This is a genomic window from Bordetella ansorpii (genome assembly GCF_900078705.1).
Classification (GTDB): Bacteria; Pseudomonadota; Gammaproteobacteria; order Burkholderiales; family Burkholderiaceae_B; genus Bordetella; species Bordetella ansorpii_A.
In genome coordinates this window covers 689,554-804,896 of the sequence record NZ_FKIF01000001.1, presented here as the reverse complement: position 1 = coordinate 804,896, position 115,343 = coordinate 689,554, and the positions used below count along the sequence as shown (strand labels likewise).

The window sequence follows — 115,343 nt, the reverse complement described above, 5'->3', positions numbered from 1 at the left end:
GTCAAGGTGCTGCTGTCCCGCTTCGAGGGCCTGCCGAACGTGCTGATCGAGGCCCAGCAACTGGGCGTGCCGGTGGTCTCGACGCCGGCGGGCGGCGCGGGCGAATGCTTCGTGCAGAACGTGACGGGCCATTTGCTGGACAGCCTTGAGCACCCGGACCTGAACGAAGCATGCGACAAGGTCGAGTCCATCGTCGACATGGCGCGCGGCAACGACGTGCTGCGCCAGCACAGCCGGCAGCGGGCCAGGGACCTGTTCTCGCTCAACGCCATGCTGGAGAAATTCCTGAGCCTGTGCGTGACCGTGCTGGGCGTCTCCGGCCAGCAGGAAGAAGAGTTCATCGGCCTGCGGCCCATGCGTGCCTGATAGGGGCCTGAGGGCCAGGCAATCCGTGATCCTGGAAAAAATGGATTCTATGCAAAAGAACGTTACGGCCTTCGGCCAGCAACGCAAGGCGGCACTGCTCCTGGCGGTGCTCGCCACGCTTACCGTGACGGGGTGCACGCTGCCCCGCTCCGGTCCCATGATGGGCGACCTGACGGGCGCGCACGACGACAAGGATGTCGTGCTGATGCCGGTGTCGCCCGAGCTCGTTCGGGCGAGCCGCATGCCCGCGGTCGAGAATTTTCCCGCGCATTACCGCGACCTGACGCAGGCGGGTTTCGACCGCCTGGTGCCCGGCGACGGCATCAACGTCAAGGTCTGGGAGCGCGATGGCCTGGGCGTCTTCGCCGCCGACGCCACGGGCGTCAGCGACCTGGGCGTCCACGAGATCGATCCCAAGGGCATGCTCTACCTGCCCATCCTGGGCCGCTTCAAGGCGGCGGACCTGACGCTGGCGCAACTGCACGACGTGCTGGTGGCGCGCCTGAGCAAGCTGGTGGTCGCGTCGGACGTGACCGTGTCGCGCGCCGGCGAACGCGGGCAGATGGTGACCGTGCAGGGCAACCTGACCAAGCCCGGCATGTATCCCATCACGCAGACCTCGCAGCGTCTGAGCAGCGCGCTGGCGATGGCCGCGCCGGTGCAGACCAACCCGGAGCAGCTCGTGATCTCGCTGCGCCGCGACAACAAGGTGGCGTCGGTGCGCCTGGCCGACATCTACAACAACCCGGACAACGACGTCCTGCTGCGCGCGGGCGATGTCATCACCGCGCACGAGGCCAAGGAGTACCTGACCGTGCTCGGCGCCGCCGGCAACCAGGGGCGGGTGTCGATCAGCAAGCGCAACTACACCGTGCTGGATGCGTTGGCCGATGCCAAGGGCCTGGACGATGCCACCGCGGATCCCCGCTCGGTGTTCCTGTTCACGCCCGCCAAGGCCGGCGTCGACGGCAAGCCGGACACCGTGCCCGTCGTCTATCAGTTCGACCTGACGCGTCCGGAGCAGGTGGCCATGGCCCGCCAGTTCTCGGTCCGTGAAGGCGAGGCGATCTACATCTCGGATGCGACCTTCACCCAGGTGCAGAAAGTGCTGTCGGCATTCCGCTTCAGCATGAGCGCGGGCTTCAGCGCCACTCGGGCCATCGACAGTGGCTCCGGCGGCGGCAGCCAGGTCATAAACCAACAATAGCGTGCCGGATGAGCAATGAGGACCGCATCAAGGGATGGCGCAACCGTCGTCAGGAGCGTAACTACACCGTAGGGGCAGGCGTCGATGCATGGCGCCTGGACCCCGCGGCGCTGTTCGATCCGAATTCGACGCCCGACGTCCTGTTCAAGCCGTTGGTCGCGCGGCTGCAGGGCGAGCCTCATGACTCCGTGGCGGCCCGCCGGGCCGTGTACGACGTCATCCACGCCGAGCTGGAGGCGGCGGTCGTCAGCCACGACGCGGACGAGGGGCTGGCCGATTTCTCGCGCCGCCGGCTGCGTCTCATCATGCGCCTGCTGGAGAACGACATCCGGGCGGGCATCGACGTCTACCGGCCCGGCTACATGCCGGCCAAGCTGGTGGAGGAAGACCAGCGCCTGAACGCCGCGCACCTGCGCCGCGTGGAGCGGCGCCGGGCCGAGGCGGCGCAGGAGGCGCGCCGCCACGCGTCGCGCAACGACATCGCGCTGGAAGTCGAGCTCGCGCCAGCCGAAGCGCACGATCTCGCGATCCTGCGCGACCGCATGCGTTTCCTGCATGCGGGGCATCCCGAGCATCGCCCGGACGAGGGCAGCGGCGGGTTGCGCACCCTGTTCGCGCTGTTCATCCATCAGTTGCACGTGATGCACGGGGAGAGCCGGCTCGCGCTGGTGTGGGCGCTGGTCGGCCCCGTGGTGCTGCTGACGCTGATCTCGTCGCTGTACTTCATCATGGGCACGCACTTCATCCTGGGGATGGACGTGCCGACCTTCTCGCTGCTGGGAGCGACGACCTGGATCATGTTCCGCCAGATCATCTTCCGCAGCAGCACGGCGTATGTGTCCGCGCGCGGCCTGCTGAACCTGCCGGGCGTCACGCCGCTGATGTGCGCGGGGGTGCAGGCGTTCCTCTATGGCACGGTGTACCTGGTGGTGTTCGGGGTGCTCATCACGGCCGGCCACGCGCTGAACCTGATCACCTTGCCGACCAACGTGGCGGGGTTCGTCCTGTTCGTCGCGCTGATGGCGGGCTGCGGCACGGCGATGGGCATCCTGGTCGGCGCGATCTCGACGGGCTGGCGATTCTTCCTGCGGGTCACGCCGGTGATCGAGCGTTTCCTGCAGATCTTCTCCAGCGTGTTCCTGGTGTCGGAGCAGTTGCCGGAGCAATTGCGCCCCTGGGTGCTGTGGTCGCCGTTCGCGCATGGCATGCAGTTGCTGCGTTCGGCCTATTTCGAGAGCTATACCTCGCAGGACGCGAGCCTGAGCTATTTCCTGACGTCGCTGGTGTTCCTGGCGGTCGTTGCCCTGGCGGCGCAGCGTCTGTCCCGCAGCAGTGTCCAGCCGATGTGAGCGCCAGCCATGATCCATCTCAATCGCGTGACCGATGAACCCTTCACTTTCGGCAGCCGCCAGCAGTTGCTGACGGACGTGACGCTCGACATCCCCGTGGGCCGTTATGCATTGCTGTCGCCCACGCCCGAGCTGCACCGGCAGGTCGTGGACGTGCTGTGCGGCCTGCGTCCGCCGCGCCAGGGGTTCGTGCGGCACGGCGGCAGCATCTCATGGGCGATCGGCCGCCAGGGCTTCGTGCGCGGCAAGGCCAACGGCCTGAGCATGATCCAGCTGGTCTGCGAACGGTACGAGATCGATGCGGACGCCGCGGCCGAACTCGTGGCGGACCTCATCAGCGAGCCGCAAAGCCTGACCCAGCCCATGGAGCACTGGCCGCTTTACGTACGGCAGGAGTTCTCGTTCGCCCTGGCGCTGGCGCCTGCGTTCGACATCTATGTGATCGAAGGGTCGATGCCCTTCGAGCCGTGCCGGTTCACCCGTCTCTGGCTGGCGCTGTTCGAGGAGCGCCTGGTGGGACGGACGCTTGTTTTTTCCAGTTACCGCCAGAACCAGCTGGCGGACTATTGCTACAGAGGCCTAATTTATGAGCGAAGCGCTCTCAGAATCGAAGAAGACCTCGACCGGTGCATCAGCCAGTTCCCGCCCCGACGGTCCCGGGCTGAATCCGGCGGCGCAGGCGAAGAGGCATTCGGAGGGGGCCTCGACGATGTCGGCTTCTGACGGCGACTCCGAAATCCATCGCCGCCGCCGCGAGCGCGACATCGCGCTGCGCAGCCGCCGGCGCCGCCGCTGGATGAGTGTGCTCATCGTCGTGGCCCCGGTGGTATGCGCGCTGATCTATGTGATGAACATCGCCACGCCCCGGTATGAGGCGGAATCCCGTTTCTTCGTGCAGTCGGGCTCCAACCAGCCGTCCGGCGGCGCCGGCGCGGCCAGCCTGCTGACCACCGGCAATGGCGGCGGCATGCTCGGCGGCTTCGTGGACGGCTGGGCGGTCAAGGACTTCCTGATGTCGCGCGACAGCATGCGCCAGCTGGATCAGAAGGTCGGCCTGCGCCAGTACCTGGTCAATCCGGGCCTGGACCCCGTCAACCATCTGTCGACGGATGCCAGCGAGGATGCGCTGTACCGCGCCTATCAGTCCTCGGTGCGGGTGTCGTTCAACGCGCTGGAGCAGATCGACGTGCTGCGCGTCAGCGCGTTCTCGCCGGAAGACGCCGAGCTGCTGTCCAAGGCCCTGATCAACCTGGCGGAGGACTTCGTCAGCCGCCTGAACGAGAAGGGGGTGGCCGACAAGCTGAGGGTCAGCCAGGATTCGTTGCAGCGCGCGGAGCGCAAGGCCATGGAGGCCCGCGACGCCCTGACGGAATGGCGCACGACGCACGGCAACATCGATCCCACGGCCACGGTGTCGATGCTGCTGAACCTGTCCAGCACCCTGGAGAGCGAGCTCAACAGCGCGCAGATCAACTACGACAAGATCCGTGCGCTGGGCAACCCGAACCATCCTATGCTGCAACCCGCGCGCTTGCAGATCACCGCGCTGAAGAAACGCCTGGCCGAGGTGCGGCAGCGCCTGAGCGGCCAGGGCAACACGGAGGCGAAGCTGCTGAAGTCGTACGAGGCGCTGCGCAACGCGCAGGCCTTCGCGGACTCCAACCTGACGCTGGCCCAGCAGTCGTACCAGCAGGCCCTGGCCGACACCCTGCGCCTGCAGCGCTACCTGTCCATCATCGCGCAGCCGGTGCCCACGGACAGCCCCAGCAGCCCGCGCCTGATGATTCTGCTGCTGGAGGCGCTGGCCGTGGGCTTCGCGCTGCTCTTCGTGGTTCGGGTGGCCATGTCCATGCTGAAGGGGCTGCGCCATGGTTGATGCCGCCATCGCCACCGCCGATGCCGCGACCCGCCTGCGCGGGGTCATCGATGAAATTCGCGGCGCGGAAGATCCCGCGCGTGCGATGGCGGTCCTGGACGCCGATCTGGTGAAGGCGGCGGATGGCTGGCGCGACGTGCGGCGGCGGTTGGTCTCTCCCTTCGTGAAGGAGGGCATCCTGCCGCCCGCCATCGCCGCGCTGGAAGTGCTGGTGGCGGCCTATCCGTCGCAGTCCGAAGACCACCGCATGCTGGCCAGCCTGTTCGGCCGCTTGCAGCAATGGGACCGCGCCATCCTGCACGCGGATTGTGCCGCGGCGAACGAGCCCGATGCGGTGGCCTTGCACGCCGCGCGCATCCAGTTGCGCCTGCAGGCCGGCAACGTGGCCGATGCGGCGGCGATCGCGAGGCAGACCGCCGGCCTGGCCGCCAGCGAGCCGGGCGAGGCGGGCGTGTGGCTGATGGCCTTCATCCGCAACGGGCAGGGCGGCGAGGCGGCGCGCATGGCGGCCATCCTGGATCCGCGCGCGCTGCCCAACGAGCGCGTGGCGGCCATGGCCGTGCGCGCCCTGTATGAAGACCACCAGGCGGAGGCCGCGATCCGCTTCGGCGCCGCGGCGTTGGACGCGGGCCAGGACAGCCCCGCGCTGCGGACGTCGCTGGGGCAGTCGTATCTGCGGCGCGGCACGGAGGACGACCGCAAGGTGCAGGCGCTGGCGCATTTCGAGCAGGCGCTGAAGGGCTCGGCCTCGGACGTCAGGGTGCTGTCGCTGTATGGCGAAACGCTGTTGCGCGCCGGGCGCTACCGGGACGCCGTGGCGCCGCTGGCGCGCACGGTCGAGCTGGCGCCGGAGCTGGAGCATCCGCGCGGGCTGTACGCACGCGCGCTGCGCTACTCGGCGCAGTTCGAGGACGCCGCGGAACAGTCGCTGAAGCTGCTGGAGCGCGCGCCCGAGAACGTGATGTGGCAGCGCTCCGCCATCGGCGCGCTGTCGCAGGCGGGCCGCAGGACCGAGGCCGCGGCGCTGTACCGCCAGTACGTGGCCAACCGGGGCAAGGCCTTGCCCGATACCTTCCAGGAGGCCGTGGCCCGGCTGCAGGCGCGGCTGGACTCGGCCCCGATCCCCAAGGCGCGCTTCGACTGGGCCTGGTCCCTGCGCGGCGACCGGAGCATCGATCGCGCGCAATGGGAACGTTCCGCCCGCTGGGGCCATCTGATGGATCATCTGCTGTTCGATTGGCTCGAATGCCGCGACGAACAGGCCGAAGAGGCGATGCAGGTGCTGGGCGACCTGGAGATCGGCGAACGGTTCTTCGCGCCGCTGCTGGCCGGGGGCCGAGGGGTCGTGGTGGCCACCGCGCACGTCGGCCCCATGTATGCCTCGCTGATGGCGCTGGAACTGCTGGGCATTCCGTCGCGCTGGCTGGCGACGGCGCCCAGCGTTGCCGAAAGCAGTTATTCCTCGGCGCTGATCTCCACCGCGGACCAGACCGAGGCGCAGGTCGCCAAGGCCTGCATGCGGGCCCTGAATTCCGGCTTCGTGCTGGGCCTGGCCATCGATGGCGCCGCCAACCCGGCCGCGCCGCGCACGGCCTTCGAAGGGCAGGAAGTGACGTATTCGAGTTTCGCGTCGCGCATGGCGCATCGCCTGGGCGTGCCTTCGGTCTTCTACGCGCCGCGTTGGGAGAACGGCCTGGTCACGTTCACGCTGGAGATGCTGCCGGCGGCAAAGCCCGGCGAGGACGTCGAGGCGTATGCGCTGCGATGGCAGCAGGCCTATTTCGAACGGCTGCGGGCACATCTGGCCGGACCCGCGGAAAACCTGCGCTTGAGCGGCGGCATATGGCGCCATGTGACGCCGCCCGACCGTTCGGCGCAGCAGTAAGGAGAAATGAGCATGAAAGCAACCGCGGTCAGGCATGATCGGCGAAGCGCCGCATCACCCGGCAGGCTTCTTGTTTACGGGCTCGCCGCGGTTGCGGTGCTGTATGGCGGCATGGCGTCCGCGCGCCAGGCGTGCGCTTCGCCCGATGCGCAATGCCCGATCGTGTCGTCGCTGCTGCAGCAGCGCGAAGGCTACGGCCAGAAGGCCACGGGCGGTCTGGGCGGCAGGTTCATCGAGGTCACTTCCGACCAGGACTCGGGGCCCGGCACCCTGCGCCAGGCCGTCCTGGATGCCAGGAAGGGGCCCGCCTGGATCCGCTTCGCCTCGGACATGCGCATCGTGCTGGATTCGCAGATCCGCGTGCCCTCGAACGTCACGATCGACGGGCGCGGCAAGCGCGTGACCCTGATCGACGACGGGCTGGGCGTGTACCGCGCCACCAACGTCATCCTGACGAACCTGTCCATCGATGGCCGGCTGACCCGCTTCACGCAGGCGGTGAACGTGGCCAACGACAGCCGGGACGTGTGGGTCAACCACATGGACCTGTCGCGCTTCTCGGACCGGTTGCTCAACGTGAAGAACGGCTCGACCGACGTGACGGTATCGTGGAACAAGTTCCATGATTCCAACAAAGTCATGCTGCTGAACAACATCACGTCGAAGGACATGTTCAAGAACCTCGATCGGGACCGGATTGCGCGCGTCACGCTGCACCACAATTACTTCCTGAACACGGTGCAGCGCAACCCGCGCGCGCAGTTCGGCACTTTCCACCTGTTCAACAATCTGCTGGAGAACTGGGACTTCTATGGCATGAGCTTCAGCCTGGAGGCGCGCGCGCTGGTCGAAGGCAACATCTACAGCAACGTCGCCAGGCGCGAATGCGTGGAGCCCGAGAAGTCGCCTACTGTGGAGGGGATCTACGTGAACTACTGCCACTACATCCCCGGGGCTCCGGCGCGCAGCGCCCTGGGCAACGGCGAGTCGGACCGCCGCAACTACGAGAAGACCAAGGCCAGGTACGGCTACGAGAACGAGCACAAGGCCTTCCTGCGGGTAAAAGACAACCTGTTCCTGGGCGATGCGAAGCCGGTGCTGCGGGATTATCGTCCCGAAGAGGCGCCGACCCCGCCGTACTGCTACAGCTACGAGAAGCCGACCCCCGCGGTGGCCGAGAGGATCCGCAAGTTCGCGGGCAACACCTCGGACGGCATTCCGGTGATCAAGCGCAGCAGCGGCGTGGGTTGCGGCTAGCGCGCAGGGCGGATGGCAGGGCAGGAATTACAAGGGCGCCCGCCCAGCGTTCCCGCTTTACATTCTTGACGGGATCATTCCTGCGTGTGCCGCGCCGCTGCCGGGGACAGGTCGCCTGGTCCAGCCGGGAGGGCAGGACCGAGCCTGGGCACGCGCGCGCGTTTCGCGCCCCATCCGCCTGGTGCGTGGCGGAGGGGCTTACCAAGGGGCCATCGACATGACGATGGCGACGATGAGAACGATGGCCAGCAGAGTCAGGATTTGTTGTTTGCGCATGGTCAGCCTTTTCTGAGAGTGGATACGGGTATGTCCGGCATGGCGGTATGGGCACGGTGCTTGCGTACTGGCCCGACTTGGCCGACGCGTCCCGCGAGGCGCCGCAGCGGCCAGAACCATGAGATGACTTTCCGGTAAAGCAAGCGGCGTGCCTGGCGCGCCGCGCTCCCGGCCGCGCTCTCCAACGGAGTGCGTGCTGACCAACCGGAATGCCGTCCGCCACGCACCCACCCATCAAGGAGCCTCTCTATGGCAACCCGCAAGCGCCAACCGGCGAAAGGATCGCAGCAAGCCGCCGTCGATACCGCCTATCTCAATTCGGACAGCGGACCGGCGTTGCCGCCTTCGCCGCAGGCCACGCATCCCGCGCTGAAGAAAACGCGCGCGGTGGGCGAGATGGTCGACGCGCTGCCCGCCAACGCCAACAAGGCCGCCGAGTACGGCGCCGGGTCGGGCTGTCCGTACTCGGGCGCGACCGTGGCGCCCAAGGATTCGTCGGCCGTGGGCAGTACGTTGTCGGAGAAGAACGTATCGGAGAAGACGGGCGGCGCGGCCGAGCCCGGCGTGAATGCCGCCGGGGGCGCGCTGCCGCGCGTGCGCGCGGACAGCGAAGGCCAGGCCATGACGACCAACCAGGGTGTGCCGATGGGCGACAACCAGGCGTCGCTGAAGGCCGGCCTGCGCGGCCCCGCGCTGCTCAAGGACTTCATCCTGCGCGAGAAGATCACGCACTTCGACCACGAGCGCATCCCCGAGCGCATCGTGCATGCGCGCGGTTCGGCCGCGCATGGCTATTTCGAGTGCTACAAGCCGCTCTCGGACCTGACCTGCGCCGCGCCCTTCGCCGAGGCCGGCAAGCGCACGCCGGTGTTCGTGCGCTTCTCGACGGTGGCCGGCGAGCGCGGCTCGAAGGACACGGCCCGCGATGCGCGCGGCTTCGCGGTGAAGTTCTATTCGGACCAGGGCAACTGGGACCTGGTGGGCAACAACATTCCCGTGTTCTTCATCCAGGACGCGATGAAGTTTCCGGACCTGGTGCACGCGGTCAAGCCCGAGCCGCACCATGGCATGCCGCAGGCCGCGTCGGCGCACGACACGTTCTGGGACTTCATCTCGCTGATGCCGGAATCGGTGCACATGATCATGTGGGTGATGTCCGACCGGGGCATTCCGCGCAGCTACCGCATGATGCAGGGCTTTGGCGTGCATACGTTCCGCTTCGTCACGGCCGACGGCAAGTCGAGCTTCGTGAAGTTCCATTGGAACCCCAAGTTGGGCACGCATTCGCACGTGTGGGAGGAGGCCGTGAAGATCTCGGGCGCCGATCCCGACTACCATCGCCGCGACCTCTGGGAAGCCATCGAGGCGGGCGAGTATCCGGAATGGGAGTTGTGCGTGCAGGTGTTCGACGAAGCCCAGGCCGAGACGTTCAGCTTCGATGTCCTGGATCCGACGAAGATCATTCCCGAGGAGTTGGTGCCGCTGATGCCCGTGGGCCGGATGGTGCTGGACCGCAACCCGGACAATTTCTTCGCCGAGACCGAGCAGGTGGCGTTCTGCGCCGCGCACGTGATTCCGGGTATCGATTTCACCAACGATCCCTTGCTGGCGGGCCGCATCCATTCCTATGTGGACACGCAGATTTCGCGGCTGGGCGGGCCGAACTTCCACGAACTGCCGATCAACGCGCCAGTGGCCCCCGTGCACAACAACCAGCGCGATGGCATGCACCGGCAGGCCATCCATCGCGGACGGGTGGCTTACGAGCCCAATTCGCTGGCGGGCGGCTGCCCCTTCCAGGCGGGTACGGCGGGTTTCGTGCCGTTCCCCGAACCCGTCGAGGGCAACGAACTGCGCGGCAAGCCCGAGAAATTCGCCGAACACTACAACCAGGCCACGATGTTCTACGAGAGCCAGGCCCCGCATGAACAGCAGCACATCATCGACGCCATCGCGTTCGAACTGAGCAAGGTGACGGTACCGGGCATCCGCCGCCGCATGGTGTCGATGTTGCGCAATGTATCGGAGGAACTGGCGCACGGGGTGGCCGGCAACCTGGGCATGCCCGAACTGCCCGATCCCATGCCGCGCGCCACTGAGCAGGTCTTCAAGCCCGAGGTGACGCGCTCCGAGTTTCTGTCGCTGCTGGCGCGCCCGGGCGAAGGCGGCATCCGCACGCGCAAGATCGCCATCATGGTGGCCGAAGGCGTGGATGCCCAGTCGGTGCGGCAGACCGCGCAGGCGCTGATCGACGAGGGGGCGGTGGTGCGGCTGGTGGGCCAGCGCATCGGCGTGCTGCCGTGCGGCGGGCAGGACGCGCTGGACGTGGATGCCTCGTTCAAGAACAGCCCCTCGGCGCTGTTCGATGCGGCGGTGATTCCCGATGGCGAGAGCGTGGTCGACACGCTGTGCGGCGATGGCCTGGCGCTGGAGTTCGTGCGCGACCAATACCGTCATGGCAAGCCCATGCTGGCGCTGGGCGAAGGCTTGCGCCTGCTGGAGCAGGCCGGCATTCCCCCGGATGAGCCCGATGACGGATTGGTGCTGGCCGAAGAGGCCGGGCAGGATGGCATCGAGGCCTTCGTGAAGGCGATCGAACAGCATCGCCATCCGATCCGCGAGAGCGATCCGCCGGCGGTGTAACGCGCACCGGCGGCGTGTGGGGAAGGAGGGCCGGCCCCGTGAACTGCCCCCCGAAGGTTGGATCAGTGTCCAGCTTTCGGGGGGCAGTTCACCGATGGGGCCGGCCTTTGCCGCCGTGCCTGCGTGCGATGCGGAATCAGGCTTGCGTCGAGCGTGATCCGGCGCATCCGGCCTTCAGAGCGGCACCTTGCACTCGATATCCGAGTACGTCTGCTCGCTGGCCTTTACCCAGCCCTTGCCGGGCGACTCGGGCTCGCAGACGGTCTCGCCGCTGCTGCTGTTCTTCCACAGGTAGTACATGCTGGGTTGCGCCACCGTGGCGGCGGACCATGCCAGCGCGGCGGCAATCAGTACGGTCTTCATCTTCATGATCGTTCCTTTGCAGTGGGGGTCAGGGGGTCAGGAGGCTTTCGCCGACCCCGATCGCCAGCTTCTTCGATTGTTCCACAATGGCCGTGCGGTAGGCTTCGAAGCGCGCATCCGTATAGGCGTTGTCGTCGCGCGGGAAACCGCCCGCACTGGCCGTGCCGTTGTAGAAGTTGTTCATCACCGGGATGTGGATGTGGCCGGCCGGGATGGACAGGCCCATCGTGTCGCGCAGCAGCGTGTTGCGGTAGGCGCTTTCGTTGGACAGATAGTCGCCGCCGCCGCCCGTGCGCGAGCACCACGAGGCATCCGGCGCACGCACTTGCGACGGATCGGGCATGGCGTTGACCACCCCGTGCCACGGCTCGGTCACCGTGTTGGTGCTGTCGCAGTTCGGGAAGTAGCTGTAGTTGGTGTGCCAGGTCACGTCGAAGCCCTCCGAACCCGCGCTGGTGGCGCCTGGCGGGCGGATGATGCCGCTTTGCGTGTTGGCCAGCAGCAGCGATTCCACGGGCAGCGAGGCCGTGGTGAACTGGGGCGGCGAGGTCTTCGTCCATGCGCTGATCGAATCCACGCCGTTCAGCCAGCGTGATTGCACCACCGTGTTGCAACCCGAGCCGGGCAGGCTGATCGGATCGACGCCCGTGCCGGTGACCATGCCCAGCGGCAGGACCACGGCGGGCAGGCGCGTGCCCGTGGGGCAGTAGACGATGCCGTCATTGCCCGCCGACGAGCCGTGGAAGCGGCCGTTCCATTGCTCCAGCCAGAAGATGTTGCTGCCGCCCTGGCTGAAGGTGATCGACGCGTCGACCTGCTTGGCGCCCGCCTGGAACCAGGGGCCCAGTGTGTCCTCCTGCATGCCTCGGTTGAACGGATCGTAGCTGACGGGGAGCACATAGGCTTCCACGTGCAATACCGAGCCGTCCGACAGCGTGTATTCGCGGCCGTCCAGTTCCAGCGCCGTGGCGCCCGAGGGGTTGCCGTTGCGCAGGCCGGTGTTCGGCGTGCCGGGCGTGCCCAGCGTGAAGACGTCGAAGCCGCTGATGATCATGCGGCGATAGGGCTTGCCGGAAGCATTGTTGCCTTCGGGCAGCGCGATGTCGTACTGGCCGCGCGAGGCGCGTTCGAACTCCCATTGCAGTTCGGACATCTGGCTGGCCGACACGCCCCATTCGGGCGCCCATTGGCGCAGCACCTTGGTCATCTGCACGCGCGTCCAGTACAGCATGCGGTCATCGCTCTGCGGCAGTGTCTCGTCGGCGGCGCGCGCGCGGCGGCCCTGCACGCGGTCGACGGCGGCGCGCCACAGTTCCTGGCCTTTCTCCTTCACCACCGCCATGGCCTGGTCCTGCGACAGCACGCGCGTCGTGCCGTCGCCGGCGCACAGGGCCGTGGCGAAGGCCGGCGCATAATCCTGGAAGCCCGCCGCCCTGACGATGCGCGTGGCCAGCGGCGTCTGGTCGGTGCCGATGACGGTGGCGCCCGTGAACGGCAGCGGGGTGTCCAGCCGGCGCTCTTCGAACGCCAGTTGCACGTCGGTATTCCACTTGCAGGAAGCGATCTCCGCGGGCGGAGGCGGCTCGGTGGTGGGCGGTGTGTCGTCGTCATCGTCGTCGCTGCCGCCGCAGGCGCTCAATGCCAGCACCGACGCCGCAACCAGGGTCCATCTGTATGCGCTGAAAGTCCTCACTTCAATCTCCGGTCGAAAGATGATTGGGTTCATCACCGTGAACCCGATGTGAGCCGGCCGTATGTGCCGGGCAGGACTGGCCTGTCCCGGTACGATGCCGGCACTCCCAGGCGGGCTTTGCCGCCGTCCCGTCGCGGCGGGCGGCGGGCAAAGTCCGTCAGTGTTCGCGTGTGATGCGTCGAGCGGCGCTGGCGCGAGAGCGGCCGGCGTTCATTGCGGGGGGCTGCGTGGGACGCGGGCGTGTGTCGGGGCGCGCGCGTGAGGCGCGCGGCACGCCGGGCAATCTTGCGAAGCTACGATTGAGGACTGGCCACGGAACGGAGTGGCCGCGCATGAAGGGTACTGAATTCGAGCGTCGGCCCGATTTTGAATCGCCGTGCATTACTTCCCCTTTTGTTGAACAATCTTTTTTTGTTGGTCATACAAATAGGCGGAATCGCTCCGTCACAGTCATTATCGTGTAAGGCAATAGCGATTAAGCACTGGTGAAAACCCTGCGATCAGGGAGAACACCTAGTGGATTGAAGAACAAAATGGATTATTTGTTCAACAAAACTTACACTCAGCCGCCGGCTGAAATGTGATTTCCGGAGACCGCATGTCCCCAATGTCCGAGTCCGCCGCCCATTCGCTGACGCTGATCGAGAAGGTCACCGAGCAGATTCGCGCCCAACTGGCCAGCGGCGAGCTGCGGCCCAATCAGAGGCTGCTGGAATCCGCGTTGAGCGAGAAGCTGGGCATCTCGCGCAACACCCTGCGCGAGTCCTTCCGCCTGTTGACGAAGGAAGGCCTGCTGCGGCACGAGTCCAATCGCGGCGTGTTCGTGGCCACGCCCAGCATCGCTTCCATCATCGACATCTATCGTGTTCGCCGCGTGGTCGAGTGCCGTGCGCTCAGTCAGGCCTATCCGCGCCATCCCGCCGGCCGCCAGATGCGCCAGGCCATCGAGAAAGCCTACGCCGCGCAGCAGCAATCGGACTGGCGCACGGTGGCCACCGCGAACATGGAGTTCCACGCGGCGGTGGTGGCCCTGGCCGACAGCGAGCGGTTGAGCACGTTCTACGATCAGATCGCCGCGGAACTGCGCCTGGCCTTCGGCCTGGTGGACGATCCGGAATACCTGCACGCCCCGTTCCTGGACCAGAACAACAAGCTGATCGAACTGTTCGAGGCCGGGCAGGCCGAGGCCGCCGCGCAGGAACTGGAGCACTACCTGACGCGGTCGGAGCGGATGGTGCTGGCGCTGTACGCGAAATTCACGGCGGCGTAGCGGGATGGCGGGCGCTTCGCAGGCGAGTAAAAAATTCCTGGCCAGTGGAACGATCGCCGATCCCGCTATCGTGCGGGACGCGAGCGACATCGGCCGCATCATCCAGGCGGCTCGCAAGTCGCGGCAAATGACGCAGCGTGATGTCGCAGGACTCGCTGGCCTGGGTAGGCTTGGACGAGCACGGCAAGCCCATGCTGCACAGGCGCATCAGGCTCCTGCCGCCGCGCGTGGTCCTCGCGGCCCGGAGAACCGCTGCGACGCGAATATCTGCACGATGCCCGCCGTCATGCCCAGCGCCGCGGCCACCTGCCAGGCCAGCGTGTAGTCGTGCATGACCTGGTAGACCAGTCCGCCGCCCATCGCGCCCAGGAAGCTGCCCAACTGGTGGCTGCAGAACGCCACGCCGGCCAGCATGGCCTGCCAGCGCAGGCCGAAGGTCTCGGCGATCCAGCCCGACACCAGCGGCACCACGCCCAACCACAGAAAGCCCATGATGCCGGCGAACACCAGCGTGGACGAGGGCGTGGGCAGGGTGTGGAAATACCAGACGATGGTGATCGAGCGCATCACGTAGATGCCGCCCAGCAGCGTCTGCTTGTTCCAGCGGCCGCCGGCCCAGCCGAAGAACAGGCTGCCCAGCGCGTTGAAGGCGCCGATCACGGCCAGGGCCTGCGCCGACAGCATGGGGTCCATGCCGCACAGATCGAGGTAGGTGGCCAGGTGCGTCTGCAGGAAGATCAACTGCATGCCGCAGACGAAGTACGCCGTGGCCATGATGACGAAGGGCATGTTGCGCGCCGCCTGGCGCAGCACGTCGCGCGCGGTGGCTTCCTTGCCGTCGGGCATGGCGGGGGCGGGGGGACGCGGCAGCGCGTCGACGCGGCCCGCCAGCCATGCGGCCGGCAGCATCGCCATGGCCAGGATGATGAAGGTGAGGCCACCCATGCGCCAGCCGGCGTCCTGTGAGATGTACTGGCCCAGGGGCGCCGCCAGCATCGCGCCCAGCGAACCGCACGACGACACCAGGCCCAGCACGAGGCTGCGCAGCGCGGGCGGCACGGGGCGCACCGAAGCGGCCATGGCCACCGCGCTGCCCGTGCAGGCCATCGCGATGCCTACCGCGAAGCCCGCTCCGAGTATCACGCCCAGCAGTCCCTGGGCCGTGGTGAACAGCGTCATGCCGACCAGGTACAGCACCGATCCCGCCATCATCATCGGCCGGAAGCCGATGCGCGTGACCAGCGCGCCCGCGAAGGGCTGCATGATGCCCCAGGTGAGATTCTGGATGGAGATGGCGATGGTGAAGTCGCTGACGGAGATGCCCAGGTCGCGGGTCAGCGGGGGGATGAAGATGCCCAGACTCTGGCGCAATCCCATCGACAGGCTGAGCATGAGGGCTGCGCCGATCAGGATGGGCAGGGCGGGCCGCAGCGCGGCCCACTTCGATGAGGCGGATGACATCGGTACGACGACGAAAGTGGCGAAGGCCGGCGCGGCCAGGGGCGTCGGGCGGGCGTGTAGTTTGGGCATCGAGCGGTGATGCTGTCAATCCCGGGATATGGGTTTCTCATCCAAAATGATGGCGATGCCCGTCCCCGCCCGGGAGGATTGGGGGAATACCCGTTGTGCGCGGCGTCTGGGCAGGCCCGGATGCCATCGGTACAATGCCCTGGTTTCCCATTATTTAGGATGCCTGCATGGACAAGACGCTGCTGAAGGGCCTGACCGTCCTCGAGGCCGTGACGGATGTCGAGCATCCCACGCGCACCATCGACGAACTGGCCGCGCGCGTCGGGCTGACCCGCAGCAATACGCACCGCACGCTGCAGACCCTGATGCACGCGGGCTACATCGTGCGCGACGACGAGGGCCTGTACCGAGGCGGCGTGCGTCTGTTCGAACTCGCGGCCCGCCAACTGGGCCACCTGGATCTGCGGCGCGTGGCCGCGCCCAGCATGCGCAAGCTGGCCGAGCAGACCGGCGAGACGGTGCACCTGTCAGTGCTGGACGGCATCGAGGTGGTCTACATCGACAAGATCGACAGCCCGCAGCCGATCCGCGCGTACTCGATGATCGGCGGACGCGCGCCTGCCTACGCGGTGGCCACCGGCAAGGTGCTGCTGGCCTATCAACCCGATGGCTACATCGACAAGTACGCGGCCGAGCTGCCGCGCTACACCTCGGCCACGCTGACGTCCATGCCCGTGCTGAAGGACGAGCTGCGCAAGATCGTGCGGGTGGGCTATGCCATGAACCGTGGCGAGTGGCGCGATGGCGTGGGCGGTATTGCCGTCGCCATCTTCAATGCGCTGGACGACGTGGTGGGCGCGGTGGGGATTTCGGGCCCGCTGGATCGCCTGTCGCTGGCGCGCGCGAAAGAGGCCGGGCAGCAGGTCAAGGCCTGTGCGCGCGAGATTGCGTCGGCGCTGGGGCACCAGGAGCCCGCCTGAGGTTGCGGCGGACAAGGGGCATCGGCAAGGATGCCCCCGGCTGTTTCTCAGGCCGCGGCCGCCGCCGGCGCGGCCGTCTCGGCCACCCACCGCGCCACTGCCTTGCGGTCGACCTTGCCCACGGCGTTCTCGGGCAGTCCGGCGCTGAGATACACCGCCTGCGGCACGTAGATGCGGCCCAGCCGCGCGTGCACCGTGTCTTGCAGGGCCTGGGCATCGGGCGCCTGGCCGTCCTGGCGCGGCACGATCACCGCCACCGGCACTTCGCCCAGGTCCGTGTCCGCCTGGCCCACCACGCAGCAGGCCGCCACGCCGGGTTCCTGGCACAGTACGTCCTCGATCAGCTTGGGCGACAGGTTCTCGCCGCCGCGGATGATCACTTCCTTGATGCGTCCGGTGATGCTGAGATAGCCGTCGGCGTCGAAGCGGCCCAGGTCGCCGGTGCGCAGCCAGCCATCGCGCACGGGGTCGTCGCCGTCATGGCCCAGGTAGCCCAGCATCAGCGCGTCGCCGCCGATGCAGATCTCGCCTTCGGCGCCGGCCGGCACGGGCCGGCCCTGCGCATCCAGCAATGCGATGCGCTGGCCTTCCAGCACCGTGCCCACCGTGCCGATGCGGCGCGCGGCGGGCGGGTTCATGGTCGAGGTGCAGGTCGCTTCCGACAGGCCGTACGACACCACCAACTGGCATCCCAGGAAGGCCTCGATGTCGCGGTGCAGTGCCGTCGTGATGGGCGCCGAGCCGCAGCGCGCCATGCGCAGGCCCGCGAGGATTCCTGGCGGGAAGGTCTGTTGCAGCATGCGCGCATACATGGTGGGCACGCCGGTGACCAGCGTGGGCGTGAAGCGCGCCATCAGCGCCGGCATCTCGTCGGCGCGGAAGCGGCCGGCCAGCGCCACCGTGGCGCCGCAGGCCAGGGGCGCGAACACCTGGTTGTTGATGGCGTTGGTGTGGTGCAGCGGCATGATGTGCAGCAGCCGGTCGTGCGGGCCCAGGCCGGTATGGGCAATGATGCCCCGGCTGTTGAGCCACACGCCCCGGTGCGATTGCAGCACGCCCTTGGGCTTGCCGGTGCTGCCCGACGTGAACAGCAGCAGGGCCGGGCTGCCGGGGGCGGGGTCGGGCGTCCAATACGGGTCGGCGCCTTCCAGCGAGCCATAGGCCAGCCGTTGCGCGGCGGGCAGGCCGCTGCCTTCCGCCACTGCCTGGTTGTCCGCGTCGTGCACCAGCCAGCGCAGGCCCACGGCCTGCACGCGGCGGCGCGTTTCGTCTTCGGCCAGGCGCGGTTCCAGGGGGCACGGGCAGGCGCCCGCCACGAGGGTGGCCAGCAACGCCAGCACCTGCCCGGGGCCGCGCTCGATGGCCAGCGCCACGTAGTCGCCGGCTTGCACGCCGGCGCGGCGCAGGCCGCCCGCCAGGGCGCGCACGTCGCGGTCCAGCTGCGGGTACGTCCAGGTGGCGTCCTGCGTGATCAATGCGGGCTGCTCGCGCAGCGCCGGGTCTTGCCAGGCGGCGCGCCAGGCCTGCGGCAAGGAGGGCATGTCGCTCATCGGAGGATCTCCTAGCGCAGCACGACGGCGGCGTCGCGTTCGAAGGCGCCGTCCGGATCCAGCCTGGCCAGCGCCGCGCGCTCGGCCGCGGTGGGCAGGGGCGTGGGTTGCGCGCCCTCGGCGTCGAAGGCGAAGCCGGTGCGTTCGCGCACCTCTTCCAGGCTGGCGTCGGGATGCCAGGACTGCAGCGCCAGCCGGCCTTCACGCTTGATGAAGATGGCGATGGGGGTGACCACGCCATGGAAACCGCCCCACGAGGTGCGGAAATCCAGTTTCTCGACGAAGGTGCGGCGCGAATGCTCGGTGCGCCAGGTGCAGGCGCGCCGCGCGGTGGGCAGCATCACGGCGCCGCCGCCGCCGCCCGGCAGGCGCACCTTGGGCTTGTTCCAGTCGCCGATGCACGAGTTGTTGGCCGAGCCTTCGCCGTCGATCTGCGCGGCGCCCAGGAAGGTGAGGTCCATGCGGCCGCGCGTGCACAGGTCGTAGAAGTCTTCATTGGAGAAGATCGAGGCCGTGTGCCGGGCCAGTTGCGGATCGGAACTGGAGATGGGAATGTGCGCCGGGCGCGGATCGACGCCGCCCGCCACGTTGATGTAGATGAAGTCGTAGTCGTAGGCCTGCTTGGCCAGCAGGCAGGCCAGCATCGGCGGCGTGGAGTTCACGCCGCTGAAGGTGATCTCGTCGGGGCGGATGAAGCGTGCCAGGCCCATGACGACGTGGGCGAACGGCGAGAAGGTTTCAGACATGCGCGGCTTCCTTCGTTTCCGGGGCCTCGGCCATGTGGGCGTCGAGCGGGCGGGTGGTATCCATGTAGCGTTCCACCGCCGGATAGTCGATGTCGTAGAACGGCGTGCACGAGCCGGGCCAGGCGCTGCCGGGCAGCACCGTGAAGGCCTGGACCATGAAGTAGGGCAGCAGGGTGGCTTCGGGCTGGGCCTCGAACACTTCGGTCTCGACCAGGCGTTCGGCCACCACCAGCACGCTGCCGGCCGCGCGCGACATGATGCGGTCCCAGTGCGAGGTGCCGAAGACGCGGGCATTGCCCAGGCGGTCGACCTCGGACACCTGCAGCACGGCGAAGTCGGGGCGGATGGCCGGCACCAGGTAGGTGCTGTCGCCGCTGCCATAGGGGTCTTCCATCAGCGTCCAGTTGTTCAATCCTGGCAGGTCGCTGCCGTGCAGGCCGCCGCAGGGCAGGAAGGGCACGCCAAAGGCGGCGGCGCGCAGGCCCGCCGTGAGCGTGGCGCAGGCATGTTCCTCCAGCGCCATCTCCTGCCTTTCCACGGCCTTGCGGTACCACGGGGCCAGGCCGAAGTTGCCTTCCATGGCGACGATGCCGGCGCGCGCGCGGCGCACGGCGCCCGCGCGGCACAGGATGTCGATGTCGTAGCCCGGCGATTGCTTGATGATCTCCAGGTCGCGGCGGCCCTGGCGGATCAGTTCGCGCACGAAGGCGAAGGGCCCGCGGTGCAGGAAACTGCCGCCCAGCGCCACCGAGGCGCCGTCGGTGATGTGCCGGGCCAGTTCGGCCAGTGCGACCTGTTTGTCCGGTCGATTGAAGCCTGATGTCATGTCTGTCTCCACACAGGCGGCGCAGCCGCCCTTGTCTATTTAGGCATTCAGATAGGCCTGGATGCGTTGCTTGAGGCCCGGCGCGGCGGCCGAGCGGACCAGGCTGGCCAGGTCGGCATCCGCGGTCTGCGGACCCAGCACCTGGTACAGCTGGCGGCGCGTGGCGGGGCTGAGTTCGCGCGCGCTGGCCTGGGCCTGCTCCTGGCGGGCGGGCCAGTCTTGCGGCGCGGCCAGTTCGGTGACGAAGCCCATGTCCCGCGCGGCCTCGGCGCCGAAGGTGCGCGTGTGGGTGAGCACGTCGCGCGCCGCCTGCGTGCCGACCATGGCGGCGAAGCGCCGCGTGCCCAGCACCAGCCCGAACTTCAGGCCGGGCATGCGGAAGGTGGCATCGGGCGCGGCCACGCGCAGCATGCAGGCGCCGAACAGGTCCACGCCCGCGCCGAAGTTCTTGCCGTGCGCCAGCGCCAGGGTCAGGGCGGGGGACTCGGCCACTTTCTGCAGCAGGGTTTCCAGGCGCACGAAGCGCAGCAGCAGGTCGCCCTCGCTTTGTTCGGCATAGCCGCCGAAGTCGAAGCCCGCGCTGAAGTTGCGGCCCTCTCCCTTGAAGACGATGAGATCGCTGCCGCGCGCATGCGCCGCGTCGACCGCTTCGATCAGACCCTCGACCAGTTCGGCCGACAGGGCGTTCATCTTGTCGGGACGGCTGAGCGTGATGACGGTGGCGTGCTCGTCGACGGCAATGTCCACCAAGGCGCTCATGCCGACTCCTTGGCGCGCGGTGCGCCGGCCAGCACCCCCAGGATTTCGTCGTTGTGCTCGCCCAGCGCGGGCGGACGCAGGCGGATGGGCGTGGTGGCGCCATCGATGCGCACGGGCGCGCCGAAGCTGCGGGTGCGCACGCCGTTGGGCAGGTCGATGTCCTGCACCCATTCCATGTGTTCGACCTGCGGGTCTTTCAGCACATCGGAATAGTTGTTGATGGGCGCGCACGGCACGCCGCGGGCACGGAAGCGTTCGAGCCAGGTGGCCGCGTCTTCCTGCACGAAGTGGGTCTCGAGCAGCTCGCGCAGCGCGTCCTGGTTGCGTGCGCGCAGGCCGGTGTTGGCGTAGTTCGCGTCCTCATGCAGTTCGGGGCGCCCCACCACGTCGCACACGGATTTCCACAGCGCATTGTTGCCGGCCGCCATGCCGAAATAGCCGTCGCGGCAGCGGAACGCCTGGTACGGCGCATTGCGCGGGTGGGCCGAGCCCAGCTTGACGGGGTCCTTGCCGCTGCCGAAGTACTCGGAGGTCTGCAGGGCAGCGATGCCCAGCGTGACGCCCAGCATGGGCACGTCCAGGTGCGTGCCCTGGCCGCTGGCGGCCGCGACGCGCAGCGCGGCGCTGATCGAGTAGGCCGCGTAGAGGCCCGCGGTGAAGTCGGCGACGGGCACGCCGCACTTGACCGGCGCGCCGCCCTGTTCGCCGGTGACGCTCATGATGCCGCTCATGGCCTGGATGGTGAGATCGAAGCCGCCTTCCTGGGCACGCGGTCCGCTCTGGCCGTAGGCGGAAATGGAGCAGTACACCAGGCGCGGATTGCGCGCGGCCAACTGTTCGTAGCCCAGGCCCAGGCGCGTCATGACGCCGGGACGGTTGTTCTCCAGCAGCACGTCGGCGCTGTCGATGAGCTGCCGCGCGCGCTCGGCGTCGGCGGGGTCTTTCAGGTTCAGGGTGACCGAACGCTTGTTGCGGTTGAGCGAGGCGAAGTTCTCGCTGTAGCCCTCGGACAGGGGCGGCCACGCGCGCAGGGTGTCGCCGCCCTCGGGGTGTTCGACCTTGATGACGTCGGCGCCCATGTCCGCCAGCAGCATGCCGCAGAACGGGCCCGCCGCCACGTTGCATATCTCGATGACCCGCAGGCCGGCCAGTGCCTCGCTGTGTTTCATATCGTCTCGAATGGAATGATTGGGCTTCCTGATTCTTGTGGATTAGGTCTCAAGAAGCCTGAATAGGGACAAACATCGCTTGACCAGAATATCACCGTATGGAATTCTTGTTAAGCCAAATATAGGATGGTGGTCCTAATTATTAGGACTTATAAGTAAATAGCCGCGCACCCGCAGCGGCACCACGGAGACAACCCCAAATGCGCAAGTCCTTCCTGTCGATCACTGCGGCCGTCCTGGCCGCGGCGTCGTTGAACGTCCAGGCCGCCAGTTGGCCCGACAAGCCCATCCGCATGGTCGTGCCGTACCCGCCGGGGGGCGCCACCGACGTGGCCGCGCGCCTGTATGCCCAGCAGATGGGCGACTATCTGAAGCAGCCCGTCGTGGTCGAGAACAAGGCCGGCGCTGGCGGCGAGGTGGGGGCCGAGGCCGTGGCGCGCGCCGAAGCGGACGGCTACACCGTCCTGATGGGGGCGCTGGGCAGCCTTGCGATCAACGCGTCGCTGCTGGAGAAGCAGAACTACAGTTTCGCCAAGGACTTCAAGGGCGTCTCCGTGGCCATCACCATGCCGCTGGCCCTGGCTGTCAGCACCAAGATTCCGGCCAGGACCGTGCCCGAACTGATCGCGCTGGCCAGGCAGCGTCCGGGCAAGCTCACCATCGGGTCGGCCGGCACGGGCAGCTCGCAGCACATGGCGGGCGAACTGTTCAAGCAGATGACGGGCACCGACATCCTGCACGTGCCGTACCGCGGCAGCGGCCCGGCGGTGACGGACCTGCTGGGCGGCCAGATCGACATGGTGATCGAGACCCTGCCCGCGCTGCTGCCTCATGTCGCCGGCGGCAAGATCCGCATCCTGGCCGTGAGTTCGGCGCAGCGTGTCCCGACACTGCCCGACGTGGCGACCTTCGCCGAGCAGGGCCTGCCCGACTACAAGGTCGCCACCACCTATGCGCTGCTGGCGCCGGCGGGCTCGCCCGCCGCGGCCATCGACAAGATGTCGGCGGCCATGCAGAAGGCCGGTGCGTCCGAACAGGTCAGGGACGGCGCCGCCAAGCTGGGCGCCACCGCCACGCCGACCACGCCCGCGCAGACCGACAAGGTCGTCGCCACCGAGATCGAAACCTGGGGCGACGTGGTGCGCCGTTCGGCCAGGCGCTGAGACCACCGTTTCGCCCAGCCCATCGAGGAGCGCCAGCATGCAGAATGATCCCGGCCGCCTGGCGATCGTCGGCGGTGGTTCGGTCGCAGTGTCCTTTCTCTATCAGTTCCTGGAGGCATGGCGCGGGGGCCGCCCGCTGGAGGTGGCGATCTTCGAGCCGCGGCAGGAAGTCGGCCCGGGCAGCGCCTACCAGGCGGACCTGTCCAGCAATCTGTTGAACATTCCGGTCAATCGCATGTCGGCGGTGGCGACCGAACCCGACAGTTTCATGGATTGGCTGCGGGCCCGCGATCCCGCCTGGCTGCGGGCGCATGGGGTGCAGGCCATCGAGCCTGCGGCGTTCCTGCCCAGGCCCGTGTTCGGCAGCTATCTGCGCGACCTGTATGACCAGGCGCTGGCCTGCGCGCGGCGCAAGGGCGTGGCCGTGCGCCGCGTGGCCCAGGCCGCGGTGGGCGTGTGGCCGCTGGCCTCGGGGCAGGCGGTGGTGCTGGGCGAGGGCGGCGCGCGCGTGGTGGCCTCGCGGGTGGTGCTGTGCAACGGCAATCTGCCGTCCGTGTCGTTTCCTGATCTGGCTCCCCTGCCGGGCTACTTCAACAGTCCGTATCCGGTGTCGGACCTGTGCGGCCGCATAGGACGCGACGATACGGTGTGCATCGTGGGCACCAGCCTGAGCGCCATCGATGCCATCGCGGCGCTGCGGGCCCAGGGCCATCGCGGTCAGGTGCACTGCGTGTCGCGCAACGGCCGCCTGCCGGCGGTGCGCAGCCCGCACAACACCCGGGTGTCGCTGCCGGCCTTGCCCGAGCCGGAGGCGGACGGCCGTGTCACGCTGGACGGCCTGCTGGACAGCCTGCGCCGTGCCTTGCGGGCCGCTGGCGGCTCGGAGGATCAGGAGGACATCCTGGGCCTGGCCGGCCCGGCGAAGGCGGCGCTGGACGCGGAGATCGCGCGTTCGCAGTCGGGACCGCGGCCCTGGCAATCGGTGGCCGCCGCCACCAACGACCGCATCGAGCATATCTGGCATGCGCTGGACGATGCCGAACGCCGCCGCTTCCATCGCGACTGGCGCACGCTGTGGATGGCCCGCCGCGCGACTTTCCCGATGCGCAATGCCCTGACCTTGCAGCAATCGCTGCATGAAGGGCGGCTGCAGGTGCACGGCGGCTTTCGTTCGGCGCGGTATGACGCGGCCCGCGGGGCCTTCGTGGTGGAGGCCAGCGAGGGACGTGCCCTGTCCGCGCCATGGCTGGTCAATGCCACCAGTTTCTCGATGGACGTCGACGCGTCCGCCGACCCGCTGGTGCGCCAGCTGTGCAGCCAGGGGCAGGCGCGCGCGCATGCGCTGGGCGGTTTCGACCTGGATTTCGCGACCGGCTGCCTGCTGGACCGGGACGGCCGCCGCGTGCCGCAGGTGTCGGTGCTGGGCAGCCTGGCCGCGGGCACTTATTTCTGGACGACCTCGATGGAGGTGAACGCGCGCCTGGCGCAGGGGCAGGCGGTGCGGCTGGCCAGCGAATGCGCCCTGGCTGGCGCATCGGCTACGAGCCGCACGCCCTGACGGGGACCCGCGATCGCAGTCCCCGCGGGGTTGTTGCGCCGCCGGGGTAAACGAGCCGTCTGGGTCAGCCCTGGCCGAGGACTGTGGCAGCGTGCCCGCAGCGTGGTGGCGCCGCATGACGACCAGGGCCATTTCCGCGCGGCCGTGCTCAAGCCCCCGGGCGAGCCCCTGCGCCGCACGCCGCGTCCGCGCCAGTGATTGGGCGGACGCGCGCGGCTGTCGTCATGCGGACGCTGCCGGTGCGCCGGAGGGCTTGCCCAGCAGGGCCGAGGGCCTGGATTGGAGCAGCACCAGATTGCCGATGGTGGAAAGGGTGGCCTGCAACTGCGAGCCGTCGGGCCGCTGCCGGGTGCCGTCGTAGCGCTGCGCGGCGTCGACCATCGCCAGCAGGTTCCATTCGCGCGCTTCATGGCGCGGCGTGGTCGTGTCCTGTTCCAGCTGGCCGCGCACGTACTTCATCACGCGGCGCGATTCGTCGGCCGTCTGGTTCAGCGTGGCCTTCACCATCTTGCCGTCGTAGAAGGACAGGTCGGTGTCGCTGGCGGCCTTGTCGTCGATCTGGGTGTACAGGTAGTTCTGGCTGAGCGGGTCGGTGGTCAGCATCAGCGAGTGTTCGGGCGACAGCGCGTCGTGGAAGCTGGCGGTCAGGTGCGATTGCTGCGACTGCTTGATGCCGAACGAGCGCCCGGTGCCGCTGGTGGTGGTTTGCTGCGAGGCCTGGTACGAAAAACCGTCGGTCTCTGCGGCGCGCAGCGGATTGACCGCGCGCGCCTGGTCGGCGACCGAGGCGGTGAAGTCGGCCAGGCCGGTCAGCATCGAGCGGCTGCTGTCATCCAGGATGCTGCCCAGTCGCGAGGTGGGGGCGGATCTGCCGGTGGCGGAGCCGTAGTCGCTGTGCAGGTCGGCGAAGGCGCTCTTGAACATGGCGGTGAGCGCGGCGCCGCCGCGGCCGCGGTTGGAGGCGTCGTCGAACTGCTCCAGGTAATTCCGCACGGCGCGTTCGCGCTGCGCCGAGTTGCCCAGCATGGCGGACTTGGACAGGTCGACGCTGACCTGCACCGTGCCTTCCGGGCCCTTGGCCTGCACGCTGCGCGATACGCCGTCCGCATGGAAGATCAGGGATTGGTTCTGGTTGCCGGCCGTCTTGACGTTGGCATGCAGGTCTATCGAGGCGATGGCCTCGCGGTCGTATTGCGTCAGGGCTGCGAGGTCGAGCTTGGGTGGCTGCGCGGTCAGGCCGTCCAGCGCGGCCTGGAAGCCCTTGGCCAGTTTGGCCAGCGCGGCTTTCTCGGCGTCGCTGAGCGTGCCGCCGGTGACTTCCACCTGCACCGACATGGCATCGTCCTGGCTGCCGATGGCCAGGCGCACCGTGGCGCCGCCGGTGGTCTTGATGTCCATGGCGACGTAGTTGCCGGTCTGGGGCAGGGCCAGGCTCGTACCGACCGCATCCAGCGACAGTCTGGACGAGCCCGCCGTCCACACCGACTGCGTGAACTGGCCTGCGTCCATCGCGCGCTCGAGCAGCGCGGAGCCCAACCCGCCCAGGCGTCCGGCGGCGGTGTTGCTGCCGAAGTTGGCGGCCATGCGCTGGGTAATGGCGTCGTTGGCGCTGTTTTCCCAGATACGGGTGAATCCGGGCAAGGTGCCGTCGGGCAGGTAGACCGAGGCGCCGCTGCCGCTCTGGCCCAGCGCGACGTTGGAGGACGAGGCGGGCGCGACCGCCGCGGCGGTGATGGCCTGCTGCGCGGGCGCGGCGACGGCGGCTTGCACGGGCTGGACGGGCGCCAGATCGGGACGGCTGACGGCGGTGACGGTGGTCATGGCGGCGAGGGGTGGACGAGCGGGCGTATGCCGGGATTTCCCTGGTCTACGGCACGCGGCTGGCCGGTCTTTAACCCGTCCTGCACGATTTCACCGGCGGACAGGGCCCAGGCCGTTGCCAGCGTGGCTGCGCTATGCTTGGCCGCATGTGCCGGCGCGGTCCGCCGCCGGCTTTTCTTGCCGCCCCTCCGACGGGCCGGGCGGCGTTCTTCCAGGAGATTCCCCATGCCCGACATCGCGGCGCTGGCCTGCGCACTGCCCAAGGCCGAACTGCACCTGCACATCGAGGGCACGCTGGAACCCGAGCTGGCTTTCGAATTGGCCGGCCGCCATGGCGTGACGCTGCCATGGCCCGACGTACAGGCGCTGCGCGCCGCCTACGACTTCTCCGACCTGCAATCCTTCCTGGACCTGTACTACGCGGGCGCCGACGTGCTGCGCACGCGGCAGGACTTCCACGACCTGACCTGGGCCTACCTGCTGCGCGCGCGGGCCGACCATCTGCGCCACGTCGAGATATTCTTCGATCCGCAGACCCATACCGCGCGGGGCGTGCCGATGGCCGAGGTCATCGATGGCATCCACGGCGCGCTGGTGCGTGGCCGCGATGAACTCGACATCAGCTTTCGCCTGATCCTGTCGTTCCTGCGCCACCTGCCGGAAAGCGAGGCGCTGGACACGCTGGCGCAGGCGCGGCCTTTCCTGGACCGCATCGACGGCGTGGGCCTCGATTCCAGCGAGCACGGCCATCCGCCGTCGAAGTTCCGCCAGGTGTTCGCCCGTTGCCGCGCGCTGGGTTTGCCCGTGGTGGCCCACGCGGGCGAAGAGGGGCCGCCGGCGTACATCGAAGAAGCGCTGGACCTGCTGCACGCGCAGCGCATCGACCACGGCGTGCGCGCCATCGAAAGCGAGGAACTGCTGGACCGCCTGGCGCGCCAGCAGGTGCCGCTGACGGTCTGTCCGCTGTCCAACGTGAAGCTGAAGGTCTATCCCGACCTGCGCAAGCATCCCTTGCGCGACATGCTGGCGCGCGGCTTGAAGGTCACGATCAATTCGGACGATCCGGCCTATTTCGGCGGCTACGTCAATGCCAACTTCACGGCCTGCGTGCAGGCGCTGGGGCTGACCCAGGACGACGTGGTGGCGCTGGCGCGCAACAGCATCGAGGCCAGTTGGCTGGATACGGTGCGCCGCGAGGCCTTGCTGGCCGAGATCGACGACACCGTGCGCGGCTGGCGCGGCGCGAACTGAGGCCGGTCGGCGTTTTTACTGTCCCAGAATGCGAGTGGGCCTCCCTTGCGGGAGGCCCTACCCTTCTTGGCGCGCGGCATGCCGGTCAGGCTGGACGGGGGGGATCGCTGCTTGTCACTCGCGGCCTACGGAGATAAACCGCGTGTGTCCGGGTCGCCCGTCCGGCGTGCCTCGGGGGTCTGCTCACCCCCTGCGCCTTAGAACCGGTGACGCATGCCGACGGCGACTGCGGTGTCCTTCAGGTTGTCCTGGAAGGCGTAGTTGTCGGCATAGGCGGCGTAGGCGTACAGGTTGGTGCGCTTGCTCAGGTCGTACGTGTAGCCCACGCTGAAGATGTTGGTGGTCTTGTCGTCGCCCGTCAGCAGATCGTTCTTGGCGTCGGCGCGTTGCCACGACGTGAAGACCTTGCTGGCGCCCAGCGGCAGAGTGGCGCCCAGCATCATCGAGTCGGCGCGGAAGCCGTCAGCCACGCGGTAGGTGCCCAGTTGCTGGTTGCCCGTGGGCGTGGTGCCCAGGTTCAGGCCGGTGAACCAGCCATCGAACGTCTGGCTCCAGGCGGCCACGACCTTGACCACTTCGAAGTCGTACGAACCGCCCAGGATGTACTGCTGGACTTCGTTGTCGCGGTCGGCGCCGGCCGACGACGGGTTCAGGCGGTCATAGGTGGCGACCAGGTCGATCGGGCCGTTGGTGTAGCGGGCGCCCAGGGTGATGACGCGGTTGTTGCTGTTCGTGGCGAAGTTGCCCGCGCCGTCGGCGTTGAACGAGTAGCCGGCGCCCAGGCGCAGGCCGCCGATGCTCGGGGTCTGGTACATCACCATGTTGTCCAGGCGGGTCGAGTTGGCGGCGCCGAAGGTGGCGCCCACGCCGGCGATGGTGAAGCTGGTGCCGAACGGATCCATCGAGTCGAAGAAGCGCGACGCGAAGTTCTTCTGGCGGCCGAATTCCAGCGTGCCCCAGCTGTCGCTGGCCAGGCCGACCGTGGCCTGGCGGCCGAACAGGCGGCCGCCTTGGCTCGACGTGCCGGTTTCATTGTTGAAGCCGGCTTCCAGCGTGAAGATCGCCTTCAGGCCGTTGCCCAGGTCTTCCGTGCCGCGCATGCCGAAACGCGAGCCGCTGCTCACGCCGTTGGTGGCGCCGATGTGGCTTTGCTTGAAGCCGTTGCTACCCTTGACTTGCTCGTAGCCCAGGCCAGCGTCGATCAGGCCGTACAGCGTAACCGAGGTCTCAGCTTGAGCGACACCCGTGAAACCAATCGCCAGAGCGGCGACAAGCAGCGTTTTTTTCATGAAGGACTCCTGAGTTGTTTTGGCTCTGTTCGCTTGCGCCACGCACCGGCGAGGCATGCCAATCGAGCTGAGGGGAGTCTAGGGTTTACACGGGGGGAGGGAAAAGGTTGGTTATATGGAAAGAGTTTTCCATATACGTACCTAATCACGCGGCAGGGATATTTTTGGAACTTTCCGCCAGGCGATGCGGACTCACGCGCGCGCACGCATCAAAGTTGAACGCGTGCGTGCGCCCGTGGGCGCGCGCGCTGGCGCACATGCTTGCACACGCGCACGCGTAGCATGCGCTTGTGGCCCTGTCATGGCGGCACGAGGCTGTTGCGTGGTCGCCGCAGCCCGATTTCGATGTGTGGCGTGGAAGCCGCACTCATCCGCCGGCAGTCTCTTTCCGTTCCCCATCCGAACGCACGCACGCATGCGCTGCAAGTGACGCGGATCGCCCGCGAAGGGGGAATGGATTACCTGCAAGCGGTAGAGTATGTCTTGTCATTCAATGTCCACAATCCGGGTCGTTGCGGAGAGGGCAAACCCGTATGGGGGCGGGCAGGCCGATCGCCCGCCAAAATAAATGATGATAAAAATCCAAGTTGGGCGGCGCGGCCGCCGCTACACCACGAATGGAGACGGAAAGCGATGAGTCTGGTGGAAGAAACCGGCGGTGGGCTGGATGGATTGGGCCAGTTGCGTGCCTTGATGCGGTCCGGCCGCAAGCCCGGAATCATGGTGTCGCTGGATCTCGATTTCATCGAGATCGAGGCAGGCCGGGCGGTATTCGCGGGAGTGCCCGGCGATCATGCCTACAACCCGATCGGGACCGTGCATGGCGGCTATGCCGCGACCCTGCTGGACTCGGCCTGCGGCTGTGCCGTGCATTCCCGCCTGTCGGCCGGACAGGGCTACACCACGCTCGAACTGAAGGTGGCCTACCATCGCCCCATCACGCGCGATACCGGGCTGGTGCGTGCCGAGGGACGCGTGCAGACGCAGGGCCGCCGGGTGGCGTTTGCCGAGGCGACCCTGGCCGATGCGCAGGGTCGGGTCTATGCCACCGCAACGTCCACGTTGCTGGTCTTCGATCTGGAGGCGGGAGCGCCAAGGAAGGCGTGAGCAGGCGCTGAAGCGCCACGGCCGCGCGCCGGGCGGCCCGGCAATCGCTGATCAGCCCTTGCGTGGCGGACGGCGGGGCGCTTCGGCGTCCGGCTGGGCCAGCGCATCGCGCGCAGCCGCCAGTATCTGGTTGGATATCGTGTCGCCGCGGGTGGCGCGGGCCAGCATCAGCGCACCCACCATGGTGGCCAACTGCGCCATGGCCGCACGCATGCGGGCAGGAGCATCCTGGCCGTCCTGCTGGCTGGCCATGGCGGCCAGCAGGCGCTTCAGTCCTTCTGTATAGGCATCCTGCACCGGCGGTTCGCCGTCGTGCCGGGCGACGTCCACGGCCAGCGCGGCGGCCGGGCATCCCTTGCCGGGGTGGTCGCGGTGCGGACTGCTGAGATAGGCGTCGACCAGGGCCTGCCTGGAGGCGCGTCCGGCCGCCACGGCTTGCCAGCGTGCAACGGCCTCGGTGAAGGCTTGTTCGCAGGCCAGCGCCGCCAGGGCGTCCTTGGATTCGAAATGGCCGTAGAAGCCGCCGTGCGTCAGGCCGGCGGCGGCCATGACATCGGCAACGGTGACGCCGTCGATGCCCCGTTCGCGGAACAGCCGGGAAGAAGCGGCCTCGATGGCGAGGCGGTTCTTGCCGGCTTGTTCCCGTGAGACCCGGGGCATGAGTCTATCCGTCCTGTCAGCCGCGCACGTAATAGATGCGCATGGCCTGCTGGCGCGATTGCGGATCGACCACGCGGATCGTGACCATGCGCGCCGTGAAGCCGTCGGGCAGGGTCATGGAGCCCTGCGCGTGCGTGTAGCGATCCAGCTTGATGGCGATGGGTTCGGACGTGACCGCGTCGCGGCGGCCATTCTTGTAGTTGCCCGACACTTCCAGGGTGATGTTGCCCTGGAAGGTCTGGCCGCCTTCCTTCTCGCGCATGATCAGTGCCTGGTAGGCCAGTTGACCCGGCTGCTGCTGGCGGAACTCGCCCCAGCGCACGCCGATGTCGCCGCCGCGCGGATCGGGCGGAATGGCGTCCAGGAACATGGCGATCTCCTGGGTCAGCGCCTGCACGCGCTCGCGGGCCTGGGCCAGGTCGGCGGTCTGCTGTTGCTGGGCGGTCTGGTTGGCGTCGCGCTGGGCGCGCGTTTCGTCCAGTTGGGCCTGCAGGCGCTGGCGTTCCAGGTTGGAGGCGCTGAGCTCGGCGTGCAGTTGCTCGGACTGCTCGGCGGTCAGCCGCTGCGGACCGTAATTGGTCTGCAGGAACAGCACGCCGCCCGCGCCCAGACCGATGCCCACCAGCAGCAGCACCAGCCAGCGCGGAAGGCGCCGGCTACGCTTGCCCGGTTGGTAAACGGAGGGCTTGAAGACTGCCCGCTGCGATCGTCCGAATGCCATGCAAAAGACTTCCTATGCCTAAGTCGTGCCGCACCGGGCTGTCAGCCTGCTGCGGGCGAAAATACCAGAGGATACCTGCTGCACGCCGTGATGGGGCCTTGCAGACAATTCTGGTTGCTTACGTTGATACCGTGAAAAGTTTAGCCTCTGCCGGCGAGCGCGTCGTCCAGCGCGGCCAGGCGCTCGGGCGTGCCCACGTCGACCCAACGGCCGGCATGGCGTTCGGCCAGCACCGCGCCGCGCGCCATGGCATGGCGCAACAGCGGCGCCAGCTTGGCGGGCTGGCCGCCCGGCAGGCCGTCGAACAGGCGGGGCCGGTAGATGCCGATGCCCGCGAAGGTCAGCCTGGGCACGCTGGCGTCATCCGCCGCGCGGCCGTCGGCACGCAGCGCGAAGTCGCCGGTGGGATGATGCGCCGGATTGTCCGTCAGCAGCAGCCAGGCGTCCGCCTGCTCGGCATCCAGCCGGCGTGCCAGCCCAGGCGCCTGGCCCGGATCCCAATCGCACCAGATGTCGCCGTTGATCACCAGGAAGGACTCGGCGCCCAGCAGCGGCAGGGCCTGGAGGATGCCGCCGGCCGTTTCCAGCGCGGCGGGTTCGGCCGAGTAGCGGATGTGCAGGCCCCATTGCGCGCCGTCGCCCAGTTGTCGGACGATCTTCTCGCCCAGCCAGGCGTGGTTGACGACCACCTCATGGATGCCGGCGGCGGCCAGGCGCTCCAGGTGCCAGACGATCAGGGGCTTGCCCCCGGCGGCCAGCAGGGGCTTGGGCGTATGGTCGGTCAGCGGGCGCATGCGCTCGCCGCGGCCCGCGGCCAGGATCATGGCGCGCATCAGAAGGTGTATCCGACCGAGGTTTCTTTCCGGTCGAGGCGGTCGAGCAGCCGCACCAGCGGGGCGAACACGCCATAGCGCGTCGCCACCTGGCGGACATAGGTATTGACCCGCGGCATGTGGGCCAGATAGGCGGACTTGCCGTCGCGGTGGTTCAGGCGGGCGAACACCCCCAGGATGCGCAGGTTGCGCTGCAGGCTCATCCACTCGTAGGCGCGGTGGAATTCGGCGAAGTCGGGGTCCACCGGCAGGCCGGCGGCGCGCGCCATTTCCCAGTAGCGGATTGCCCAGTCCAGTTGCTGCGGTTCTTCCCAGGTGGTGCGCGCGTCCGTGACCAGCGACGCCAGGTCATAGGTCAGCGGACCCGCCATGGCATCCTGGAAATCGAGCACGCCGGGGTTGGGGCCGTGGCGTGGATCCTCGCAGACCATCAGGTTGGGCGAGTGGAAGTCGCGGTGCACGAAGACCGTGGGCTGGCCGTCCGCGCTGCCGGCCAGCAACTGGAACACCTGGCGCAGCGCGGCATCCTCTTTGTCATCCAGGGTGGCGCCGTGGTGGTGGCCCACGTACCACTCGGGAAACAATTCCAGTTCGGCGGCCAGGCGCGTGGCGTCGTAGGCGGGCAGGCCGGTGACCGCCGCCTGCTGCATGCGCACCAGCGCGGCCAGGGCCTGCCGGTACAGCGCCTGCAGGCGCGCGTCGTCCAGGCCCTGCTGGATGCGCTGGTAATAAGTGTCGTTGCCCAGGTCGGACAGCAGCAGCAGGCCCTGCTCGGGCGCCTGCGCCAGGACGGTGGGCACGTTCAGGCCGGCATCGCGCAGCAGGTTGCCGGCGTGCAGGAAGGGGCGCACGTCCTCGTGCGCAGGCGGGGCATCCATGACGATGGCGGTGCCGTTGCCGGCATCCAGCCGGAAATAGCGGCGAAAGCTCGCGTCGCTGGACGCGGGGCGCAGGCTGCCGGGTTGCAGCGCCAGGTCGGCGGGCAGGCTGCCAAGCCAGGCCTGGATCTGTTCCAGGCGGGAATCGGGGGATGTGCTCAAGGCGGCCGTCTCAGGGTCGAAAAGCGGGGAAACCGGCCAGGGCCGGGGCCGTGATTGCCCGGGTATTGGGCTGTCTCGCGGCTTCTCTATAATACCGGGTCGCTCCAGCCCATGCGGTTGGTCGTTTCCTCATCGATAAGGTCGACTCGTTCGTGCGCATGGTCCGGTGCTTGTTTCTCTCCGCAGTCTGCGTTGCCGGGGCCGTGCAGGCCCAAAGCCGACCGGACTCGTCGCCGCCGGACGCCTCGACGGGCGTCGAGGTCCTGGGCCTGCGCCAGGCTCCCCAGTTGCGAACCTCCTCCGGATTGCGCCTGCATCGTCTGAAAGACGACCAGATTCCGGCCCACATGGAGGCCGACGACATGCAGGGCAGCGCCGACTCGCAGTTGGTGCTGAAGGGCAATGCGCAGGTGCGCCGTATCGACGGCATCATCAAGGGTGACCAGATCACCTACGACCGCAACTCCGGCGACGTCGACATCCAGGGCAGTGCGCGCATCCTGCGCGACGGCACGTTGATCACGGGCCCTTCGGCGCGCTTGAACGTCGACACCTACAGCGGCGAGATCGAGCAGCCGAATTTCTGGATCGGCGCCACGGGTGGCCACGCCCAGGCATCCCATGCCGACATCTTCAGCCAGTCGCAGATGCGCCTGAAGCAGGTCACCTTCAGCGGTTGCCCGTGCGACAGGCCCGCCTGGTACATCAAGGCCGATACGGTCGACCTGGATTTCGACGAGAACGAAGGCGTGGCGCGCAGCGGCGTGCTGTACTTCAAGGACGTGCCCATCCTGGCGTCGCCCTTTCTCAGCTTCCCGATCAAGGCCGAGCGCAAGTCCGGTTTCCTGGTCCCCACTTACGGTACGACCAGCAAGAGCGGCATCGACATCGCGACGCCCTACTATTTCAACCTCGCGCCCAACTATGACATGACGCTGACGCCGCGCTTCCTGGGCAAGCGCGGCTTGCAGCTCGGCGGCGAGGGGCGCTACCTGGGGTCCAGCTATGGCGGCATCCTGCAGGGCACTTATCTGCCCAATGACAGGGAAGCGGACATGGACCGCTGGATGTACCGCTGGGTACATACGCAGCAGTTCGGCAATGGCTTCTATGGCATGTGGGACCTGGCCAACGTCTCGGACGACAACTATTTCCGCGACATGTCCACGCTGGGCCTGAACGAGGCCTCCACCACCTACCTGCCGCGCCGCGCGGTACTGGGCTGGAGCAGCACCTACTGGCAGAGTTATGTCCAGGTCTACAAGTACCGCACGCTCCAGGATCCGGATGCGCCCATCCAGCCGCCGCTGGACAAGCAGCCCGAGCTGTTCCTGAAGGGGGCCCGCTACGACTGGAACGGTTTTGACGCCGAATGGACGTCCACGGCGGTGCGCTTCCGCCGCCCGCTGTTCCTGGGCCAGCAATCCGGCGCCGAAGGCGACCGCTTCCAGACCTATCCGACACTGGCGTATCCCATTGTGCGGCCGGGCTGGTTCGTCATTCCCAAGGTCGGTGTCAACTACACGCAATACAACACGAACTGGCATGGCGGCGACTGGAATGGCCTGGGCAGCACCGGCGTCTATCCTGGTACCGAGTCGCGCACCGTACCCATCGGCTCCGTGGATGCGGGCATGATCTTCGAACGCGATTCCTCGCTGTTCGGCAGGGCCGCGCTGCAGACCCTCGAACCGCGTATCTACTACCTGCGCGTGCCTTACCGCGACCAGTCGACGCTGCCCGTCTACGACACCACGCTGGCCGACTTCAGCTTCGCCCAGGCCTTCCAGCCCAACCAGTACGTCGGCGGCTGGGACCGCATCTCCAATGCCAACCAGATCACCGCGGGCCTGACCACGCGCTGGCTCGACGCCGATAGCGGTTTCGAGCGCCTGTCGCTGTCGGCGGCGCAACGCATTTATTTCGAAGACCAGCGCGTCACGCTGCCCTACGAAACCCCGCGCGAGAACGTGCGCTCCGACTTCCTGGTGGGCGCCAGCGCCGCGCTGACCGATACGCTGAGCACCGACGTCGCGGCCCAGTACAACCCGTACGACAACCGCTGGGCGCGCACCTACCTGGCCGCGCGCTGGTCGCCGCAACGCCTGACCTCGATCTCGCTGGCCTACCGTTACCAGCGCGATCCGCTGCCCGGCGTGTCGTACCAGCCGCGCGGCCAGAACCAGATCAGCCTGGGCATGCAATGGCCCTTCACCAAGCGCTGGTACGGCGTCGGCCGCATCGACTATTCGTTGCGCTCCGAGGATTCCGTCGGCAGCACGATCGCCGAATCGCCCCGCGTCACGCAGGCCATCGCGGGTGTGGAGTACAAAGGCGATTGCTGCTGGACGGGCCGAGTGGTGTTCCAACGCTACGCGGTCTCGGCTGCCGACACCAATACCGCGCTGTTCTTCCAACTCGAGCTCACCGGTCTCGGCGCATTGGGCACCGATCCCATCGGGCTGCTCAATCGCAGTATTCCGGGCTATCAGTCGGTTACGCCGCGCCCCGTGCCCGGCACGTCATTTGAAAGGTATGAGTAATGCGTAGATTGCAGAACCCGCGCCGCACGTCCGGCAATGCACTGCTGCTGGCCCTGTGCGCAAGCCTGGGGGCCGCGCCGGCCTTCGCCCAGCAGGGTTCCCATCAGGGCAGCCACCGCCCGGTGGCTGCGCGAGCGCCAGCCGCCCAGCAGTCTGCGGCGCCGCAACCGGCCGAGCAGGGCGAACAGTTCGCCGACGGCATCGCCGCCATCGTCAACAAGGACGTGATCACGCTGCGCGAAGTGCGCCAGGCCGCGCAAGAGGCCGTGGTCGACCTGCAGCGCCGCAAGATCGCCGTGCCCGACAATGAAACGCTGCAGCGCCAGGTGCTGCAGCGCCTCATCATGGAGCGCCTGGAGCGCCAGGAAGCCGACCGGTTGGGCATCCGCGTGGACAATACCCAGGTCGACCAGGCGATCACCATGGTCGCCAACCGCAACAAGCTGTCGGTCGATCAGTTGCGCGCCGAGGTCCAGAAGTCCGGCGTGGCCTGGGAAGAGTACCGCCGCACGCTGCGCGACGAAATCCGCCTGGATCGCCTGCGCCAGCGTACGGTCGACTCCGGCATCATCATCACCGACGCCGACATCGATGCCTTCCTGAAGGACCAGGCGCGTGGCGGCGGCCAATTCGGCGGCGCGGGCGGCGCGCCGTCGGCGCCGGCGGCGGCGCAGGCCGCCCCCCAGGCCGCCGGCCCCGTGTCGCTGACGCTGGCGCAGATCCTGGTGCGCGTGCCCGAGGGATCGTCGCCGGAAGCCATCGCCGCGCTGCGCAAGAAGGCCGAGGACCTGCTGGCCCGCGCGCGCAAGGGCGAGGACTTCGCCAGCCTGGCGGCCGCGGGCTCGGACGGTCCCGAGGCGCTGCAAGGCGGCCAGATGGGCTCGCGCCCGCTGGACGGGTGGCCCGACCTGTTCATCCGCGCGGTCGGCAATCTGCCGGCTGGCCAGGTCTCCGACCTGGTGCAGAGCGGCAACGGTTTCCACATCCTGAAGGTGGTGGCGCGTTCGGGCGGAGGGGCCGCGCCGCAGGGCGCACAGCAGCCCGCCGCGCCGGGCGGCCAGTTCGCGGCGTCCACGCAGGCCAGCCAGGGCCCGGTGCGTGTCACGCAGACCCATGCCCGCCACATCCTGATCAAGACCTCGGCGGTGATGACCGACCAGCAGGCCCGCGAGCGCCTCGAACAGGTGCGCCAGCGTATCGTCTCGGGCAGCACCACCTTCGAAGCGATGGCCCGCCAGTACTCGCAGGACGCCACGGCGCCGCAGGGCGGCGACCTGGGTTGGACCAACCCCGGCGAGATGGTGCCCACGTTCGAGGCCGCCATGAACGCGTTGCAGCCCAACGAAATAAGCCAGCCCGTGCAGTCGCCGTTCGGCTGGCACCTGATCCAGGTGCTCGAACGCCGGGAACAGGACGTCACCGACGAAATGCAGCGCATGCAGGCTCGCCAGATCCTGTTCGAGCGCCGCGCCGCACCGGCTTTCGAGGATTGGCTCGAAAACCTGCGTGGCCAGGCGTACATCGATAACCGCCTCGAAAAGCGCGAAACCATCGAGCAGCGTTATCGCTAGGCCGTCCGCGCGCCGCCCTGCCTTGCCAGGGCGGCGCGCGACAGGCAAGGTAATACCCAATAATGTCCCAGCATCAGGCGCGCAAGCGCTTCGGCCAGAACTTCCTCACCGACGAAAGCGTGGTCGAGTCCATCGTGCGGGCGATCGGCCCGGCGCAGGATGACCGCGTCATCGAGATCGGCCCTGGCCTGTCCGCACTGACCAGACCCCTGCTCGAGCGGCTGTCGCATCTGACGGCCGTCGAGATCGACCGCGACCTGGCCGCGCGGCTGCGCAAGCAGTATCCCGCCGAGCGCCTGACCGTGGTCGAGGCCGACGCCCTGACGATCGACTTCGCCGGGTTCGGCGCCGATCTGCGCGTGGTCGGCAACCTGCCGTACAACATCTCCAGTCCGCTGCTGTTCCATCTGATGACGGCGGTCGAGCACGTGCGTGACCAGCATTTCATGCTGCAGCGCGAGGTCATCGACCGCATGGTGGCCCAGCCGGGCGGGGCGGACTACAGCCGCCTGACCGTGATGCTGCAGTCGCGCTACCGCATGTTCAAACTGTTCGACGTGCCGCCCGAGGCCTTCGATCCACCGCCGCGGGTGGTGTCGGCGGTGGTGCGCATGCTGCCGCTGCCGGCGGACCGGCTGAAGCCGCGCAGCGATGCCGCCTTCGAGACGGTGGTGGCGCGGGCATTCTCGCAGCGCCGCAAGATGCTGCGCCGTGTGCTGGCCGATTGGGCGGCGCATGTGCCCTGGGACGATCTCGGCATTCCGCCCACGGCGCGCGCCGAGGAGGTGGCGGTGGACAAGTTCATCCGCCTGTCCGACGTGCTGCTCGACGCGGGCGTGGTTCGCTGATCCCATCGCACGGCGCCGGTTTTCCGGCGCCCGGCCCTGCGCCGTGGGGCCTTGTCCTGATGTCTACAGCCGGCGCTTGCCTGCGGCTACCCACAGGCGCATCGCATCGCGCGCGCGGGCGGCCAGCAGCGTTTCCGCCTGCTCGCAGGCCTGCTGCAAAGTCATCGGGCCGCTGGCCAGGCTGAAGGCGGCGGTGACGCCGCCCGCATACAGGGCCTCGTAGCCTTCCCCCAGCGATCCCGCCAGCGCGATCACCGGAACCCCCGCGCGCTGCGCCATGCGCGCCACGCCGGCCGGCGTCTTGCCGCGCAGCGTCTGCGCGTCCATGCGGCCTTCGCCGGTGAAGGCCAGGGTGGCGCCTTCCAAGGCCGCTTCCAGGCCGCCCAGCTCCGCCACGATCTCGACGCCGGGCCGGAAGGCCGCGTCCAGGAAGGCCAGGGCGGCATAGCCCAGGCCGCCGGCCGCGCCGGCGCCCGGGGTGTCCCGCAGGTCGCGCGACAGATGGGCCGCGCACACGTCGGCCAGGCGTGCCAGGCTGGCGTCCAGTTCCCGCACCTGCTCGGGCGTGGCGCCCTTTTGCGGACCGAAGATGTGCGAGGCGCCCTGCGGACCGCACAGCGGGTTGTCCACATCGCAGGCGACTTCGACGTTGACCTCGCGCAGGCGTGCGTCCAGGCCGCGGGTGTCCAGGCGGACCAGGCGTTTCAGGGCCGCGCCGCCCAGCGGCAGTTCGGCGCCTCGTTCGTCCAGGAAGCGCACGCCCAGCGCCGCCAGCATGCCGGCGCCGCCGTCATTGGTGGCCGAGCCGCCCAGGCCCAGGATGATGCGGCGCGCGCCCGCGTCCAGCGCGGCACGCACCAATTGGCCCACGCCATGGCTGCTGGCCCGCAGCGGATCGCGCTGCGCCGGGGGCGTCAGTTCCAGCCCGGCGGCGGTGGCCATTTCGATGACGGCCGTGCCGTCGGCCAGCCAGCCCCAGCCGGCCTGGCGGGCTTCGCCCAATGCGCCTTGCACGGGGCTTTCCCGCCATTGCCCGCCGGTGGCGGCCAGCACCGCCCGCACCGTGCCTTCGCCGCCATCGGCCATGGGCACGCACAGCGTCTGCGCGCCGGGAAAGGCCTGGCGCACGCCGTGCGCGATGGCTTCGGCGGCCGCGGGGGCGGACAGGCTTTCCTTGAACGAGTCGGGGGCAATGACGATTTTCACGGGGCGCGTCTCCTGGCGCAGGCGGTTGATGTTGTCATGTCGGTGCATGATACCTGCCGCGAAGTCGGCGGCGTACCATACGACTTTGCGCCCGCCTCGCCGAACAGGAGACAGCATGACCGTAATGCGCCGCACCAAGATCGTCGCCACCCTGGGTCCCGCCACCTCGACGCCCGAACGCCTGGAGGCGCTGATCCGCGCCGGCATGGACGTCGCGCGCCTGAATTTCTCGCATGGCAGCGCCGACGACCACCGCGAACGCGCGCGCCAGGTACGCGAGCTGGCGGCCAGGCAGGGCCGCTTCGTCGCGCTGATGGGCGACCTGCAAGGCCCCAAGATCCGCATCGCGCGCTTCACCGACAAGCAGGTCATGCTGAAGATGGGCCAGCCGTTCACCCTGTCGAATTCGCATCCCAAGGAAGAGGGCAACGCGTCCATCGTCGGCATCGACTATCCCGAGCTGGCACAGGACTGCAAACCCGGCGACGAGTTGTTGCTGGACGACGGCCGCGTGGTGCTGCAGGTCGACCGCATCGAGGGCGATGCCGTGCACACCACCGTTACCGTGGCCGGCCCGCTGTCGAACAACAAGGGCATCAACCGCCGTGGCGGCGGCCTGTCCGCGCCCAGCCTGACCGACAAGGACCGCGCCGACATCCTGCTGGCGGCCGAACTGGAACTGGACTACGTGGCCGTGTCGTTTCCGCGCTATGGCCACGACATCGACGAAGCCCGCACGCTGGTGCGGGCGGCCGGCAGCCAGGCCTGGATCATCGCCAAGATCGAGCGCGCCGAGGCCGTGGCCGACGACGAGGCCCTGGATGCCCTGATCCGCGCCAGCGACGGCGTGATGGTGGCGCGCGGCGACCTGGGCGTGGAGGTGGGCGATGCCGAGCTGGTCGGCATCCAGAAGCGCATCATCCTGCACGCGCGCAAGCTGAACAAGGTGGTCATCACCGCCACGCAGATGATGGAGTCGATGATCAACAGTCCGATGCCCACGCGCGCCGAAGTGTCGGACGTGTCGAACGCGGTGCTGGACTACACCGATGCCGTGATGCTGTCGGCAGAGAGCGCCTCGGGCCAGTATCCCGTCGAGGCCGTGCAGGCCATGGCGCGCGTGTGCCTGGGGGCCGAGAAACATCCCACCAGCACCAAGTCGCACCATCGCCTGGAAGAGGTCTTCGAGCGCTGCGACGAGACCATCGCCCTGTCGGCCATGTACGCCGCCAACCATTTCCCCGGCGTGAAGGCCATCATTGCGCTCACCGAAAGCGGCAACACGCCGTTGATCATGTCGCGCATCCGCTCGGGCGTGCCGATCTACTGCTACAGCCCCAGCCCGATCACGCAGCACCGCGCGGCGCTGTTCCGTGGCGTGTACACGGTGCCCTTCGAGGCCGAGAAATACGATCCCGCCGAGTTGAGCGACGCCGCCATCGACGAGCTGAAAAAAAGCGGCCGCGTGCAGGAAGGCGATTGGGTCATCCTGACCAAGGGCGATTTCCACCGCGACAGCGGCGGCACCAACGGCATGAAGATCCTGAAGGTGCAGTAAGGGGGGGGCGTGGTGCGGGCGTGCCTGCCCGCGTCTTCATTCCGTGTTGCGGTTCAGCAGCATGGACAGCGTGAAGCGGCCCGCAGGATGGACCGTCACGCTGATCTCGAACGCGCGGCGTGAGGCGTCCAGGTAGGTGCGGACGATCTGCAGCGCCGGCGATCCCGGTTCGACGTTCAGCGGCACGGCCAGATGGCCGGGCACGCTGACCGCATCCACTTCCTGGCGGATCTGCGCGATACGGCGCCCGAAGCGTTCCTCGATGATGTTGCTCAGCAGCGTCTGGGGCGAGGCCTGCACGATGGGCACGGCCTCGGCGTAGGCGGGTTCGACGTAGACGTCGGTCCATCCCACGGGATGCTCCAAGTCCTCGGCGGGCAGCCGCAGGCTGGAGATCCGCAGCCAGCGCGTGCCGCCCGGGCAACCCAGCGTACGCGCCAACTCCAGGTCCACGACGATTTCCTCGACGTGCTGCACCTCGCGCACGTGCGCCTTGCCGAACTGTACCAATCCGTCCAGCGACGCCAGCGTCTGCTGGAAGCCTTCGGCGCGTTCGCGAGCTTCCACGCGGGTGCCCACGTTCTTCGTGCGTGATACCAGGCCCAACTGCTGAAGTTCCTGCAAGGCGGCGCGGATCGTGTGGCGGCTGGTGCCGTAGAGGGCGCTGAGTTCAAGCTCGGTCGGCAGCAGCGAGCCGACGGGATGCTTGCCGCAGGCGATGGCGGCAGTCAGATCCTTCACGACCATGGGATACGTGACTTTCTTCATTCGATGTTTCTGTTCCCCGGAATGTGGCGGACCACGGGATAACCCCAGGTTACCCCCGAGCAGTCACGCTGCTAAAGTTATGTTCGAACATATTGTTATGTACGTTTTATTCTATCGGCCTACTTCATGCCCCTTCCTTCCTCTTCCAGCACCGTGCTGGATTCGATGCTGTTCCGCGATGCCTTCGGCACGCCCGCCATGCGCGGGATCTTCTCCGACGTGGCGACGGTGGACCGCTATATCCAGGTAGAAGTCGCGCTGGCGCGCGCGCAGAGCGCGTGCGGCATCGTCCCGCCCGAAGCGGCGGCCAGCATCGCGGAAAGCGCGCGCATCGAGCGGATCGACTTCGACCGCATGCGCAAGGAAACCGACATCGTCGGCTACCCCATACTGCCTCTGGTGCACCAGCTTGCTGACATGTGCGGAGAAGCGGGGCGCTACGTGCATTGGGGGGCGACGACTCAGGACATCATGGACACGGCTAGTGTATTGCAGGTGCGCGCCGGCCTGGACGTGGTGGAAGAGGACTTGCGGCACATCCGCGAGGTGCTGCGCGCCTTGGCACAGAAGCATCGGCAGACCGTCATGGCGGGCCGCACGCACCTGCAGCACGCGCTGCCGGTCACCTTCGGCTACAAGGTGGCCGTCTGGCTGTCGATGTTCGACCGCCACCAGGTCCGATTGGCGCAATTGCGCGAGCGTGTCCAGGTCGTGCAATTGGGGGGAGCGGCGGGCACGCTGGCCTCGCTGGGCGACGCCGGGGTGGCGGTACAGCACGCTCTGGCGCGTGAACTCGGCCTGGGCGTGGCGCCCACGCCGTGGCACGTGGCGCGTGACGGCCTGGCCGAGGCGGTATCCTTGCTGGCGCTGATCACCGGTTCGCTGGGCAAGGTGGCGACGGACATCATGATGATGGCGTCCACCGAGTTCGGCGAGGTCTACGAGCCCTTCGTGAAAGGGCGCGGCGCCAGCAGCACCATGCCGCAGAAGCGCAACCCGATTTCCAGCGAGCTGATGCTGGCCGCCGCCAAGGCCGTGCGGCAGCACGCCGGCCTGATGGTCGATGGCATGGTGCAGGACTTCGAGCGCGCGACGGGGCCCTGGCATGCCGAATGGGTCGCGTTGCCCGAGAGCTTCGTCCTGACGGCCGGCGCCTTGCATCAGGCCCGGTTCGCCTTGGAGGGGCTGATCGTCGACGAGGCGCGCATGCGCCGCAATCTGGACCTGAGCGACGGCCTGATCGTGGCCGAAGCCGTGATGATGGCGCTGGCGCCCAAGCTGGGCCGCCAGGATGCGCACGACGCCGTCTACGACGCCTGCCGCCGCGCCTGCGACGACAGGGTCGGCCTGGCGCAGGCCTTGATGGCGTCGCCGGGTATCCGCGAACACTTCGACGATGCGCAGATCGCGGCGATGACCGATCCCGTCAATTACCTGGGTCAAGCGGCGGCCTTCGTGGACCGCGCCTGCGCCGCGTCTCTCGCGCTGGATGAACAGGGAGCGGCGGCATGAGCCACGCCGAATCCCGGGCGCCCGTCGGCGTCGAGCAGCAGTATTTTGCCTTCCTGGCGCAGGGACAATGGCGCGTGCCGCGCTGCACGCTGTGCGGCCTGACTGTTTTTTACCCCCGGCAGATATGCCCGGCGTGCAGCCATGACCAGTTCGACTGGATCACGCCCAGTGGACGCGGCGTGGTGCATGCCACCACGACCGTGCGCCGGCCGCCGAAGGCCGGGGGCGATTCTAACGTCAGCCTGATCGATCTGGAAGAGGGCTTCCGGATGATGTCGCGGGTGGAGCATACCGCGCCCGGCGAGGTCCGCATCGGCGACCAGGTCGTCGCCCGCGTGCAGGACGTCGATGGCGTGGCTCTCGTGGTGTTCGACCTCCATGCGAAGGAGACCGCGCAATGAGCGCCTCCAACCTTCGGGGCGCTACCGCCATCGTGGGCATTGGCCATGCCGGACTGGGTAGTGCCGGTGGCCATACCGACATGGAAATCCTGGCGCTGGCCGCACGCCGCGCCGTCGCGGATGCCGGGCTGAAGATGTCCGATATCGACGGGCTGTGCACCTGCAGCGCTTCGGCCACGATGTGGGCCATGCCGGTGGCCGAGTATCTGGGCATGCGGCCACGCTTCATCGATAGCACCATGCTGGGCGGCTCCAGCTTCGTGGCGCACCTGGAGCCCGCGATGCATGCCCTGATGGCGGGCCAATGCAATGCGGTGCTGGTCTGCTATGGCAGCACGCAGCGCACCTCGACGCTGGATCGCGCCGCCGTCGGCAAGATGCGCGCGGTGCTGGATCCGCTGCCCTACGAGGCGCCGTACCAGCCGCTGCAGCCGATCACTTCCTATGCGCTGGCCGCATCGCGTCACATGCACGAATACGGCACGACGCGCGAACAGTTGGCCGAGGTCGCCGTCGCGGCGCGCCGCTGGGCTCAGTTGAATCCGCTGGCCTACAGCCGCGATGCGCTGACGATCGAGGACGTGCTGCAAGCCCGCATGGTCAGCGATCCGCTGTCGGTGCGCGATTGCTGCTTGCTGACCGATGGGGCAGGTGCATTCGTGCTGACGCGCGCGGATCTGGCGCGTACCTTGCCGCACGAGCCCGCCTACGTGCTGGGCTGCGCCACCGAGGTGTGGCACCGGCAGATTTCCTCGATGGAAAACCTGACGGTGACGGCGGCGTCGCGATCCGGGCCGCGCGCCTTCGCGGCGGCCGGCCTGTCGCCGGGTGACGTCGACGCGCTGTGCCTGTACGACGCCTTCACGATCAACGTGGTCCTCTTCCTCGAAGACCTGGGCTTCTGCCCGAAAGGCGAAGGCGGCCGGTTCGTCAGCGGCGGCAACATCGCGCCGGGCGGCTCGCTGGCTGTCAACACCAATGGCGGCGGCCTGTCGTTCGGCCATCCCGGCATGTATGGCGTGTTCCTGATCCTGGAAGCCGTCGAGCAGTTGCGCGGGTCGGCTGGCCAGCGCCAGCAGCGGGCAGACGTGGCGCTGGTGCACGGCAACGGCGCCACCCTGTCCAGCCAGTCCACCGCCTTGCTGGGCACCGGGGCAACGCTGTGACGCGGCTTTCCAACCCCCTCATCCAAGCGTTCTCATGATCAACAAGATTGCACACTCACTGCACGAGGCCGTGTGCCGCATCCCGGACGGGGCCGCCGTCATGGTCACCGGCTTCGGCGATGCCGGGCTGCCCCGTGAACTGCTGGCCGCGCTGGTCCGGCACGCGCCGCGCGACCTCACGCTGATCAGCAACAACGCCGGCACCGGTGACTATGGCTTGGCGGCGCTGCTGGCTGCGGGACTGGTGCGCAAGGTGATCTGCTCGTATCCGAAGTCATCCGGCGCGGACGTCTTCGCCAACCTGTACCGCGCCGGCAAGGTCGAACTGGAAGTCGTGCCGCAGGGCACGCTGGTCGAGCGCATGCGCGCCGCCGGCGCCGGCCTGGGCCCATTCTTCACGCCGACGTCCTACGGCACCCCCGTGGCCGAAGGCAAGGAGCAACGCGTGGTCGACGGCGTGGGCTACGTGCTGGAGCACCCGCTGCGCGCCGACTTCGCACTGATCAAGGCGTACCAGGGCGACCGCTGGGGCAACCTGACCTATCGCCTGGCCGGCCGCAGCTTCGGTCCTGTAATGGCCATGGCCGCGAAACACAGCATCGCCCAGGTGGACGACGTGGTACCGCTGGGCACGATCGCCGCCGATGCCGTCCACACGCCGGGCATCTTCATTCAAAGCGTGGTCCGCAAAGGAGCGGCTGATGCAAACGCCTAGACTTTCCCGCCATCGCATGGCCGAGCTGCTGGCCGCCGATATTCCCGCAGGCAGCTACGTCAACCTGGGCATCGGCATTCCGACGCTGGTGGCGCGCTACCTGGACGAGTCCAGGGAGATCGTCCTGCACAGCGAGAACGGCATCCTGGGCCTGCGCGGCGTGCCCGACGGCGTCGATGGCGACGAAGACCTGATCAATGCCAGCAAGGTGCCGGTGCAACTGATTCCCGGCGCCTCGCTGTGCGACCAGGCCATGTCCTTCGCCATGATGCGCGGCGGCCATCTGGACCTGACGATACTGGGCGCCTTCCAGGTGGCCGTGAATGGCGACCTGGCGAGCTGGTCGGTGGGCAACGAGGACGACGTGCCCGGCATCGGCGGCGCCATGGATCTGGTGGCCGGCGCCAAGCGCGTGGTCGTGGCCATGCAGCACACCGACCGGCAGGGCACGCCCAAGCTGGTCGAGCGTTGCACGCTGCCGTTGACCGGGTGTGGCGTCGTCGGCGCCGTGTTCACCGACATGGCGATCCTGGACGTCGATCCCGCACGCGGCCTTGTCGTGCGTGCCATGGCGCAAGGTCTGTCGCGCGCCGAACTCGAGAATGCCACGGACGCACCGCTGAGCTACGCGGACAGCATCGAAACACTGACCCCCTGATTCATCCCATTCCAATAACAAGGAGACAGACATGAACCTCGCACGACCCCTCAAGACGCTCCTGGCCTGCGCGGCCCTGGCCTGCGGCGCCACGGCGCATGCCGCCTTTCCCGAACGGCCCATCCAGCTCATCCTCGGCTATCCGCCTGGCGGCTCCGCCGATGCCATCGCGCGTCCGCTGTCGGTGCTGCTGACCAAGTACCTGGGCCAGTCGGTGGTGGTGGAGTACAAGCCGGGCGCGGGCGCCATCATCGGCACGCAGTCCGTGGCCCGCGCCACGCCTGACGGCTATACGCTGGGCTTCGTGCTGGCCGCGCATGCCATCAATCCCAGCTTGTACAAGCTGCCTTACGACACCGCCAAGGATTTCACGTCCATCGGCAAGGTGGCCAGTCTGCCGCTGGCGCTGTATGTGAACAGCAACTTCCCCGTGAAGACCGTACAGGAGTTCATCGACTACGCCAGGAAGAAGCCGGGCGAGATCTCGATGGCGTCGTCCGGGAACGGCAACACCAGCCATCTGGCGATCGAGCTGTTCGGGGCGACGGCGGGCGTGAAGGTGCTGCACGTGCCGTACAAGGGCGGTGGCCCGGCGCAGGCCGCGCTGATGGGCGCGCAGGTGCAGGGGCTATTCGACGGGCCGTACTCGATGAACATGGTCACCACCGGCCGTGCGCGCCTGCTGGCGTTCGCCAGCAAGGAGCGTCTGTCCATCGCGCCGCAGGTGCCCACCATCGCCGAGACCCTGCCCGGCTTCGAGGTCTCGGGTTGGTACGGCATGGTCGCGCCGGCCGGTACCCCGGCCGACGTGGTGGAAATCTTGAACGCGGCGATGCGCAAGGCCGTGGCCGACCCGAAGTTCAAAGAGCTGGTCGAGCCGCTGGGCTACGTGATCGAACCGTCCTCGCCGCAGGCGTTCACGCAATTCGTCGCCGACGAGCAGGCGCGGTGGGGCAAGGTCATCCGTGACGCGGGCATCAAGCTCGATTGACGATTTCCTGCGACGGAACACGGACATGATCGATGTATCCTCCGGCGCCCTGCGGTTGGGCGTCGTGCCGCTTGAGCCGCCCGAACCGGCGCTTATCCAAAGAACCAGTAGCAGACGAAGATCGCCGCCAGCACACCCGCCAGATCCGCGATCAGCGCGCACCCGACCGCGTGCCGTGTGCGGATGATGCCGACCGCCCCGAAGTACACGGCCAGCACGTAGAACGTCGTTTCGGTGCTGCCCTGCATCACCGCGGCCAGCAGCGCCGGAAAACTGTCCACGCCGAAGTGGGTCATCGTTTCGAGCATCATGGCGCGCGCCGCGCTGCCCGAGAACGGCTTGACCAGCGCGGTCGGCAGGGCATCGACGAAACGCGTGTCCCAACCCGCCGCATGCGCCAGCCAGCGGATGCCTTCCAGTGCAAAGTCCAGCGCGCCCGAGGCCCGCAGCACGCCCACGGCGCACAGCATCGCCACCAGATAGGGCAGCAGGCTGCGCGCCACGTCGAAACCTTCCTTCGCGCCCTCGATGAATGTCTCGTAGACGGGGATTTTCTTCCACGCGCCGATCAGCAGGAACGACAGCAGGATGCCGAACAACGCCAGGTTGCCCAGCAGCGACGACAGTGCGGCGATGGCGCTGGCCGTCAGGGTGGACAAGAGCGCCATGAAACCGCCCAGCAGCAGCGCGCCGCCGCCCAGCCAGGCCAGCGCGACGGGGTCGTGCAGCTTCAGGCGCTGACAGGCGGCCACGGCCAGCAGGCCCACCAGCGAGCCGATGCTGGTGGCCAGCAGGACGGGCAGGAACACCAGCGTGGGATCGGGCGCGCCCTGTTGCGCACGGAACATGAACAGCGTGACCGGCAGCAGCGTCAGCGACGACGCATTCATCACCAGGAACAGGATCTGCGCGTTGGTGGCGGTCTCGGGCGTGGGGTTCAACGTCTGCAGCTCGCGCATCGCGCGCAGGCCGATGGGGGTGGCGGCGTTGTCCAGGCCCAGGCCGTTGGCCGCGAAGTTCAGCGTGATCAGGCCGATGGCCGGATGGCCGCGCGGCACCCCGGGCATCAGGCGCGCGAACAGCGGACCCAGCAGCCTGGCCAGTTTCTCGACCAGTCCGGCCGCCTCGGCGATGCGCAGAAAGCCCAGCCACATGGTCAGCGTGCCGAACAGCAGCACCATGACTTCCACTGACACGCGCGCCATGTCGAACAGGGCGGCCACGATGTGGCGGAACACGTCGGCGTCGCCCCCGCCGATCCACCGCACCAGTCCGGCGGCGGCGGCCGCGATGAAAAAAGCCAACCAGAGTTTGTTCAGCATCGACGATGACGGAGGGCAAGGCTGCGCGAAACGGCCATTGTCGCAGAGTGTCCGGCGGACGAGGCACATCCTGGCGAAGGTGGCGCGGCGCATCGAAACGGGTGGTGCCGGAAGCGCGTGACTTGAATGGGTCTGAATTGCCCCCATTTTTTAGCAATCGACATGTCGGGAAAACATCGAGAACACCGGCGCACCCGCCCCTGCCGCGGACCCAGGCCGTGCGGGACGCCTACGGCCTGCGCCAGAAGTTCGACAACGTGGTCGGCGCGAGGAGCGCCAACCGCTGCTGAGCGCGGCGGCCACGCGTGCCGCCGCCGTGCGGTTTCAATCGTCCTGGTTGGGATCCATGCCCGGGAACAGGATCTCGGTGAAGCCGAATTTCGAGAAATCCTGGATGCGCGAGGGATACAGCCGGCCGATCAGGTGATCGCATTCGTGCTGCACCACGCGGGCGTGGAAGCCTTCGGCCTCGCGGTCGATGGCGTTGCCCCGCGGATCGCGGCCGGTGTAGCGGATGTGGTGGTGGCGCGGCACCATGCCGCGCAGGCCGGGCACCGACAGGCAGCCTTCCCAGCCGTCTTCCATCTGGTCGGACAGCGGCGTGATGACCGGATTGCACAGCACCGTCAGCGGCACCGGCGGCGCATCGGGATAGCGCTCGTTGTGCTCGAAGCCGAAGATCACCAGTTGCAGGTCGACGCCGATCTGCGGCGCGGCCAGCCCCACGCCGCGCGCGGCGGCCATGGTCTCGAACATGTCGCGGATCAGTTCGTCCAGCGCGGGGCTGCCGAACTCGGTGACCGGCGCGGCGACACGCAGCAGCCGCGGGTCGCCCATCTTCAGAATGGGATGGATCATGGCGGGATCAGTCGGCGCGGCCGCTGCGCTGGATGAACTCGATCTTGTAGCCGTCCGGATCCTCGACGAAGGCGATCACGGTGTTGCCGTGCTTCATGGGGCCGGCCTCGCGCGTGACCTTGCCGCCCTTTTCCTTGACCTTCGCACAGGCCTCGTAGGCGTCTTCGACTTCCAGGGCGATGTGGCCATAGCCGTTGCCCAGGTCGTATTTCCCGGTGTCCCAGTTGTGGGTGAGTTCGATGACGGCGCCTTCGTCCTCGTCCTGGTAGCCCACGAAGGCCAGCGTGAACTTGCCGTCCGGGTAGTCCTTGCGGCGCAGCACGCGCATGCCCAGGACATTGGTGTAGAACTCGATGGACTGGTCCAGGTTGCCGACGCGCAGCATGGTGTGCAACATACGCATGATGGGGGTTCCTCGGTACGGAGAGACGACGAAAGCCGTCATCGTAACAAGAAACCCCGCGGGGAAACCCCAGGGCGCCAGGGGACCCTGGGTGCCGCGTTGGGGCTGCTGATCTCAGGACTTTCAGCCCGAGACTTTCAGTCCGAGACTTTCAGTCCGAGACTTTCAGTCCGAGACTTTCAGTCGGATCCCAATTGCAGTTTGTTGGGTTGGCGTTTCTCGATCGCGAACTTCAACAGCGCGGCGCTGCGGAAGATGCCGTGCGCGAACTTGCCGTAGGGCAGGGTCAGGAACAGCGCCATCACCACGCCCAGGTGCAGCGCCAGCATCAGGCCCATGACGCGGGTATCGCGCAGCGCCAGCAGCAGCAGCCCCGTCAGGCTGATCAGGAACAGCAGCACGATGAAGCCGCGGTCCATCGGCCGCTGCGCCGCGTCGCCCTGCATGGGATGGCGCTTCAGGTTCAGCCACAGCAGGCCGGCCGGACCGATCAGCAGGCCGATGCCGCCCGCCGTGCCCAGCAGCACCGGCGCGCTGAAGAAGGGATAGGGCGCGTGCCAGTCCAGCAGGTAGTGATACAGCGTGGCGACACAGGTGGCCGCGAAACACAGCATGAAGCCGTAGAACGTGAAGTGGTGGAAACGCCGCCGCGCCAGCGAGAAGGCATCGTCCTCGTTGTTGCAGCCCTTGCCGTGCCCGCCGCCCAGGTAGCGCAACCGCAGCGCATCGTGCGTGGCCTCGGCGATGGCGGCACCATTGGCCGAGCCCGGACTGACGTCGCGCCAGAAGCGCGTCACGCCGATGCCCAGGGCCAGCATCGAGAACAGGAACACGGCGCCGAACATCAGCGCCAGCGTGTTGTGCGGAAAGATGGCGTAGAAGTTGCCCGCCAGGGGCTCGTGCAGCAGGCCGCCGGCCAGGTGCGCGGCCAGTGCCAGGAACAGCACCAGCGCGGCCGAGGCGATCAGCGACACGGCCAGGCCGTTGCGCTTGTACAGGCCGCCCAGCGCGGCGGGCCAGGCATAGTCGCTGTAGGTCTGCACGCGGACCTTCGCCATGGCCTGGGGCACGTTCACCATGAACTCGTGCGGCGGCGCGTACTGGCAGGCGTGCAGGCAGCCGCCGCAGTTGTGGCACAGGTTGGCCAGGTAGTTGACGTCGCCCTTGCCGAACTCCAGCCGCCGCGTCATGGCCGGAAACACGGCGCAGAAGCCTTCGCAGTAGCGGCAGGCGTTGCAGATCTGCATGACGCGCGCCACTTCAGCCTCGTCGGCGGTCAGGTCGGCGCTCTGGATCTTGCGGCGATGGATGTGCACCGGTTGTCCGGTGGCGGGCCGGCCATGCGTGGCCCGGCCATCCGTGGCCCGGCCTCCAGGGGCCGCGCCGAAGTCCTGGGCGCCGCGGGTCAGTTCTTCAAGCTGCTGCACGCTGTGCCTCCTGATGCGTCATCGATCGCGCCGCCGCGGCGGCCTGCGTGCCGGCGATGCGGCCGAAGGCCGTGCCGATGGACATGCCCACGCCCGCCGTATAGCCCTTGCCCAGCACGTTGCCGGCCATCATCTCGCCCGCCACGAACAGGTTCTGGCTGGGGCGGCCGCCGAAGCGCACGGCGGCGGTCTCGTCCACCTTCAGGCCCAGGTACGTGAAGGTGATGCCCGGGCGCACGGCATAGCCGAAATAGGGCGGCGTATCCAGGGGGCGCGCCCAGTGCGTCTTGGCGGGTTCCACGCCTTCGGTATGGCAGTCGTCCAGTGTGGTGTGGTCGAAGGTGCCCACGCGGCAGGCGGCGTTATAGGACTCGATGGTCCGCATGAATGTCGTCTCGTCCAGTTCGAGCTTGCGCGCCAGCTCGGGCAGGCTGTCGGCGCGCACGCCGGGAAACACCGGCGGCATGAATCGGCCGATGGCCTTGGCGTCGATGATGGAATAGGCGATCTGGCCGGGTTGCATGGCCGTCAGGCGGCCCCAGATGGCATAGCGTTTGGGCCAGAAGTCCTCGCCCTCGTCGTAGAAGCGTTCGGCGTCGCGGTTGACCACCACGCCCAGCGACACGCAGTCGATGCGGGTGCAGATGCCGCCGTCGTACAGCGGCGCGCGCGCGTCGATAGCCACGCAGTGCGACTGCGAGGGATCGCCGATGATGTCGGCGCCCGCGTCGATCATGAACTTCAGCAGCACGCCCATGTTGAAGCGCGTGCCGCGGATCAGGAAATTGTCGGCCGGCCACTCGCCGCGCTCGTTCCGGCCCCAGGCCTCGCGCAGCCATTCGCGGTTGGATTCGAAGCCGCCCGCCGCCAGCACGCAGGCGCGCGCCTCGATGCGTTCATCGCCGATGCGCGCGGCCACGAAGCGGCCGTTGTCCAGTTCGAGCGCGTCGACCGGCGCGTCGTAGCGGACCCGCACGCCCAACTGTTCGGCGCTGCGGTAATAGGCGTTGACCAGCGCCTTGCCGCCGCCCATGAAGAAGGCATTGGTGCGCGCCACGTGCAGCGCGCCGGACAGGGGCGGCTGGAAATTCACGCCGTGCCTGCGCATCCAGTCCCTACAGCTCGACGACGCGCGGATCACCAGCCGGGCCAGGTGCTCGTTGGTCTGGCCGCCGGTGACTTTCAGCAGGTCCTGCCAGAACTCTTCTTCGGGATAGGCGTCCACCAGCACGTCCTGCGGCGCGTCGTGCATGCAGCGCAGGTTGCGGGTGTGCTGGGAATTGCCGCCTCGCCATTCGCGCGGCGCGGCTTCCAGCAGCAGCACGCTGGCGCCCGCTTCGCGGGCCATCAGCGCGGCGCATAGCGCCGCATTGCCGCCGCCAATAACCAGTACGTCGATCATGTCTCTTGTCCGGGTGGTCGAGCGGCGACTATAGAAATGCCGCGCCGGCCCGGCAAGAAGGCTTCCGACAAGGGCTGTTCACGAATCGTGAAGGCTGGCTCTCAACCCGGGTGCAGCTTCGCGCCCGGCCATGTGCCTTGCCGGACCAGGTCGGCGGCCGTCTGCGCCAGCAGTACGCGCACCGCCAGCGCGGCGGGTGACAGTTCGTCGTCCGACAGGCTGGCCAACAGGTTGGTGCGCGCCAGCGCACGTTCGCGCACCAGCCGCAGGCCCAGGGACTGGCCGCGCCGCACGGCCGCGGCGCCGGGCTGCAGCGTGGCGCCGTGGCCGGCGCGCACGAGTTCCATCAGCACTTCCAGGCCGTCGATCTCGGCGCTGACGGTGGGTTCGATGCGCAGCCGCGTGAAAGTGTGATTCAGCAAGGCGCGCAGGCCGTGGCTGGCGCCGGGCAACAGCAGGGGCAGGTGCCTCACGTCGCGCAGACGCACCGGGCCGGGCGCGGGCATGCCGGGCAGATCCTCGCGCGCGATCAGGAACAGCCGTTCGTCGATCAGCGGCTGGATGCTCCAGCGGCGAGCGGTCTCGGTCTGGAACACGATGGCCAGGTCGAGCTGGCGCGCGTTCAGCATGGTGGTCAGGAAGCCCGACAGGCTTTCCACCAGCCGGACACGTACGTCGGGATAGCGTTCGCGCATGGCCTGCATGAAGGGCACCGCCAGCACCGAGGCCGTGGTGGGCGCCATGCCCACGCTGACGTGGCCGTTCAGCCGCGACGATTTGGCGGCCTCGATGGCATTGTCGGCATGGCGCAGCGACAACTGCGCCTGCCGCAGAAAGGCCAGGCCCGCGTCGGTCAGCGACACGCCGGTCGAGGAGCGGATCATCAGCCGGGTGGACAGTTCGCCTTCCAGGCGGCTGATCTGCTGGCTGAGCGCGGAGGTGACCATGCCCAGTTCGGTGGCGGCGCGGCCCATGCTGCCGCATTCGGCGACCTTGGCGAAATAGCGTAGCTGGCGGAGTTCCATGTCGGGTTTTCGTTGTTGGCGCGGGGCCGTTCATTGAGCGGACGGCCCGCAAGGCAGGCGGCAAGCCCGCGTGCGGGCAGGGACGTCAAGGCAAGGCGCTTTCCCGGCGCCGCGCCGACGCGCCGCCTGCGCCGTGCGGCGGTTCACGCCGGCGCGGCCATCATAGCGCCGTGGCGCGGGTCTTCCACAGGCCGCGGACGTTCGTCACGCCCAGGAACAGTTGCAGCGCCACGACGGCGTAGGCGGCGGCATGCAGTCCCCACGCGATCCACAGCACGTTGCTGAGCACGAACGTCCAGAAGCCGGCGTGACGCCGGCGCCTGCCTTTCGAGGCCACCAGATAGGCGGCGGCGACCGTCACCGCCATCGCCGGCCATTGCATTGCGTCCAGGATGTCTTCCATCGTCAGTCACGGCAAGAGGGTTGCGGGGACGCCCGGCCGCCAGCGGTGTCCGGGCACGGCCGCGGCCCGTGGCGCCTGGGCGATGCCGCTGCCTAGCAAGCGCAGTGCCCGGGCAGCGGAGGAAGGCCGGGAGAATCGCCATTGCAGGCGAGGCCGAGCGGCGTCGGCCAGCATGGCGGGGGGGCCGGCATCGAGCGCTCGACGGAAGTGATCGCCGAGAGCGGCATCCAGGCGCAGTGGGTCCGCTTGCGCGCTAGAACTGCGGCAGCGATGCCGGATCGTGCCGGCGCAACTGTTTCTTGGCGTCTTCGAAGCCGGGCAGGATGTTGCCGACCTCGGCCCAGAAATCGTTGCTGTGGTTCATCTCGCGCAGGTGCGCCAGCTCGTGCGCGATGACGTAGTCGATGATGGCGGGCGCGAAGTGGATCAGGCGCCAGTTCAGCATGATCTTGCCGTCGCTGGTGCACGAGCCCCAGCGCGTGGCCGCGGACGACAGCCGCCAGCGGCTGATGGTCAGGCCGGTGGCCTGCAGGAAATGGCCCAGCCGCGCGCCGAACCAGTCGCCGGCGCGCTGCTGCAGCCAGGCCTGGGCGGCGTCGCGCACGCGGGTCTGGTCGGCGTCGGCGGGCAGCGGCAGCCACAGCACGGCGCCGTCCTGCGGGGCCGCGGCGTCGCCCTCCAGGCCGGCCTGGCGCCGGTCGGCGCCCAGGCGCAGCGTGATGCGGCGGCCCAGGTAAGGCAGCTCGCCGCCATCCTGCCAGCGCGTGTGGGACATGGCCAGCTGCTGCTTGCGGGCGTGCCAGTCGCGCAGCTTGGACAGGATCCAGCGCGCCTTCTCGCGCACCGCGTCGTCCACCTGCGGCAGCGTCACCCAGTTGGGCGCCGTGACGCGCAGGCCGTCCTCGGCGATCACGAAGCCGATGGTGCGGCGGCGCGAGCGCAGCAGCACGAAACCGATGGACTGCTGGGGCGTGACGACCTCGCGCCAGCGCGCGCCGTCGGGCAGCGGATCGGGACGCGGCGTGGGGACCCGCGTGCTGGTGAGGGGCGGGGCGCAAGGCGGGGGCATCAGGCCCGGCGCATGCCGTTGGGCAGGCGTCGGGGGAAACGTGACGGACAGGGAGACCGGCGGCGTTCCGTCGTCGGCTCGGGGCTCGCCAGGCGGCCCGAAGTCGAACGACAGTTCGAGCTGATCAATCTTTGCCATATCTCTCGGGGTTCAGGACTCGCATCTCCGCGTCGATCCAGGCTTGCACCCTGGTATTGAGTTCTTCGGCGGAGAGACCTTTCGATTCTATCGCGGGTCCGATGGAAACCGTGATCAGTCCCGGCCGCTTGACGAACGCATTGCGGCGCCAGCATTCGCCGGCATTCAGGGCAATCGGGATCACCGGCGCGCCGGTCACGGTGGCCAGCCGCGCGCCGCCCGTCTTGAAGCGGCCCATCTGTCCCGGCGGCACGCGCGTGCCTTCGGGAAACAGCAGCGGCCAGCGGCCTTCGTCCAGGCGCACCTGGCCCAGGCGGGCCACTTCGTCGAAGGCGTCGCGGCCGCGCGAGCGGTCGATGGGGATCATGCGCAGCAGCGCCAGGCCCCAGCCGAAGAACGGCACGCGGTGCAGTTCCTTTTTGTAGACGAAGCAGACCTGGCGCGGCATGTGGGCGGGAAAGAACAGCGTTTCCCAGGCCGACTGGTGCTTGGACAGCAGGATGGCCGGGCCGTCGGGCAGGTTGTGCGCGCCCTTGACCTGCCAGCGCAGGCCGCAGATGACGCGCGCGCCCCAGATGGCCAGGCGGGGCCAGCCGACGGTGAGCCTGTAGCGCAGGTGCAGCGGCAGCGGCGCCCACAGGATGCAGGCGAACGCGTAGGGAATCACCGTGATCGACAGGAACAGGGCGTAGAGGAAGGAACGAAGCCAGGCCATGTCTTCAGGCGGTGATGAGTGAGGGTTGATGCATCGTCAGGCGTCTTTGAGCAGCATGTCCGCGAAGGCCGCCAGGTCGTCGCACACCTGCGTGCCGGGCGGCAGTTCGCCCTTGGCCTGCGTCTTCTGGCCGTTGCCCGTCAGCGCCAGCCACGGATCGCAGCCGGCGGTGGACGCCGCCTGCAGATCCCGCAGCGAATCGCCCAGCGCGGGCACGCCCGCCAGGTCGATGTCGTAGCGGCGCGCGATGTCGTAGTACATGCCGGGCAGCGGCTTGCGGCACGAGCAGCCGTCGTCGGGACCGTGCGGGCACAGGAAGATGGCGTCGACCTGGCCGCCGGCCTGCGCCACTTCGTGGTGCAGCTTGGCGTGGATGGCGTTGAGCGCGGCCATGTCGAACAGGCCGCGCGCCAGGCCGGACTGGTTGGTGGCGACCACCACGGTCCAATCGGCCTGCGTCAGCCGGGCGATGGCGTGCATGCTGCCGGGCAGCGCGATCCATTCTTCCGGCGATTTGACGAACGCATCGCTGTCCTGGTTGATCACGCCGTCGCGATCGAGAATGACGAGTTTCACTGTGCCAGCCTGGAAATGTCAGCCACGCGGTTCATCAGGCCGTGCAGCTGGGCCAGCAGGGCCAGCCGGTTGGCGCGCACGGCGGGGTCTTCCGCCATGACCATGACGTCGGCGAAGAAGGCGTCGACCGGTTCGCGAACCTGGGCCAGGGTGCGCAGGCTGCCGGCGAAGTCGCCGGCCGCGGCCTGGGCTTCGGCCTGCGGACGCAGGCGCGCCACGGCGTCGGCCAGCGACTGCTCGGCCGGTTCGACCAGGCGGGCCAGGTCGACCTGGCCGATCTCGCCTTCGGCCTTCTTCAGCAGATTGCCGATGCGCTTGTTGGCGGCGGCCAGGCTGGCGGCCTCGGGCATGCCCGCGAAGGCGGCCACGGCGCGCACGCGCTCGGCCACCTGGTGCAGCGGCGGCGTCAGGGCGATGACGGCCTCGACGGCATTGCGGTCGGCGTCGGCGATCAGTTGGTTGCGGTAGCGTTCGTAGATGAACGTGCGCACTTCGGCGAGGGTCTCGGCCGGGATCTTCCCAGCCGGGAAGGCATTGGCGGCCAGGTCGAGCAGGCCGTCCAGCGACAGCGGGCCGTCGGCGTCGATCTTGAGCCAGCCGCCCGCGGCCAGTTGCTCGAAGGCGCTGATCAGGCCCAGCGCCGCGCGGCGCAGGCCGAAGGGGTCGCGCTCGCCCGTGGGCGCCAGGCCGATGGCCCAGATGCCCACCAGCGTTTCGGCGCGCTCGGCGATGAACAGCACGGCGGCGGTCAGCGTTTCGCGCGTGACGGGCGCGTCGAAACGGTTGCGGTATTGTCCGCGCAACGCCTCGACCACGTCGGCGGCTTCACCGTCGCCAGCCGCGTAGTACGCGCCCATGACGCCTTGCAGCTCGGGGAACTCGCCCACCATGTTGGTGCCCAGGTCGGCCTTGGCCAGCTCGGCGGCGCGGTCGGCGGCGTCGGCGTCGGCGCCCAGCGCCTGGGCCACGCCGCGCGCGATGGCGCGCACGCGCTCCACGCGTTCCAGCTGGGTGCCCAGCTTGTTGTGATAGACGATGTTGCCCAGTTGCGCCACGCGCGAGGCCAGGGTGGTCTTGCGGTCGGTCTGGAAGAAGAACTGCGCGTCGGCCAGGCGCGGACGCACCACGCGCTGGTTGCCTTCCACGATGTTGACCGGGTTGGCCACGTCCATGTTGCTGACGATCAGGAAGCGGTGCGTGAGCTTGCCCGAAGCCGGATCGAACAGCGGGAAGTACTTCTGGTTCAGGCGCATGGTCAGGATCAGGCATTCCTGCGGCACTTGCAGGAACTGTTCCTCGAACTCGCCCACGTATACGGTGGGGTGCTCGACCAGCGCGGTCACTTCGTCCAGCAGGGCGGCCACTTCGGGGTCGTCGCCCAGCGTGGCGCCCAGGCGGGCGGCGTGCTCGTTCAGCTGGCGCGAGATCTCGTCGCGGCGGCCCTCGAACGAGGCGATCACGCGGCCGCGCCCGGCCAGCGTGTTCACGTAGGCGTCGGCGTCGGCGATGTCCACGGCGCCGCTGCTCATGAAGCGGTGGCCCAGGGTGTAGCGGCCGGCGGTCAGGCCCAGCGTGCGCACGGGCACGACGTCGCTGCCATGCAACGCGATCAGGCCGTGGGCGGGGCGCACGAACTTCACGCTGGTGACGCCGTCATCCAGTTGATAGCGCATCACCTTGGGGATGGGCAGGCCGTCGATGGCCGTGTCCAGGGCTTCCTGCAAACCGGAGGCCAAGGCCAGGCCGGGGGCGGTGCCGCGCGCGACGAGGTAGTCCTGCTTGCCGTCGGATTCGCGTTCCAGCGTGGACAGGTCGATGTTTTCCAGGCCCTTGGCGGCCAGCTTCTTCACCAGCGCGGGGGTGGCGGCGCCGTCGGCGGCCAGGCCGACCTTCACGGGCATCAGCTTTTCGGCATAGGCCTGGTCGGGGGCTTGCGACAGCACGGCCGACAGGCGCACGGCCAGGCGGCGCGGGGTGGCATAGGCCTCGACCTGATTGCCGTCGGCCAGCAGGCCGTGCTTGGCCAGCGTGGCGCGGATGCCTTCGGCGTAGGCCTGGCCCAGCTTCTGCAGGGCCTTGGGCGGCAGTTCCTCGGTCAGCAGTTCGACCAGCAGGGGGCGGACGGTGATCGTCATTGGGCTGCCCCCTTGGCGTTTTGCGCCGTCCCCCCGAGGGGGGGCTCGCCCTCGGGGCGGTCCGGCGGGTTCGCGCCGCCCTCCAGCGGGCGCTTCAGCATGGGGAAGCCCAGGCGTTCGCGCGAGTCGTAATAGGCCTGCGCGACGCTGCGCGACAGGTTGCGGATGCGGCCGATGTAGGCGGCGCGCTCGGTGACGCTGATGGCGCCGCGCGCGTCCAGCATGTTGAACGTGTGGGCGGCCTTCAGCGCGGCCTCGTAGGCGGGCAGCGCCAGCGGCACGTCCATCAGGCGCTTCGCCTCGGCTTCGTAGTCGTTGAAATGGGCGAACAGCATGTCGGCCGAAGAATGCTCGAAGTTGTAGGTGGACTGCTCGACTTCGTTCTGGTGGAACACGTCGCGGTACAGCACGCGGTTGCCGCCGGCGCCTTCCGTCCAGACCAGGTCATAGACGCTTTTCACGTCCTGCAGGTACATGGCCAGGCGTTCTAGGCCGTAGGTGATCTCGCCGGTGGTCGGCGTGCAATCCAGGCCGCCCACCTGCTGGAAATACGTGAACTGGGTGACTTCCATGCCGTTCAACCAGACCTCCCAGCCCAGGCCCCAGGCCCCCAGCGTGGGGTTTTCCCAGTCGTCCTCGACGAAGCGGATGTCGTGCCGGGTCGGGTCGATGCCCAGGGCCTTCAGCGAGCCGATGTACAGCTCGAGGATTTCCGGGGGCGCGGGTTTCAGCACCACCTGGTATTGGTAGTAGTGCTGCAGGCGGTTCGGGTTCTCGCCATAGCGGCCGTCCTTGGGTCGGCGCGAGGGCTGCACGTAGGCGGCGCGCCACGGCTCCGGTCCGATCGCGCGCAGGAACGTGGCGGTGTGCGACGTACCGGCGCCGACTTCCATGTCGTACGGCTGCAGCAGGGCGCAGCCTTGCTTGTCCCAGTATTCCTGGAGCGTAAGGATGATTTGCTGAAAGGTGAGCATAGGGCTTCTAGGCGGCCGCCCGGCGGGGCCGAACGCGTGTCGGCGGCCCGGCATGGGCATGGGAAACCGGGCATTTTAACTGGGTGCGGGGGAAATGCTTGCGACCGGCGGGACATGGCCTGGCGTGCTTCCGCTGTCACTGCCCCTCGCTTCAGGGCCGCGTGGATAAAGGACACTTCGCCCGTGCGGCTTCGGTTGGAAGCGCATCGCGGGCGAATTGCCGCTCAGCAACGTTGCCATTGTTTTGTACATATATTATATGTATTATCTTCATGAACATTGTCTTCGACCCGGTCAAAAGCGTCGGTAACCAGATCAAGCATGGTATTTCGCTGGCCGCCGCGCAAAATCTGGAATGGGACTGCGCCATGGCGGCGCTGGACGACCGGCGCCCTTATGGCGAAGACCGGATGATTGCCATCGGCTATATCGGGGATCGTTTGTACGTCGTGGTGTATGTGGATCGCGACGATTGCCGTCGGGTCATCAGCCTGCGCAAGGCCAATGCCAGAGAGGTAAAACAATATGCCGAAGCTTAAATCGGGGCACGTTTCCCCCACCGTCGCGGAGAACGCCGCGATCAATGCGGCGATCCGCCATGATCCTGATACTCGCGAAATGACGGCCCGGGATTTCGCGCGCGCGCGGCTTGGCGCGTCATTTTCGCCGAGCGACGGCAAGACGCGCATCACGATGTGGGTGGACAGCGACGTCCTCGACGCCTTCAAGGAACTGGCTGGAAAAGGCGGGAAGGGGTATCAGACGCTGATAAACGAAACCCTGCGCGATGTCGTGAGCGGGTTGGCGTCGGGCCGCGATGCCCAAGGCAATTCCGCTCCCGCCACGCTCGGCTTCGATGAAGAAAGGTTGCGCCAGGTGCTGCGCGAAGAGCTCGCCCGGCAACGCGAAGCCTTCATTGGGCAGATTCACGACCCGCGGGAGTGAAAAGCCGGGTGAGGTCCCGCCAGTGCCCCCGCAACGCCCAGGATCCGGCTTGCGGGTGGCTCTTATCGAGCGGGTGGGTTCAGGGGCGGGTCCTCCGTACCCGCCCGCACAGTCGTATCATTCCCCCTTGCCGCAGTCTTATACATAACCGCGCACCGTCCCAATCCCACGGTCCGCCCACAGAGGAGCAGCAGCATGTCCGACCTGGTCAAGGTAGAAGTCGCCGATGGCGTCCAGATCATCACCGTGAACCGGCCCGAGGCCAAGAACGCCATCAACCTGGAGACCGCCCAGGCCCTGGCCGCCGCGTTCGACGCCATGGACGCCGACGATGCCGTGCGCATCGGCATCCTGACCGGCGCCGGCGGCACGTTCTCGTCGGGCATGGACCTGAAGGCCTTCGCGCAAAGCGGCCAGCGTCCGCTGATCCCGGGCCGCGGCTTCGCCGGCCTGAACGAGCGTCCGCCCAAGAAGCCGCTGATCGCCGCCGTGGAAGGCTACGCCCTGGCCGGCGGTTGCGAGATGGCCCTGTCGGCCGACCTGATCGTGGCGGCCAATAACGCCAAGTTCGGCCTGCCCGAGGTCAAGCGCGGCCTGGTGGCCGGTTCCGGCGGCATGCTGCGCCTGCCGCGCCGCCTGCCGTACCACATCGCCATGGAAATCATCCTGACCGGCGACATGCTGGACGCCCAGCGCGCCCACGGCTACGGCCTGGTCAACCGCCTGGCCGAGCCGGGCCGCGCGCTGGAAGCTGCGCTGGAACTGGCCCGCGTCATCGTCGAGAACGGCCCGCTGGCCGTGCAGACCGCCAAGAGCATCGTGGCCCAGGCCACCGACTGGGAACAGGAAGGCATGTTCGACCGCCAGCGCCCCCTGATCGCGCACATCTTCCAGTCGGCCGACGCCAAGGAAGGCGCCACCGCCTTCGCCGAGAAGCGCAAGCCGGTCTGGCAGGGCAAGTAACGCGTACGCCGCTGGGCGGGCGCCGTCCGCCCAGCGATCCGTCCCCCACCTGGGCCTGCGCCTGGCGCGCGCCCGTTCTATGATTCACGCATGCGCGCGGTTCCAGGCGGTCGCGCGCGGGCACGCAACGAGTTCCGGCAGGCCTCCCTCCGCGTTTCGTTTTTCCCCTTTTCTTTCCGCGAACCAGGCGGGTCTGCGGCCCCGTCCTTCCTACATCATGACCACGCTCATCAAAGAAGAAGACCTGATCCAGTCCATCGCGGACGGTATCCAGTTCATCAGCTACTACCATCCCGTCGACTACATCCGCCATCTGGCGCGCGCCTACGAGCGCGAGGAAAGCCCCGCGGCGCGCGACGCCATGGCGCAGATCCTGACCAACTCGCGCATGTGCGCCGAGGGCAAGCGTCCGCTGTGCCAGGACACCGGCATCGTCAACGTGTTCCTGAAGGTCGGCATGGACGTGCGCTTCGACACCAAGCGCAGCCTGCAGGAACTCTGTGATGAAGGCGTGCGCCGGGGTTACCTGAACCCGGACAATCCCCTGCGCGCCTCGGTGCTGGATGACCCGCTGTTCGCGCGCAAGAACACGCGCGACAATACGCCCTGTATCCTGCACGTCGAACTGGTGCCCGGCGCCAAGGTCGACGTGCAGATCGCTTCGAAGGGCGGCGGTTCCGAGAACAAGTCGAAGTTCGTCATGCTCAACCCCAGCGACTCGCTGGTCGACTGGGTACTGAAGACCGTGCCCACGATGGGCGCCGGCTGGTGCCCGCCGGGCATGCTGGGCATCGGCGTCGGCGGCACGGCCGAGAAGGCCATGCTGATGGCCAAGCAGTCGCTGATGGAAGACATCGACATGTACGAACTGCTGGCCCGCGGCCCGCAGAACAAGCTGGAAGAGCTGCGCATCGAGCTGTACGAGAAGGTCAATGCGCTGGGTATCGGCGCGCAGGGCCTGGGCGGCCTGACCACCGTGCTGGACGTGAAGATCTCGACCTTCCCGACGCACGCCGCTTCCAAGCCCGTGGCCATGATCCCGAACTGCGCGGCCACCCGCCACGCCCACTTCGAACTGGATGGCTCGGGCCCGGCGCGCCTGGATTCGCCCTCGCTGTCCGAGTGGCCGGAGGTGCACTGGGCGCCCGACTACAACAAGTCCAGGCAGGTGAACCTGGACACGCTGACGCGCGAGGAAGTCGCCAGCTGGAAGCCGGGCCAGACCCTGCTGCTGTCGGGCAAGATGCTGACCGGCCGCGACGCCGCGCACAAGCGCATCCAGGACATGCTGGCCCGCGGCGAGCCGCTGCCGGTGGACTTCACCAACCGCGTCATCTACTACGTGGGCCCGGTCGATCCGGTGCGCGACGAAGTGGTCGGCCCGGCAGGCCCCACCACCGCCACCCGCATGGACAAGTTCACCGAGATGATGCTGGCGCAGACCGGCCTGATCTCGATGATCGGCAAGTCCGAGCGCGGTCCGGTCGCCATCGACGCCATCCGCAAGCACAAGTCGGCGTACCTGATGGCGGTGGGCGGCGCGGCCTACCTGGTGTCCAAGGCGATCCGCACGGCGCGCGTCCTGGCGTTCGAGGACCTGGGCATGGAAGCCATCTACGAATTCGACGTGAAGGACATGCCGGTGACGGTGGCGGTGGATGCCGAGGGTATCTCGGTGCACAACACCGGCCCGAAGGAATGGCAGGCCAGGATCGGCAAGATTCCGGTCGCGGTGGCTTGAGACCGAGCGGCCGGCCCGTTGCGTCGGGCCGGCGCGTGCAGGGCCTCGGCCGCGCCGGCCCTCCCATGGGAACCGCCGCCCTATCTGGCGCTTTTGCCTGAAGACATGGAGACGGAGGGTTCGCTCGTACGTGTGTCGCTGTCGTTGATCACCCCGACGATTCTCACTTTGTTCGGGGTGGCCTTCGTGGCGGTCTGGGCCGGCTATCAGCGGCGCATCCACCTGTTGTGTCTGGCAGCGGCCTGCTTCGCCTTCGGCGCGGGCGCCTCGTCGCAGATCCTGTACGTGCCGCGGGATGCGGGCGCCAATGCGCTGGTGTCCGGCGCGTTCTACTCGAGCGCCGTGTGCCTGGCGGTCCAGGGCATCCTGCTGCGGGCGCGCCGCCGCTTCTCCTGGATCGGCTGCGTGGCCTTCGTCGTGCTGGTCATGGCGGGCCTCTGGTATTTCTTCTACGTCCAGCGCAATCTGCTGGCACGCGTCTATCTGCTGAACGCGAGCTGCGGCCTGTTGTTCTGCCTGGCCGCCGTGCGGCTGTGGTCCGCGCCGCGGGTGCGCATGCCGGATCGGCTGCTGTTCTGGATCGTGCTGGCACTGGGGCTGCACTTCCTGCCCCGCACCGTGCTGACGCTGGGAGGCAGTGCGCCGGTCGGCGCGCGCGCCTTCGCCGACTCGGTGTTCTGGCAAGGGCTGCAATTGTCCCTGGCCCTGTTCGGCATCGCGCTGGCCCTGGTGCTGCTGTTCGCCGTTGTCAGCGACGTGCTGCAAGCTGCCATCGACGACCGCGACCGCGACCTGCTGACGGGCGCCTACACGCGCCGGGGTTTCGACTCGCGCACGCGCAAGCGGATGGCCGGCGCCACGGCGCCTTGCGCGCTCATCCTGGCCGACGTGGACCATTTCAAGCGGATCAACGACCGGCACGGGCACCCGACCGGGGACCGCGTGCTGGCCGCGGTGTCGGAAACCCTGTCCGAACACCTTCGCAAGCAGGACATCCTGGGCCGGCTGGGCGGCGAGGAGTTCGCCGTTTTCATGCCGCGGGCCGGCCTGCGCGAGGCAGTGGCGTGCGCCGAACGGCTGCGCACGCAGGTCTCCCTTTCCGTGCCCAGGGTCCTGGGAGGCGAGCCCGTCACTATCAGCCTGGGGGTGGTCGAGATCTCGCCGGGGACGTCCTGGGAGGCCGTCTATCACCAGGCCGACCAGAAACTGTACGAGGCCAAGCGGATGGGGCGCGACAGGGTATGCGGGTAGCGGTTCCCGAGCGCGGGCGTCGCGGCCGTGCCGGCCGAAGGCCGTCCTCATGCGGCACTGCGCCATCATTGATCACCTGAGTCGAACGCCCTCTTAACGATTCAGGAATAGGCTGACTCGCGGGCCTTTCCTACACTCCTTCGAACAATCATTAAAACCGCCGAAGGAGACAAACCATGGCGCAATTCCGCCGCTGGCTGTGGGCCGGCGCGTTGTCATTCGCCTGCTCGCAGGCCGCATCGGCCGCGTGGCCAGACAGACCCATTACCGTGATCGTGCCCGCATCGCCCGGGGGCACCACCGACATCTCCGCGCGCATCATTTCCGACAAGCTGTCGCAGAAGCTGGGGCAGCAGGTCATCGTCGAGAACAAGGCCGGTGCCGGCGGCATCATCGGCTCGCAGGCGCTGGCGCGCGCCAAGCCCGATGGCTACACGCTCATCATGGGCAACATCGGGCCCAACGCCATCAACTATTCGCTGTACAGGTCGCTGCCGTACAAGCCTGAAGACTTCGCGCCCATCACCACGGTCATCTCGGTGCCCAACATCCTGGTGGTGCACGAGGCCACGCCCGTGAAGACGGTGGCGGAACTCATCGCGCTCATCAGGAAGGATCCCAACGCGGCCACCTTCGGCAGCTCGGGCGCGGGCCAGTCGCCCCACATGTCGGCCGAGCTGTTCAAGCAGCGCGCCGGCATCCAGGCCACGCACGTGCCCTACAAGGGCGCGGGCCCCGCGGTGGCGGGCCTGATGGCCCGGCAGTTCACCTTCATGATCGACAACCTGCCCAGCTCCATGGCGTCCATCCAGGGCGGCAAGTTCCGCGCGCTGGCGGTCACCAGCGACAAGCGCGTGCCCGAACTGCCCAACGTGCCGACCATGGCCGAGGCGGGGGTGCCGGACATGGTGGTCACCGCCTGGTTCGGCCTGATGGCGCCGGCGGGCACCCCGAAGGACATCATCGACAAGATACAGCGCGCCGCCAGCGAGGTACTGAAAAGCGAGGACGTCATCGCGCGCTTCCGCGCGCTGGGCGGCCAGGCGGGCGGCGAGCCTTCCGCCCGGTTCACGGCCTTCGTCGACGCCGAGCGCGCGCGCTGGAAAGACATCGTGGCCAAGTCAGGAGTGGAACTGCAGCAATGATCGACAAAATTCAGCATTCGATTCAAGAGGCGCTGTCCCTCATCCCGGATGGCGCCACGGTGATGATCGGCGGTTTCGGCGATGCCGGCGTGCCCTACGAACTGGTGCACGGCCTGGCGGACCTGGGCCGGCGCGATCTGACCATCGTGTCCAACAATGCCGGCACCTTCGACAAGGGAATCGCGGCGCTGCTGAACAAGCAGCTGGTGCGCAAGATCATCTGCTCGCATCCGCGCCCGCCCAACGCCGAGGCCTTCGCCCGTGCGTTCCGCGCGGGCGAAGTGCAGCTGGAATGCGTGCCGCAGGGCACGCTGGCCGAGCGGCTGCGCGCCGGCGGCGCGGGGCTGGGGCCGTTCTACACGCCCACCGGCTACGGCACCGAACTGGCCGAGGGCAAGGACACGATGATCATCGACGGCGTGGGCTACGTGATGGAGCAGCCCCTGCGCGGCGACTTCGCGCTGGTCCGCGCCGACGTGGGCGACCGCTGGGGCAACCTCATGTATCACCAGGCGGCGCGCAACTTCAATCCCGTGATGTGCATGGCGTCCAGGCATGCCATTGCCCAGGTGCGCGAGATCGTGCCGCTGGGCAGCCTGGTGCCGCAGCAGGTGATGACGCAAGGCATCTTCGTGCAATCCGTCGTCTGCGTGGAGGCCTGACATGGACATCAAACCCCTGACCCGCCAGCAGATCGCGCAACGGGTCGCCAGCGAAATTCCCGACGGCTCGTACGTGAACCTGGGCATCGGCATGCCGACGCTGGTGGGCGACTATCTGCCCGCCAACCTGGACATCGTGCTGCACAGCGAGAACGGCATCCTGGGCATGGGCCCGGCGCCCGCGCCCGAGGATGCCGATCCCATGCTGATCAACGCCAGCCGCCAGCCCATCACGCTGCTGGACGGCGCGTCCATCACCGAACACACCGTGTCGTTCGCCATGATGCGCGGCGGCCATCTCGATTACGCCATCCTGGGCGGCTTCCAGGTGGGCGCCAATGGCGACCTGGCCAACTGGAAGACCGACGCGCCCGATGCCATTCCCGCGGTGGGCGGCGCGATGGACCTGGCCGTGGGCGCCAAGCAGGTGCTGGTGATGATGGAGCACCGCGACCGCAACGGCACGCCCAAGATCCTGCCGCGCTGCACCTATCCCATCACGGGCGCGGGCGTGGTCACGTGCGTGTACACCGATCTGGCCGTCATCGACGTGCTGCCCGGGGATCGCCTGGTGGCGCGTGCCATGGCCGAAGGCGTCACGCGAGACTTCCTGGCATCCGTCACCGGTGCGCCGCTGGAGTTCGCCGAGTCGGTGCGCACCATGTATGTCGGCGCCGATGGCATCGCCTATCTCGATTGAGTCTTTACCCACAGAACAGGCCCGCGGCGGACACGTACGCGGGCCAACGAGGAGACAAGGATGAACAGGACGATCTGCAAAGCGGCCACGGCCATGGCGGTGTGCGCGATGGCCGTGGCCCTGCCGGGCACGGCGAGCTGGGCGGCGGGCTTTCCCGACAAGCCGGTCACGCTGGTGATTCCCTATCCGCCGGGCGGCAGCGCCGACATGCTGGCGCGGCCTTTGTCGGCCGCGCTGCAAGAGAAGTGGGGCCAGCCCGTGGTGGTGGAATACAAGGCGGGCGCGGGCGGCACCATCGCATCGGCGTATACGGCGCGGGCCAAGCCCGACGGCTATACGTTGCTGATGGTGCTGGCGGCGCACGCCATCAACGACAGCCTGTACAAGCAGTTGCCCTACGACACCCGCAAGGACTTCACGCCCGTGTCGCTGGTGGCCACGTTGCCGCTGCTGGTGGCCGCGCCCCTGTCCACGCCGGCCAACAACATGAAGGAACTGATCGCGTACGCCCGGGCGAATCCGGGCAAGTTGAGCTACGCGTCCGCTGGCAACGGCAACACCAGCCACCTGGCCGTCGAGATGTTCAAGAAGACCACCGGCACCAACATGATGCACGTGCCGTACAAGGGTAGCGGCCCTGCGGTGGTGGCCTTGTTGGGCGGCGAGGTCTCGTTGATGTTCGACAGCATTTCCACGTCGTTGCCGCAGGTGAAGTCGGGCAAGCTGAAGGCCCTGGCGGTGACGGGCCAGAAGCGTTCGCCCCTGCTGCCCGATACGCCCACGGTGGCCGAAACGGTGCCGGGATTCGTGGTGAATGGCTGGTATGGAGTGCTGGCGCCGGCGGGTACGCCGCAGGACGTCATCCAGAAGCTCAGCGCCGATATCGCGGCGGTGGCCGGCAAGCCCGCGGTCAAGGACCAGTTGGCCAGCTACGGCTATGAAGTGGTCGGGTCCACCCCGCAGGAATTCGGCGCGCACATCGACCGCGAACTGAAGACCTGGAGCGAGGCCGTGAAGTCCTCGGGGGCACAGATCAACTGAGATCGTTGCACCGGGGCGCCGCCAGCGGCGGCGTCCCCGCATCCGCAATCATGCGGTGGAGCCGGCCTTTGCCAAGGTCGCCTTCTTCAACACCAGCACTTCGCTGTGGCCATCCTGCACCACGTCGCCGTGCTGGTTCACCATGCGCATGCGCCGGTCTATGGCGCCCACGCGCTGGCTGGTGCCGGCGGAAGTGCCCACGATGTCCAGCACCAGGTGCAGCGTGTCGCCGATGAAGATCGGTTTCTCGAACTTCCATTCCTTCAGCGACAGCATCGCCACCACGGACTTATGGAAGATGCCCAGCTCGTGCATCATGCCGGTGGCCAATGCGATGCCCAGCGTGCCGTGCAGCAGGCGCTGGCCATAGCGTGTGCCGGCGGCGTAGACGCTGTCGGCGTGGATGGGATTCCAGTCGCCCGAGATCATGGAGAACATCGTCAGGTCGGCCTCGGTCAGGGTGCGGCCGCTGCTTTGAAAGCTTTGCCCGGGCTGGAAATCTTCGAAGTACAGGGAAGTCATGGCGGGATGTCCGTGAGGGTTCGGCCGTCAGGCCGGCGTTTCCTGTTGCAGGCGCTCTTCGGCCATCTGGCGCAGGCGGGCGCGCTGGATCTTCTCGCCGTTGGCGCTGGAGGTGACCGGAAAGGCGTCGACGATCCACAGCCTGGCGGGCACCTTGAACGGCGCCAGCGTGGCCTTGAGCGTGTCCAGCAGTGCCTCGGCCTGGATGCCGTGGCCCGATTGGGCGCTCTGGCCGCGATCCTGATGGAGGCCGCTTGCGGCCTCCTCGGCGATGACGAACGCCACCGCCCTGGGCTGGCCGTCCAGCGTGACGCCCACGACCTGCGCATCGTGTACCCCCGGCTGCGAGGTCAACGCGAACTCGATCTCCGCGGGATCGACCAGGAAGCCGCCCAGGCGCAGGGCATCGCCGATACGCGCCAGATAGACGAAGCTGCCGTCGCCGCGCGTGTAGCCCATGTCGCCCGTGCGGAAGTAGCCATCGGTGGTCAACGCGTCGGCCGTTGCCTCGGGGTTGTCCAGGTAGCCGATGAAGTTGCCGGGCGCACGGATCTCGATCTCGCCATGCATGCCGTTTTCGCAGAGCACGCCGGTCTGCTGATCCCGGATGCGCACGTGCGCCTGCGCGCCCGCGGCGGGCTGGCCGCCGCCCAGCGCGCGCTCGGCCACGGGCAGGCCCGGATCCTGGATGGAGAACAGGGCCTGCACCTCGCTGGAGCCATACAGGCCGGACATCGGGAAACCGCATTTTTCCAGTCTGGCGGCCAGTTCGGCCGAGCCGGGATGGAACGCGGCGAAGCCGAACACGCGGATGTGCGGGAAGGGCCGTTCGCCGTCGACTTCGGCGTGAATGCGGCGCAGCATCTCGTCGCTGCCGTACATGTGCGTGATGCGTTCGTCGCGCAGCAACCGCGCGGTGCGGCCGGCCTCGAACAGATCCATCATCACGATGGGGGCGCCGGCATGCAGCGCGCCCAGCACGCTGTTCAGGCCGAACACGCCGCACAGGGGCAGCGCGGCCAGCAGGCGGGTATCGGGCTCCGTCAGGCCGAAATGCGTGGCCACGCGCCGGGTATGGGCCAGCAGCGTGGTGGCGCTGTGCATCACCAGCTTGGGGCCCTTGGTGGTACCCGAGGTGGTGAACAGGATGACGGGGCGGGCGGGGTCCTCGGCATCGTCGTCGGTATGCCCGGCGGCCGAGCCGGGTGTGTAGGCCACCGTGGCGCGGCCGGGCATCACGGTCGAGACGGCGTCTTCCGCATCGACCAGCGCGATGGTCCGCAGCGCGGGCAGCGTGTCCGGCGCCACGTCCTGCAACACCGCCGGGAAGTCGATCCTGCGAAAGGAGGGCTGCAGGATCAGCAGGCTCGCCCCGGAGCGGCTCAGGATGTACTGCAGCTCGGCGCTGCGATAGCGCACATTGATGGACACCAGCGTGGCGCCCAGGCGGGCCAGGCCGAACAGCAGCGCCAGCCATTCGCGGCGGTTGGGCAGCCACACGGCCACCTTGTCGCCGGGCTTCACGCCCTGCGCCGCCAGCCAGCCCGCTGTGCGGCGGCACAGTCCATCGAACTCGCGGTAGCTCAGCGGCCCGTTCTCGTCGGACAGGGCCATGGCATCGGGGTGGCGTTCCAGGGCGGGCGCGTACAGCTGCGCCAGGCGTGCCGGCTGCGGGGACATCAGTACAGCTCCATCAGGTTCGCATTGCTGGCGAAGTCTTCGGGCACGCCGCTCTTGATCAGCGCGCCGGACTTCATCACGATGACGCGGTCGGAAATCTTCAACGCCTCGCGCACGTTCTGCTCGACGATCAGGATGGCCATGCCGCGCGACTGCTGCAGGTCGCGGATGGGCGCCATCAGGTCCTGGAACAGCTTGGGCGCCAGGCCGATGGAGGGTTCGTCCAGCAGCAGGCAGCGCGGCTGGCTGAGCAGCGCGCGGCCCAGCGACACCATCTGCTGCTGCCCGCCCGATAAGGTGCCGGCACGCTGGCCGTAGAACTTGCGCAGCGCGGGCAGCACCTGCATGACCCATTCGAGGCGTTGCGCGTGCTCGGCCTTGGGCACGTCCGCCGACCACAGGCCCAGGCGCATGGTCTCGGCCACGGTCAGGCCCGGGAAGATGCCTCGGCCTTCCGGCACCAGCGAGATGCCGGCGGCGGTCAGGCGGCGTGGCTCGCAGCGCTGCTGCGCCTGGCCGTCCAGCAGGATGGCGCCGCCCGAGGGCGGGACCAGGCCGAACAGGGCCTTCAGCAGCGTGGACTTGCCCGCGCCGTTGTGGCCGATCAGGCACAGCACTTCGTTGGGCATCAGCCGCACGTCCAGGCCATCCAGCACGGGGCGGCCGCCGTAGCCGACCTGCAGTTGCCGGGCTTCCAGAATGGGCGCGCTCATGATCGCTCTCCGAAGTAGATCGCGGCCAGTTCGGGATCCCGCAGGATCTGCCGCGGATCGCCGCAGGCCAGCAGGCGGCCCTGGTCCAGGAAGGCCAGCCGGTCGGACAACTGGTTGACCAGGTCGAGGTTGTGCTCGATCACGCAGATGGTCACGCCACGGCTGGCGTAGTCGCGCAGCAGCGCGATGAACCACGCGAACGAGCGGGGGTCCAGCCCCGAAGCCGGCTCGTCCAGCAGCCACAGCGTGGCGTCGCCCGCCATGATGCGCGCCAGGCTCAGGAACTTGCGCTCGGCATAGGCCAGGTCGGCGGCGCGTTCATGGCGCTTGTCCCACAGGCCGGCCTCGTTCAGCACGGCCTCGATGCGCGCACGGTCGGCCCGCCGCTGCCACAGCCAACTGCCGCGCTCGATGACGGTGGTGACGTTCTCCAGCACGCTCATCTGGCCGAACAGCCGAAGGTCCTGGAAGGTGCGGCCCACGCCGCGCCGGGCGATCCGCCACGGCGCCTGGCCCGCCAGCGGCTTGCCCCGCCACAGGATCGTGCCGCTGCTGGGCGCCAGGTGGCCCGTCACCATGTTGAACAGCGTGGTCTTGCCGGCGCCGTTGGGGCCGACCAGCGTGGTGATCTGGCCGCCGGGAAGGTCGAGCGAGACGTCGCTGATGGCCTGCAGGCCGCCGAAGTGCTTGCTCAGGTTGCGGATGCGCAGCAGCACTTCATCATCGCGCGGCTGGCTGGCGGATGGGGGCGCTTCGCGCAAGGGGCCGGGCGCGTTCATCTGGCGGCTCCCAGCTTGCGTCCACCCACCAGGCCGCCAGGGCGGTACATCATCAGCAGCACCATGATGGCGCCGTAGATGATCTGTTGCAGCGTGCCCAGCTCCTGCGGCGGCAGGAAAGGCAGGTAGGTCAGCGCGGCCGGCAGGGCCATCAGCAGCGCCGCGCCGATGAGGGGGCCCAGCACGGTGCCGGTGCCGCCGATGATGACCATGGCCATCAGCAGGATCGAGGTCTCAAGCATGAACCCCTCGATGTTGACGAAGCTCATGTAGAACGCGTAGACGCTGCCCGCGACTGCGGCCAGGCCCGCGGAGACGGCCACGGACAAGGCCTTGATGGCGGCGACCCACTTGCCCGCCGCCTGCGCGGCCGACTCGCTGTCGCGAATGGCCATCAGGCTGCGCCCGAAGCTGCCGCGCAGCAGTGCCGTGGTGGCCAGCAGCACCAGTATCAGCCCGCCCACGGCCAGGGCCAGGAACTCGCCGGGGCTGGACAGGGCATGCCCGAAGACCGTGGGCGGCGGAATGCCGACCAGGCCGCCCAGGCCGCCGGTGACGCCCTTCCACTCGGAGAAGATGGTGACCCCGATGACCTGCAGCCCCAGCGAGGCCGCGACGAAGTACTCGCCGCGCACGCGCAGCGCGGGCAGGGCCAGCGCCATGGACAGCAGCGCGGACACCAGGATGGCCGCTGCCACGCAGATCCACAGCGAGTCCGTGAAGTGCATGGCGACGTTGGCGGCCACGTAGGCGCCGACGCCGAAAAAGACGGCATGGGCCAGCGAGAAGATGCCCGCGTAGCCCATGATGAAGTTCAGCGTGACGGCCAGCATGGCGTTCACGCAGAACAGGATGGCGATGTTTTGCAGGTAGGCCAGCATGTGTCGGTTCTCCAGGGTGCGGCCGTGGGCCTACGACGCCACCGCGCGGCCGAACAGCCCGCTGGGGCGGAACAGGATGAACAGGAACAGCAGCACGAACGTGACGGCCTCGCTCCATTGCGGATCGATCCACGCCAGCGACAGGTTCTCGGCCAGTCCCAGCAGCAGGCCCGCCAGCGCCGCGCCGCGCAGGCTGCCGACGCCGCCCACGATGGTGGCGGCGATGCTGATCAGCATGACGTGATGCCCCATCGACGGGCTGAGGCCCGACGTGGCCGCCGTGAGGATCGCGGCGGGCACGGTCAGCAGCGATCCGATCAGGAACACGTATTGCGACAGCCGGCGTGGCGTCAGGCCATAGGCGCGCACCAGCGCCGCGTTCTCGCCCAGGGCGCGCATGGCCAGTCCCAGGTTGGTGCGCGTCAGCAGCCAGTGCACCAGGCCGAAGGCCAGTACTGCGCAGGCCACCGCCACCGCCGCCATCGGCGCGACGTACAGGCCGCCCGTTACTTCCACGCTTTTGCTGAGCGGGGAGGGCACCGTCACCAGGCCCCGGCCGAAGCCGATGGCGATGAGGTTCTGCACCACGATGGCCAGCCCGAACGAGGCGACGAACAGGGTGAAGAATGCGCCTTCGTGGCGCTGTATCACGGCATACACCCACCGGTCGACCAGCGCCCCGAACAAGGCGGCCGCCATGCCCGCCAGGACGACCGCGGCTGGCCAGGGCCAGCCCAGCACGGCGTTCAGTTCGTAGAACACGAAGCCGGCCAGGGTGAAGGTGGCGCCATGGGCCACGTGGAAGACGCGGGTCGTGCCGAAGATCAGCGAGAACCCGGCCGCGATCAGGGCATACAGGGCGCCGGTCTGTATGCCGTTGACGAGCAGTTGCGCGAGCAGCATGACGGCCCGCGGATCAGTGGACGATGTCGGCGATGGGCTTGGCCCCGTTCTCGACGATCTCGTTCAGTTGCATGGGCGCCTTCACCGTGCCGTTGGCGGCGAAGGACACCGTCGACCCGACGAAATCGAACGACGGCGTGGCCTTGCGCTGGGCCAGCAGGTTCTCGCCGGTGATGGGCTTGCCGGCCTTCTCCAGCGCGCTGGCCAGTATGCCGAAGGTGCGCACGGCGTTGTAGTAGTTGACGACGTAGGCGTTGGGTTCCTTGCCGCCGTTGAGCTTCCTGTAGTCTTCGCGCATGCGGCGCGTGACGTCGTCCCGCTTGTCCCAGTCGACCTTCTGGCTGGAGAAGATGGCGCCGCGGGCTTCGGGCAGGGCCTGGGTGGACGGGATGGCGAACGCCGAATAGCTGACGATCTGTTGCGATACGCCGTTGTCGCGCAACTGCTTGATGATCTGGCCTTGCTGGCTGCCGTACGACGCGATGTAGACGGCGTCGGGCTTCAGGTCGCGCACGCGCGCGGCGATGCCGGAGAACTGCTGGGCCGTGGCGGGCACCGAGAAGCTGCCGGCCAGCTCGCCACCCGCCGTCTTCAGTGCGCCGCCCAGTTCCTTCAGGATGGCCTGGCCCAGCGGATCGTCGACGTAGACCAGCGCATAGCGCTTCAGGTTGCGCTTTTCCGCCAGGTAGGGAATGGCGGCGCGCACCTCGTCGTTGGCCAGCGCGATGGTGTTCCAGAAGTAGTCCCCCAGCTCGGCCAGGTCGGGACCGACGCCGCCGCCGTTGACCATGACGATCTTCGCGCGCGTGCCGATCGGCGCGATGGCCTTGGACACGCCCGTGAAGGCGCTCAGCACGAACGGCACCTTGGTGACGTTGGCCAGCTTGTTCATGCCGATCACGCCCTGCATGGGCAGGGCCTGGCTGTCCTCGTAGACGATGGACAGCCTGCCCGACAGCATCTTGTCTTCGTTGATGTGCCGCACGGCGAGATCGGCGCCCGAACTGAAGGTCTGGCCGTACTCGGCGTTGGCGCCGCTCATGGGAAACAGGCCCCCGATGACGATGTCGGCCGCGGACGCGGGCAGGCTTACGGCGATCCCCTGGCACACGGCCAGCAGGGCAAGCAGTCGCTTCATGGTGTGTCTCCGTCCTTTTTTATGGGTGTCGTTCTTGCTGCGTGTGCCGCCTGCCGGGCGGCGTCGGTGGATGTGATTCGGGCGAGGCTCCTCTGGTCAGGCGGACGGCGTCTTGGCCGGCACTGTCCTGCCCAGCACGTCGCGCAGCACTTCCTCGGTGTGCTGGCCCAGGGTGGGCGGCGCCATGCGGTAGGTGACGGGCGAGGCCGAGAAGCGCATCGGGCTGGCCGTGGTGGGCGCCACGCCGCCCATGGGGTGCGGGATGTCGCGGCGCAACTGGCGCGCCCGCGCCTGCGGATGCGCGAAGGCCTGGGCGATGTCGTTGATGGGTCCGCAGGGCACGCCCACGGCTTCCAGCCTGGCGATCCAGTCGTCGCGCCTGCCCGTGAGCATGATGGCCGACAGCCGGGCGATCAGTTCCTTGCGGTTCGTGACGCGTAGCCGGTTGGTGGCGTAGCGCGGATCGGTGCCCAGCTCGGGCGCGCCGATGGCGGCGCAATACGCGCGGTACTGCGAGTCGTTGCCGGTGGCCACGATGAGATGGCCGTCCGACGAGGCGAAGACCTGGTACGGCACCACGTTCTGGTGCGCATTGCCCGCGCGCACGGGCGCCACGCCCGAGGTGAAGTAGTTGGAGTTCTGGTTGGCCAGCATCGCCACGTGGCAGTCCAGCAGGGCGATGTCCAACTGCTGGCCCTGGCCGCTGCGGTGCCGTTCCTGCAGGGCGGCCAGGATGGCCACCGTCGCATACATGCCGGTGACGATGTCGGTGACGGCCACGCCGGCTTTCTGCGGGCCGCCGCCGGGCAGGTCGTCGCGTTCGCCCGTGATGCTCATCAGGCCGCCCATGCCCTGGATCATGAAGTCGTAGCCGGGGCGGCTGGCCCAGGGGCCGTCCTGTCCGAAGCCGGTGATCGAGCAGTAGATCAGGCGGGGATTGACCTCGCGCAGGCTGGCATAGTCCAGGCCGTACTTGGCCAGGCCGCCCACCTTGAAGTTCTCGACCAGGATGTCGCTCACGGCGGCCAGTTCGCGGATCAGCGCGGCGCCTTCCGGGGTGGCCATGTCGGCCTCGACCGAGCGCTTGTTGCGGTTGGCGCTGAGGTAGTAGGCGGCCTCGTGCGTGTCCTGGCCGTTGCCGTCCTTCAGGTAGGGCGGGCCCCAGCCGCGTGTGTCGTCGCCCACGCCCGGACGCTCGATCTTGATGACGTCGGCGCCCAGGTCGGCCAGGTTCTGCGTGCACCAGGGGCCGGCCAGGATGCGCGACAGGTCCAGTACCCGGATGCCGTCCAGCGGGGCGGGGCGCGTCATGCGGATACCGTCGCGGTGCCGTGGCTGATGACCACGACGTCGCGCTCGACGGCGCGCACCCGATACCGGATGCGGCTTTCGGTGCGCCACATGTCGCATTGCAGCGTCTCGCCGGGGAACACGGGCGACGAGAAGCGGGCGTTCAGGCTGGTCAGGCGGTCGGCGTCGTAGTCGCACCAGGTGCGCACGATGGCATGCGCGGCCACGCCGTATGTGCACAGGCCGTGCAGAATGGGGCGTTCGAAGCCGGCGCGGCGCGCGACCTGCGGATCGGCGTGCAGGGGATTGGGGTCGGCGTTCAGGCGATACAGCAGCGCGGCATTGGGCGCCACCTGCAGCGTGCAACTGCGGTCGGGCTTGGCGTCGGGCGTGGCGGGCAGCGCCTCTGGCGGTGCATCGCCCTGGCCGAAGCCGCCGTCGCCCCGGCAGAAGGTGCTTTGCTGCAGCGTGGCCAGCAGCTTGCCGTCTTCGCCGTGCAGCGTGCGTTCGCTGACGACGATGGCGCCCTTGTCGGCGCCCTTGTCCACCACGTGCGACACACGGGTCTTGCCGACGACGGCGCCGCTGGCCGGCAGGGGCGCGTGCATCGTCAGGCGCTGCTCGCCATGCACCACGCGCACCCAGTCGATGCCGGCGCGTGGATCGCGCATCCAGAAGCCGGGGTAGCCCAGCACCACGCTCATCGTGGGAAAGGCCCGCAGGGTTTTTTCTTCGTACACGTAGGGCAGCTGGCGTTCGTCCATGGGGTCGTACCCCAGTCCGATGCCCAGCGCGTAAAGCATGGTGTCTTTTTCTTCGTAGCGCTGGACGACGTCGTCGAAGCGCCACGATTTCACGGTTTGATAATCGAGCGTCATGCGGCGTCCTTCCTCAGATGGGATCCCAGTCGATGACGTCGGGCGATCGTTCCAGCGCGTAGAAGTGCTTGCGCATCGCGGGGATGGCGATCTCGCCGATGAGTTCGGGCGTCCAGCCTTCGCCGTAGTGCACCGTGCGCAGCGGACGCGGCTGGCTCATCAGCATGATTTCGTTGGCGCGCACCGCGAAGATCTGCGCGGTGACGGCGCTGGCCTGGTCGCTGACCAGGTATACGGCCAGGGGCGCGACCTTGTTGGCTTCCATCTTCTTCAGCTTCTCGACGCGGGCCTTCTCGGCGTCGGTCTCGGCCGGGATGGAACTGGTCATGCGGCTCCAGGCAAAGGGCGCGATGCAGTTCGAGCGCACGTTGTAGCGCGCCATGTCCAGCGCGATCGACTTGGACAGCGCCACGATGCCCAGCTTGGCGGCGGAGTAGTTGGCCTGGCCGAAGTTGCCGATGAGGCCCGAGGTGGACGTCATGTGCACCAGCGAGCCGGACTCCTGCTCGCGGAAGAACGACGCGGCGGCGCGGCTCATGTAGAAGCTGCCGTTCAGGTGCACGTCGAGCACCTGGCGCCATTCTTCCTCGCTCATCTTGTGGAACACGCGGTCGCGCAGGTTGCCCGCGTTGTTGACGACGGCGTCGATGCGGCCGAAGGCATCCACGGCGGTGCGGATGACCGCGTTGGCGCTTTCGTAGGAGGCCACGCTGTCGGTGCTGGCGACGGCCTGGCCGCCCGCGTCGATGATCTCCTGGACCACCGCCTCGGCGGGGCCTTTCGCGCCGCCTTCGCCATTGAGCGAGACGCCGATGTCGTTGACCACCACCTTTGCACCCGACTGGGCCATGGCCAGCGCGACGCCACGGCCGATGCCGCCGCCCGCGCCCGTGACCACCACCACCTTGCCCGCAACCATGCCGCTCATTGAATGTCTCCTATGCTGCGTCGCACACAGGCCTGCGTGCGCGCAGCGTGATGAATAGGCCGCAGGCGCCGTATGGCCTGCGATTGACCACCATGGTAGATTTCAAGGGCCCTGGAGCAGTATTCAAAATTAAAAATGCCCCCCTTCTGCGTGGTGGAACATGAGACATGATTTGACCGATCTGCGTCTTTTCCTGAATGTGGGGGAGACGCTCAACCTGACGCGCGCGGCCGAGCGCACGTTTCTTTCACTGCCCGCCGCCAGCGCCCGCATCAAGCACATGGAAGAGGCCTTCAAGGCCCGGCTGCTGGTGCGCATGGCCACGGGCGTGGCCCTGACCCCCGTGGGCGAAGTGCTGCTCAAGCACGCCAACGCGGTGTTCCGCCAGCTGGAGTGCCTGAACGCCGACCTGCAGCCGTATGCTTCGGGAGTGAAGGGCAAGCTGCGCCTGCTGGCCAACACCACGGCCACGAACTCGTTCCTGGCCGATGCGCTGTCGACCTTTCTTGCGGAAAACCCTGATGTCGACGTCGAGCTCGAAGAGAAAATCTCGGGCGACATCGTCATCGCGGTGCGCGCGGGCGCCGGCGACCTGGGCCTGGTGGCGGGCAACATCGACGTCAGCGGGCTGGACGTGACCCCGCTTTTCCGCGATGAACTCACCGTGGTCACCGCGCTGGACCATCCGCTGGCCGGGCACGACACCGTGCAGTTCCTCGACCTGCTGGACACCTACCAGTTCGTCGGCATCCATCCCAACAGCGCGATCCAGACCTTCCTGGAAGACATCGCAAGCGGCCTGGGCAAGCGCGTCTGCCAGCGCGTGCACGTGGGCAGCTTCGAGGCCGTGTGCCGCATGGTCGAGGCGGGCGCGGGCATCGCGATCGTGCCGCGCGCGTGCGCCGCGCGCTACAGCCGCTTCGACAGACTTCGCGTCATTCGCCTGGAAGACTCCTGGGCGATGCGCGACCGCTTGCTGTGCCGCCAGCGGGGCCGCGATCTGCCGCGCTTTGCCGAAAGCTTCATCGAACACGTGCAGCGCGCGGCCGCGGGCTGACGCGTCGCCCCCGCCCCGCCGCGGGGCCCGCCTTCGGCGTGGAAGGGGGGCTTTCGCAAATGCGTATCGGCAGGTTGCCGTGCTTGGGCAAATAATAAAAGCACAACAAGCACACTGGAGACATGCCGTGATAAACCTGCAACGCCGCCGCGCCAGCGCGGCGCTGGGCGCCGCGTGCGCCGCCGCCTTGCTGCCTGCCTGGGCCCGCGCGGCAAGCGCCTGGCCGGCCCGTGCCGTGAACTTCATCGTGCCGTTCCCGCCCGGCGGTCCGGTCGATACGACCGCGCGCTTCACCACGCAGCCGCTGGGCCAGATCTGGTCGCAGCCCACGATGGTCGACAACCGCTCGGGCGCGGGCGGCATCGTGGGCGCGCAATACGCGGCCAAGGCGGAGCCCGACGGCTACAGCTTCCTGTTCGCCTCCATCCATCACGCCGTGCTGCCCAGCCTGCGCGAGAACCTCAGCTACGACATCGTCAAGGATTTCGAATCCGTCGGCATGGCCGCGGTGTTTCCCATCGTGCTGGTGGTGCATCCCTCGCTGCCGGTCAACAACATCGCTGAACTCATCGCCCATGCGAAGGCCAGGCCCGGCACGTTGTCGTTCAGTTCGTCGGGCACGGGCGGCGGCACGCACCTGGCGGGCGAACTGTTCAACAGCATGGCGGGCGTGAAGATCCAGCATGTACCGTATCGCGGCAGCGCGCCGGCCATGCAGGACCTGCTGGGTGGCCAGGTGCAGATGATGTTCGCCGATGGCCCGTCCGCCGTGCCGCAACTGAAGGCGGGCAAGGTCCGCGCGCTGGGCGTGGGCAATCCGCGGCGCTCCAGCCTGTTTCCCGAAATACCGACCATTGCCGAGTCCGGCCTGCCAGGCTACGAAGCCTACTCCTGGACTGGCGTGATTGCGCCCAGGGGCGTGCCGAAGGACGTCATCGCCAAACTGAACCAGGACATGGTGAAGGTGCTGTCCAATCCCGATACGGCCAAGACCATGCTGGCGGCGGGCGCCGAGCCCAAGCCGGGCACGCCGGCCGAATTCGGCGACTTCCTGAACGGCGAAATCGCGAAGTGGCGAGACGTCATTCGCAAGGCCAACATCAAGCTGGATTGAGGCGGCAGAGGTTGGTCACGCAGCGATGCGCGATCAACCCATTCGCGCAGGCGCTCTTTCGGCCCTTCGCTTCAGGACCGGGCCTTGCGCGTCAGCCGTCCCTGGCCCGGCAGGGACGCGCCGTGCAAGGGATGGCGGCGGTCATGCCGCCCGCGCCAGCAGCGCATCGCGCGCATGGAGATACTCCTGCTCGATTTGCTCCACCAGCGTTTCGACCGGCAACACTTCCTGCGACGCCCCCACGCCCTGGCCCGCGCTCCAGATGTCTTTCCAGGCCCTGGCGCGCGAGGTGCTGTCCAGGTTGGGCGAGGCGGCGGGGCCGCCCGCGTGCAGCAATGCCGGATCCAGCCCGGCCGCCCGGACGCTTTCGGAAAGATAGTTGGCCGGCACGCCCGAGAAATACGGGGTGTACACGACGTCGGCCGCCTGCGACCGCAGCACCATCTCGCGATAGCCGTCGCTGGCCAATGATTCCCCGGTGGCGATGAAACGGGTGCCCATGTAGGCGTAGTCGCAGCCCAGGGCCTGCGCGGCCAGGATGTCCTTGCCGTGGCTGATGCAGCCCGACAGCGCCAGCGGGCCGTCGTAGAACGCGCGGATCTCGTTGACCAGCGCGATGGGATTGAGTTGTCCGGCATGCCCGCCCGCGCCCGCGGCCACCAGGATCAGGCCATCGACGCCAGCCGCCAGCGCGCGCTTGGCGTGCTTCACGTTGGTGACGTCGTGGAACACCACGCCGCCATGCGGTTTCATGCGCCTGACGACTTCGTCGGGCGCGTGCAGCGAGGTCACGATGAACGGCACGCGGCGCTCCGCGCAGATGGCCAGGTCACCCTGCCAGCGCGCGTTGCTGGGATGCACGATGAGGTTCACGCCATAGGGCGCCACCGTCGCCCCGGAACGCGCCTGGCGGTGCCTCGCCAGGCCGTCCTCGATGCGGCTGATCCATTGGTGCAGTTGTTCCTGCGGCCGCGCGTTCAATGACGGGAACGTGCCGACGATGCCGGCCGCGCACTGGGCCACGACCAAGTCAGGCCCGGAAACCAGGAACATCGGCGCGCCGATCACCGGCAGCCGCGTCGGAGCAAGCAGAGAGTTCGGCGCGCGCATGGCTGCCTCCGTGCAGGGTCAGTTCGCCTGGATGTTGGCGCTGGTCACGACGTCCGCCCACATCGCGTATTCCTTGTCGATGCGGGCTTGCAGCGCCTTCGAGTCGCCGGTGTTGATGGTATAGCCGCCGTCGGTCATCGCCTTGCGGAAGACCGGGTTCTGCGACACGGCGTTCAACGCCTTTGTCAGCTTGGCCTGAACGTCCTTGGGCAGTTCGCGCGGACCGACCAGCGCATACCAGCCGACCACCTCGTAGTCCTTCAGGCCGGCCTCGATCATCGTGGGGACGTCGGGCAGCTCGGGATTGCGCGTCCTGGAGGTGACCGCCAGCGCGCGCGCCTTGCCGCTCTTGATGAAGGGAATCGCGGTGCTGGTGATGTCGAACATGAAGGTGATCTTGCCGCTGACCACGTCCATCATGGCGGGGGAGTTGCCGCGATACGGCACGTGCAGCATCGGCACGCCCGCCTGCTTCTTCAGCAGCTCGGCGGACAGGTGATTCGATGCGCCCACGCCGGCCGAGCCGAACGATACGCCGTCGGGGTGCTTGCGCGCGTAGTCGACCAGTTCGCCCACCGACTTGGCCGGCACCTGCGGGCCCAGCAACAGCACGTTTGTGTAGTCGACCACCAGGCCGATCAACGAGAAGTCCTTGCGCGGATCGAACAGCGTGCTGCGCTGGACCAGCGGCGACATGGTCAGCGTGGGGCTGGCCGCGAAGCCCAGCATGTAGCCGTCAGGGGTGGCCTTGGCGGTGGCGTCGGAAGCGATCATGCCGCTGGCGCCGGCGCGGTTCTCCACCACCACGGCCTGGCCGAGCTCGTCGCCCAGGTACTTTGCGAACACGCGGGCGGTGGTGTCCACCGGGCCGCCCGGCGCGTAGCCGACCAGCAACCGGATGGGCCGGTCGGGGTAGGCGGACTGCGCGCTGGCGCCGCAGGCGGCAGCCAGCGCCGACGCGGCCAGCGCGGCGGTAACGAAGGTCTTGAAGTTCACGCTATGTCTCCTGATGTCGAGCCGGTCGCGCAACGGACCCGGTGGGCACGTGCCTACGCCAGCCTTTCTTTCAGCGGCTGCTTGAGGATCTTGCCGCTGACGGTGGTGGGAATCGAATCGATGGGGATGACGCGAGCGGGCCGCTTGTACGGCGCCAATTGGGTGCGCAGGTATTCCATGAGGCGGGTGGTGTCGACCGGTGCGCCGGCCAGGGGCTCGACGAAGGCGACGACCTCTTCATTGCCGTCCGCCTCGGGCCTGCCCACGACGGCGGACAGGCGCACGCCAGGAAAGGCGTTGATGACGGACTCGACCTCGATGGGATAGACGTTGAAGCCCGAGCGGATGATCAGGTCTTTCGAGCGGCCGGCGATGAACAGCGCGCCGCCCGCGTCCAGGTAACCGATGTCGCCGGTGTCGAGCCAGCCACCGGGCAGCAGGGTGCGCGCGGTCTGTTCGGGATCGCGGTAGTAGCCGAGCATGACGCCCGGTCCACGAATGAGGATGTTGCCGCGTTCGCCCTGCGCGGGCGCGGTGGCATCGGGCCGTCCCAGGCGCATCTGCACGCCTTCGACGGCCCGGCCCACGGCGTTGTCGGCGCGAGGATGGTCGATGTCGGTGATGAACATCGAGCCCGCATATTCGGTGATGCCATAGCCGTGGTGCATGGGCTGGCCGAAATAGCGTTCGGCCTCGCGCTTGAGCGTGGGGTCCAGCGCCGCGCCGCCCGTGTAGAGGTAGCGCAGGGCTGGCGCGCGCAGCGTGTCGCGCGGCGGCGCCGAGGCCAGCATGCGGGTGAACATGGTGGGCACGCCCTGCAGGATGCTGATGCCCGGTTCGGCCAGCGCGGCGAATACGTCGGCGGGCTCGAAGCGGCTGCGCAGCACCAGGCTGGCGCCGGCATGCAGCGTGGCCATCAGCACCGTGGCGATGCCGAAGATGTGCGACAGGGGCAGGGCGGCGTAGCCGATGTCGCCGGGCGCCAGCCTGCGCGACGCCGCCGAGATGCCGGCGAAGTGCAGCAGCCCGCGATGCGGCACCATCACGCCCTTGGGCGCGCCGGTGGTGCCCGAGGTGTAGATGACGGTGGCGACTTCCGCGGCCAGCGGCCCGGTTTCCGGCTCGGTGGGCGCGCAGGCCACGGCCATGCGCAGGCCCGGTCCCCAGATATCGGGATCCGCGTCGCGGGCATCGGCATCGTCCGCGTGCGCCTGCGCGGCGCCCGAGATGCCGCTGGTGTACAGCGACATCTCGGGCTGCGCATGGGCGCGGATGGCGCCGATCTCGCGCGGGCTGAGCCGCGCATTCACCCCCACCGGCCACGCGCCCACGATGCCGCAGGCGAACAACGATACGAGCATCGCCCGGCAGTTCTCGCCCACCATGAGTACGCGGTGGCCGGGCTGCACGCCCTGGCCGGACAGCCACCGCGCGGCGTGCCGCGCCTGCCGCCACAACTGGGCGTAGGTGACCGTGCCGCCGCCTTCTTCGTACAGGCAGATGGCGTCGGGACGCACGCTGGCCTGATGGGCCAGCACGTCGTGGATGCGGGTGGCGTGCGCTTGCTGCATGGTTGGGGCGTCAGGGGTGAAAGGCCGGGATGCGGGGCTCGGGATCCGGAGTGCGTCCAGTGTGGCGAAAGCATCCTCACTTCGGCCATTCTTCATTGCTGAGGGAGGGCTTCTGTCCGCCTGTAGAGGTGCGGGGCCCTTTATCCACGCGGAAGGCCGCCCTCGGCAGGGGCAGATTGCTAGGCGGGCGCAGGCCATGGCTAGATATCGGCAAAGGAGGTGGATCATGGATCTGAACTGGACGCCGCAAGAGCGTCGTTTCCGCGAAGAGGTACGGGCCTTTGCCACGGACAGGCTGCCCGCCGACCTCCGCGGCAAGGTGATGAAGCACCGCCGTCTCGAACGGGACGATTACGTGCGCTGGCACAACGTGCTGGCCGACCACGGCTGGGGCGCGCCGAACTGGCCCGCCGAGCATGGCGGCACGGGCTGGAGCCCCATGCAGCGGCTGATCTTCGAGGTCGAGTGCTTCAAGGCCGGCGCGCCGCGCCTGCTGCCGTTCGGCCTCAGCATGATCGGGCCCGTGCTGATGAAATACGGCAGCCCCGCGCAGCAGGCGGAACTGCTGCCCCGCATCATCCGCGTGCAGGACTGGTGGTGCCAGGGGTATTCCGAACCGGGCTCGGGGTCCGACCTGGCCTCGCTGGCCACGCGCGCCGTCCGCGACGGCGACGTCTACGTGGTCAATGGACAGAAAACCTGGACGACCCTGGCGCAGTATGCCGATCGCATGTTCTGCCTGGTGCGCACCGATCCCGAGGCCCGCGCGCAGCGCGGCATCTCGATGCTGTTGCTGGACATGCATGCGCCCGGCGTCACCGTGCGGCCCATCCGCACGCTGGATGGCGGACACGACGTCAATGAGGTCTGGTTGCAGGACGTGCGCGTGCCGGTGGCCAACCTGGTGGGCGAAGAGAACCTGGGCTGGACCTACGCCAAGTACCTGCTGGGACACGAGCGCACCACCATCGCGGGCCTGGGCCACTGCCATCGCGAACTGTCCATCCTGAAGGACATGGCCGCGAAGGCGCGGGTGCGCGGACGGCCACTGTTGCAGGACAGCCGTTTCCGCGACCGCATCACCCGCGTCGAGGTCGACATCATGGCGCTCGAGATGCTGCTGCTGCGGGTGGCGGCGGACACCGGCGGCGTGCCCGGTCCCGAGGCCTCGGTGCTGAAGATCCGAGGCTCCGAGATCCAGCAGGACCTGGCCATGCTGCAGATGGAAGTCGCCGGTCCCGATGCCTGGCCCTACGATCCCGAATGGATGCTGGCCGAGGCCGATTTCCATGGGCCGGGGCCCGAGATGGCGGCCGCGGCCGGCGCGGGGTATGCCGACATGCGCAAGACCTCCATCTATGGCGGCACGACCGAAGTGCAGAAGGGCATCATCGCCCGCATGGTGCTGGGGTTGTAGTGCCGCCTGCCCGTGAAGCGGTTACGCGGGGGGATGACGCCGGGCCGGCGTGCATGACGATGCACCCGGGGCGCTGACGGCGGCCGTCGGCCGCCAAGACGAGGATCATGATGGATTTCCGATATTCCGAAGAACAACGCATGCTGGCCGACAGCCTGCGCCGCCTGGTCGGCCAGGACTGGCGCTTTCCCGCCCGCCGGGCACGGCAGGCGGCCGGCACGCTGGATGTCCAGGCCTGGCATGCCCTGGCCGGGCTTGGCGTGCTGGGCCTGACGATTCCACAGGAGCACGGCGGATTCGGCGAAGCGCCGGCCAGCCTGCTGCCCGTCCATCTGGAGCTGGGCCGGGGGCTGGTGTCCGAGCCCGTCATTCCCAGCGCCGTCATGGCGGCGGCGCTGCTGGACGCCTGCCGCGACGCGGTGCGGGCGCGCTGGCTGCCCGGCATCGCCAGCGGCGAAATCATCGCCACCGTGGCCTATCAGGAGCCCGGCCGGCGGTACGACGTCGCCCCCCGGGATTGCCGCGCCACGCGTGGCGCCGACGGCTGGCGGCTGGACGGCGCCAAGCACCTGGTCTGGCATGGCGCGGCCGCCACGCACAGGCTGATCAGCGCGCTTGACGAGTCCGGCCAGGCTGCCCTGTTCGCCATGCCGGCGGATACCGCGGGTGTGCGCGTGACCGACACGCCCACGCTGGACGGCGCCCGCTGCGCCCGGCTGGATCTCGATGGCGCGCGCCTGCCGCACGATGCCTTGCTGGTGCAGGGCGAGGCCGCATCGGCGGCGTTGGCCCGCGCCATCGAATGGGGTACGGCCGCGCTGTGCGCGCATGCGGCCGGCGCCATGGAGCGCCTGCTGGACATCACGGTCGAATATCTCAAGACGCGCAAGCAGTTCGGTCAGGCATTGGCGTCGTTCCAGGCCTTGCAGCATCGCATGGCGGAAATGCTGGTCGCCCGCGAACTGGGGCTGTCCATGGCCTATGTCGCGGTGGCGGCGCTCAGCGAACCCGATCCCGTGCAGCGTTGCCGCATGCTGGCCAGCGCCAAGCTCGAAGCCGCCCGTACGGGCAGGCTGGTGGCGCAGTTGGCCGTGCAGCTGCATGGGGGCATGGGCATGACGGATGAACTCGAGGTCGGCGACTATTTCAAGCGCCTGACCATGGTGGATCAATTGCTGGGCGACACCGCCGAGCAACTGGCCGTACTCGAGGCCCTGCCATGAACCCCCGGGCGGATGCGCACGCCGCATCGCTTCACGCGCCGGAACGCCCCATGCGGCAGGAAACCAGGATGAACGACGCAACGCAGGCGGCGGCCTATACGCAAATCGAATTCACGCTTGACGACGGTGTGGGCAGGATCGTGTTGAACCGGCCCGACCGGATGAACAGCTTCACCGAGGTGATGCACCACGAACTGGCGCGCGCGCTCGATACGCTGGAAGCTTTCGACGGCCTGCGCGGCCTGATCCTGACCGGCGCGGGACGGGGCTTCTGCGCCGGCCAGGACCTGGGCGAGCGCAAGCCCGCCGAGGACGGCTCGCGCCGCGACCTCAGCCTGGCGCTGCTCAAGCACTACCGGCCGCTGGTGATGCGCCTGCGGGCCTTGCCGGTGCCGGTGGTCTGCCTGATGAACGGCGTGGCGGCGGGCGCGGGCGCCAGCCTGGTGCTGGCCTGCGACGTGGTCTACGCGGTCGAGTCGGCGCGCTTCGTGCAGGCGTTCAACAAGATCGGACTGATCCCCGATGCGGGCGGCACGTGGTTCCTGCCGCGCCTGGTGGGCACGGGCAGGGCATTGGGGATGACCCTGTTCGGCGAACCGCTGCCGGCGCGCCAGGCCGAGGCGTGGGGGCTGGTCTGGAAGGTGGTGCCCGACGATGCCCGGGCCGATACCCTGGCCGAGATCCACGCCACCCTGGCCAGCGGACCGACCCGCGCCTATGGCGCGGCCAAGCAGGCCCTGCACGCCGCGGGGGGCAATACGCTCGAACAGCACTTCGAGCTCGAAGCCCGCCTGCAGCGCGAACTGGGCTACACGGACGACTACCTGGAAGGCATGCACGCCTTTGCCCAGAAGCGCGCGCCCACGTTCAAGGGACGATAGCCGGACGGCATCGGACCCCGGTTCCACCGGCATTCTCCAAGGAAACGGGGCCCTGCGCGCGCTGCCGCGGCCCAGGATTTTGGCTTGCTCGAACCCCACCTTGAGCAAAAACGAATTCACAAGGCATCAGGCGTACTGCATCCTGCGCCAGTGAACCGCAAGATGGCGCCTGGCCGCTTTTCCCGCCATGCGTTCGCGGCCCGCCGCCCCGGCGTCAAGAAATAGGATGATCGACATGAGCAACCCCAATCCCGCCGGCTGGATCGGCAGCAGCGAGCGCAAGCCGGACGCCCTGGACCCCGGACACGTGCAGCGCGTGGCGGCCACGCTGGGCCGGCCTGCGCCCGCGCCGGGCGAGCCCTTGCCGCCCTTGTGGCAATGGGCGTTCTTCATCGGCGCCGTCGAAGGCCAGGGCCTGGGCGTGGACGGGCATCCGGCGCGCGGCGGCTTCCTGCCGCCGGCGGACGACCGCAACCGCATGTGGGCGGGCGGCCGTGTCTCGTTCGATCGGCCGCTGAAGGTCGGCATCCCGGCCGAGCGCGTGTCCACCGTGCAGGACGTCAAGGAGAAGACGGGCCGCACCGGTTCGCTGCTGTTCGTCACCGTGCGCCACGAATACCACCAGGAAGGCCGCATGGCCTTCCACGAAGAGCAGGACATCGTCTATCGCCAGCCGTCGCCGCCCAAGCTCACCGGCACGGAACCGGCGCCTGAGTCTCAGTGGCGCGATCCCGTCGACCCCACTTCCGTGCTGCTGTTTCGCTATTCGGCCGTCACCTTCAACGGCCACCGCATCCACTACGACCATCCCTACGTCACCGAAACCGAGGGGTATCCGGGTCTGGTGGTGCACGGCCCGCTGATCGCCACCGAGATGCTGGCCGCCTTCATGCGCGCCCATCCCAAGGCCCGGCTCGAGCACCTGGCCTATCGCGGCCTGCGTCCGCTGATTTCACCCACCCGTTTCCACGCGGCTGGCCGCGTCACCGAAGCCGGTCTGGCCCAGTTGTGGGCCGAGCAGGACGGCACCCTGGCCCACCAGGCCGAACTGAGGTTCTCGGAATGACCCAGGCCGCCTCCCCCCGTCCGCTGGACGGCATCACCGTCGTCAGCCTCGAACACGCGATCGCCGCGCCGTTCTGCACGCGCCAACTGGCCGACATGGGCGCCCAGGTCATCAAGATCGAACGGCCCGGCGCCGGCGATTTCGCGCGCGGCTACGACGAGCGCGTGCGCGGCCTGTCCTCGCATTTCGTCTGGACCAACCGCTCCAAGCAGAGCCTGTCGCTGAACCTGAAGCATCCCGATGCCGCCGGCGTGATGGAGCGCCTGCTGGCGTCGGCCGACGTGCTGGTGCAGAACCTGGCGCCCGGCGCGGCCGAGCGCCTGGGCCTGTCGTTCGAGGCCCTGCACGCCAGGTACCCGCGCCTGATCGTGTGCGACATCTCGGGTTATGGCGAAGGCGGCCCCTACCAGGACAAGAAAGCCTACGACCTGCTGATCCAGAGCGAAAGCGGCTTCGTGTCGGTCACGGGCACGAAGGACGACACGGCCAAGGCGGGCTGCTCGATCTCCGACATCGCCGCCGGCATGTATGCGTACTCGTCCATCCTGAATGCCCTGCTGCTGCGCCAGCGGACGGGCGAGGGCAGCCGCATCGACGTGTCCATGCTGGAAAGCATGGTCGAGTGGATGGGCTTCCCCATGTACTACGCGTTCGAAGGCGCGCCGCCGCCGGTGCGCGCGGGCGCGGCGCACGCGACCATCTATCCCTACGGCCCGTTCCCCGTGGGCGGCGGCGCCACCCTCATGCTGGGCCTGCAGAACGAGCGCGAGTGGGTGGTGTTCTGCGACAAGGTGCTGAACCAGCCGGCCCTGGCGCAGGACGAGCGGTTCTCGTCCAATTCGCGCCGCGCCGCCAACCGCGACGTGCTGCGCGCGTTGATCGTCGAGGCGTTCTCTGCCCTGGACGTGCAGGAAGTCGCCGGCCGGCTCGACTCGGCGCAGATCGCCAACGCCCGCGTCAACGACATGGCGGGCGTCTGGGCACATCCGCAACTGCGGGCGCGCGATCGCTGGCGCCAGATCGGCAGCCCCGCGGGCGCCTTGCCCGCGCTGTTGCCGCCGGCTTCCAGTTCGGCTTTCGAGCCACGCATGGACCCGGTGCCCGCGGTAGGCGAACACACGGACACGGTGCTAGCATCGTTGGGGTACGCGCCCGACGAGGTCGCGAAACTCCACGCTTCCGAGGTCGTCTGATGCCAACGTCGTCCCTGCTGCGCACCGCCCTGTTCGTTCCCGCCTCGCGTGCCGAGCGCATTCCCAAGGCCCTGGCCAGCGGCGCGGATGCCGTCATCGTCGACCTGGAAGACGCCGTCGAGCACCTGGCCAAGGACTCCGCGCGCCAGGCGCTCTGCGACTTCCTGGGCACGCAGCCGCAGTCGCGCGTATGGGTGCGCATCAACGACGCCTCCACGCCCTGGCACGACGACGACCTGAGGGCGTGCCGTGGCCGATCGAATGTGGCGGCCATCATGCTGCCCAAGGCCGAGAGCATGGCGCACGTGCGCCATGCGTCGCAGACGGGCATTCCCATCGTGCCCATCATCGAAACCGCGCGTGGCGTGCTGAACGTGGGCGAGATCGCGGCTACGCCGGGCATCGCCCGGCTGTCCTTCGGCGGCCTCGACCTGGGCGCGGATTTGAACCTGGTGCCCGACAGCCCGGGCGAAACCGTGCTGCTGAACCACGCGCGCGCGCAGGTGCTGCTGCACAGCCGTGGCGCGGGCCTGGCGCCGCCGCTCGATGGCGTCTACCCCGACATCCAGGATGCCGTGGGCCTGCGCGTGGCGGCATCGCGTGCCCGCGACATGGGCTTCGCGGGCATGATGTGCATCCATCCCAGCCAGATCGGCGTGGTGCACGAGGCCTACCAGCCAGCCCAGGCCGACGTCGACTGGGCCCGCCGCGTGGTGCAGGCCTATCGCGACAGCAACACGGGAGCGTTCCGCCTGGACGGCAAGATGGTCGATGCGCCAGTGGTGGCGCGGGCCCGGCAGGTGCTGGAGCGGGCGGGCGAACTCGGCGCCTGATGGCGGAACAGCGCCCAGGCAAGGGCGCGCCGCATGTCAATCCAGCGGCGCGGCCGCTTCGGGATCGCGCCCGGGAAGGCGGGCGATCCACCTGCGGCTGGTTCTCTCTCCCATGCCGGACATGCCGGTCCGGTTGCCTATAGGCGAGCTTAGCCTAGCCGATCTATCGCCTGATCCCCCCGCTTGGCGATCAGGTCATCCAGATTGCCCTGCGCCAGCGACAACTGCGGCGCCAGATCCCGCAGCGGCAGCAGTACGAACGCACGTTCGTGCATGCGCGGATGCGGCAGCGTCAGCCGCTGCGTGTCCAGCCGCGCGTCGCCGTGCATCAACAGATCCAGGTCCAGCGTGCGTGGCGCATGGCGATACGGCCGCAGCCGGCCATGCCGCAGTTCGATGGCCTGCAGCACGTCCAGCAGTTCGAGGGGAGACAGCGTGGTGTCCAGCGCCGCGGCGGCGTTGATGAAGTCGGGGCCGGCGGCATCCACCGGCGCGCTGCGATACCAGGGCGATACCTGGCACGCCAGAATGCCGGGCGTGGCGGCCAGGTCGGCCAGCGCCGCCGTCAGCGTGGCGATGCTGTCGCCCAGGTTCGACCCCAATCCGATGTAGGCCCGGACCGGGGCCGGGCCACCCTCGGCGCTCATGCGCCGTCAGCCGGCGCGGGACCCGCGTTGCCGCTGTTGTCGCCGCCACGGCCACCGCCGCCGGAACGGCGGCGACGCGGACGGCGCTTGCGGGCCGGACCTTCACCGGCGCCGGCCTCACCGCCCGCGCCCGAACCCGATCCTTCACGGGGCAGGCGTGCGGTGTCTTCGATCATCTCGGCGCGCGTGGCGTCGTCGGCATTGGCCAGATCCATCCACCACTGGGCCAGCACGCTGTCGAACTCGCCGGAGGCGGCGCGCAGTTGCAGGAAGTCGCAGGCGGCGCGGAAGCGCGGCTGCTCGATCATGCGGTAGGCGGTCTTGCCCTGGCGGCGCTCGAAGCGCGGCTGCATGAACCAGATTTCGCGCATGTCGGACGAGAAACGGCGCTGGATGGCCAGTTTCTCGGTCTGTTCGTCCAGCACGGAATCGGCGGCCTGCACCAGCGCGGGCATCGTGTGCTCGCCCTGGGCGCGCAACTGCTTCCAGCGTGCGTCGACCAGGCGCCACAGCAGCACGGCGAACAGGAAGCTGGGGCTGATGGCCTTGCCCGAGCGCACGCGCGCATCGGTGCGTTCCAGCGCCTGCTCGACGAAGTCTTCACCGCCAGGTTGCTCCAGCACCACGTCCAGCAGGGGCAGCAGGCCGTGATGCAGGCCTTCCTCGCGCAGTTGCCGCAGACAGTCCATGGCATGGCCGCAGGTCAGCAGCTTGAGCATTTCGTCGAACAGCCGCGAGGCGGGCACGTTCTCGATCAGGCCGGCCATGGTGCGGATGGGCTGGCGCGTGGACTGTTCGATGGTGCCGTTGAGCTTGGCGGCGAAACGCACGGCGCGCAGCATGCGCACGGGGTCTTCGCGATAGCGCTTGATCGGGTCGCCGATCATGGTGATCTGGCGCTTCTTCAGGTCCTGCACACCGTTGTGATAGTCGATGACCTCTTCGGTGTGCGGATCGTAGTACAGCGCGTTCATCGTGAAGTCGCGCCGCGCGGCATCCTGTTCCTGTGAGCCGAACACGTTGTCGCGCAGGATCCGGCCGTGCTCGTCGGTTTCCTGGGTTTCGTTGGCGGGCGCCCGGAAGGTCGAGGTTTCGATGATTTCCTGGCCGAACACCACGTGCACCAGCTGGAAGCGGCGGCCGATGATGCGGGCGCGGCGGAACAGTGGGCGGATCTGCTCGGGCGTGGCGTTGGTGGCCACGTCGAAATCCTTGGGTTCGAGGCCCACGATCAGGTCGCGCACCGCGCCGCCGACGATGTAGGCCTCGTAGCCATGCTGGCGCAGCACTTCGCAGACCTTGATGGCGTGGCGCGAGACGTTGCGCCGGTCGATGCCATGGCGTTCGCGCTCGATGCGCAGGGGCCCCCCGGCGACCGTCGGGCCGAACAGCCGGCCGACGAATTTCTTTATGGTGGTTGTGATCATTTATCTACGACTTGGCATCCAGGGTGTGATCGAACAGGTCGAGCACGGTCCAATCCTGGCGCTCGGCGATGTCCCGCAGCGCGGGGCTGGGGTTGGTGGCGATCGGGCGGGTGACCTGTTCGAGCAGGGGCACGTCGTTGACCGAATCGCTATAAAAGAACGTTTCCGTGAAATCCGCAAGGGTCAGGTCCAGGCCGGCCAGCCATTCGCGCACGCGCACGACCTTGCCTTCGCGGAAGCTGGGCGTGCCCAGGATGCGGCCGGTATAGCGGCCCGCCACGTATTCGGGATCGGTGGCCACCAGGTGCGGCACGCCGAAGGCGCGCGCGATGGGGGCGGTGACGAAGCTGTTGGTGGCGGTGACCACGGCGCACAGGTCGCCTGCCCGCAGGTGCTCGGCGACCAGGTTCACCGCGCGCGCCGTGAAGGCGGGGCGGATGACCTGGGCCATGAATTCCTCGTGCCACAGCGCCAGGTCGTACGGCGCATGCGCGGCCAGCAGGCCCAGCATGAACTCGGCGGCCTGCTCGGCCGTCAGTTCGCCGCGGTTGTAGCGCTCCATCAGGTCGTCGTTGCGGCGGCGGGCTTCGTCGGGGTCGCCGGCGCGGCCCGTGCGGGCCAGGAAATCGGCCCATTGATAGTCGCTGTCCAGCGGCAGCAGCGTGTGGTCCAGGTCGAACAGGGCGAGGCGGCGAGGAGCGGTCATGGCAAGTGAGGGTCTGCCAGCATGGTGCGCAGCAGCGGTATGGTGATGGGCCGGCCGGTGGCCAGCGAATAGCGGTCGAGCATGTCCACCAGCGTCGTCAGCTTGCGGATGTCGCGCTCGTAGTGGGTGAACATCCAGTTGACGACTTCCGGGTTCAGGTACAGGCCGCGATCGGCCGCGCGGGCGGTGAGGGCGGACAGCTTGTCGGCGTCGGACAACGGTTCGAGCCGGAAGACCAGGTCCCAGCCTAGGCGGGTGCGCAGATCTTCGCGCAGGGGCATGGACATCGGCGCGCGGTCGCCCGACACGGCCAGGGCGAACGCCCGGCTGGTGGCCGCGGATTCGCGCCAGCGATTGTACAGGGCGAACAGGGCGGCCTGCCGGGGCTCATCCATGCGGTGCACGTCGTCGATGGCGGCCACGCGCGGCAGCACCGGCGAATCGATCTCGGCCAGGGTGCGGATGACGGCGACGTCGCTGTCCGCGTTCAGGAAGATACTGCCGGGCTCGGAGGACAGGGCGCGCAGCAGGTGGCTGCTGCCGCAGCCCGAGGGGCCCCACAGGTACATGGCCCGGCCGGGCGAGAGCGCGCGCGCCGCCGCCACCGCCGCCCCATTGGGACCGGCGATGTAGTTGGCCAGCGTGGGGGCCGGCGCGGTAAGGACATCAAGCAACAACTGGCGAGTCATGAGCGGGGATGAAAACAGGCTTTCCGGGGGCGATCCGCCCAGGGGGGACAGGGTGAAAACAGGGGGTCTGGCCTGTCCGGGCCGACGGCATCGTAAAATCGGAAAGATTCCACCTAAATCCCGCAATTTTTACATAGCCCACGGTTTTTCTCATGACGAATCCTTCCTCCGCTCCCCTGACCTACCGCGATGCCGGGGTCGACATCGACGCGGGCGACGCGTTGGTCGATCGCATCAAGCCCCTGGCGGCGCGCACCATGCGTCCCGGGGTGCTGGCCGGCATCGGGGGGTTCGGCGCCCTGTTCGAAGTGCCGAAGAAGTACCGCGAGCCCGTGCTGGTGTCCGGCACCGACGGCGTGGGCACCAAGCTGCGCCTGGCGTTCGAATGGAACCGGCACGACACCGTGGGCGTCGACCTGGTCGCCATGAGCGTCAACGACATCCTGGTGCAAGGCGCCGAGCCGCTGTTCTTCCTCGACTACTTCGCCTGCGGCAAGCTGTCGGTGGACACCGCCGCGGCGGTGGTCGGCGGCGTGGCCCGTGGCTGCGAACTGGCCGGCTGCGCCCTGATCGGCGGCGAGACCGCCGAAATGCCCGGCATGTACCCCGACGGCGAATACGACCTGGCCGGCTTCGCCGTGGGCGCGGTCGAGAAGTCGTCCATCATCGACGGCAAGTCGATCCGGCCGGGCGACGTGGTGCTGGGCCTGGCCTCCAGCGGCGCGCACTCCAACGGCTATTCGCTGGTGCGCAAGATCATCGACCGCGCCGGCGCCAAGCCCGACCAGGACTTCCACGGCCAGCCGCTGGTCGACGTCGTCATGGCCCCGACCCGCATCTACGTCAAGCAGATGCTGGCCGCCATCGCCAAGCACGGCGCCGCCATCAAGGGCATGGCCCACATCACCGGCGGCGGCCTGCTGGACAACGTGCCGCGCATCCTGCAGAACGGCCTGACGGCCCGCCTGCAACGCGACGCCTGGCAGATGCCGCAACTGTTCCAGTGGCTGCAGCAGCAGGGCGGCGTGGCCGACACCGAAATGCACCGCGTCTTCAACTGCGGCATCGGCATGGTCGTCGTGGTGCCGGCCGACCAGGCCGACGCCATCGCCGCCACGCTGCGCGAGCAGGGCGAAACCGTCAGCGTGCTGGGCGAGATCGTCGAGCAGAAGGACGGCATGGCGCAAACCGAGGTGGTGTAGTCCACCCGGATGGCCGGCGCGTCAGTTCCTGAAGTGCCGGCCGTCCTCGGGACGGTTGCCGTGAACCAGTGACCGCAACGCGGTCAGGCGCCGGGCAGCAGTTGCGCCACCGCGTCCACGACCCGGTCGGCTGAGTTCGCCGACATGCATTCCACGATAGTGCGTTCGGGCTGCGCGCGCAGCCAGGTGATCTGCCGCTTGGCCAACTGGCGCGTGGCCGCGATGCCCTGTTCGCGCGCGGTGCGCAGGTCCACCTCGCCGTCCAGGTGGCCCCACAACTGGCGGTAGCCCACGCAGCGCATCGACGGCAGTTCGGGATGCAGCTCGGGCCGTGCGTGCAGCCCACGTACTTCGTCCAGGAAACCATTGGCCAGCATCGCGTCGAAACGCATGGCGATGCGGGCGTGCAGGCCGGCGCGGTCGGCGGGCTCCAGGCTGATCGTGTGATAGCGCGGGCCGCCGGCATCGGGCTTCTTTTCCAGGCCGCTTAGCAGCTCGGACATGGGCCGGCCGCTGAGCCTGCAGATCTCCAGCGCGCGCTGGATGCGCTGGCTGTCGTTGGGCGACAGGCGCGCGGCGGTGGGCGGGTCCAGCAGGGCCAGTTCGGCATGCAAGGCGGGCCAGCCGCGCGCGGCGGCCTGCGCCTCCAGTTCGGCGCGCAGCGCGGGATCGGCCTGCGGCAGGTCGTCCAGGCCGTCGCGCAGCGCCTTGTAGTACAGCATGGTGCCGCCCGCCAGCAGCGGCAGGCGGCCGCGCGCGCGGATATCGGCGATCAGCCGCAGGGCATCGGTGCGGAACTCGGCCGCGGAATACGACTGCGTGGGATCGCGGATGTCCAGCAGGTGTTGCGGCACCTGGGCCTGTTCCTGCCGGGAAGGCTTGGCGGTGCCCACGTCCATGCCGCGGTAGATCGTGGCCGAGTCGACGTTGACGATTTCCAGCGGCCAGCGCTGCGCCAGCGCCAGGCAGGCGGCGCTCTTGCCGGCGGCGGTGGGGCCGGCCAGGCAGAGGACGAGGTCGTCGGAAGGCTTCACGTGATGCGGGCGATGAAGGACAGGCAGATCACTGGCCGCGCAGGAACAGCTTGTCCAGCTCGGACACCGACCACTGCACCCAGGTGGGCCGGCCATGATTGCACTGGTCGGCGCGTTCGGTGGCTTCCATCTGGCGCAGCAGCGCGTTCATCTCTTCGAGCGTCAGTTTGCGGTTGGCGCGCACCGAGCCGTGGCAGGCCATGGTGGACAGCAGTTCGTTGCGTTGCTCGGTCAGCAATTGCGACACGCCCACGTTGTCCAGGTCGCGCAGCACCGAGCGCGCCAGCGTCTCGATGTCGCCGCGCGCCAGGATGGCGGGCACGCTGCGCACCGCGATCGACGAGGGGCCGGCGGGACGCAGCTCGAAACCCAGTTCGGACAGGTGTTCTTCGTATTCCTCGACCAGCGCCACGTCTTTTTCCGAGGCGTGGAAGACCACCGGCACCAGCAGGTCCTGGCGCGGCAGGCTGCGTGCGTCCAGGGCGTGCTTGAGCTGCTCGTACACCACGCGCTCGTGCGCGGCGTGCATGTCCACCAGCACCATGCCGCGCGAGTTCTGCGCCAGGATGTAGATGCCGTGCACCTGCGCCAGCGCCATCCCCAGCGGGTGCTCGCCCTCGGGCAGCGGGTGGGGGGCGGCTTGAGGCGCGGGCTCTCGCAGCGAGCCAGCCGGCGTGGGCTCGGGCAGGCAGTAGGGCGCGGTGGCGTGGTCGGCCGTGGCGGGCGCCGTGGCGTAGGGCGTCGCGGTCTGCGCGGGCGATGCGCCGCCAGCTTCCGGCCGCGCGGGCGTCTCGATCACGCCGTCTTCGTCGGGCACGCCCGCCGCCAGGGGCTGCGCGGGTTCGTGCAGCGGACGATACAGCGACTGCCAATCGGCGACCTGCACCGAGTTTGCTTCGTTGTGCAGGCGGAAGGGCACCTGCGTGTGCGAACGCGGGGCCGCGACCGGCGCGCCGGGGCGGCTGGGGGATGAGGAGGGCGATGCGGGACGGAAGGCCGAGCCCGCATGGGCGGCCATGCCGTTACCCGCAGTGGCCGTGCCCTGGCCCGAGGCATAAATGCCTCCTTGGCCCGCAGCCGGCGCCGTGCCCGCGTCATAGCCACGGGTGGTATGCGCGGGGGCCGCATCTTCCTGACCATCGGCATCGCCCTGGCCCGCCGCATCCGCAGACACCGCCTGCGCCCCGCCGGTCTGCGCCAGCGCCTGGCCCACCACCTGGCTGACGTAGCGATGCACCGCGCCGCTGTCGCGAAAGCGCACCTCGGACTTGGCCGGGTGCACGTTGACGTCCACCGCGCTGGGGTCCACGTCCAGGTACAGCACATAGGCCGGCTGGCGGTCGCCGTGCAGCACGTCGGCATAGGCCGAGCGCAGCGCATGGCTGACCGTGCGGTCGCGCACGAAGCGGCCGTTCACGTAGAGGTACTGGCGATCGGCGCGGGCGCGGGCGGCCGTGGGGCGCGTGACCATGCCGGCCAGCGAGATCGCGCCGATGGCGTTCCGCAGCGGAATGGCCTGCGAGGCGAACTCGGCGCCCAGTACGTCGCGGATGCGTTGCGGGGGATCGGCGGGCAGCCATTGGCGCTGCGCGCGGTCCTGGTGGAACAGGCGGAAGGCGATGCGGGGATTGGCCAGCGCGATGCGTTCCAGCACGTCCAGGCAGTGCCCGAATTCGGTGGCTTCCGCGCGCAGGAACTTGCGGCGCGCCGGCACGGCGTCGAACAGCTGGCGCACGTCGACGGTGGTGCCGATGGGGCCGGAGGCGGGCGACACTTCGCCGCTGCCGCCGTCGACCTGCCAGGCGTGCTCGCCATCGCGGGTGCGCGAGATGATGGTCAGGCGCGCCACCGAGGCGATCGACGCCAGGGCTTCGCCCCGGAACCCCATCGAGGCCACGGATTCCAGTTCGCGCAGGTCGCGGATCTTGCTGGTGGCGTGGCGCATCAGCGCCAGGGGCAGTTCCTCGGGCGGGATGCCGCTGCCATCGTCGGTGACGGCGATGCGGCGGATGCCGCCGCCTTCGAGCCGCACCTCGATGGCGCGGCCGCCCGCGTCGATGGCGTTTTCGAGCAGTTCCTTCAGCACCGAGGCCGGCCGCTCGATCACCTCGCCAGCGGCAATCTGGCTGATCAACAGGTCGGGAAGCGGGGCGATGGAACGGCGTTCGGACATGGGCGGAATAGGGCGCGCCGCGGGCGGCGCGGCGGCGAAGACGGGGGATGCGGCGATTTTACCGCCGCCGTGGCGGGGGCGATGGCCGGGGGGACGGCGGGATGCCGCCGTGCAGCCTTTGGGGCACGCCAGTGTGGGCTGGCAGTCACCGTTTCGTCATCTAGCGCCACTACGATCCGGGGCGCCATGGCCGTGGCTGGCGCAGTCTGGCTTCGCCCCCCGTTTTGGCCTCCATGGCCATCTTCTCCAATGATCTCGTGACAGGCAATTGCGCATCGATGGGTCTGATGGCGGCCGCAGCGCTCCTGGCCTGCCTGCTGCCGCGCTCGACGGACGCCCAGGCGGCCCCGTCGGCCTTGGGCATGCCGCCCTCCGAGACCTCGTCCCAGGCGCTGTTCGACTTCGACATTCCCGCGCAAGGGCTCGGCAGCGCGCTGGAACGCTACAGCCGGCAGACCGGCATCGCGGTACTGGTAGATGAGCGCTATGCCGCGCATCCTGCCAGCGCGGTGCGCGGCCGCTACGACGCCCGCCAGGCCCTGCAGCGGTTGCTGGCGGGCACCGCGCTGACCGCGCGCTACGCTGCCTACGCCCATTCGATCGTGGTACACGGTCCGGCGCCCGCTGCGGCGCGGGCGTCGGTCCTCCCCGCGCCAGCGCTGGTGCCGGTTGGCAGCATCCCCGGGGTGGCCCAGGGCGGAGACCGCACCCGTGAATACGTCGGCCGCATCCAGCAGGCCTTGAGCCGGGCGCTGTGCGGATCGCCCGCCAGCCGCCCCGGCGGCTATCGCCTGGCCCTGCAACTGCGGCTGGACGCCGATGGCGCCGTGCAGCGCATGCGGCTGCTGGACACCACCGGCAACCCCGCGCGCGACGCCGCGGTCTCCGCCGTGGTACGGCGCCTGCACGTCGGGTGGCCGCCGCCCGCCGCCATGCCGCAGCCGGTGTCCATCCTGTTGCTGCCGGCCGGGCCGCACGACGAACCCGCGTGCCCGGACGCGGCGGTTTCCCGAGGCTGACCTTCCATGTCCGACTGCGCCCGCACCACCTTGCGCCTGCGCCTGGCCGCCCGCTATGCCGAGTTGCGGGCGCGGCTCGAGCGCATGGTCGGGTCGCGCGATGCCGCGGCGGAGGCGCTGCAGGAGACCTGGCTACGCCTGGGCGGCGGGGCGCAGACGGGCGGACCGGTGCATAATCCGGATGCCTATCTGCTGCGCATGGCAGCGAACATCGCCACCGACGCGTTCCGCCGCGACAGCATGCTGGTGTCCGACAGCGAGCGCGAGGCGCTGCTCCACATTGCCGACGAGGTGGCGGACCCGGCGCGCATCGTGACCGCGCGGCGCGACCTGGCGGCGCTGGAGGCCGCCCTGGCCGAACTGCCGCCGCGCCGCCGCGCGATCCTGGCCGCCGCGCGCGTGGACGGCCTGCTGAATTCGGAAATCGCCGAACGCTTCGAGGTGTCGGTGGCGACCGTCAAGAAGGAACTCCAGCAAGCCATGAAGCACTGCCGCGAGCGCCTGTCCGATACGCAAGCCGTGCAGGACGGCAGCCTGACCGGACGCCGCAAATTCTGAATCCCTCATGACCGCCGATCGTCCCGAATCCTATGCCGCGCTTCAACAACAGGCCAGTGAGTGGTGGGTGCGGCTGCGCTCCGACCGGCTGACGCGCGCGCAGGCCGAGGCGTTTCGCCAGTGGTGCGCCAGCAGTCCCGAGCATGCGCGCGCCTGGCGCGAGATCGTGGCGGTCTGGCAAGGCCTGCAGCCCGTGATGAACGAGGCTGCGCGCCGCGATCCCGGACTGGCCCATCCGCCCGCGGGCTCGCGCGGCCCGGCCTGGCGGCCGGGCCGGCGCGCGTTCATCGGCGCGGCGCTGGCCGCGCCGGCCTGCGCGGTGATGGCCGTGCATCCGCCGCTGGCGCTGTGGCCGGCGGTGACCGAATGGGCAGCCGACTACCGCACCGGCACGGGCGAGCAGCGGCAGGTGATGCTCGCCTCCCAGGCCACGGTGCAGATGAACACGCAGACCCGCTTCAACCTGCGCGAGGACGGCGCGGGCGGCGGCATCGAACTGCTGGCCGGGGAAGTCGAGATCCAGGTCGCCCCCGGGCTGCGGCGGGCCTTCCCGGTGCTGGCCGGCGATGGCCGCATCGATGCGCAGGCGGCGCTGTTCAATGTGCGCTATACCGGCCCCGAGGTGTGTGTCACGTGCCTGCAAGGCGAGCTTGCGCTGCAGCGTGGCCCCGAGCGCCGCATTCTGCGGCCCGGCATGCAATCGGCCTACGACGAGCGCGGCATCCGGGGAATCCATGCGGTCGATCCCGCCGACGTCACCGCCTGGCGCACCGGTTCGCTGAGTTTCGCGGGACGTCCGCTGTCCGAGGTCATCGACGAGATCAACCGGTACCGTCGCGGCCGCGTCGTGCTGCGCAATGCCCGGCTGGGCCGGCAGTTGGTCCGGATGCGCTTCTCGATACGCCAGACCGACTTGGCGCTGGAGATGCTGCGCGACCTGTACGGGGCACAGTTGACGGAGTTGCCCGGCGGCATCGTGCTGATGAGCTGACGTCGGGCACGGGTGCCGCTGTTACAAAAAAGCCGGGAGTTTTTCCGTGAACTCGTTATCCCTTCCTGGCGCGCCATTCGTCTTGCGGTAGAACCTGCGACTGTCGGCGCCACAAGGCCACGATGGGGATCGCACGCTTGGCCGGCGCCCGCGCGCCGACCGGGGGGTTCTCGATCAGGAAGTGCCTCATGAAGACCTCGTCCGCGCGTTTCGTGCGTTCCCTCGATGCCGGCGGCCCGCGCCTGACGCCGCTGGCCCAGGCCTTGGCGGCGATGCTGATGGCAGGCAGCCTGGCGATGCCGGGCGCGGCGCAGGCCAGCGCATGGTTCGCGGCCTCGGGCGCGGCCAAGAACGCCGCCGCGGCCCAGGGCGCGGCGGGCCGGGCGCAGGCGGCGGGCGCGGGCCGGGGCGCAGGCAGCCCCGAGGCGCAGCAGATGGCTGCTCGCCAGAAGCTGGCGCGCTCGATCGACAACCTGAACCGGACGGCTGGCGCGATCGCTGCGGCCCAGGCCGCGCAGGCCGCCGCGCGCGCGGCCGACAGCGCGTCGCCCGTGCCTGACGGCCTGGCCGAGGGCGGACTCAAGCTGGCGCCGGACGCCTTGCGCGACCCGGCCCTGTGGCAGAACGCGGGCCTGCCCATGCAGCGCCGCGCCAACGGCGCCACGACGGTCGAGATAAACCAGACCGCGGACAAGGCCATTCTGAACTGGGAAACCTTCAACGTCGGCAGGAACACCACGGTGCAATTCCTCCAGGATGCGTCCTGGGCGGTGCTGAACCGGGTGAACGACCCCCAGGCGCGCCCGAGCCAGATCCAGGGCCAGGTCAAGGCCGATGGCACGGTGCTGATCGTCAACCGCAACGGCATCGTGTTCGGCGCGGGCAGCCAGGTCGACGCGCGCAACCTGGTCGCCGCGGCGGGGACCCTGTCCGACGACCAGTTCCGGGATTTCGGCATCCACGGCGCCGACCCGAACACGCCCACTTTCACGGACGCGTACGGCAAGATCGTGGTGCAGGCGGGCGCTCGCATCGCCACCCGCGAACCCGCCTCGGTGACCCAGGGTGGGGGCTATGTGCTGCTGCTGGGCACAGAGGTTTCCAACGCGGGCACCATCGTCACGCGCAAGGGGCAGGCGGTGTTGGCGGCCGGCGACGATTTCTACATCCGCAAGGGTGTGGGGACCGATGCCAACACCTATTCGACCACGCGAGGTAACGAGGTGGCGGTGCGGCGCGACCCCGACGGCCAGGACGCGGTGAATCCCTCCGGACGGGTCATCAACACCGGCCTGATCCAGGCGCGCGAGGGCGACGTCACGCTGACGGGCCACGAGGTGTGGCAGCAAGGCGTTGCCGTGGCCAGCACCACGGTGAACACGCGCGGCACGATCCACCTGCTGAACGCGCGCAGCGATGCCGATGGCCGAATCGTGCTGGGTGCGGACGCCGTCACGGCCGTGGTCGTGGAGGACGATGGCCAGATCGCTCTGGACGGCCAGCGCGCCGCGCTGATCGCGCAGTCGGCCGAGCAGGATCGCCTGCGCATGCTGTCCGTGTCCGGCGCCTTCGACAACTACTCCCGGCTTTCCGACCGTCGCGACCAGTCGCGCATCGAGATCGTCTCGGGCGGTTCGGTAGGCTTCGAGGGCGGCAGCCTGACCCTGGCGACCGGCGGGCAGATCGTGGCCGACGCCGCCGGCCGCGCCGTGATGGCCGACCGGGCGCAACTGGACGTCGCGGGCGCCGTGGGCGTGCGGCTGGCGATGGAGGCCAACAACGTCCAGGTCAACGTCCAGGGCAACGAACTGCGTGATGCGCCCCTGAATCGCGACAGCGGCAGGCTGGCCAACAGCAACGTGTGGCTGGACCGCCGCCGCCTGGATCTGCTGCCCGCTGGCACGGGCGGCTACGGATCCGACCGCTGGTACACCGGGGGAGGCCTGCTGGAGGTCAGCGGCTACCTGGACAACCAGGGCCACACGGTGGGCGAGTGGACCGCGCAGGGCGGTACCGTGACGCTGTCCGGCAGCGAGGTCGTCACGCGCGCGGGCGCGGTGGTGAACCTGGCGGGCGGCACGCTGGACGTGCAGACCGGCTATGTCCGCATGAGCTGGCTGCGCGGCGCCGACGGGCGGCTCTACACGGTGGACGATGCGCCGGCCTCCACGCTCTTGAAAGGGCTCTACAAGGGTTACGAGGATGTCCACGCGCGCTGGGGCCAGACGCTTTACTACTACAACCCGCTGATCGCCCCGACCCGGCGGCTGGAGCCCGGCTATACGGCGGGGCGCGACGCGGGAACGCTGATCGTCAGCGCGCCGCAGGCAGTGCTGGACGGCGACGTCGACGCCAGTGTCTACAACGGCCCGCGCCAGCATCAAGGGCGCCCCGCGGACCTGCAGGACGGCTACCTGCTGACCCAGAACCAGGTCGCACGGCCGGCGGGCCTGGTCGTGGGGCAGGTGGGGGGGGCAGGCTTCCTGCCGCCATACGACAGCCGCATCGTCGTGGGAAGCCCGCAGGATGCCGTGCCGTCCGCCGACACGCTGTGGCTGGACGCCGAGCGCCTGAGCCGGATGGGGCTGGGCCGGCTGGAACTGGCCAGCGCCGCCGGCATCGCCATCACGCACGACCTGACGCTGGCCGACGGAGGCGCGCTCAGGCTGGTCGCGCCCGAGATCGACGTCGCCGCGCGCGTCGCCGCGCGCGGTGGATCCGTCGGCGCCAGCAACGTATTCGACGCGGACGGCCGGTGGGGCAACGCCACGCCGCTGGTGGGAGTCGATGGCGGGTCGCGGATCACCTTGCACGAAGGCGCCGCGCTCGACCTGCGCGGCCTGTTCGTCAATACCGCGCTCGATGCGGGCGATGCCGCCCGGCTCGGCTGGATCGACGGGGGCGATGTCAGTCTCATTGCCACGGGCGACGTGCGGTTGGCGGCAGGCAGCCGGATCGACGTCTCCTCGGGGGCCGCCGTGCTGGCCAAGGGCCGCAGCGAGGGCGCGCGCGGCGGCGACGTGACGATCGAGGCGGACCACTACGCTGGCGTCCCCACGTCCCGGCCAGGTAGGCTGGTGCTGGACGGCGAACTGCTGGGCTATGGCGTCAGGGACGCGGGCACGCTGCGTGTGGGAGGCGGCCCGGTCCTGGTGAGCGACGAAGCGCCGCCAGCGCAGGCCGGGCAGCTGTTGCTGCGGTCCGCCTTCTTCCAGCAGGGGTTCTCGAACTACGAGATCGTGGGCGGCGCCAGCTTCGCGCCCGTCACGATCGCACCCGGCACGCAACTGGACGTGCGCAGGCCGGTCTACCGGTTGACCGACGCGGCCGATCGCCTGAAGACAGGAACGGACGCCGGTGCGCTGGACGCCTGGACACCGCCCACGTACCAACTGCACGCCGATTCCGCGACCGTCGTGCCGCGCCTGGGCGCGAGCCTGTCGCTGGCCGATGTCGGTGCCGTCTCCATCGGCGCGGGCGCGCGCGTGGCGGTCGATCCCGGACAGTCCATCGCGATCTCGGGCAACGGGCAGATCACGATAGACGGCCGCCTGGACGCCTGGGGCGGCACGATCGCCATCAACGAGGGGCTGGGCTTGCGCGCCGGCCAGCCGGCCGATCCCGTACCGTCGATCTGGATAGGCGAGGGCGCCGTGCTGGACGTGGCCGCGCGCGCCGTGAATGGCCTCGACGGGCAGGGCGGCCGCCCGTTCGCGTACGTGCCGGACGGTGGCTCGATCCGCATCGGGACCGAACCGTTCGAACCGGACGGCGCGCTGCCGGAAAACATCACGCGCTCGCTGGTCGTCATTCGCCCCGGGGCGCTGCTGGATGCATCGGGCGCCAGCGCCACAGTGGATCCCGACGCGGGCGCCGCCCGTCCGTCGGCCTTCTCGGGACGGCGGACGCTGGCGGGCAACGGCGGATCGATCACGCTGGCGTCCTCGTCGGGACTCGTGCTGGACGGCGACATGCGCGCGCCAGGCGGCGGCGCGGGCGCGGCGGACGGCCGGCTCGGCCTGATCCTGGAAACGTCGGTCTACGGGGACGCGGCCGCCGAGGCACTGAAGGTGCCACGCGTGCTGACCGTCTCGCAGGCGCGCCAGCCGTCCGCGCTGCCGGCCGACCTGGCGCCGGGCCAGGCGCACCCGGGACTGGACTACGGAAACGCGCGGCTGGGCGCTGACCAGGTGCAGGCGGGCGGCTTCGGCGACCTGTCCTTGTGGAGCGCGGACGTCATCCGCTTCGAGGGCGACACTACGCTGCGGCTCAACCAGAGCCTGACCCTGCGGCGCGGCATCATTGCAGTGGCCGAACAGACGCCTGGCGCCCAGGTGGTTCTGTCGGCGCCGGTGGTGCGCCTGGATGGCGCGGTGCCCCGCGAGAGCAGCGGACCGGCGGGGCTGCATCCGGGCCTGCGCAACATGAAGAATGGCACCTGGCGGCCGGCCGTGACGGCCAATGCCGGCACCCTGACGGTCGAGGCGGACCTGATCGATCTCGGCAATTGGTTGTCGTTCGGCGTCTCCGATACCTATGACGTGGCGTTCGTGCCCGGCAACGGCTACAACGTCATCAGCCGGCCCTTCGAGGCCCCGGGCTTCGCGGACATCCATCTTTCCAGCCGCGGCGATATCCGCCTGCGCGACGGCGTGGTGTCGACCGCGGGCAACCTGACGCTGACGGCATCGCAGGTCTATCCGGTGACCGGCGCGGCGGCGACGATACAGGCCGGAGCCTTCCTGGACGGCAGCGGTACTCTCAAGTCGCGTCCCGACAGCGTGCTGGCCGTGCGCGGCAATGGAAAAGCGGCGGCCGTGCCGATGTCCATCTTCGGTACGTTGGCGCTGATCGGCGGCGTCATCGACCAGGGCGGCATTTTGCGTGCGCCATTGGGCGCGATCCATCTGGGGGCCGGCGCCCGCCTCGGTTCCTACGAATCCCGCAACGGCAGCCGCGTGCTGCTGCGCGCGGGCAGCGAGACCTCCGTCAGCGCCGCGGGGATCACCATCCCCTATGGCGGCACCGTGGACGGCCTGAAGTATTACTACGACGGCCAGGAGCGCGCGCTGTCGAGCCTGGTGGCGCAAGACGCGATGGGCAGGGTGGCGGTGGTCGCGGAACGGTTCGAGGCCGAACCTGGCGCCGTGCTCGATCTCTCGGGCGGCGGCGAACTGGCGGGCGCCGGCTTCATCCCGGGCCGAGGGGGGTCGGTCGACATCCTGCATGCGCCGCTGTCCGCCGCCAATCCCAGCTTCGGATTCAGCGGATCGGGCAACACGGTCTATGCCATCGTGCCCGGCTACGCCGCGGACTATGCGCCGCTCATGCGGGAGAAGGGCGCGGGCGATCCAGCGGTGGGCCAGCGCATCTCCTTGCCCCAGGGTATCCCGGGCCTGGCCCCGGGCGCGTATACCTTGCTGCCGTCGAACTTCGCCCTGCTGCCTGGCGCCTATCGGGTGGAGATCGGCGCCGGCTTGCGGCATGACCCGGGCGTGACCGCGCTGGGCGACGGCTCTTACGTGGTGGGGGGCTATCTCGGCATCGCCAATACGGCGGTGCGCGCGGGGCTGCCCAGCCAAGTCGTGGTGACACCCGCGCAGGCGGTGCGCGCCCATTCGCAGTACAACGACACCAGCTACAGCCGCTTCGCGCTCGATCAGGCCGCGCGTTTCTCGACCACGCGGTCGCGCCTGCCGATGGACGGCAAGCAGTTGATCCTGATGTTCGAGCAGGCAGGCCAGGGCCTGGATTTCAAGGGCGTTGCACGATTCGCGCCGCAGGCTGAGGGCTACGCCGGCTCCCTGCTGGTCCAGGGCAGCGCCACCATCGAAATCAAGTCCGCCGCGGCGGCGGCCACGGCGGGCATGGTGTCGCTGGACGCCGCGGACCTGTCGCGTTTCGCGCCGGGCATCCTGTCCGTGGGCGGGACCTACCGAGCCGGAGCGGGGGGCTACGTCTTCCTGAGCAGCGATCTGCAGACGAAGCCAGCCATCGTCGTGCGCAGCGGCGCCGTGCTCGAGGCCGGGCAGATCGTGCTGGCCAGCGACGACATTTCCGTCGAGGCCGGCGCGGTCCTGGACACGACGCGCAATACGTCGGCGGTCCCCGACTCCACGCTGGGATACTTGTTCGCCAACGGCACCACCCCGCAGAATGCGAAGTTCGGATCGGCGCTGGTGGTGGCCAACGGATGGCTGAATTTCCTGCCGGCGGTGTTGCCCTCCAATGCCGCCACCAGCCGGCTGGAAGTGGCCGATGACGCGGTGCTGCGCACGCGTGGCACCATCGGGTTCGTCGCCGGCGACCAGTTGACGCTCGGACAGGCGCAGCTCAATGCCCGCTATCTCGCGCTCAGCCTGCCGGCCGTCAACCTCGGCACGGAAGAGTCGCTGGCCGCCGCGCAGGCGGCCGGAGTGCTCGGCACCGGCTGGAACCTGACGCAGAAGACGCTGGACCGGCTGCTCAATCCGGCCACCACGAATCTCTCGGCGTTGGAACGCCTGTCCTTCTCGGCGCGCGACGGCATCCATTTCTACGGCAATGTCTCGCTCGATGCGCGCAATCGCGCCGGCGGGTCGGCGCAAACCAAGGTCGTGCTCGATACGCCGGCCATCTATGGCTGGGGGGACGCGGACACGTCGGCGACGCTGGCCGCCGACACGCTGCTGTGGAACGGCATTGCCACGGGCAGCGGCTTGCCGACCGACCCTTACGCCAGCCTGCAGCCGCCCGCCGTGCGGCCGGGCGGTTCCGGCACCGGCTCGGGACGCCTCGACCTGGTGGCGCGCGAGATCGAATTCGGCTACGACACGCTGGCGCGCAGCCAGAACGCCGCGGAACTGCAACGGTTGGCGCTGGGATTCTCGGACGTGGCGTTCATCGCCTCCGAGAAAGTGACCGCCAACAACCGCGGCCAGGTATCGGTCTTCCGTGGCGGGACCGACGCGGCCTCGTATGCGGGCGGCAATCTCACCATCGACACGCCCCTGCTGACCACCGAAAGCGGTGCGATGATCGATTTGCGCGCGGGGGGCGCGATCAGGGTCGGCGGCGGTGCCGCCGCCGCTTCCGCCACGCAGACCGGGCTGGGCGGAGAGATCCGCCTGCAGGGCGGCACGATCCTGCTGGACACCCGGATCGCGCTGCCCAGCGGGCGCCTGGTCGCGGCGGCGCAGGGCGACGTCCTCCTGGGCGAGCACGCGCAGATCGACCTGGCCGGACGTGCCCTGCCGTTCTTCGACGTGATGCGGCAAAGCAGGGGGGGCAGCCTGGAAGTGGAAAGCCAGGCGGGGCGCATCGTGCAGGCCGCGGGCTCGCTGATCGACGTATCGGCCCGCGACAGCGATGCGGGCGCGATCAAGGTCCTGGCGATGCAGGGTTCATCCCTGTTCGCGGGCACGCTGCGCGGCGCAGCCGAAGGCAGCGGCGCCGCGGGCAGTTTCGCGCTTTCGGCCGACACCATCGCCGACTTCGCCGGCCTGAACACGACGCTGAACACGGGTGGATTCTTCGGCGAGCGGCGCTTTGCGACGCGGCACGGCGACCTGGTCGTGGGCAACGAGGTGCAGGCGCAGTCGGTCACGATCTCGGCCGACGGCGGCAGCCTGACCGTGACCGGCAGGATCGACGCCAGCGGCGCGAAGCCTGGCCGTATCCGGCTGTCGGCCCGCGATGGGCTGACGCTGGCCGCCGGCGCGACGCTGGACGCGCGCGGCACGATGCTGCAGGTCGACAGTCGCGGCGCGCCGATCGATGCCTCCAACCGTCCGGTCGTCGAACTGACGGCGCGCCTGGGCACGGTCACCGTGGCCGAGGGAGCCAGGATCGACCTGAGCTCGGCCGATGGCATCGCGCGCGGCACGTTGGAGATCAATGCGCCGCGCCTCGGCGGCGGCGACATCGCGATCGATGCGGCCGCCCGCATCGATCTGCCCGGCGCCAGCAGCATCGCGGTCAACGGATTCCGTACCTACACGCCGGCCGATGGCATCATCAGCCAGGACTACCTGGACGCCATCCATGGCGACAGCGCCGCCTTCATGTCCGAGGCGTACGCCAATGGCGATCTGTACGCCCGCCTCGCGGGGCTGGCGGCGCAGGGGGCCGGCTTCCATCTGCGGCCCGGCGTCGAGATCGCCAGCGCGGGGGATCTGGCCACGCAGGGCGACCTGGATCTGTCGGGACATCGCTACGGCCCTGCTGCGGATTCCGGGGAGCGTGGCGCCGGCGAGCCCGGCGTGCTGGTCATGCGCGCGGGCGGTGACATCCGGATCAACGGCAGCATCAACGATGGCTTCGCACCGCCGCCGGCCAGCCAGGACGACTACGGCTGGGAGGACGGGCGCACGGGCCAGGTGTGGGCGCTGTCGCAGATGCTGGCGCCGGGATCCCGCTCCTGGTCGATGCGCATCGTTTCCGGCGCCGATCTCTCGGCCAGCGACACCCGGGCCGTCCGGTCCGTCCAGTCGCTGGGCGCCAGCGGCGATCTCCTGCTGGAAGACCGGCATCGCGGCGGCGACTGGCTGATGGAGGCGATGAGCGTCGTGCGTACCGGCACCGGATATCTCGACCTGATCGCGGGACGCGACTACCGCGTCGCCTCGCGCTACGGCGTGTACACCGCCGGTTCCGCCTTGCCCGGCCTGCAGGCGCATGGCGAGATCTGGTTGTCCGATGGCGGCGGCGACGTGCGCGTGGAGGCCGGCCGCGACATGACCGGCTATGTCTACATGAGCGACGTCGACGCCAACCAGAAGCGCGTCAACGAATGGCTGCGGTGGCAGGACGGCGCCTGGGGCATCAATTTCGGCGCCTACATCATGGACACCTGGGGCCTGTCCCAGTTGGCGGGCTTCGATGGCATCGGTGCGCTGGGCGGCGGCAACGTGACGGTGGTGGCGGGCGGCGACGCCGGCGTCACGGCCCCGCAGACCTTCGATTTCAACCTGGACGTGGGCCTGACCGAGATGCGTTCCGGCGGCCTTGTCGTCGCCGTGGGCGGCGGCGGTTATGTCGACGGTGGCGGTGTGTTGCGGCAGACCGGCGGGGGCGACATCGTGATGCGGGTGGGCGGCCGCCTGAACTCCGCGCCCATGCTGGTCCCGAACCAGCCGGGGGGCAGCATGCTGGTCAACGTGCGGGGCGACGTGTCGGTGGATGCGTCGTCCATCGGCCTGGTGAACAAGCTCAACTACGGCCAGCCCAGCTATCCCGATCCCAGGCTCATCGATCCGACGCGCCCCTACGATTTCCAGCCCGACAGCGGCCTCATGCTGGTGTTGGGGGACAGCCGAGCAAAGATCGACACGCGCGGCGATCTCGTCCTGCTGCACGTCACCGATCCCGGCGAGACCGATCGCGCCAGCGAGGCCGGCTTCATGCCCTCCATCAGCGCCTCGGCCTTCTCGTTGTGGTCGGACCGCACGGCGGTCGACCTCTTCTCGGCCGGCGGCTCGGTGGCGCCCGTCACCTCCAATGTCGTGAATGGCAGCTTCAACGATTACTACTACTACAGGCCGGCCGCGCAATACCGTCCGTATCCCTCGGCGTTGAGCGCGGTGGCGGGCGGTGGCGACGTGCTGGTGTTCGGCCAGGCCGAGCTGCAGCCCCTGCCCGGCGCCAGGCTGGACCTGCTGGCGCGCGACTCGATCTACTACGGCTTCCGTTCCAGCGGCGATAGCTTCTACGGAAGCAACTACATGACGATCTGGGGCGAAGGCCAGGCCGGCCATGCGGCCCAGCCGATGCGCTTCTACGCCGTGAATGGCGACATCACCAACCTCCGTACCGGATACGTCCGGCAGCCTTCGTACGACGTGCCGGACACCGCGTACGTCGGAGGCGGGCCCGTGTGGATGCGGGCCGGGCGAGACATCATCGGCAGCGGCGGGCTCGACGATCCCGCCACCACGGTCAACGAAGCCGGCATGGGCGGCCTGATCGTGCACGGCGACGCCGCGGACGTATCGATCATCCAGGCCGGGCGCGACATCATCTATGCCAATCTCAGGGTCGCTGGGCCCGGTTCGCTGGAGGTGACGGCGGGCCGCGATGTCTACCAGGCGGACCAGGCCTCGCTGCTGTCCATCGGTCCCGCCGACCCGGCCGACACCCGTCCCGGCGCGTCCATCGCGGTGCAGGCCGGCGCGGGAGTGGCGGGCGCGGACTGGGCGGCGCTGATTGCGCGCTACCTGGATCCCGCCAACCAGGCCGACCTGGCCCCTGGCCGTTCGTTGGCTGGCCAGCCCGACAAGGTGGTCCACGTCTATACGGATGAACTCATCGCGTGGCTGGCCGCGCACCATCCCGATACCGGCTCGACGCTGCGTTTCGCGGACGACGGCTCGCCAGCGGTGTTCGACATCCAGGCCTACACCGGCCTGAGCCCGGCCGCGTATGCCGCGTCCACGCCCGAGCAACGCCTGGCGGCCGTGCGCGCGCTGCAGGCCGGTCCGCGGCAGGCGCTGGCCGAGCAGGCCAGGGCGGTATTCGCGCGGCTGCCGCAGGAACAGCAGCGCATCTTCCTGCGTTCGGTGTACTACGCCGAGTTGCGCGAAGGCGGTCGCGAGTACAACGACCCTGGCAGCGCGCGCTTCGGCAGCTATCTGCGCGGGCGTCAGATGATCGCCACGCTGTTCCCGGTCTATGACACGGGCGGCGACCTGACCGAGCAGGTGCGGTCCAGCCTGGACCCGACGGGCGCGGATGGCGCGGGCCAGGCCTATGCGCGCAAGTACGCCACCCTTGCGCGCGGCGGGGATTTCACGATGTACAGCTCGGCCACCGGCGTGCCAGGCAGCGCCTCCTACACGACCCGCGATGGCGCGTTGCGCACCCAGTTCGGCGGGGCCATCGACGTGCTGGTGCCGGCCGGGCAGATCGTGGTCGGCGCACAGGGAGTGGCGCCGGGCGCCGGCGCCGGCATCGTGACGCAGGGCGCGGGAGATATCTCGCTGTACTCCAGCGGGTCAATCCTGCTGGGCCTGTCGCGCATCATGACCACTTTCGGCGGCAGCATCCTGGCGTGGTCGGCGCAAGGCGACATCAACGCGGGGCGGGGCGCCAAGACGACGGTGGTCTACACGCCGCCGCGGCGCGTGTACGACCAGTGGGGCAACGTGGCGCTGTCACCGCAAGTGCCGGCCAGCGGCGCGGGGATCGCCACGCTGAATCCGATTCCGGAAGTGCCGCCGGGCGACGTGGACCTGATCGCCCCGCTGGGCACCATCGACGCGGGCGAAGCGGGTATCCGGGTATCCGGGAACATCAACATCGCGGCCCTGCAGGTGGTGAATGCCGCCAACATCCAGGTGCAGGGCGAATCCAAGGGCATGCCGGTGGTGGCCGCGGTGAACACGGGCGCGCTGGCCAGCGCCAGCGCGGCGGCCAGCAGCGCGGCCACGGCGGCACAGGAGGCGGTGACCCGGTCGCGCACCGAATCGCAGAAGGCCTTGCCGTCGATCATCAGCGTGCAGATCCTGGGATTCGGCGACGCCTCCGCACCCGTGCCGAATACCGGGCCGGGTGCGGGCGCCGCGGGCGATGCGGGTCGCTACAACCCGCGCAACGCGGTGCGCGTACTGGGGCTGGGGGAGCTGCCGCAGCAAGCCCGGCAGCAGCTCACGCCGGCAGAGCGCGACAACCTGGGCCTGTAGCGATGCGAGCGCCTGTACGGCCGTCGGACCCCGCGCCGGCGGGCCTGCGCGATTGCCTGGTCGAGCATTACGCCAGCCTGCATCGCCGCCTGGCCCGGCGGCTCGGATGCCCCGACCTTGCGCGGGAAAGCCTGCACGAGGCATGGTTGCGCCTGGGCGACAGCGCCGCGTCCCAGGCGCTGCGCTGTCCGCAGGCCTATGTGTACCGGGTCGCCTGCAACGTCGCTTTGGATCAATTGCGCGCGCGGCGCCCGTTGCAGGCCTTGGACGACAGCGAGGCCGCGCGTCCGGAAGAGGTGCCGGACGCGCGGCCGGGCCCGCAGGCGCTGGCCGAACTGCGTTCGGACCTGCGCGCCGTGGCGGACGTGATCGGACGATTGTCGCGCAGGGACCAGGCCGTGCTGGCCGCGCTGCAACTGGAGGACATGACACGCGAGCAGGTAGCCGGGCGCTATGGCCTGACGCTGCGCACGGTGGATACGGCAATGCGTCGCGCCCGGCATGGTTGCGCGGCGTTCGCCTGAGGCCCGGACGGATCGTTCCGGCGGCGTGCGGCAAGACCATCGCCATGCCGCTGGTCGGGGCTCAGGGCGCGTCGTCGGCGTTATATAGCCGCAGCCGCAGGGCCGCGTTGCGCAGGTGGCGCTCGGCGGCTTCGCCGGCCGCCTGCGCGTCGCCATCCGAGATTGCCTGGAAGATGGCCTGGTGCTCGGTCTGCACGTCGGCCATGCGCTGCGCATACATCCGCGCAGTATTGCGGCGTGCGCTGCGGATGACGTGGCGCACGCTGGATTCCAGGTATTCGTTCAGCGCCACCAGGTGCGGGTTGTGCGTGGCCTGCACGATGGCCTGGTGGAAGGCGTAGTCCTCGTCGTCGCCCAGCTTGTCGTTCAGCACGGCATATTCCATGCCGACCAGGCCCTGGCGGATGCGCTTCAGGTCGTCCGGCGTGCGGCGCTGCGCGGCATAGCGCGCCGCCGTGCTCTCGATGGCCAGCATCAGTTCCAGGATGTGTTCCAGTTCCTGGTTGTCGGTGGGCGAGATGGCGGCGATACGGAAGGCATTCTTGCGCGCGCCGGGATCGACGAACACGCCCTTGCCTTGTTGCGAGGTGACCAGCCCTTCGGACTTCAGGCGGGCGATGGCCTCGCGCACCACGGCGCGGCTGATGCCGTGGGCCTCGGCCAGTTCGCGCTCGGTCGGCAGGCGGTCGCCGGGCGCAAGCTGGCCCTGGTGGATCCGGGTGGCCAGCAGTGCCGCCAGGTCGGCGGGCAGGGAAGGGCGCGCGGATTCCGGCGCCGTATCGGTCGGGAGCGAGGCAGCAGTCATGAGGCGGGGCGGCCTGTTCAGGAGAGGTAGATACCGCCGTTGACCTGCAGGGTTTCGCCGGTGATGAAGGCGGCCAGCGGCGAGCACAGGAAGGCGATGGCGCCGGCGATGTCTTCGGCGCTGCCATGGCGGCCCAGCGGCGTGCTGGCCAGCAATTGCGCGCCTTTCTGGCCCAGCAGGTCGCGCGTCATGGACGTGGCGATTATACCGGGCGACACCGCGTTGACCCGCACGCGCGGGGCCAGTTCCAGCGCCAGGCTGCGCGAGAAGGACAGGATGGCGCCCTTGGCGGCGGCATAGGCGGCGTGCGCATGGCTGCCCCGGTGCGCGGCCAGCGAGGCCAGCAGCACGACCGAGCCGCCGTCGCGCAAGGCGGGTTGCACCGCGCGGCACAGGTAGAACGTGCCGTTCAGGTTGATGTGCATCAGGCGTTGCCAGTCGGCGTCGCTCGTGTCCTTGACCAGCGCTTCGGGATAGATGCCCGCGCAGTGCACCAGATGATCGATGCCGCCGAACCGTGCCTGGCACTGGCGCACGGCGCGGTCGCAGTCGGCGGACGACGAGACGTCCGCCGGGAGAATCAGCACCTCGTTGCCGTGCACGCCCAGGGCTTCGGCGGCGTGGGCCAGCCGGGCGCCGTCCACGTCCAACAAGGCGACGCGCGCGCCGTGGCGCGCCATCAGGTGCGCGGTGGCCAGGCCGATGCCCATGGCGCCGCCGGTGACCAGGACGGTCTGGTTCTGGAACGAAATCACTTTCTGTCTCCGAGGGTCGTGGCCGGCGAAATTGGCCGTTGACAGCCGGCCGCCGACGCTTTCATAATTTGTCTGACAACAAATATAACTGGTCAGACAAGCTAAGCAAAGCGAGATCGGCGCGCCACCCGGCCGCGCCGGCCCTGATTGGACGGAGACACTATGCAGACATCCCGGGCAACCGACACGGGGTTGCAGGATCGGGCCGTGGTCATCACCGGCGCCGCGCGCGGCATCGGCCTGGCGTGCGCGCGGGCCTTCGCGGCCGAGGGCGCGCGGCTGGCCTTGCTGGATCGGGACGCCGAGGCGCTGTCCGCCGCGTGCGAAGCATTGCGGGCACAGGGCGCGCAAGCCTTGCCGCTGGCCGCGTCCGTGACCGACCCGGACGCCGTGGCCCATGCCTTCGAGCGCATCGACGCCGCTTATGGCGCCGTCGATGTCTTGGTGAACAACGCCGGCGTGTCGGCCAACAAACCCACGCTGGACGTCACGCCGGAAGAATGGCGCCGCGCGGTCGATATCAATCTGAACGGCGTCTTCTATTGCGCGCAGGCCGCGGGCCGGCGCATGCGCGGGCAAGGCGGCGGCACGGTCATCAACATGGCGTCGATGTACGGCGTGGTGGCCGCGCCCGACCGCGCCGCTTACTGCGCCACCAAGGGCGGCGTGGTGCTGTTGACCGAGTCGCTGGCGCTGGAATGGGGCCCGCTGGGCATCCGCGTCAATGCGCTGGCGCCGGGCTACGTGGACACCGGCCTGCTGCGCGACCTGGACGCGCGCGGCCGTGTGGACATCGAGCGGCTGAAGGCGCGCACGCCCCTGCGGCGGCTGGGCAGCGCGCCGGAGATGGCCGATCTGGCCGTCTTCCTGGCCTCGCGCCGGGCCGCCTATCTCACGGGCCACACGCTGGTGGCCGATGGCGGCTGGAGCCGCAACGCTTATCTGTAGGGCGCCGTGGCGTCCTGAACCTTTCCGGAGTTCGACCCGTATGTCCCGATATGAAGCCCTGGCGCCAGCGGCGCC

Annotated in this window: 99 protein-coding genes (2 of these 99 only partly in view); 50 read left to right on the top strand and 49 right to left on the bottom strand. The window is 68.7% G+C overall.

All coding sequences use genetic code 11. The features are described from left to right. The 8 genes from A6745_RS03250 to A6745_RS03215 form a co-directional block, all read left to right on the top strand. Positions 1–366 carry the final stretch of a glycosyltransferase gene (locus A6745_RS03250; protein ID WP_066123425.1) on the top strand. 1,692 nt of this gene lie to the left of the window's left edge, so 366 of the gene's 2,058 nt are visible here — the last part of the coding sequence; the start codon falls outside the window, past its left edge; it ends in the stop codon at positions 364–366. A gap of 49 nt (positions 367–415) precedes the next feature. Then, positions 416–1,573, top strand: a complete 1,158-nt coding sequence (locus A6745_RS03245) for a polysaccharide biosynthesis/export family protein (RefSeq protein ID WP_066123424.1) — start codon at positions 416–418, stop codon at positions 1,571–1,573. Between the two features lie 8 nt (positions 1,574–1,581). Next, positions 1,582–2,922: an ABC transporter permease gene (locus tag A6745_RS03240; protein WP_066123422.1), complete on the top strand. Its 1,341-nt coding sequence runs from the start codon at positions 1,582–1,584 to the stop codon at positions 2,920–2,922. A 9-nt stretch (positions 2,923–2,931) separates the two neighbouring features. After that, a complete protein-coding gene (locus tag A6745_RS03235) occupies positions 2,932–3,645 on the top strand; it encodes a P-loop NTPase family protein (protein ID WP_066123421.1) in 714 nt (237 codons plus the stop codon). Between the two features lie 121 nt (positions 3,646–3,766). Further along, a complete protein-coding gene (locus tag A6745_RS03230) occupies positions 3,767–4,798 on the top strand; it encodes a sugar ABC transporter (protein WP_082852877.1) in 1,032 nt (343 codons plus the stop codon). Beyond that, entirely contained in the window at positions 4,791–6,683 is a 1,893-nt protein-coding gene (locus tag A6745_RS03225) for a tetratricopeptide repeat protein (RefSeq protein WP_066123418.1), read from the top strand. Before A6745_RS03230 ends, A6745_RS03225 begins: the two co-directional genes overlap by 8 nt. Before the next feature lie 111 nt (positions 6,684–6,794). Further along, positions 6,795–7,940: a pectate lyase family protein gene (locus A6745_RS03220; RefSeq protein ID WP_066123780.1), complete on the top strand. Its 1,146-nt coding sequence runs from the start codon at positions 6,795–6,797 to the stop codon at positions 7,938–7,940. A gap of 525 nt (positions 7,941–8,465) precedes the next feature. Continuing rightward, a complete protein-coding gene (locus A6745_RS03215; RefSeq protein WP_066123415.1) occupies positions 8,466–10,859 on the top strand; it encodes a catalase in 2,394 nt (797 codons plus the stop codon). A 174-nt stretch (positions 10,860–11,033) separates the two neighbouring features. On the opposite strand, the gene A6745_RS03210 is transcribed toward A6745_RS03215, so the two are convergent. Together A6745_RS03210 and A6745_RS03205 are read right to left on the bottom strand one after the other, a co-directional pair. Next, the gene (locus A6745_RS03210) at positions 11,034–11,228 is read right to left on the bottom strand and encodes a hypothetical protein (RefSeq protein ID WP_066123414.1); all 195 of its coding nucleotides are present in this window, start codon (positions 11,226–11,228) and stop codon (positions 11,034–11,036) included. Between the two features lie 22 nt (positions 11,229–11,250). Next, positions 11,251–12,915 (bottom strand): hypothetical protein, encoded by a 1,665-nt coding sequence (locus tag A6745_RS03205; RefSeq protein ID WP_197488081.1) that lies wholly within the window; start codon positions 12,913–12,915, stop codon positions 11,251–11,253. Positions 12,916–13,522: 607 nt separating this feature from the next. Between A6745_RS03205 and A6745_RS03200 the strand changes: the two genes are divergently transcribed. Continuing rightward, positions 13,523–14,185 carry a GntR family transcriptional regulator gene (locus A6745_RS03200; RefSeq protein ID WP_066123412.1) on the top strand — a complete coding sequence of 221 codons (663 nt, stop codon included), beginning with the start codon at positions 13,523–13,525 and terminating at the stop codon, positions 14,183–14,185. A 207-nt stretch (positions 14,186–14,392) separates the two neighbouring features. Here the strand turns inward: A6745_RS03200 and A6745_RS03195 are convergent, their stop codons facing one another. Beyond that, complete coding sequence (locus tag A6745_RS03195; RefSeq protein WP_066123775.1) at positions 14,393–15,646, bottom strand: MFS transporter; 1,254 nt, start codon at positions 15,644–15,646, stop codon at positions 14,393–14,395. A gap of 236 nt (positions 15,647–15,882) precedes the next feature. Here A6745_RS03195 and A6745_RS03190 point away from each other — a divergent pair, with 236 nt between their 5' ends. Then, complete coding sequence (locus A6745_RS03190; protein ID WP_066123411.1) at positions 15,883–16,635, top strand: IclR family transcriptional regulator; 753 nt, start codon at positions 15,883–15,885, stop codon at positions 16,633–16,635. A gap of 47 nt (positions 16,636–16,682) precedes the next feature. Here A6745_RS03190 and A6745_RS03185 read toward each other — a convergent pair whose 3' ends face one another. From A6745_RS03185 to A6745_RS03165, 5 genes are read right to left on the bottom strand one after another with little or no spacing between them, the layout of a single operon-like run. Next, a complete protein-coding gene (locus tag A6745_RS03185; RefSeq protein WP_066123406.1) occupies positions 16,683–18,185 on the bottom strand; it encodes a class I adenylate-forming enzyme family protein in 1,503 nt (500 codons plus the stop codon). Positions 18,186–18,196: 11 nt separating this feature from the next. Beyond that, positions 18,197–18,931 carry a CoA-transferase subunit beta gene (locus A6745_RS03180; RefSeq protein WP_066123403.1) on the bottom strand — a complete coding sequence of 245 codons (735 nt, stop codon included), beginning with the start codon at positions 18,929–18,931 and terminating at the stop codon, positions 18,197–18,199. Further along, positions 18,924–19,757: a CoA transferase subunit A gene (locus A6745_RS03175; protein ID WP_066123398.1), complete on the bottom strand. Its 834-nt coding sequence runs from the start codon at positions 19,755–19,757 to the stop codon at positions 18,924–18,926. The genes A6745_RS03180 and A6745_RS03175 overlap by 8 nt, the downstream gene beginning before the upstream one ends. A gap of 39 nt (positions 19,758–19,796) precedes the next feature. Beyond that, positions 19,797–20,516 (bottom strand): enoyl-CoA hydratase/isomerase family protein, encoded by a 720-nt coding sequence (locus A6745_RS03170; RefSeq protein ID WP_066123397.1) that lies wholly within the window; start codon positions 20,514–20,516, stop codon positions 19,797–19,799. Beyond that, complete coding sequence (locus A6745_RS03165) at positions 20,513–21,685, bottom strand: CaiB/BaiF CoA transferase family protein (RefSeq protein ID WP_066123392.1); 1,173 nt, start codon at positions 21,683–21,685, stop codon at positions 20,513–20,515. The genes A6745_RS03170 and A6745_RS03165 overlap by 4 nt, the downstream gene beginning before the upstream one ends. 200 nt (positions 21,686–21,885) lie before the next feature. Between A6745_RS03165 and A6745_RS03160 the strand changes: the two genes are divergently transcribed. Both A6745_RS03160 and A6745_RS03155 read left to right on the top strand, forming a co-directional pair. Further along, entirely contained in the window at positions 21,886–22,848 is a 963-nt protein-coding gene (locus tag A6745_RS03160; RefSeq protein ID WP_066123387.1) for a Bug family tripartite tricarboxylate transporter substrate binding protein, read from the top strand. A 37-nt stretch (positions 22,849–22,885) separates the two neighbouring features. Continuing rightward, positions 22,886–24,406 (top strand): FAD/NAD(P)-binding protein, encoded by a 1,521-nt coding sequence (locus tag A6745_RS03155; protein WP_066123384.1) that lies wholly within the window; start codon positions 22,886–22,888, stop codon positions 24,404–24,406. A gap of 222 nt (positions 24,407–24,628) precedes the next feature. Here A6745_RS03155 and A6745_RS03150 read toward each other — a convergent pair whose 3' ends face one another. Further along, a complete protein-coding gene (locus tag A6745_RS03150) occupies positions 24,629–26,227 on the bottom strand; it encodes a hypothetical protein (protein ID WP_082852861.1) in 1,599 nt (532 codons plus the stop codon). A 225-nt stretch (positions 26,228–26,452) separates the two neighbouring features. Here A6745_RS03150 and A6745_RS03145 point away from each other — a divergent pair, with 225 nt between their 5' ends. After that, positions 26,453–27,478 (top strand): adenosine deaminase, encoded by a 1,026-nt coding sequence (locus tag A6745_RS03145; protein ID WP_066123381.1) that lies wholly within the window; start codon positions 26,453–26,455, stop codon positions 27,476–27,478. A 197-nt stretch (positions 27,479–27,675) separates the two neighbouring features. Here the strand turns inward: A6745_RS03145 and A6745_RS03140 are convergent, their stop codons facing one another. Beyond that, positions 27,676–28,767: a porin gene (locus tag A6745_RS03140; protein ID WP_066123377.1), complete on the bottom strand. Its 1,092-nt coding sequence runs from the start codon at positions 28,765–28,767 to the stop codon at positions 27,676–27,678. Positions 28,768–29,400: 633 nt separating this feature from the next. On the opposite strand from A6745_RS03140, the gene A6745_RS03135 reads away from it, so the two are divergent. Then, positions 29,401–29,874: a PaaI family thioesterase gene (locus A6745_RS03135; protein ID WP_066123374.1), complete on the top strand. Its 474-nt coding sequence runs from the start codon at positions 29,401–29,403 to the stop codon at positions 29,872–29,874. 51 nt (positions 29,875–29,925) lie between these two features. Here A6745_RS03135 and A6745_RS03130 read toward each other — a convergent pair whose 3' ends face one another. The 4 genes from A6745_RS03130 to A6745_RS03115 form a co-directional block, all read right to left on the bottom strand. Then, a complete protein-coding gene (locus tag A6745_RS03130) occupies positions 29,926–30,534 on the bottom strand; it encodes a TetR/AcrR family transcriptional regulator (protein WP_066123373.1) in 609 nt (202 codons plus the stop codon). A 16-nt stretch (positions 30,535–30,550) separates the two neighbouring features. Next, a complete protein-coding gene (locus A6745_RS03125; protein ID WP_066123370.1) occupies positions 30,551–31,255 on the bottom strand; it encodes a DUF6776 family protein in 705 nt (234 codons plus the stop codon). Positions 31,256–31,395: 140 nt separating this feature from the next. Next, positions 31,396–32,088: an N-acetylmuramate alpha-1-phosphate uridylyltransferase MurU gene (gene murU, locus A6745_RS03120; protein WP_066123367.1), complete on the bottom strand. Its 693-nt coding sequence runs from the start codon at positions 32,086–32,088 to the stop codon at positions 31,396–31,398. Then, positions 32,088–33,128 carry an aminoglycoside phosphotransferase family protein gene (locus tag A6745_RS03115; RefSeq protein WP_066123364.1) on the bottom strand — a complete coding sequence of 347 codons (1,041 nt, stop codon included), beginning with the start codon at positions 33,126–33,128 and terminating at the stop codon, positions 32,088–32,090. The genes murU and A6745_RS03115 overlap by 1 nt, the downstream gene beginning before the upstream one ends. 152 nt (positions 33,129–33,280) lie before the next feature. Between A6745_RS03115 and A6745_RS03110 the strand changes: the two genes are divergently transcribed. The 3 genes from A6745_RS03110 (at position 33,281) to rsmA (ending at position 38,090) form a co-directional block, all read left to right on the top strand. Then, positions 33,281–35,671, top strand: a complete 2,391-nt coding sequence (locus tag A6745_RS03110) for an LPS-assembly protein LptD (protein ID WP_156513261.1) — start codon at positions 33,281–33,283, stop codon at positions 35,669–35,671. After that, positions 35,671–37,242 carry a peptidylprolyl isomerase gene (locus A6745_RS03105; RefSeq protein WP_066123356.1) on the top strand — a complete coding sequence of 524 codons (1,572 nt, stop codon included), beginning with the start codon at positions 35,671–35,673 and terminating at the stop codon, positions 37,240–37,242. Before A6745_RS03110 ends, A6745_RS03105 begins: the two co-directional genes overlap by 1 nt. Positions 37,243–37,304: 62 nt before the next feature. Next, a complete protein-coding gene (gene rsmA, locus A6745_RS03100; protein WP_066123353.1) occupies positions 37,305–38,090 on the top strand; it encodes a 16S rRNA (adenine(1518)-N(6)/adenine(1519)-N(6))-dimethyltransferase RsmA in 786 nt (261 codons plus the stop codon). 63 nt (positions 38,091–38,153) lie between these two features. On the opposite strand, the gene A6745_RS03095 is transcribed toward rsmA, so the two are convergent. Then, complete coding sequence (locus A6745_RS03095; RefSeq protein ID WP_066123770.1) at positions 38,154–39,296, bottom strand: glycerate kinase; 1,143 nt, start codon at positions 39,294–39,296, stop codon at positions 38,154–38,156. 115 nt (positions 39,297–39,411) lie between these two features. Here A6745_RS03095 and pyk point away from each other — a divergent pair, with 115 nt between their 5' ends. Then, positions 39,412–40,854: a pyruvate kinase gene (gene pyk, locus A6745_RS03090; protein WP_066123350.1), complete on the top strand. Its 1,443-nt coding sequence runs from the start codon at positions 39,412–39,414 to the stop codon at positions 40,852–40,854. 36 nt (positions 40,855–40,890) lie between these two features. Here the strand turns inward: pyk and A6745_RS03085 are convergent, their stop codons facing one another. Next, positions 40,891–41,622, bottom strand: coding sequence for a GntR family transcriptional regulator (locus A6745_RS03085; protein ID WP_066123347.1), 732 nt, complete (start codon positions 41,620–41,622; stop codon positions 40,891–40,893). Between the two features lie 126 nt (positions 41,623–41,748). Between A6745_RS03085 and A6745_RS03080 the strand changes: the two genes are divergently transcribed. From A6745_RS03080 to A6745_RS03055, 6 genes are read left to right on the top strand one after another with little or no spacing between them, the layout of a single operon-like run. Further along, the gene (locus A6745_RS03080) at positions 41,749–43,134 is read left to right on the top strand and encodes a class-II fumarase/aspartase family protein (RefSeq protein WP_066123344.1); all 1,386 of its coding nucleotides are present in this window, start codon (positions 41,749–41,751) and stop codon (positions 43,132–43,134) included. Then, a complete protein-coding gene (locus tag A6745_RS03075) occupies positions 43,131–43,535 on the top strand; it encodes a Zn-ribbon domain-containing OB-fold protein (protein ID WP_066123341.1) in 405 nt (134 codons plus the stop codon). Before A6745_RS03080 ends, A6745_RS03075 begins: the two co-directional genes overlap by 4 nt. After that, positions 43,532–44,701: an acetyl-CoA acetyltransferase gene (locus A6745_RS03070; RefSeq protein WP_066123338.1), complete on the top strand. Its 1,170-nt coding sequence runs from the start codon at positions 43,532–43,534 to the stop codon at positions 44,699–44,701. Before A6745_RS03075 ends, A6745_RS03070 begins: the two co-directional genes overlap by 4 nt. Before the next feature lie 34 nt (positions 44,702–44,735). Further along, the gene (locus tag A6745_RS03065) at positions 44,736–45,416 is read left to right on the top strand and encodes a 3-oxoacid CoA-transferase subunit A (protein ID WP_066123335.1); all 681 of its coding nucleotides are present in this window, start codon (positions 44,736–44,738) and stop codon (positions 45,414–45,416) included. Next, positions 45,403–46,074: a 3-oxoacid CoA-transferase subunit B gene (locus A6745_RS03060; RefSeq protein WP_066123332.1), complete on the top strand. Its 672-nt coding sequence runs from the start codon at positions 45,403–45,405 to the stop codon at positions 46,072–46,074. Before A6745_RS03065 ends, A6745_RS03060 begins: the two co-directional genes overlap by 14 nt. 31 nt (positions 46,075–46,105) lie before the next feature. Further along, positions 46,106–47,065, top strand: a complete 960-nt coding sequence (locus A6745_RS03055; protein WP_066123329.1) for a tripartite tricarboxylate transporter substrate binding protein — start codon at positions 46,106–46,108, stop codon at positions 47,063–47,065. 92 nt (positions 47,066–47,157) lie between these two features. On the opposite strand, the gene A6745_RS03050 is transcribed toward A6745_RS03055, so the two are convergent. From A6745_RS03050 to glyQ, 12 genes are all read right to left on the bottom strand, one after another. Beyond that, complete coding sequence (locus A6745_RS03050; protein ID WP_066123325.1) at positions 47,158–48,387, bottom strand: nucleoside recognition domain-containing protein; 1,230 nt, start codon at positions 48,385–48,387, stop codon at positions 47,158–47,160. Between the two features lie 324 nt (positions 48,388–48,711). Next, entirely contained in the window at positions 48,712–49,245 is a 534-nt protein-coding gene (gene def, locus A6745_RS03045) for a peptide deformylase (protein ID WP_066123322.1), read from the bottom strand. 7 nt (positions 49,246–49,252) lie between these two features. Further along, positions 49,253–49,648 (bottom strand): lactoylglutathione lyase, encoded by a 396-nt coding sequence (gene gloA / locus A6745_RS03040; protein ID WP_066123319.1) that lies wholly within the window; start codon positions 49,646–49,648, stop codon positions 49,253–49,255. 179 nt (positions 49,649–49,827) lie between these two features. Next, positions 49,828–51,075 (bottom strand): tricarballylate utilization 4Fe-4S protein TcuB, encoded by a 1,248-nt coding sequence (gene tcuB / locus A6745_RS03035; protein WP_066123316.1) that lies wholly within the window; start codon positions 51,073–51,075, stop codon positions 49,828–49,830. Next, complete coding sequence (gene tcuA, locus A6745_RS03030; protein WP_066123313.1) at positions 51,062–52,477, bottom strand: FAD-dependent tricarballylate dehydrogenase TcuA; 1,416 nt, start codon at positions 52,475–52,477, stop codon at positions 51,062–51,064. Before tcuA ends, tcuB begins: the two co-directional genes overlap by 14 nt. Before the next feature lie 101 nt (positions 52,478–52,578). Further along, entirely contained in the window at positions 52,579–53,502 is a 924-nt protein-coding gene (locus A6745_RS03025; protein WP_066123310.1) for a LysR family transcriptional regulator, read from the bottom strand. Positions 53,503–53,662: 160 nt separating this feature from the next. Continuing rightward, positions 53,663–53,905, bottom strand: a complete 243-nt coding sequence (locus A6745_RS03020) for a hypothetical protein (protein ID WP_066123307.1) — start codon at positions 53,903–53,905, stop codon at positions 53,663–53,665. Positions 53,906–54,158: 253 nt separating this feature from the next. After that, positions 54,159–55,112, bottom strand: a complete 954-nt coding sequence (locus A6745_RS03015; RefSeq protein WP_066123304.1) for a M48 family metallopeptidase — start codon at positions 55,110–55,112, stop codon at positions 54,159–54,161. Next, positions 55,099–55,827: a lysophospholipid acyltransferase family protein gene (locus A6745_RS03010; RefSeq protein WP_066123301.1), complete on the bottom strand. Its 729-nt coding sequence runs from the start codon at positions 55,825–55,827 to the stop codon at positions 55,099–55,101. The genes A6745_RS03015 and A6745_RS03010 overlap by 14 nt, the downstream gene beginning before the upstream one ends. A 36-nt stretch (positions 55,828–55,863) precedes the next feature. Next, on the bottom strand, positions 55,864–56,403 hold the full coding sequence (gene gmhB / locus A6745_RS03005) for a D-glycero-beta-D-manno-heptose 1,7-bisphosphate 7-phosphatase (protein ID WP_066123299.1): 540 nt from the start codon (positions 56,401–56,403) through the stop codon (positions 55,864–55,866). Continuing rightward, the gene (gene glyS / locus A6745_RS03000) at positions 56,400–58,538 is read right to left on the bottom strand and encodes a glycine--tRNA ligase subunit beta (RefSeq protein ID WP_066123297.1); all 2,139 of its coding nucleotides are present in this window, start codon (positions 58,536–58,538) and stop codon (positions 56,400–56,402) included. The genes gmhB and glyS overlap by 4 nt, the downstream gene beginning before the upstream one ends. Next, on the bottom strand, positions 58,535–59,512 hold the full coding sequence (gene glyQ / locus A6745_RS02995) for a glycine--tRNA ligase subunit alpha (RefSeq protein ID WP_231885892.1): 978 nt from the start codon (positions 59,510–59,512) through the stop codon (positions 58,535–58,537). Before glyQ ends, glyS begins: the two co-directional genes overlap by 4 nt. A gap of 272 nt (positions 59,513–59,784) precedes the next feature. Here glyQ and A6745_RS02990 point away from each other — a divergent pair, with 272 nt between their 5' ends. The 9 genes from A6745_RS02990 (at position 59,785) to A6745_RS02950 (ending at position 67,960) form a co-directional block, all read left to right on the top strand. Further along, positions 59,785–60,051, top strand: coding sequence for a BrnT family toxin (locus A6745_RS02990; protein ID WP_066123293.1), 267 nt, complete (start codon positions 59,785–59,787; stop codon positions 60,049–60,051). Next, entirely contained in the window at positions 60,038–60,457 is a 420-nt protein-coding gene (locus A6745_RS02985; protein ID WP_156513260.1) for a BrnA antitoxin family protein, read from the top strand. The genes A6745_RS02990 and A6745_RS02985 overlap by 14 nt, the downstream gene beginning before the upstream one ends. Positions 60,458–60,652: 195 nt before the next feature. After that, the gene (locus A6745_RS02980) at positions 60,653–61,420 is read left to right on the top strand and encodes a crotonase/enoyl-CoA hydratase family protein (RefSeq protein WP_066123290.1); all 768 of its coding nucleotides are present in this window, start codon (positions 60,653–60,655) and stop codon (positions 61,418–61,420) included. A gap of 217 nt (positions 61,421–61,637) precedes the next feature. Next, the gene (locus A6745_RS02975) at positions 61,638–63,161 is read left to right on the top strand and encodes a fumarate hydratase (RefSeq protein ID WP_066123287.1); all 1,524 of its coding nucleotides are present in this window, start codon (positions 61,638–61,640) and stop codon (positions 63,159–63,161) included. A 105-nt stretch (positions 63,162–63,266) separates the two neighbouring features. Then, on the top strand, positions 63,267–64,412 hold the full coding sequence (locus tag A6745_RS02970; protein ID WP_066123284.1) for a GGDEF domain-containing protein: 1,146 nt from the start codon (positions 63,267–63,269) through the stop codon (positions 64,410–64,412). A 176-nt stretch (positions 64,413–64,588) separates the two neighbouring features. Then, entirely contained in the window at positions 64,589–65,557 is a 969-nt protein-coding gene (locus A6745_RS02965) for a Bug family tripartite tricarboxylate transporter substrate binding protein (RefSeq protein ID WP_066123282.1), read from the top strand. Next, positions 65,554–66,219, top strand: a complete 666-nt coding sequence (locus tag A6745_RS02960) for a 3-oxoacid CoA-transferase subunit A (RefSeq protein WP_066123279.1) — start codon at positions 65,554–65,556, stop codon at positions 66,217–66,219. The genes A6745_RS02965 and A6745_RS02960 overlap by 4 nt, the downstream gene beginning before the upstream one ends. A 1-nt stretch (position 66,220) precedes the next feature. Continuing rightward, complete coding sequence (locus A6745_RS02955; protein ID WP_066123277.1) at positions 66,221–66,919, top strand: 3-oxoacid CoA-transferase subunit B; 699 nt, start codon at positions 66,221–66,223, stop codon at positions 66,917–66,919. Between the two features lie 60 nt (positions 66,920–66,979). Continuing rightward, positions 66,980–67,960, top strand: a complete 981-nt coding sequence (locus A6745_RS02950; RefSeq protein WP_066123275.1) for a tripartite tricarboxylate transporter substrate binding protein — start codon at positions 66,980–66,982, stop codon at positions 67,958–67,960. 48 nt (positions 67,961–68,008) lie between these two features. Here A6745_RS02950 and A6745_RS02945 read toward each other — a convergent pair whose 3' ends face one another. From A6745_RS02945 to A6745_RS02900, 10 genes are all read right to left on the bottom strand, one after another. Continuing rightward, positions 68,009–68,482, bottom strand: coding sequence for a MaoC/PaaZ C-terminal domain-containing protein (locus A6745_RS02945; RefSeq protein ID WP_066123272.1), 474 nt, complete (start codon positions 68,480–68,482; stop codon positions 68,009–68,011). A gap of 27 nt (positions 68,483–68,509) precedes the next feature. Further along, positions 68,510–70,162 carry an AMP-binding protein gene (locus A6745_RS02940; RefSeq protein ID WP_066123271.1) on the bottom strand — a complete coding sequence of 551 codons (1,653 nt, stop codon included), beginning with the start codon at positions 70,160–70,162 and terminating at the stop codon, positions 68,510–68,512. Further along, positions 70,162–70,875: an ABC transporter ATP-binding protein gene (locus A6745_RS02935; RefSeq protein ID WP_066123269.1), complete on the bottom strand. Its 714-nt coding sequence runs from the start codon at positions 70,873–70,875 to the stop codon at positions 70,162–70,164. The genes A6745_RS02940 and A6745_RS02935 overlap by 1 nt, the downstream gene beginning before the upstream one ends. Next, on the bottom strand, positions 70,872–71,654 hold the full coding sequence (locus tag A6745_RS02930) for an ABC transporter ATP-binding protein (RefSeq protein ID WP_066123267.1): 783 nt from the start codon (positions 71,652–71,654) through the stop codon (positions 70,872–70,874). The genes A6745_RS02935 and A6745_RS02930 overlap by 4 nt, the downstream gene beginning before the upstream one ends. After that, positions 71,651–72,535 carry a branched-chain amino acid ABC transporter permease gene (locus A6745_RS02925; RefSeq protein ID WP_066123265.1) on the bottom strand — a complete coding sequence of 295 codons (885 nt, stop codon included), beginning with the start codon at positions 72,533–72,535 and terminating at the stop codon, positions 71,651–71,653. The genes A6745_RS02930 and A6745_RS02925 overlap by 4 nt, the downstream gene beginning before the upstream one ends. A gap of 30 nt (positions 72,536–72,565) precedes the next feature. Continuing rightward, positions 72,566–73,438: a branched-chain amino acid ABC transporter permease gene (locus A6745_RS02920; protein WP_066123264.1), complete on the bottom strand. Its 873-nt coding sequence runs from the start codon at positions 73,436–73,438 to the stop codon at positions 72,566–72,568. Positions 73,439–73,451: 13 nt separating this feature from the next. Continuing rightward, positions 73,452–74,576 (bottom strand): ABC transporter substrate-binding protein, encoded by a 1,125-nt coding sequence (locus A6745_RS02915; RefSeq protein WP_066123261.1) that lies wholly within the window; start codon positions 74,574–74,576, stop codon positions 73,452–73,454. 96 nt (positions 74,577–74,672) lie between these two features. Further along, entirely contained in the window at positions 74,673–75,887 is a 1,215-nt protein-coding gene (locus A6745_RS02910; protein ID WP_066123258.1) for a CaiB/BaiF CoA transferase family protein, read from the bottom strand. After that, the gene (locus A6745_RS02905) at positions 75,884–76,744 is read right to left on the bottom strand and encodes a MaoC/PaaZ C-terminal domain-containing protein (RefSeq protein WP_066123256.1); all 861 of its coding nucleotides are present in this window, start codon (positions 76,742–76,744) and stop codon (positions 75,884–75,886) included. Before A6745_RS02905 ends, A6745_RS02910 begins: the two co-directional genes overlap by 4 nt. 13 nt (positions 76,745–76,757) lie before the next feature. Then, the gene (locus A6745_RS02900; RefSeq protein ID WP_066123253.1) at positions 76,758–77,672 is read right to left on the bottom strand and encodes an SDR family NAD(P)-dependent oxidoreductase; all 915 of its coding nucleotides are present in this window, start codon (positions 77,670–77,672) and stop codon (positions 76,758–76,760) included. A 160-nt stretch (positions 77,673–77,832) separates the two neighbouring features. Here A6745_RS02900 and A6745_RS02895 point away from each other — a divergent pair, with 160 nt between their 5' ends. Both A6745_RS02895 and A6745_RS02890 read left to right on the top strand, forming a co-directional pair. Then, positions 77,833–78,729, top strand: coding sequence for a LysR family transcriptional regulator (locus A6745_RS02895; RefSeq protein ID WP_066123251.1), 897 nt, complete (start codon positions 77,833–77,835; stop codon positions 78,727–78,729). 127 nt (positions 78,730–78,856) lie between these two features. After that, positions 78,857–79,843, top strand: a complete 987-nt coding sequence (locus A6745_RS02890) for a tripartite tricarboxylate transporter substrate binding protein (RefSeq protein ID WP_066123249.1) — start codon at positions 78,857–78,859, stop codon at positions 79,841–79,843. Positions 79,844–79,984: 141 nt separating this feature from the next. On the opposite strand, the gene A6745_RS02885 is transcribed toward A6745_RS02890, so the two are convergent. From A6745_RS02885 to A6745_RS02875, 3 genes are read right to left on the bottom strand one after another with little or no spacing between them, the layout of a single operon-like run. Beyond that, a complete protein-coding gene (locus A6745_RS02885) occupies positions 79,985–80,953 on the bottom strand; it encodes an NAD(P)H-dependent flavin oxidoreductase (protein ID WP_066123245.1) in 969 nt (322 codons plus the stop codon). An 18-nt stretch (positions 80,954–80,971) separates the two neighbouring features. Next, complete coding sequence (locus tag A6745_RS02880) at positions 80,972–81,949, bottom strand: Bug family tripartite tricarboxylate transporter substrate binding protein (RefSeq protein WP_066123244.1); 978 nt, start codon at positions 81,947–81,949, stop codon at positions 80,972–80,974. Positions 81,950–82,002: 53 nt separating this feature from the next. Further along, positions 82,003–83,520: a class I adenylate-forming enzyme family protein gene (locus tag A6745_RS02875; protein WP_066123243.1), complete on the bottom strand. Its 1,518-nt coding sequence runs from the start codon at positions 83,518–83,520 to the stop codon at positions 82,003–82,005. A gap of 226 nt (positions 83,521–83,746) precedes the next feature. On the opposite strand from A6745_RS02875, the gene A6745_RS02870 reads away from it, so the two are divergent. The 7 genes from A6745_RS02870 (at position 83,747) to A6745_RS02845 (ending at position 90,133) form a co-directional block, all read left to right on the top strand. Further along, positions 83,747–84,937 (top strand): acyl-CoA dehydrogenase family protein, encoded by a 1,191-nt coding sequence (locus A6745_RS02870; RefSeq protein ID WP_066123240.1) that lies wholly within the window; start codon positions 83,747–83,749, stop codon positions 84,935–84,937. A gap of 110 nt (positions 84,938–85,047) precedes the next feature. Beyond that, positions 85,048–86,160 (top strand): acyl-CoA dehydrogenase family protein, encoded by a 1,113-nt coding sequence (locus tag A6745_RS02865; RefSeq protein WP_066123238.1) that lies wholly within the window; start codon positions 85,048–85,050, stop codon positions 86,158–86,160. Between the two features lie 68 nt (positions 86,161–86,228). Next, positions 86,229–87,041 carry an enoyl-CoA hydratase-related protein gene (locus A6745_RS02860; protein WP_066123235.1) on the top strand — a complete coding sequence of 271 codons (813 nt, stop codon included), beginning with the start codon at positions 86,229–86,231 and terminating at the stop codon, positions 87,039–87,041. Positions 87,042–87,125: 84 nt separating this feature from the next. Next, entirely contained in the window at positions 87,126–87,266 is a 141-nt protein-coding gene (locus A6745_RS28520; protein ID WP_156513259.1) for a hypothetical protein, read from the top strand. A 10-nt stretch (positions 87,267–87,276) separates the two neighbouring features. Then, a complete protein-coding gene (locus tag A6745_RS02855) occupies positions 87,277–88,107 on the top strand; it encodes an FAS1-like dehydratase domain-containing protein (RefSeq protein WP_066123764.1) in 831 nt (276 codons plus the stop codon). Next, a complete protein-coding gene (locus A6745_RS02850; protein ID WP_066123234.1) occupies positions 88,104–89,300 on the top strand; it encodes a CaiB/BaiF CoA transferase family protein in 1,197 nt (398 codons plus the stop codon). Before A6745_RS02855 ends, A6745_RS02850 begins: the two co-directional genes overlap by 4 nt. Then, a complete protein-coding gene (locus tag A6745_RS02845) occupies positions 89,300–90,133 on the top strand; it encodes an HpcH/HpaI aldolase/citrate lyase family protein (protein ID WP_407922713.1) in 834 nt (277 codons plus the stop codon). Before A6745_RS02850 ends, A6745_RS02845 begins: the two co-directional genes overlap by 1 nt. A 149-nt stretch (positions 90,134–90,282) precedes the next feature. On the opposite strand, the gene A6745_RS02840 is transcribed toward A6745_RS02845, so the two are convergent. Genes A6745_RS02840 through hda form a run of 4 tightly spaced genes read right to left on the bottom strand, consistent with a single transcriptional unit; the run spans position 90,283 to position 93,602 of the window. Then, entirely contained in the window at positions 90,283–90,780 is a 498-nt protein-coding gene (locus tag A6745_RS02840) for a 2-amino-4-hydroxy-6-hydroxymethyldihydropteridine diphosphokinase (protein ID WP_066123232.1), read from the bottom strand. After that, a complete protein-coding gene (gene pcnB / locus A6745_RS02835) occupies positions 90,777–92,207 on the bottom strand; it encodes a polynucleotide adenylyltransferase PcnB (protein ID WP_066123230.1) in 1,431 nt (476 codons plus the stop codon). The genes A6745_RS02840 and pcnB overlap by 4 nt, the downstream gene beginning before the upstream one ends. Before the next feature lie 4 nt (positions 92,208–92,211). Beyond that, positions 92,212–92,913 carry an HAD family hydrolase gene (locus A6745_RS02830; RefSeq protein ID WP_066123228.1) on the bottom strand — a complete coding sequence of 234 codons (702 nt, stop codon included), beginning with the start codon at positions 92,911–92,913 and terminating at the stop codon, positions 92,212–92,214. Next, positions 92,910–93,602, bottom strand: coding sequence for a DnaA regulatory inactivator Hda (hda, locus tag A6745_RS02825; RefSeq protein WP_066123226.1), 693 nt, complete (start codon positions 93,600–93,602; stop codon positions 92,910–92,912). Before hda ends, A6745_RS02830 begins: the two co-directional genes overlap by 4 nt. Before the next feature lie 152 nt (positions 93,603–93,754). Between hda and purM the strand changes: the two genes are divergently transcribed. Beyond that, positions 93,755–94,804 carry a phosphoribosylformylglycinamidine cyclo-ligase gene (gene purM / locus A6745_RS02820; protein WP_066123223.1) on the top strand — a complete coding sequence of 350 codons (1,050 nt, stop codon included), beginning with the start codon at positions 93,755–93,757 and terminating at the stop codon, positions 94,802–94,804. Positions 94,805–94,887: 83 nt separating this feature from the next. On the opposite strand, the gene miaA is transcribed toward purM, so the two are convergent. Continuing rightward, positions 94,888–95,838, bottom strand: a complete 951-nt coding sequence (gene miaA / locus A6745_RS02815) for a tRNA (adenosine(37)-N6)-dimethylallyltransferase MiaA (protein ID WP_066123221.1) — start codon at positions 95,836–95,838, stop codon at positions 94,888–94,890. 28 nt (positions 95,839–95,866) lie between these two features. Further along, on the bottom strand, positions 95,867–98,011 hold the full coding sequence (mutL, locus tag A6745_RS02810) for a DNA mismatch repair endonuclease MutL (RefSeq protein ID WP_066123220.1): 2,145 nt from the start codon (positions 98,009–98,011) through the stop codon (positions 95,867–95,869). A gap of 287 nt (positions 98,012–98,298) precedes the next feature. On the opposite strand from mutL, the gene A6745_RS02805 reads away from it, so the two are divergent. From A6745_RS02805 to A6745_RS02785, 5 genes are all read left to right on the top strand, one after another. After that, a complete protein-coding gene (locus A6745_RS02805) occupies positions 98,299–99,030 on the top strand; it encodes an STN domain-containing protein (RefSeq protein WP_197488079.1) in 732 nt (243 codons plus the stop codon). Positions 99,031–99,036: 6 nt separating this feature from the next. Further along, entirely contained in the window at positions 99,037–99,588 is a 552-nt protein-coding gene (locus A6745_RS02800; RefSeq protein WP_066123217.1) for an RNA polymerase sigma factor, read from the top strand. Positions 99,589–99,595: 7 nt separating this feature from the next. Beyond that, positions 99,596–100,579, top strand: a complete 984-nt coding sequence (locus A6745_RS02795; protein WP_066123215.1) for a FecR family protein — start codon at positions 99,596–99,598, stop codon at positions 100,577–100,579. A 188-nt stretch (positions 100,580–100,767) separates the two neighbouring features. Continuing rightward, positions 100,768–112,236 (top strand): filamentous haemagglutinin family protein, encoded by an 11,469-nt coding sequence (locus tag A6745_RS02790; protein WP_066123213.1) that lies wholly within the window; start codon positions 100,768–100,770, stop codon positions 112,234–112,236. Positions 112,237–112,238: 2 nt separating this feature from the next. Beyond that, positions 112,239–112,760: an RNA polymerase sigma factor gene (locus A6745_RS02785; protein WP_066123211.1), complete on the top strand. Its 522-nt coding sequence runs from the start codon at positions 112,239–112,241 to the stop codon at positions 112,758–112,760. 61 nt (positions 112,761–112,821) lie between these two features. Here A6745_RS02785 and A6745_RS02780 read toward each other — a convergent pair whose 3' ends face one another. Together A6745_RS02780 and A6745_RS02775 are read right to left on the bottom strand one after the other, a co-directional pair. Then, positions 112,822–113,565, bottom strand: a complete 744-nt coding sequence (locus tag A6745_RS02780) for a FadR/GntR family transcriptional regulator (RefSeq protein WP_066123209.1) — start codon at positions 113,563–113,565, stop codon at positions 112,822–112,824. A gap of 17 nt (positions 113,566–113,582) precedes the next feature. Further along, positions 113,583–114,320, bottom strand: coding sequence for an SDR family NAD(P)-dependent oxidoreductase (locus tag A6745_RS02775; protein ID WP_066123207.1), 738 nt, complete (start codon positions 114,318–114,320; stop codon positions 113,583–113,585). Between the two features lie 162 nt (positions 114,321–114,482). Between A6745_RS02775 and A6745_RS02770 the strand changes: the two genes are divergently transcribed. Further along, on the top strand, positions 114,483–115,268 hold the full coding sequence (locus A6745_RS02770) for an SDR family NAD(P)-dependent oxidoreductase (RefSeq protein WP_066123205.1): 786 nt from the start codon (positions 114,483–114,485) through the stop codon (positions 115,266–115,268). A gap of 40 nt (positions 115,269–115,308) precedes the next feature. Then, positions 115,309–115,343, top strand: the start of a protein-coding gene (locus A6745_RS02765) for an alpha-ketoacid dehydrogenase subunit alpha/beta (protein WP_066123203.1). The gene runs 2,182 nt beyond the window's last position; the window shows 35 of its 2,217 coding nt (coding positions 1–35); its start codon is at positions 115,309–115,311; the stop codon falls past the right edge of the window.

Coding starts and splice junctions, on each gene's coding strand:
- rsmA (WP_066123353.1), top strand. CDS start 37,305: ATGTCCCAGCATCAGGCGCGCAAGCGCTTCGGCCAGAACTTCCTCACC.
- A6745_RS03200 (WP_066123412.1), top strand. CDS start 13,523: ATGTCCGAGTCCGCCGCCCATTCGCTGACGCTGATCGAGAAGGTCACC.
- A6745_RS03210 (WP_066123414.1), bottom strand. CDS start 11,228: ATGAAGATGAAGACCGTACTGATTGCCGCCGCGCTGGCATGGTCCGCC.
- A6745_RS03225 (WP_066123418.1), top strand. CDS start 4,791: ATGGTTGATGCCGCCATCGCCACCGCCGATGCCGCGACCCGCCTGCGC.
- A6745_RS03180 (WP_066123403.1), bottom strand. CDS start 18,931: ATGTCTGAAACCTTCTCGCCGTTCGCCCACGTCGTCATGGGCCTGGCA.
- pcnB (WP_066123230.1), bottom strand. CDS start 92,207: ATGATCACAACCACCATAAAGAAATTCGTCGGCCGGCTGTTCGGCCCG.
- A6745_RS02795 (WP_066123215.1), top strand. CDS start 99,596: ATGACCGCCGATCGTCCCGAATCCTATGCCGCGCTTCAACAACAGGCC.
- A6745_RS02895 (WP_066123251.1), top strand. CDS start 77,833: ATGAGACATGATTTGACCGATCTGCGTCTTTTCCTGAATGTGGGGGAG.
- A6745_RS02840 (WP_066123232.1), bottom strand. CDS start 90,780: ATGAGCGCCGAGGGTGGCCCGGCCCCGGTCCGGGCCTACATCGGATTG.
- A6745_RS02830 (WP_066123228.1), bottom strand. CDS start 92,913: ATGACCGCTCCTCGCCGCCTCGCCCTGTTCGACCTGGACCACACGCTG.
- A6745_RS03235 (WP_066123421.1), top strand. CDS start 2,932: ATGATCCATCTCAATCGCGTGACCGATGAACCCTTCACTTTCGGCAGC.
- A6745_RS02785 (WP_066123211.1), top strand. CDS start 112,239: ATGCGAGCGCCTGTACGGCCGTCGGACCCCGCGCCGGCGGGCCTGCGC.
- A6745_RS03190 (WP_066123411.1), top strand. CDS start 15,883: ATGGACAAGACGCTGCTGAAGGGCCTGACCGTCCTCGAGGCCGTGACG.
- A6745_RS02780 (WP_066123209.1), bottom strand. CDS start 113,565: ATGACTGCTGCCTCGCTCCCGACCGATACGGCGCCGGAATCCGCGCGC.
- A6745_RS02970 (WP_066123284.1), top strand. CDS start 63,267: ATGGAGACGGAGGGTTCGCTCGTACGTGTGTCGCTGTCGTTGATCACC.
- A6745_RS03075 (WP_066123341.1), top strand. CDS start 43,131: ATGAGCCACGCCGAATCCCGGGCGCCCGTCGGCGTCGAGCAGCAGTAT.
- A6745_RS02990 (WP_066123293.1), top strand. CDS start 59,785: ATGAACATTGTCTTCGACCCGGTCAAAAGCGTCGGTAACCAGATCAAG.
- A6745_RS02915 (WP_066123261.1), bottom strand. CDS start 74,576: ATGAAGCGACTGCTTGCCCTGCTGGCCGTGTGCCAGGGGATCGCCGTA.
- A6745_RS02925 (WP_066123265.1), bottom strand. CDS start 72,535: ATGCTGGCCTACCTGCAAAACATCGCCATCCTGTTCTGCGTGAACGCC.
- purM (WP_066123223.1), top strand. CDS start 93,755: ATGACGAATCCTTCCTCCGCTCCCCTGACCTACCGCGATGCCGGGGTC.
- A6745_RS02945 (WP_066123272.1), bottom strand. CDS start 68,482: ATGACTTCCCTGTACTTCGAAGATTTCCAGCCCGGGCAAAGCTTTCAA.
- A6745_RS02930 (WP_066123267.1), bottom strand. CDS start 71,654: ATGAACGCGCCCGGCCCCTTGCGCGAAGCGCCCCCATCCGCCAGCCAG.
- A6745_RS02800 (WP_066123217.1), top strand. CDS start 99,037: ATGTCCGACTGCGCCCGCACCACCTTGCGCCTGCGCCTGGCCGCCCGC.
- tcuA (WP_066123313.1), bottom strand. CDS start 52,477: ATGATCGACGTACTGGTTATTGGCGGCGGCAATGCGGCGCTATGCGCC.
- A6745_RS02805 (WP_197488079.1), top strand. CDS start 98,299: ATGGCGGCCGCAGCGCTCCTGGCCTGCCTGCTGCCGCGCTCGACGGAC.
- A6745_RS03055 (WP_066123329.1), top strand. CDS start 46,106: ATGAACCTCGCACGACCCCTCAAGACGCTCCTGGCCTGCGCGGCCCTG.
- hda (WP_066123226.1), bottom strand. CDS start 93,602: ATGACTCGCCAGTTGTTGCTTGATGTCCTTACCGCGCCGGCCCCCACG.
- A6745_RS02850 (WP_066123234.1), top strand. CDS start 88,104: ATGACCCAGGCCGCCTCCCCCCGTCCGCTGGACGGCATCACCGTCGTC.
- A6745_RS03135 (WP_066123374.1), top strand. CDS start 29,401: ATGAGTCTGGTGGAAGAAACCGGCGGTGGGCTGGATGGATTGGGCCAG.
- A6745_RS02975 (WP_066123287.1), top strand. CDS start 61,638: ATGACCACGCTCATCAAAGAAGAAGACCTGATCCAGTCCATCGCGGAC.
- A6745_RS03070 (WP_066123338.1), top strand. CDS start 43,532: ATGAGCGCCTCCAACCTTCGGGGCGCTACCGCCATCGTGGGCATTGGC.
- A6745_RS02875 (WP_066123243.1), bottom strand. CDS start 83,520: ATGCAGCAAGCGCACGCCACCCGCATCCACGACGTGCTGGCCCATCAG.
- A6745_RS02870 (WP_066123240.1), top strand. CDS start 83,747: ATGGATCTGAACTGGACGCCGCAAGAGCGTCGTTTCCGCGAAGAGGTA.
- A6745_RS03170 (WP_066123397.1), bottom strand. CDS start 20,516: ATGAGCGCCTTGGTGGACATTGCCGTCGACGAGCACGCCACCGTCATC.
- A6745_RS03150 (WP_082852861.1), bottom strand. CDS start 26,227: ATGACCACCGTCACCGCCGTCAGCCGTCCCGATCTGGCGCCCGTCCAG.
- A6745_RS02790 (WP_066123213.1), top strand. CDS start 100,768: ATGAAGACCTCGTCCGCGCGTTTCGTGCGTTCCCTCGATGCCGGCGGC.
- A6745_RS02885 (WP_066123245.1), bottom strand. CDS start 80,953: ATGCGCGCGCCGAACTCTCTGCTTGCTCCGACGCGGCTGCCGGTGATC.
- A6745_RS02965 (WP_066123282.1), top strand. CDS start 64,589: ATGGCGCAATTCCGCCGCTGGCTGTGGGCCGGCGCGTTGTCATTCGCC.
- A6745_RS02935 (WP_066123269.1), bottom strand. CDS start 70,875: ATGAGCGCGCCCATTCTGGAAGCCCGGCAACTGCAGGTCGGCTACGGC.
- A6745_RS02980 (WP_066123290.1), top strand. CDS start 60,653: ATGTCCGACCTGGTCAAGGTAGAAGTCGCCGATGGCGTCCAGATCATC.
- def (WP_066123322.1), bottom strand. CDS start 49,245: ATGATCCATCCCATTCTGAAGATGGGCGACCCGCGGCTGCTGCGTGTC.
- A6745_RS02985 (WP_156513260.1), top strand. CDS start 60,038: ATGCCGAAGCTTAAATCGGGGCACGTTTCCCCCACCGTCGCGGAGAAC.
- A6745_RS02770 (WP_066123205.1), top strand. CDS start 114,483: ATGCAGACATCCCGGGCAACCGACACGGGGTTGCAGGATCGGGCCGTG.
- A6745_RS03065 (WP_066123335.1), top strand. CDS start 44,736: ATGATCAACAAGATTGCACACTCACTGCACGAGGCCGTGTGCCGCATC.
- A6745_RS02860 (WP_066123235.1), top strand. CDS start 86,229: ATGAACGACGCAACGCAGGCGGCGGCCTATACGCAAATCGAATTCACG.
- A6745_RS02950 (WP_066123275.1), top strand. CDS start 66,980: ATGAACAGGACGATCTGCAAAGCGGCCACGGCCATGGCGGTGTGCGCG.
- murU (WP_066123367.1), bottom strand. CDS start 32,088: ATGCGCGCCATGATCCTGGCCGCGGGCCGCGGCGAGCGCATGCGCCCG.
- A6745_RS03015 (WP_066123304.1), bottom strand. CDS start 55,112: ATGGCAAAGATTGATCAGCTCGAACTGTCGTTCGACTTCGGGCCGCCT.
- glyS (WP_066123297.1), bottom strand. CDS start 58,538: ATGACGATCACCGTCCGCCCCCTGCTGGTCGAACTGCTGACCGAGGAA.
- A6745_RS02960 (WP_066123279.1), top strand. CDS start 65,554: ATGATCGACAAAATTCAGCATTCGATTCAAGAGGCGCTGTCCCTCATC.
- A6745_RS03130 (WP_066123373.1), bottom strand. CDS start 30,534: ATGCCCCGGGTCTCACGGGAACAAGCCGGCAAGAACCGCCTCGCCATC.
- A6745_RS03245 (WP_066123424.1), top strand. CDS start 416: ATGCAAAAGAACGTTACGGCCTTCGGCCAGCAACGCAAGGCGGCACTG.
- A6745_RS03140 (WP_066123377.1), bottom strand. CDS start 28,767: ATGAAAAAAACGCTGCTTGTCGCCGCTCTGGCGATTGGTTTCACGGGT.
- A6745_RS03060 (WP_066123332.1), top strand. CDS start 45,403: ATGCAAACGCCTAGACTTTCCCGCCATCGCATGGCCGAGCTGCTGGCC.
- A6745_RS03215 (WP_066123415.1), top strand. CDS start 8,466: ATGGCAACCCGCAAGCGCCAACCGGCGAAAGGATCGCAGCAAGCCGCC.
- A6745_RS03175 (WP_066123398.1), bottom strand. CDS start 19,757: ATGACATCAGGCTTCAATCGACCGGACAAACAGGTCGCACTGGCCGAA.
- gloA (WP_066123319.1), bottom strand. CDS start 49,648: ATGCGTATGTTGCACACCATGCTGCGCGTCGGCAACCTGGACCAGTCC.
- A6745_RS02940 (WP_066123271.1), bottom strand. CDS start 70,162: ATGTCCCCGCAGCCGGCACGCCTGGCGCAGCTGTACGCGCCCGCCCTG.
- A6745_RS03220 (WP_066123780.1), top strand. CDS start 6,795: ATGGCGTCCGCGCGCCAGGCGTGCGCTTCGCCCGATGCGCAATGCCCG.
- A6745_RS03145 (WP_066123381.1), top strand. CDS start 26,453: ATGCCCGACATCGCGGCGCTGGCCTGCGCACTGCCCAAGGCCGAACTG.
- A6745_RS03185 (WP_066123406.1), bottom strand. CDS start 18,185: ATGAGCGACATGCCCTCCTTGCCGCAGGCCTGGCGCGCCGCCTGGCAA.
- A6745_RS02920 (WP_066123264.1), bottom strand. CDS start 73,438: ATGCTGCTCGCGCAACTGCTCGTCAACGGCATACAGACCGGCGCCCTG.
- A6745_RS03240 (WP_066123422.1), top strand. CDS start 1,582: ATGAGCAATGAGGACCGCATCAAGGGATGGCGCAACCGTCGTCAGGAG.
- A6745_RS02900 (WP_066123253.1), bottom strand. CDS start 77,672: ATGAGCGGCATGGTTGCGGGCAAGGTGGTGGTGGTCACGGGCGCGGGC.
- A6745_RS03010 (WP_066123301.1), bottom strand. CDS start 55,827: ATGGCCTGGCTTCGTTCCTTCCTCTACGCCCTGTTCCTGTCGATCACG.
- A6745_RS03050 (WP_066123325.1), bottom strand. CDS start 48,387: ATGCTGAACAAACTCTGGTTGGCTTTTTTCATCGCGGCCGCCGCCGCC.
- A6745_RS02910 (WP_066123258.1), bottom strand. CDS start 75,887: ATGACGCGCCCCGCCCCGCTGGACGGCATCCGGGTACTGGACCTGTCG.
- glyQ (WP_231885892.1), bottom strand. CDS start 59,512: ATGCTCACCTTTCAGCAAATCATCCTTACGCTCCAGGAATACTGGGAC.
- A6745_RS03195 (WP_066123775.1), bottom strand. CDS start 15,646: ATGTCATCCGCCTCATCGAAGTGGGCCGCGCTGCGGCCCGCCCTGCCC.
- A6745_RS02855 (WP_066123764.1), top strand. CDS start 87,277: ATGAGCAACCCCAATCCCGCCGGCTGGATCGGCAGCAGCGAGCGCAAG.
- A6745_RS03085 (WP_066123347.1), bottom strand. CDS start 41,622: ATGAAGAAAGTCACGTATCCCATGGTCGTGAAGGATCTGACTGCCGCC.
- A6745_RS03155 (WP_066123384.1), top strand. CDS start 22,886: ATGCAGAATGATCCCGGCCGCCTGGCGATCGTCGGCGGTGGTTCGGTC.
- mutL (WP_066123220.1), bottom strand. CDS start 98,011: ATGTCCGAACGCCGTTCCATCGCCCCGCTTCCCGACCTGTTGATCAGC.
- A6745_RS03020 (WP_066123307.1), bottom strand. CDS start 53,905: ATGGAAGACATCCTGGACGCAATGCAATGGCCGGCGATGGCGGTGACG.
- A6745_RS02845 (WP_407922713.1), top strand. CDS start 89,300: ATGCCAACGTCGTCCCTGCTGCGCACCGCCCTGTTCGTTCCCGCCTCG.
- A6745_RS02955 (WP_066123277.1), top strand. CDS start 66,221: ATGGACATCAAACCCCTGACCCGCCAGCAGATCGCGCAACGGGTCGCC.
- A6745_RS03025 (WP_066123310.1), bottom strand. CDS start 53,502: ATGGAACTCCGCCAGCTACGCTATTTCGCCAAGGTCGCCGAATGCGGC.
- A6745_RS02905 (WP_066123256.1), bottom strand. CDS start 76,744: ATGACGCTCGATTATCAAACCGTGAAATCGTGGCGCTTCGACGACGTC.
- A6745_RS03165 (WP_066123392.1), bottom strand. CDS start 21,685: ATGAAACACAGCGAGGCACTGGCCGGCCTGCGGGTCATCGAGATATGC.
- A6745_RS03160 (WP_066123387.1), top strand. CDS start 21,886: ATGCGCAAGTCCTTCCTGTCGATCACTGCGGCCGTCCTGGCCGCGGCG.
- A6745_RS03105 (WP_066123356.1), top strand. CDS start 35,671: ATGCGTAGATTGCAGAACCCGCGCCGCACGTCCGGCAATGCACTGCTG.
- A6745_RS02865 (WP_066123238.1), top strand. CDS start 85,048: ATGGATTTCCGATATTCCGAAGAACAACGCATGCTGGCCGACAGCCTG.
- pyk (WP_066123350.1), top strand. CDS start 39,412: ATGACCGTAATGCGCCGCACCAAGATCGTCGCCACCCTGGGTCCCGCC.
- A6745_RS03080 (WP_066123344.1), top strand. CDS start 41,749: ATGCCCCTTCCTTCCTCTTCCAGCACCGTGCTGGATTCGATGCTGTTC.
- A6745_RS03125 (WP_066123370.1), bottom strand. CDS start 31,255: ATGGCATTCGGACGATCGCAGCGGGCAGTCTTCAAGCCCTCCGTTTAC.